Origin of the sequence: Sorangium sp. So ce406, from assembly GCF_051474675.1 — a bacterium.
Taxonomy (GTDB): Bacteria; Myxococcota_A; Polyangia; order Polyangiales; family Polyangiaceae; genus Sorangium; species Sorangium cellulosum_G.
In genome coordinates this window covers 8,162,637-8,277,979 of sequence record NZ_CP150340.1, presented here as the reverse complement: position 1 = coordinate 8,277,979, position 115,343 = coordinate 8,162,637, and the positions used below count along the sequence as shown (strand labels likewise).

General features: G+C 72.2%; 88 protein-coding genes and 1 tRNA gene (1 of these 89 only partly in view). 44 read left to right on the top strand and 45 right to left on the bottom strand.

Going from position 1 to position 115,343, the window contains the following annotated elements; translation table 11 throughout:
• Nucleotides 1-1,276 carry the 3' portion of a hypothetical protein gene (locus tag WME96_RS30780; RefSeq protein ID WP_437285159.1) on the top strand. It extends 599 nt beyond the left edge of the window, so 1,276 of the gene's 1,875 nt are visible here — the last part of the coding sequence; its start codon lies off the left edge, out of view; the stop codon is at nucleotides 1,274-1,276.
• A 54-nt stretch (nucleotides 1,277-1,330) separates the two neighbouring features.
• On the opposite strand, the gene WME96_RS30775 is transcribed toward WME96_RS30780, so the two are convergent.
• Together WME96_RS30775 and WME96_RS30770 are read right to left on the bottom strand one after the other, a co-directional pair.
• Complete coding sequence (locus tag WME96_RS30775; protein ID WP_437285158.1) at nucleotides 1,331-2,137, bottom strand: helix-turn-helix domain-containing protein; 807 nt, start codon at nucleotides 2,135-2,137, stop codon at nucleotides 1,331-1,333.
• Nucleotides 2,138-2,633: 496 nt separating this feature from the next.
• Nucleotides 2,634-4,322, bottom strand: coding sequence for an acyl-CoA dehydrogenase family protein (locus tag WME96_RS30770; protein ID WP_437285157.1), 1,689 nt, complete (start codon nucleotides 4,320-4,322; stop codon nucleotides 2,634-2,636).
• A gap of 298 nt (nucleotides 4,323-4,620) precedes the next feature.
• Between WME96_RS30770 and WME96_RS30765 the strand changes: the two genes are divergently transcribed.
• The 9 genes from WME96_RS30765 (at nucleotide 4,621) to WME96_RS30725 (ending at nucleotide 12,586) form a co-directional block, all read left to right on the top strand.
• A complete protein-coding gene (locus tag WME96_RS30765; RefSeq protein ID WP_061619086.1) occupies nucleotides 4,621-5,100 on the top strand; it encodes an Rrf2 family transcriptional regulator in 480 nt (159 codons plus the stop codon).
• A 10-nt stretch (nucleotides 5,101-5,110) separates the two neighbouring features.
• On the top strand, nucleotides 5,111-6,172 hold the full coding sequence (gene cysK / locus WME96_RS30760) for a cysteine synthase A (protein ID WP_437285156.1): 1,062 nt from the start codon (nucleotides 5,111-5,113) through the stop codon (nucleotides 6,170-6,172).
• The gene (locus WME96_RS30755) at nucleotides 6,169-7,113 is read left to right on the top strand and encodes a HesA/MoeB/ThiF family protein (RefSeq protein ID WP_437285155.1); all 945 of its coding nucleotides are present in this window, start codon (nucleotides 6,169-6,171) and stop codon (nucleotides 7,111-7,113) included. Before cysK ends, WME96_RS30755 begins: the two co-directional genes overlap by 4 nt.
• Nucleotides 7,114-7,115: 2 nt before the next feature.
• Nucleotides 7,116-7,394: a MoaD/ThiS family protein gene (locus WME96_RS30750; RefSeq protein ID WP_437285154.1), complete on the top strand. Its 279-nt coding sequence runs from the start codon at nucleotides 7,116-7,118 to the stop codon at nucleotides 7,392-7,394.
• Between the two features lies 1 nt (nucleotide 7,395).
• Nucleotides 7,396-7,761 carry a hypothetical protein gene (locus WME96_RS30745; protein WP_437285153.1) on the top strand — a complete coding sequence of 122 codons (366 nt, stop codon included), beginning with the start codon at nucleotides 7,396-7,398 and terminating at the stop codon, nucleotides 7,759-7,761.
• Nucleotides 7,758-8,708: a PLP-dependent cysteine synthase family protein gene (locus WME96_RS30740; protein WP_433927683.1), complete on the top strand. Its 951-nt coding sequence runs from the start codon at nucleotides 7,758-7,760 to the stop codon at nucleotides 8,706-8,708. Before WME96_RS30745 ends, WME96_RS30740 begins: the two co-directional genes overlap by 4 nt.
• Complete coding sequence (locus WME96_RS30735; protein ID WP_437285152.1) at nucleotides 8,702-9,271, top strand: Mov34/MPN/PAD-1 family protein; 570 nt, start codon at nucleotides 8,702-8,704, stop codon at nucleotides 9,269-9,271. Before WME96_RS30740 ends, WME96_RS30735 begins: the two co-directional genes overlap by 7 nt.
• A gap of 128 nt (nucleotides 9,272-9,399) precedes the next feature.
• On the top strand, nucleotides 9,400-11,145 hold the full coding sequence (gene sat / locus WME96_RS30730) for a sulfate adenylyltransferase (RefSeq protein ID WP_437285151.1): 1,746 nt from the start codon (nucleotides 9,400-9,402) through the stop codon (nucleotides 11,143-11,145).
• Between the two features lie 64 nt (nucleotides 11,146-11,209).
• Nucleotides 11,210-12,586 (top strand): hypothetical protein, encoded by a 1,377-nt coding sequence (locus WME96_RS30725; RefSeq protein WP_437285150.1) that lies wholly within the window; start codon nucleotides 11,210-11,212, stop codon nucleotides 12,584-12,586.
• A 156-nt stretch (nucleotides 12,587-12,742) separates the two neighbouring features.
• Here WME96_RS30725 and WME96_RS30720 read toward each other — a convergent pair whose 3' ends face one another.
• The 5 genes from WME96_RS30720 to WME96_RS30700 all read right to left on the bottom strand — a co-directional run bounded on the left by WME96_RS30720 (nucleotide 12,743) and on the right by WME96_RS30700 (nucleotide 19,472).
• A complete protein-coding gene (locus WME96_RS30720) occupies nucleotides 12,743-14,716 on the bottom strand; it encodes a serine/threonine protein kinase (RefSeq protein ID WP_437285149.1) in 1,974 nt (657 codons plus the stop codon).
• Between the two features lie 402 nt (nucleotides 14,717-15,118).
• Nucleotides 15,119-15,442 carry a thioredoxin gene (gene trxA / locus WME96_RS30715; RefSeq protein WP_433927679.1) on the bottom strand — a complete coding sequence of 108 codons (324 nt, stop codon included), beginning with the start codon at nucleotides 15,440-15,442 and terminating at the stop codon, nucleotides 15,119-15,121.
• 227 nt (nucleotides 15,443-15,669) lie between these two features.
• Nucleotides 15,670-16,110, bottom strand: a complete 441-nt coding sequence (locus WME96_RS30710; protein WP_437285148.1) for an Rrf2 family transcriptional regulator — start codon at nucleotides 16,108-16,110, stop codon at nucleotides 15,670-15,672.
• A 21-nt stretch (nucleotides 16,111-16,131) separates the two neighbouring features.
• On the bottom strand, nucleotides 16,132-17,871 hold the full coding sequence (locus WME96_RS30705) for a hypothetical protein (RefSeq protein WP_437285147.1): 1,740 nt from the start codon (nucleotides 17,869-17,871) through the stop codon (nucleotides 16,132-16,134).
• Between the two features lie 152 nt (nucleotides 17,872-18,023).
• Nucleotides 18,024-19,472: a PLP-dependent aminotransferase family protein gene (locus tag WME96_RS30700; protein WP_437285146.1), complete on the bottom strand. Its 1,449-nt coding sequence runs from the start codon at nucleotides 19,470-19,472 to the stop codon at nucleotides 18,024-18,026.
• Between the two features lie 155 nt (nucleotides 19,473-19,627).
• Here WME96_RS30700 and yedA point away from each other — a divergent pair, with 155 nt between their 5' ends.
• Together yedA and WME96_RS30690 are read left to right on the top strand one after the other, a co-directional pair.
• Nucleotides 19,628-20,836, top strand: coding sequence for a drug/metabolite exporter YedA (yedA, locus tag WME96_RS30695; protein WP_437285145.1), 1,209 nt, complete (start codon nucleotides 19,628-19,630; stop codon nucleotides 20,834-20,836).
• Nucleotides 20,837-21,044: 208 nt separating this feature from the next.
• On the top strand, nucleotides 21,045-22,121 hold the full coding sequence (locus WME96_RS30690) for an SMP-30/gluconolactonase/LRE family protein (RefSeq protein ID WP_437285144.1): 1,077 nt from the start codon (nucleotides 21,045-21,047) through the stop codon (nucleotides 22,119-22,121).
• A 34-nt stretch (nucleotides 22,122-22,155) separates the two neighbouring features.
• Here the strand turns inward: WME96_RS30690 and WME96_RS30685 are convergent, their stop codons facing one another.
• Nucleotides 22,156-22,443, bottom strand: a complete 288-nt coding sequence (locus tag WME96_RS30685; protein ID WP_437285143.1) for a hypothetical protein — start codon at nucleotides 22,441-22,443, stop codon at nucleotides 22,156-22,158.
• 348 nt (nucleotides 22,444-22,791) lie between these two features.
• On the opposite strand from WME96_RS30685, the gene WME96_RS30680 reads away from it, so the two are divergent.
• From WME96_RS30680 to WME96_RS30670, 3 genes are read left to right on the top strand one after another with little or no spacing between them, the layout of a single operon-like run.
• The gene (locus WME96_RS30680; RefSeq protein WP_437285142.1) at nucleotides 22,792-25,032 is read left to right on the top strand and encodes a hypothetical protein; all 2,241 of its coding nucleotides are present in this window, start codon (nucleotides 22,792-22,794) and stop codon (nucleotides 25,030-25,032) included.
• 38 nt (nucleotides 25,033-25,070) lie between these two features.
• Nucleotides 25,071-25,766 carry a helix-turn-helix transcriptional regulator gene (locus WME96_RS30675; protein ID WP_437285141.1) on the top strand — a complete coding sequence of 232 codons (696 nt, stop codon included), beginning with the start codon at nucleotides 25,071-25,073 and terminating at the stop codon, nucleotides 25,764-25,766.
• Complete coding sequence (locus tag WME96_RS30670) at nucleotides 25,763-28,093, top strand: M20/M25/M40 family metallo-hydrolase (protein WP_437285140.1); 2,331 nt, start codon at nucleotides 25,763-25,765, stop codon at nucleotides 28,091-28,093. Before WME96_RS30675 ends, WME96_RS30670 begins: the two co-directional genes overlap by 4 nt.
• 220 nt (nucleotides 28,094-28,313) lie before the next feature.
• Here the strand turns inward: WME96_RS30670 and WME96_RS30665 are convergent, their stop codons facing one another.
• The 4 genes from WME96_RS30665 to WME96_RS30650 all read right to left on the bottom strand — a co-directional run bounded on the left by WME96_RS30665 (nucleotide 28,314) and on the right by WME96_RS30650 (nucleotide 32,676).
• Nucleotides 28,314-29,171, bottom strand: coding sequence for a fibro-slime domain-containing protein (locus tag WME96_RS30665; RefSeq protein WP_437285139.1), 858 nt, complete (start codon nucleotides 29,169-29,171; stop codon nucleotides 28,314-28,316).
• 185 nt (nucleotides 29,172-29,356) lie between these two features.
• Entirely contained in the window at nucleotides 29,357-30,427 is a 1,071-nt protein-coding gene (locus WME96_RS30660) for a pyridoxal-phosphate dependent enzyme (RefSeq protein WP_437285138.1), read from the bottom strand.
• Between the two features lie 102 nt (nucleotides 30,428-30,529).
• A complete protein-coding gene (locus WME96_RS30655; protein ID WP_437285137.1) occupies nucleotides 30,530-30,991 on the bottom strand; it encodes a PaaI family thioesterase in 462 nt (153 codons plus the stop codon).
• A 56-nt stretch (nucleotides 30,992-31,047) separates the two neighbouring features.
• Nucleotides 31,048-32,676, bottom strand: a complete 1,629-nt coding sequence (locus WME96_RS30650; RefSeq protein ID WP_437285136.1) for a long-chain fatty acid--CoA ligase — start codon at nucleotides 32,674-32,676, stop codon at nucleotides 31,048-31,050.
• A 301-nt stretch (nucleotides 32,677-32,977) separates the two neighbouring features.
• Here WME96_RS30650 and WME96_RS30645 point away from each other — a divergent pair, with 301 nt between their 5' ends.
• Nucleotides 32,978-33,889, top strand: coding sequence for a glutathione S-transferase family protein (locus WME96_RS30645; RefSeq protein ID WP_437285135.1), 912 nt, complete (start codon nucleotides 32,978-32,980; stop codon nucleotides 33,887-33,889).
• Between the two features lie 31 nt (nucleotides 33,890-33,920).
• Here the strand turns inward: WME96_RS30645 and WME96_RS30640 are convergent, their stop codons facing one another.
• Both WME96_RS30640 and WME96_RS30635 read right to left on the bottom strand, forming a co-directional pair.
• The gene (locus tag WME96_RS30640) at nucleotides 33,921-34,397 is read right to left on the bottom strand and encodes a YbhB/YbcL family Raf kinase inhibitor-like protein (protein WP_437285134.1); all 477 of its coding nucleotides are present in this window, start codon (nucleotides 34,395-34,397) and stop codon (nucleotides 33,921-33,923) included.
• 295 nt (nucleotides 34,398-34,692) lie between these two features.
• Nucleotides 34,693-35,376 (bottom strand): hypothetical protein, encoded by a 684-nt coding sequence (locus WME96_RS30635; RefSeq protein ID WP_437285133.1) that lies wholly within the window; start codon nucleotides 35,374-35,376, stop codon nucleotides 34,693-34,695.
• Between the two features lie 203 nt (nucleotides 35,377-35,579).
• Here WME96_RS30635 and WME96_RS30630 point away from each other — a divergent pair, with 203 nt between their 5' ends.
• The 5 genes from WME96_RS30630 (at nucleotide 35,580) to WME96_RS30610 (ending at nucleotide 39,773) form a co-directional block, all read left to right on the top strand.
• A complete protein-coding gene (locus WME96_RS30630) occupies nucleotides 35,580-36,278 on the top strand; it encodes a RibD family protein (RefSeq protein ID WP_437285132.1) in 699 nt (232 codons plus the stop codon).
• Entirely contained in the window at nucleotides 36,256-37,320 is a 1,065-nt protein-coding gene (locus WME96_RS30625; protein ID WP_437285131.1) for a zinc-binding dehydrogenase, read from the top strand. The genes WME96_RS30630 and WME96_RS30625 overlap by 23 nt, the downstream gene beginning before the upstream one ends.
• A gap of 9 nt (nucleotides 37,321-37,329) precedes the next feature.
• Nucleotides 37,330-37,728 (top strand): 6-pyruvoyl trahydropterin synthase family protein, encoded by a 399-nt coding sequence (locus WME96_RS30620; RefSeq protein ID WP_433927660.1) that lies wholly within the window; start codon nucleotides 37,330-37,332, stop codon nucleotides 37,726-37,728.
• 127 nt (nucleotides 37,729-37,855) lie between these two features.
• Nucleotides 37,856-38,644, top strand: a complete 789-nt coding sequence (locus WME96_RS30615) for an HPP family protein (protein WP_437285130.1) — start codon at nucleotides 37,856-37,858, stop codon at nucleotides 38,642-38,644.
• Between the two features lie 82 nt (nucleotides 38,645-38,726).
• On the top strand, nucleotides 38,727-39,773 hold the full coding sequence (locus tag WME96_RS30610) for a glycosyltransferase family 4 protein (RefSeq protein ID WP_437285129.1): 1,047 nt from the start codon (nucleotides 38,727-38,729) through the stop codon (nucleotides 39,771-39,773).
• Nucleotides 39,774-39,809: 36 nt separating this feature from the next.
• On the opposite strand, the gene WME96_RS30605 is transcribed toward WME96_RS30610, so the two are convergent.
• Together WME96_RS30605 and WME96_RS30600 are read right to left on the bottom strand one after the other, a co-directional pair.
• Nucleotides 39,810-40,340 carry a hypothetical protein gene (locus WME96_RS30605; protein ID WP_437285128.1) on the bottom strand — a complete coding sequence of 177 codons (531 nt, stop codon included), beginning with the start codon at nucleotides 40,338-40,340 and terminating at the stop codon, nucleotides 39,810-39,812.
• Between the two features lie 297 nt (nucleotides 40,341-40,637).
• A complete protein-coding gene (locus tag WME96_RS30600; RefSeq protein ID WP_437285127.1) occupies nucleotides 40,638-41,522 on the bottom strand; it encodes a 1-acyl-sn-glycerol-3-phosphate acyltransferase in 885 nt (294 codons plus the stop codon).
• 90 nt (nucleotides 41,523-41,612) lie between these two features.
• Between WME96_RS30600 and WME96_RS30595 the strand changes: the two genes are divergently transcribed.
• Complete coding sequence (locus WME96_RS30595) at nucleotides 41,613-43,082, top strand: cytochrome P450 (RefSeq protein WP_437285126.1); 1,470 nt, start codon at nucleotides 41,613-41,615, stop codon at nucleotides 43,080-43,082.
• Between the two features lie 73 nt (nucleotides 43,083-43,155).
• On the opposite strand, the gene WME96_RS30590 is transcribed toward WME96_RS30595, so the two are convergent.
• From WME96_RS30590 to WME96_RS30560, 7 genes are all read right to left on the bottom strand, one after another.
• The gene (locus tag WME96_RS30590; protein ID WP_437285125.1) at nucleotides 43,156-43,527 is read right to left on the bottom strand and encodes a hypothetical protein; all 372 of its coding nucleotides are present in this window, start codon (nucleotides 43,525-43,527) and stop codon (nucleotides 43,156-43,158) included.
• Nucleotides 43,528-43,968: 441 nt separating this feature from the next.
• The gene (locus WME96_RS30585; protein ID WP_437285124.1) at nucleotides 43,969-45,255 is read right to left on the bottom strand and encodes an SGNH/GDSL hydrolase family protein; all 1,287 of its coding nucleotides are present in this window, start codon (nucleotides 45,253-45,255) and stop codon (nucleotides 43,969-43,971) included.
• Nucleotides 45,256-45,530: 275 nt separating this feature from the next.
• A complete protein-coding gene (locus WME96_RS30580) occupies nucleotides 45,531-46,973 on the bottom strand; it encodes a hypothetical protein (protein WP_437285123.1) in 1,443 nt (480 codons plus the stop codon).
• 329 nt (nucleotides 46,974-47,302) lie between these two features.
• Nucleotides 47,303-48,625: an endo-1,4-beta-glucanase gene (locus WME96_RS30575; protein ID WP_437285122.1), complete on the bottom strand. Its 1,323-nt coding sequence runs from the start codon at nucleotides 48,623-48,625 to the stop codon at nucleotides 47,303-47,305.
• 157 nt (nucleotides 48,626-48,782) lie between these two features.
• Nucleotides 48,783-49,322 (bottom strand): hypothetical protein, encoded by a 540-nt coding sequence (locus WME96_RS30570; protein WP_437285121.1) that lies wholly within the window; start codon nucleotides 49,320-49,322, stop codon nucleotides 48,783-48,785.
• Nucleotides 49,323-49,533: 211 nt separating this feature from the next.
• Nucleotides 49,534-51,123, bottom strand: a complete 1,590-nt coding sequence (locus WME96_RS30565) for an ATP-binding protein (protein ID WP_437285120.1) — start codon at nucleotides 51,121-51,123, stop codon at nucleotides 49,534-49,536.
• A gap of 144 nt (nucleotides 51,124-51,267) precedes the next feature.
• Nucleotides 51,268-52,353, bottom strand: coding sequence for a hypothetical protein (locus WME96_RS30560; RefSeq protein ID WP_437285119.1), 1,086 nt, complete (start codon nucleotides 52,351-52,353; stop codon nucleotides 51,268-51,270).
• Between the two features lie 562 nt (nucleotides 52,354-52,915).
• Here WME96_RS30560 and WME96_RS30555 point away from each other — a divergent pair.
• Nucleotides 52,916-54,340, top strand: coding sequence for a peptide MFS transporter (locus tag WME96_RS30555; RefSeq protein WP_437285118.1), 1,425 nt, complete (start codon nucleotides 52,916-52,918; stop codon nucleotides 54,338-54,340).
• Nucleotides 54,341-54,459: 119 nt separating this feature from the next.
• On the opposite strand, the gene speD is transcribed toward WME96_RS30555, so the two are convergent.
• The 4 genes from speD to WME96_RS30535 all read right to left on the bottom strand — a co-directional run bounded on the left by speD (nucleotide 54,460) and on the right by WME96_RS30535 (nucleotide 59,252).
• Nucleotides 54,460-54,819 (bottom strand): S-adenosylmethionine decarboxylase, encoded by a 360-nt coding sequence (speD, locus tag WME96_RS30550; protein WP_437285117.1) that lies wholly within the window; start codon nucleotides 54,817-54,819, stop codon nucleotides 54,460-54,462.
• Nucleotides 54,820-54,965: 146 nt separating this feature from the next.
• Complete coding sequence (locus WME96_RS30545) at nucleotides 54,966-55,691, bottom strand: hypothetical protein (protein ID WP_437285116.1); 726 nt, start codon at nucleotides 55,689-55,691, stop codon at nucleotides 54,966-54,968.
• A gap of 166 nt (nucleotides 55,692-55,857) precedes the next feature.
• Entirely contained in the window at nucleotides 55,858-56,325 is a 468-nt protein-coding gene (locus tag WME96_RS30540) for a PaaI family thioesterase (protein ID WP_437285115.1), read from the bottom strand.
• Nucleotides 56,322-59,252, bottom strand: a complete 2,931-nt coding sequence (locus WME96_RS30535; protein WP_437285114.1) for a 2-oxoglutarate dehydrogenase E1 component — start codon at nucleotides 59,250-59,252, stop codon at nucleotides 56,322-56,324. The genes WME96_RS30540 and WME96_RS30535 overlap by 4 nt, the downstream gene beginning before the upstream one ends.
• 142 nt (nucleotides 59,253-59,394) lie before the next feature.
• Here WME96_RS30535 and WME96_RS30530 point away from each other — a divergent pair, with 142 nt between their 5' ends.
• Entirely contained in the window at nucleotides 59,395-61,032 is a 1,638-nt protein-coding gene (locus WME96_RS30530; protein ID WP_437285113.1) for a glucose-6-phosphate isomerase, read from the top strand.
• An 80-nt stretch (nucleotides 61,033-61,112) separates the two neighbouring features.
• On the opposite strand, the gene WME96_RS30525 is transcribed toward WME96_RS30530, so the two are convergent.
• The 9 genes from WME96_RS30525 to WME96_RS30485 form a co-directional block, all read right to left on the bottom strand.
• Nucleotides 61,113-61,808, bottom strand: a complete 696-nt coding sequence (locus WME96_RS30525; RefSeq protein WP_437285112.1) for a hypothetical protein — start codon at nucleotides 61,806-61,808, stop codon at nucleotides 61,113-61,115.
• A gap of 46 nt (nucleotides 61,809-61,854) precedes the next feature.
• Nucleotides 61,855-62,352, bottom strand: coding sequence for a hypothetical protein (locus WME96_RS30520; RefSeq protein ID WP_437285111.1), 498 nt, complete (start codon nucleotides 62,350-62,352; stop codon nucleotides 61,855-61,857).
• Between the two features lie 445 nt (nucleotides 62,353-62,797).
• Nucleotides 62,798-64,180 (bottom strand): S41 family peptidase, encoded by a 1,383-nt coding sequence (locus tag WME96_RS30515; protein WP_437285110.1) that lies wholly within the window; start codon nucleotides 64,178-64,180, stop codon nucleotides 62,798-62,800.
• A 234-nt stretch (nucleotides 64,181-64,414) separates the two neighbouring features.
• Nucleotides 64,415-65,992: a hypothetical protein gene (locus WME96_RS30510; RefSeq protein ID WP_437285109.1), complete on the bottom strand. Its 1,578-nt coding sequence runs from the start codon at nucleotides 65,990-65,992 to the stop codon at nucleotides 64,415-64,417.
• A 322-nt stretch (nucleotides 65,993-66,314) separates the two neighbouring features.
• Nucleotides 66,315-67,958: a hypothetical protein gene (locus WME96_RS30505; protein ID WP_437285108.1), complete on the bottom strand. Its 1,644-nt coding sequence runs from the start codon at nucleotides 67,956-67,958 to the stop codon at nucleotides 66,315-66,317.
• Between the two features lie 89 nt (nucleotides 67,959-68,047).
• Nucleotides 68,048-68,770, bottom strand: a complete 723-nt coding sequence (locus tag WME96_RS30500; protein ID WP_437285107.1) for a hypothetical protein — start codon at nucleotides 68,768-68,770, stop codon at nucleotides 68,048-68,050.
• A 149-nt stretch (nucleotides 68,771-68,919) separates the two neighbouring features.
• Entirely contained in the window at nucleotides 68,920-70,539 is a 1,620-nt protein-coding gene (locus WME96_RS30495; RefSeq protein WP_437285106.1) for a hypothetical protein, read from the bottom strand.
• Nucleotides 70,540-70,781: 242 nt separating this feature from the next.
• Nucleotides 70,782-71,705, bottom strand: coding sequence for a tetratricopeptide repeat protein (locus WME96_RS30490; RefSeq protein WP_437285105.1), 924 nt, complete (start codon nucleotides 71,703-71,705; stop codon nucleotides 70,782-70,784).
• Nucleotides 71,706-71,778: 73 nt separating this feature from the next.
• Nucleotides 71,779-73,419 (bottom strand): protein kinase domain-containing protein, encoded by a 1,641-nt coding sequence (locus WME96_RS30485; protein ID WP_437285104.1) that lies wholly within the window; start codon nucleotides 73,417-73,419, stop codon nucleotides 71,779-71,781.
• Between the two features lie 313 nt (nucleotides 73,420-73,732).
• On the opposite strand from WME96_RS30485, the gene WME96_RS30480 reads away from it, so the two are divergent.
• Nucleotides 73,733-74,404, top strand: coding sequence for an FmdE family protein (locus WME96_RS30480; RefSeq protein WP_437285103.1), 672 nt, complete (start codon nucleotides 73,733-73,735; stop codon nucleotides 74,402-74,404).
• A gap of 45 nt (nucleotides 74,405-74,449) precedes the next feature.
• Here WME96_RS30480 and WME96_RS30475 read toward each other — a convergent pair whose 3' ends face one another.
• Nucleotides 74,450-75,439, bottom strand: a complete 990-nt coding sequence (locus tag WME96_RS30475; protein WP_437285102.1) for an ATPase — start codon at nucleotides 75,437-75,439, stop codon at nucleotides 74,450-74,452.
• Nucleotides 75,440-76,221: 782 nt separating this feature from the next.
• Between WME96_RS30475 and WME96_RS30470 the strand changes: the two genes are divergently transcribed.
• The 7 genes from WME96_RS30470 to WME96_RS30440 all read left to right on the top strand — a co-directional run bounded on the left by WME96_RS30470 (nucleotide 76,222) and on the right by WME96_RS30440 (nucleotide 84,433).
• On the top strand, nucleotides 76,222-76,392 hold the full coding sequence (locus WME96_RS30470) for a tyrosine-type recombinase/integrase (protein ID WP_433927631.1): 171 nt from the start codon (nucleotides 76,222-76,224) through the stop codon (nucleotides 76,390-76,392).
• A 481-nt stretch (nucleotides 76,393-76,873) separates the two neighbouring features.
• A complete protein-coding gene (locus WME96_RS30465; protein ID WP_437285101.1) occupies nucleotides 76,874-78,379 on the top strand; it encodes a YecA family protein in 1,506 nt (501 codons plus the stop codon).
• Between the two features lie 561 nt (nucleotides 78,380-78,940).
• A complete protein-coding gene (locus WME96_RS30460) occupies nucleotides 78,941-79,780 on the top strand; it encodes a hypothetical protein (RefSeq protein WP_437285100.1) in 840 nt (279 codons plus the stop codon).
• Complete coding sequence (locus tag WME96_RS30455) at nucleotides 79,774-81,303, top strand: serine/threonine protein kinase (protein WP_437285099.1); 1,530 nt, start codon at nucleotides 79,774-79,776, stop codon at nucleotides 81,301-81,303. Before WME96_RS30460 ends, WME96_RS30455 begins: the two co-directional genes overlap by 7 nt.
• Nucleotides 81,304-81,350: 47 nt before the next feature.
• Nucleotides 81,351-82,241, top strand: a complete 891-nt coding sequence (locus WME96_RS30450; RefSeq protein ID WP_437285098.1) for a hypothetical protein — start codon at nucleotides 81,351-81,353, stop codon at nucleotides 82,239-82,241.
• The gene (locus WME96_RS30445) at nucleotides 82,222-83,121 is read left to right on the top strand and encodes a hypothetical protein (protein WP_437285097.1); all 900 of its coding nucleotides are present in this window, start codon (nucleotides 82,222-82,224) and stop codon (nucleotides 83,119-83,121) included. Before WME96_RS30450 ends, WME96_RS30445 begins: the two co-directional genes overlap by 20 nt.
• 415 nt (nucleotides 83,122-83,536) lie before the next feature.
• A complete protein-coding gene (locus WME96_RS30440; protein ID WP_437285096.1) occupies nucleotides 83,537-84,433 on the top strand; it encodes a hypothetical protein in 897 nt (298 codons plus the stop codon).
• 516 nt (nucleotides 84,434-84,949) lie between these two features.
• Here WME96_RS30440 and WME96_RS30435 read toward each other — a convergent pair.
• Together WME96_RS30435 and WME96_RS30430 are read right to left on the bottom strand one after the other, a co-directional pair.
• The gene (locus WME96_RS30435) at nucleotides 84,950-88,171 is read right to left on the bottom strand and encodes a thiol-activated cytolysin family protein (RefSeq protein WP_437285095.1); all 3,222 of its coding nucleotides are present in this window, start codon (nucleotides 88,169-88,171) and stop codon (nucleotides 84,950-84,952) included.
• Between the two features lie 197 nt (nucleotides 88,172-88,368).
• On the bottom strand, nucleotides 88,369-90,810 hold the full coding sequence (locus WME96_RS30430) for a membrane dipeptidase (RefSeq protein ID WP_437285094.1): 2,442 nt from the start codon (nucleotides 90,808-90,810) through the stop codon (nucleotides 88,369-88,371).
• Nucleotides 90,811-90,936: 126 nt separating this feature from the next.
• On the opposite strand from WME96_RS30430, the gene WME96_RS30425 reads away from it, so the two are divergent.
• Both WME96_RS30425 and WME96_RS30420 read left to right on the top strand, forming a co-directional pair.
• Complete coding sequence (locus WME96_RS30425; RefSeq protein WP_437285093.1) at nucleotides 90,937-92,019, top strand: AraC family transcriptional regulator ligand-binding domain-containing protein; 1,083 nt, start codon at nucleotides 90,937-90,939, stop codon at nucleotides 92,017-92,019.
• Between the two features lie 103 nt (nucleotides 92,020-92,122).
• A complete protein-coding gene (locus tag WME96_RS30420) occupies nucleotides 92,123-93,742 on the top strand; it encodes an ABC-F family ATP-binding cassette domain-containing protein (RefSeq protein WP_437285092.1) in 1,620 nt (539 codons plus the stop codon).
• Nucleotides 93,743-93,823: 81 nt separating this feature from the next.
• On the opposite strand, the gene WME96_RS30415 is transcribed toward WME96_RS30420, so the two are convergent.
• Nucleotides 93,824-94,762 (bottom strand): aldo/keto reductase, encoded by a 939-nt coding sequence (locus WME96_RS30415; protein WP_437285091.1) that lies wholly within the window; start codon nucleotides 94,760-94,762, stop codon nucleotides 93,824-93,826.
• Nucleotides 94,763-95,198: 436 nt separating this feature from the next.
• Between WME96_RS30415 and WME96_RS30410 the strand changes: the two genes are divergently transcribed.
• The 4 genes from WME96_RS30410 to WME96_RS30395 all read left to right on the top strand — a co-directional run bounded on the left by WME96_RS30410 (nucleotide 95,199) and on the right by WME96_RS30395 (nucleotide 102,484).
• Nucleotides 95,199-96,452, top strand: coding sequence for a PAS domain S-box protein (locus WME96_RS30410; protein ID WP_437285090.1), 1,254 nt, complete (start codon nucleotides 95,199-95,201; stop codon nucleotides 96,450-96,452).
• Between the two features lie 193 nt (nucleotides 96,453-96,645).
• On the top strand, nucleotides 96,646-97,455 hold the full coding sequence (locus WME96_RS30405) for a class I SAM-dependent methyltransferase (RefSeq protein WP_437285089.1): 810 nt from the start codon (nucleotides 96,646-96,648) through the stop codon (nucleotides 97,453-97,455).
• A 607-nt stretch (nucleotides 97,456-98,062) separates the two neighbouring features.
• On the top strand, nucleotides 98,063-100,495 hold the full coding sequence (locus WME96_RS30400; RefSeq protein WP_437285088.1) for a hypothetical protein: 2,433 nt from the start codon (nucleotides 98,063-98,065) through the stop codon (nucleotides 100,493-100,495).
• Nucleotides 100,496-100,585: 90 nt separating this feature from the next.
• Nucleotides 100,586-102,484: a GMC family oxidoreductase gene (locus tag WME96_RS30395; protein ID WP_437285087.1), complete on the top strand. Its 1,899-nt coding sequence runs from the start codon at nucleotides 100,586-100,588 to the stop codon at nucleotides 102,482-102,484.
• 15 nt (nucleotides 102,485-102,499) lie between these two features.
• On the opposite strand, the gene WME96_RS30390 is transcribed toward WME96_RS30395, so the two are convergent.
• From WME96_RS30390 to WME96_RS30370, 5 genes are all read right to left on the bottom strand, one after another.
• Nucleotides 102,500-103,504 carry a hypothetical protein gene (locus WME96_RS30390; protein ID WP_437285086.1) on the bottom strand — a complete coding sequence of 335 codons (1,005 nt, stop codon included), beginning with the start codon at nucleotides 103,502-103,504 and terminating at the stop codon, nucleotides 102,500-102,502.
• 274 nt (nucleotides 103,505-103,778) lie between these two features.
• Nucleotides 103,779-106,163, bottom strand: coding sequence for a hypothetical protein (locus WME96_RS30385; protein WP_437285085.1), 2,385 nt, complete (start codon nucleotides 106,161-106,163; stop codon nucleotides 103,779-103,781).
• Nucleotides 106,164-106,635: 472 nt separating this feature from the next.
• Entirely contained in the window at nucleotides 106,636-106,812 is a 177-nt protein-coding gene (locus tag WME96_RS30380; protein WP_437285084.1) for a hypothetical protein, read from the bottom strand.
• 40 nt (nucleotides 106,813-106,852) lie between these two features.
• Nucleotides 106,853-107,212 carry a hypothetical protein gene (locus WME96_RS30375; protein WP_437285083.1) on the bottom strand — a complete coding sequence of 120 codons (360 nt, stop codon included), beginning with the start codon at nucleotides 107,210-107,212 and terminating at the stop codon, nucleotides 106,853-106,855.
• A complete protein-coding gene (locus tag WME96_RS30370; RefSeq protein ID WP_433927606.1) occupies nucleotides 107,209-107,823 on the bottom strand; it encodes a hypothetical protein in 615 nt (204 codons plus the stop codon). Before WME96_RS30370 ends, WME96_RS30375 begins: the two co-directional genes overlap by 4 nt.
• Nucleotides 107,824-107,874: 51 nt before the next feature.
• Between WME96_RS30370 and WME96_RS30365 the strand changes: the two genes are divergently transcribed.
• The 6 genes from WME96_RS30365 (at nucleotide 107,875) to WME96_RS30340 (ending at nucleotide 115,338) form a co-directional block, all read left to right on the top strand.
• Nucleotides 107,875-109,521: a Ppx/GppA phosphatase family protein gene (locus WME96_RS30365; protein ID WP_437285082.1), complete on the top strand. Its 1,647-nt coding sequence runs from the start codon at nucleotides 107,875-107,877 to the stop codon at nucleotides 109,519-109,521.
• A gap of 283 nt (nucleotides 109,522-109,804) precedes the next feature.
• The gene (locus WME96_RS30360; RefSeq protein ID WP_437285081.1) at nucleotides 109,805-111,295 is read left to right on the top strand and encodes a hypothetical protein; all 1,491 of its coding nucleotides are present in this window, start codon (nucleotides 109,805-109,807) and stop codon (nucleotides 111,293-111,295) included.
• A gap of 147 nt (nucleotides 111,296-111,442) precedes the next feature.
• On the top strand, nucleotides 111,443-111,856 hold the full coding sequence (locus tag WME96_RS30355) for a hypothetical protein (RefSeq protein ID WP_061617455.1): 414 nt from the start codon (nucleotides 111,443-111,445) through the stop codon (nucleotides 111,854-111,856).
• 84 nt (nucleotides 111,857-111,940) lie between these two features.
• Nucleotides 111,941-113,008, top strand: a complete 1,068-nt coding sequence (locus WME96_RS30350) for a protoporphyrinogen/coproporphyrinogen oxidase (protein WP_437285080.1) — start codon at nucleotides 111,941-111,943, stop codon at nucleotides 113,006-113,008.
• 101 nt (nucleotides 113,009-113,109) lie between these two features.
• Nucleotides 113,110-114,354, top strand: a complete 1,245-nt coding sequence (locus tag WME96_RS30345) for a tetratricopeptide repeat protein (RefSeq protein WP_437285079.1) — start codon at nucleotides 113,110-113,112, stop codon at nucleotides 114,352-114,354.
• A gap of 909 nt (nucleotides 114,355-115,263) precedes the next feature.
• Nucleotides 115,264-115,338: transfer RNA gene (locus tag WME96_RS30340), tRNA-Asn, on the top strand.
• Nucleotides 115,339-115,343: the final 5 nt, after the last annotated feature.

The window sequence follows — 115,343 nt, the reverse complement described above, 5'->3', positions numbered from 1 at the left end:
CCGCGTCGACCTCGGCGCGCTGTCCAGGAACAGCAACAACGTCAATCAGGCGTTCTACGACGCCGGGTCGTTCATCCGTGCCTTCTATCACACGGACGGCAGGGCCGACGGGAAGACCGGTGTCGGCGTCACGCTCTGGCCGCTCGACACCGACCGGTTCCGGCTCGGCTACCTCTACGACATCTCGTGGGGCGGCACGAACGCGTCGATCAACCAGTCGATCTTCCCGCGCATCATCGGCACCGCGCCCGGCGCGAAGGTCCAGTATGACGCCGAGCGGTTCAGCGTGTATGCCGGGTTCAAGATCGCCAGCCTGACGCAGACGGAGCGGGTGCTCATCTCCGGGACGAGCGAGGTCGAGCGGGTCAGCATCTCGCAGTCGAACTACGGTTTCCTCGCCGGCGGCGGCGTCGAGCTCCACCCCTACGTGCACGCCGACCTCGGCGCCGGCTACTTCCAGCAGGGCAGGTTCGACTGGCCCGACGTCGCGGGCGAGCCGGTCTACACGTACGGCGCCTCGGCCCGCGTCGTCGCGCACACGAAGAACGAGCCGATCCCGCAGTCGGTGGACTTCCTGCTCTACCGCAACGACCCGAACAAACCGCAGATCATCTTCAAGCCCGAGTCGTACACGCCGGGCAAGACGACGTGGGCGGTGAGCCTCGAGGCGTCGAACCTCTACCAGAACCTCAAGGACTTCGAGTCCGCGGGCGTGACCACCCATCAGGCGGCCCGCGCCGGGGCCCTCCAGGCGGTCGTCAAGTCGGGGTACGCGCGCGCGAGCGTCACCGGCATCTACCGCGATCTGCCGTTCGTGCTGCGCAACCAGCCGAGCTTCATCCCGTTCCAGACGATCCCCGACACCCGCGGCGCCTCGACGTCGGACGAGCTGTTCTTCGCCCTGGCCGCCGACTACTACATCGCTTCCGCGCGGCTCACCCCCGGCCTCGGCGCGGGACTCCAGCTCCCCGCCTCGTTCAGGACGACATCCTTCGATGCTTTCGACGCGCCGATCGCCCGCACGGTCGTCGTGCGCGAGCAGGGCAACCTGTCGATCCTCCCTTACAACACGTCCGCTGTCCCCATCGTCCAGGCCCGCGCGAGCCTCAAGTGGGATGTCAGCAAGATCCTCTCCGCTGTCGCGTGGGTCCAGTATGTGCGCGACAACAACGGCACCTTCATGCAGCGCGACCCGTCCGAGGGCACGGTGGCGCTGCGCACCTTCGTGAGCCCCGACTTCTTCGGCCTCGGCACGAGCGTCCAGGCCCGCTACTGACGCGGCGGCCGCGCGCGGCCTCCCCCGTGCCCCGCGCGCCGCCCCCCCGGCGCCTCACCGCGGCTGGAACGCCTTGAACGCCGCCACGGCCCGCTGCGTGGTGCTCACGGTCTCGACGATGCGGAAGCCGCCGCGCAGGTAGAACCCCTCGAAATGCAGGACGCTCTCGCCCTCGGCGGGCTCGATCTCCCAGTAGCGCGAGAGCTCCTTCGACGTGCCGAGCACGGCGATCCGCCGCCACCCCGACGGGATCATCCCCGTCCATTCCGGCCCGCGCTTCTCCGTCAGCTCGAAGTCGTCGCGGCTGTGCTTCACCCGGAAGCTCGCGTCCGGGCCCGAGCCGATGCGCGCGTCGAGCATGCCCCCCGGCGGCCCCTTCGCCTCCTGGTCCTGCCGCCGCGGCCCGCGCTTGCTCACCCGGTAGCTCGCGACCGAGTGCGGGTCGAGGTAGTAGGTGCCCCCTTCCTTGCTCGCGCGCAGCCGCCCCGCGTAGATCGCCTGGCGCACGGCGCTCTCGGAGATCCCGAGCTGCTGCGCCGCCTCCGGCACCGTCACCGTGTAGCGCGTCCGCGGCGTGGTCACCGCCGCGTCGAGCGGCAGCCGCTTGCGCGCCACGCAGTCGAGCATCACGTGGAACGCCGGATCGCGGTACACGTCCGCCGTCGCGACGCTCCGGCCCGCGACCGCGGTCCTGTCCAGCAGCGGGTTCTCCGGGCCGAGGACGAGATCGGTCAGCTCGGCCTCGGACACCGACGGGTCCTTGGCCGCCGCCATCACCCGGCACAGGAACGTCCCGAGCTCGCCGGCCGGCGTCGCGAACTCGACCGTCTCGCCGGACAGCAGCGTGTATTGCGTCTTCATCTCGCCCCTTCGCAGCTCGTCGTGTGCGCTCACCACCGCCGCGCGCCGCACGCGTGCCCGGGGCCACGCGAGCCCGATCCGTCCACAAGGCGGACGGAGTCCCTCACCGGCGCCGGCACCGGCGCCCGCAGGCGGATCTCACCCGGCCGGGGAGGTCGGGCCGGCGGGCCCCGGCCCCGATGAACTCGAGAGACAGGACCGCCCGCACGTCACCCCGTCGGGCACGCGTTCAGCACCGCAGCTACGTATTACTGTATGCCCGTTCAGCTAGTTCCGTCTAGTGCCTTCGCGCGCCGATAGGACAAAACCCGTCCGGTGTCGGAGCGGGACTGCATCCACAACTATCTGAAAACAATCATTTATTCTGTGGGCTTAGAACGAACGAACCTCACGGAAAAATCGTCGACCCCTCCGGACAGGGCCGGCAGGGCGGCGCTCGGGCCGGCGAAGCGCCGGCCCCGCGGGGTCGCTGTTCAGTGTCGGGAGCGCTGGCTGTTCAGGTGGCGAGCCGCTGCCGCGTCTCGGCGAGGGCCTGGATCGTGTCGGCGTCGTGGTCGCGGATGAGGTCCACGCCGTTGCGCGCGAACTGGACCGCCGCGGCCAGCGCGGTCCGGCTGCGCTCGCGGTCCATGGCCCACGCCGCGTGCCGCACGAGGAGCGCGAGCTCCAGCGCCCGGCCCAGGGTGATCGCCACCCGGCGGGCGCCCGCCTCGAGGCCGTCGCGGTCGGTGGCGCCCATCTCCTTGATCCACGCGCGGGCGTGCGACACCGCGCGCGACGCGGCCGTCTCGGCCTCGGCGAGCTTCGGCTCGACCACGCCGGTGAGGAGCCGCGCCACCTCGGCCGCGAGCACGTCGAGCGAGCTGTCCTTCTGGATCACCCGCAGCGCGTCGAGCGACAGCACGTTCGTCGTGCCCTCCCAGATCGGGAGCACCTGCGCGTCCCGGAGCAGCCGCGGCAGCCCCGTGTCCTCCACGTAGCCGGCCCCGCCGAACGCCTCGAGCACCTCGCTCAGCACCGACACCGCCTGCTTCGCGGTCGTGAGCTTCGTGATCGGGATGATCAGCCGCAGGAGCTTCGCCTCCGACTCGGTGAGCGAGCCCGTCTCCTCGCGCCCGAGCAGCTCGATCGCGCGGAAGGTCAGGTGGAAGGCGCCCTCGAACTCGGCCTGGAGCTCGGCGAGCGTGTCCATGTGCAGCGGCTTCTCGGCGAGCGACGAGCCGAACTGGACCCGGCGCTGGGCGTAGGAGCGCGCCAGCGCGAGCCCCCGGCGCATCGCCGCGACGGCGCTCACGGCGTTCCATGTGCGCGTGACGTTGAGCATCGGCGCGATCGCCCGGACCCCGTTCACGAGCCCGGCGACCGGGGTCGCCACGGCGCCCTCGAGCGCGATCTCGGCGGTCGGGAGCTTCCGGGTGCCGAGCTTGTCCTTCAGCCGGTTGATCCGGATGCCCTCGCGGCGCCCCTCGTCGCCCGCGAGCTCCACGTAGAACAGCGCGAGCCCGCGGCTGCCCTCCGGGTTGCCCTCGGGGCGCGCGAGCGCGAGCGCCATCTCGGACGTGGCAGACGAGGCGAACCACTTCGTCCCGTGGAGCCGGTAGGCCCCGTCCGGCCCGGGCCGCGCCACGGTCTCGGTCCGCCCCACGTCCGAGCCGCCGGTCCGCTCCGTCATCCACTGCCCCGACGTCCAGGCCCGCGCGGGGTCGCGGCTCGTCAGCCGGGGGACGGCGCGGTCGATCAGCGCGCGGTTGCCGCTCGCGAGCAGCGTGCGCGCGGCGCCGTCGGTCATCGCGAGCGGACAGGTGTACACGTCGCTGGACGGATCGAAGAGGTACGCGAGCGCGAACTGGTGGACCCGGGAGAAGGCGCCGTGCGCCCGCTCGTACGCCGCGGCGACGACCCCGCGCTCGCAGGCGATGCGGGCCGCCTCCTTCCAGAGCTGCGTCACCTCGACCTGGTCGACGCGCTGGCCCCAGGCGTCCCACGGCGTGAGCTTCGGCTCGTTCGGGCGATCGGCGAGCTGAAGGCGGTAGAGGTGGCCGCCCGCGAGCTCGCCCATCTCGTGCAGCGAGGGCGTTATCGACGCGGCCACCTCGCGCGGCAGCACGCGCGCGAGGTAGGACCGCAGCACGCGGTCGTCGTCGTACTGGTTCCCGAGCGTGGGGGGGTCTTGATAGAAAGCCACCGGCCGACTCCTGGGTTGGTGCGCCGCAGCCCGGGCGACGCGGGGTGTTCGCGTCGCCCGCGTTCCGCGCGCCCATGCGGGCACACGCGGCGACTCGCAGCCTCGATACACTCGAAGCTACTGAACCCGTCCCACCCGGTTCAACAGGAAGCCGAAGCCGCGTCGCGGTGACGCAGCGATCGGTGAACCTCTGCTGTCAATTTCGCTGCGATCACCGGCTACTGTGCGCTATCCGGGTGCCTTGTCGCACGCATAGACGCACAGGTGGCCGCCTGTCCGGCTGTTCTTGACTTCTCCGATGTACCAATGCATATCGCTGGCGGTGAAGCTCTCGAACAAGGGTCGCTACGGTGTGCGCGCATTGTTCGATATCGCCTTCCACAACGACGGGCGGCCGACGCAGATCCGCGAGATCTCGGAGCGGGAGCTCATCCCGGCGCGCTTCCTCGAGCAGATCTTCCAGGATCTGAAGAAGGCCGGGCTGATCAGCTCGAAGCGGGGGCCGCGCGGCGGCTACCACCTCGCGCGGCCCGCGAGCGAGATCAGCCTGGGCGACGTGGTCCGCGCGCTGGAGGGGCCGGTCGCGGTGCTCGCGCCGGACGACGACGGCAGCCCCGAGGGCTCGCCGCTCGACCCGCCCACCGCGGTGTTCCACGATCTCGCGACCGCGATCGAGCGCTGCTTCGACTCGGTGTCGATCGCCGACGTCTGCGAGCGCGGCGTCGAGCTCGGCGTGCGCCGCAAGGGGCGGCCCGAGCGGTCGACCTACGTGATCTGAGCCGACGACCATGACAAGCCCCGACCGAGCCGCCCCGTCCACCGGCGTCCCCCGCGCACCCGCGGAGGACGCGGCAAAGCTCCCGCCGCTGCCGTCGCACCCGCGCGTCGTCGACAGCGTGCTCGACCTCGTGGGCGACACGCCGCTCTACGAGATCCGCCGCGTCGACGCGGCGACGCCCCGCGGGCGCGTCTTCGGCAAGGCCGAGCAGCAGAACCCGGGCGGCTCGCTGAAGGACCGCATCTGCCTCGCGATGATCGAGGGCGCCGAGGAGCGCGGGCTGCTCGGCGCCGGGCGCGGCGGCGTGGTCATCGAGCCGACGTCGGGCAACACCGGGATCGGGCTCGCGATCGTGTGCGCGGCCAAGGGCTACCGGTGCATCCTGACGATGCCGGCGAGCATGAGCCTCGAGCGGCGGCAGCTCCTCGAGGCCTACGGCGCGGAGGTCGTGCTGACCGAGCCCGAGGAGCAGATGGAGGGCGCCATCGCGAAGGCGCGCGCGCTCGCGGCCGAGATCCCGGGGGCGGTCATCCTCGGCCAGTTCGACAACCCGGACAACCCGCGCGTCCACGCGGAGACCACGGCGCGGGAGATCCTGCACGCGATGGCCGCCCTCGACGACGCGCCCTCGCGGCCTGGTCCCCGGCAGTCGCTGACGATCGACGCGTTCGTCGCCGGCGTGGGGACGGGCGGGTCGGTGAGCGGCGTCGGCCGCGTGCTCAAGCGGGTGCGCCCCGGGACGCGGGTCATCGCGGTCGAGCCCGAGTCGTGCGCGACGATCTCGCGCGGCGAGCGCGGGCCCACGAAGATCCAGGGGCTCGCGGCCGGGTTCGTGCCCGAGAACTACGACCGGAAGGTGGTCGACGAGGTGCGGACGGTGAGCGATCGCGCGGCGTACGAGACGAAGGCGGCGCTCGCCCGGCAGGAGGGGCTGCTCGTCGGCATCAGCGCCGGCGCCGCGGTGCGCGTGGCGCTCGACGTCGCGCGCGAGCTCGGCCCGGACGCGAACGTGGTGACCGTCCTCTGCGACACGGGCGAGCGGTACTTCAGCCTCGACGAGTACTTCCGATGAGCGGCGGCGACGGCGAGACGGTCCGCGGGTGCGTGCTCCTCGTCGGCGCGGGGGGGATCGGCGGGCCCGCCGCGATCGCGCTCGCCGCGGGGGGCGTGCGCGACCTCCGCGTCGTCGACGACGACCAGGTCGAGATCACCAACCTGCACCGGCAGATCCTGTTCGACGACGACGACGTCGGCCGCCCGAAGCTCGAGGCCTTCGCCGAGGCGCTGCGCCGCCGCGCCCCGCGGCTCCGCGTGGATCGCAGGAGCGGCCGCTTCACGCCGAGCGCGGCGGCGGCCCTGATGCCGGGCGTCTCGGTCGTTGTCGACGCGACCGACAACTTCGCGTCGCGGTTCCTGATCGCCGACGTGTGCCGCCTCACAAGGACCCCGGTGGTGCACGCGGCCGCGGTGCGGTGGCGCGCGACGGTGATGGCGGTCTCGGCGGAGGGGGGGCCTTGTTACCGCTGCCTGTTCGAGGATCTGCCGACCGGGGACGCGCCGGACTGCGCGACGGCCGGGGTGGCGGGCCCTGTGTGCGGCGTCGCCGGCGCGATCGCGGCGGACCGCGCGCTCGCGATCCTGGCGGGCGACGGCTCGGTCTTCGGCCGGATCGCGACCTTCGACGGCCTCTCGGACACGCTGCGGAGCGTCCGTGTCGCCGCGCGGTCCACCTGCGCCCTGTGCGGCGAGCGCGCCGCGATCTCGACGATCGACGCCTCGCGTTACGTGAACACGTGCGCGAGTGAGCTCGACAGCGACTCCCCGACCCACGTTGAAGGCGAGCGCGACAGCGACTCGCCGACCCACGTTGACGGCGAGCGCAACAGCGACGCCCCGACCCACGTCGACTCCCGGACTCACGTGGATGGGGACCTCGAAAGTGGATCCCCGACCCACGTTGCAAGGAGCCGCGAAGGCGGCTCCCCGACCCACCTCAACACTGGAGAGCAATGACCATGGCTGACACAGCGACCGTCCGCATCCCGACCCCGCTCCGCACCCTCACCGGCGGGGAGGACGAGGTCAAAGCCGCCGGCAGCACCGTCGGCGAGCTCATCGAGAACCTCGAGAAGAGCTACCCGGGCATCCGCGACCGACTCCTCGACGAGAAGGGCGTGCGGCGCTTCGTGAACATCTTCGTCGGCGACGAGGACATCCGCTTCCTCGACGGGCTGAAGACGCCGGTGAAGGGCGGCGATCAGATCGCGATCGTGCCCGCGATCGCCGGGGGCTGAGGTGGACGACCCGCGCTATCTCCGCCAGGTGCTGCTCGCGGAGATCGGTCCAGAAGGGCAGGCGAGGCTCGGGGCGGCGACGGCGCGCGTGCTCGGCGGCGGCGGCGGCGCCCCGCCGCTCGCGCACGAGGTGGCGGAGCGCTACGCGCGCGGCGCCGGGTTCGGCGCGGTCGCGGCAGGCGCGATCGATCTCGACGCGCTCGCGCCCGCCGACCTCGTGACGTCGCCCGCCGCGCGCGCGGTCCTGGCCGGGGCGCGGGCGGCGCTCGCCGAGATGCGCGCCGCGCTCGGCCTGAGCAGCGCGCGGCCCGGGAGCACGACGCCCAAGAGCACGGTGCCCAAGAGCACGTTGGAGGACGGCAGGTGAGGCACTCGCTCGTCCGTTCCCGCCGGATGGCGTCGGTCATCGACGCCGTGGGCGACACCCCGCTCGTGCGCCTCTCGCGGATCGGCCGCGAGACGCCGTCGGTCGAGGTGTACGCCAAGCTCGAGTTCACGAACCCCGGCGGCTCGGTGAAGGACCGCGCCGCGCTGCGGATGATGAGCCGCGCGGCGGCCGACGGCCGCCTGACGAGCCAGAAGACGCTGATCGACTCGACGAGCGGCAACACCGGCGTCGCGTACTCGCTCTTCGGCGCGGCGATGGGCTTCAAGATCGCGCTGGTCATGCCGTCGAACGTGTCCAAGGCGCGCAAGGACATCGCGCGCGCGTTCGGCACGGAGCTCATCTTCAGCGACCCGATGGAGGGCTCCGACGGCGCGATCCGCCTCGTGCGCAAGCTGGTCGAGGAGAACCCGGAGAAGTACTTCTACCCGGACCAGTACTCGAACGAGGACAACCCGCTCGCCCACTACCACGGCACGGCGCGGGAGATCCTCGACGCGGTCGGCGACCGGATCACGCACTTCGTGGCCGGGATCGGCACGAGCGGCACCATCGTCGGGACGAGCCGCCGGCTGCGGGAGCACCACCGGCCGATCCGCTGCGTCGCGGTCGAGCCCGCGGACGCGCTCCACGGGCTGGAGGGGCTCAAGCACCTGCCGAGCTCCCTGGTCCCCGCGATCCACGACGAGGCCGCCTACCACGAGACGATGCGGATCACGACGGAGGACGGCTGGGACATGTCCGATCGCCTCGCGCGCGAGGAGGCGTTGCACGTGGGGCACTCCGGCGGCGCGGCCGTCTTCGCGGCCTTCGAGATCGCGAAGCGCCTGCACCGCGAACAGCAGGGCGGGTGCGTCGTTGCGATTGTCCCTGACCGGGGCGACCGCTATTTTGCGCCCATGAAATGGGAGAAGCGTTACGTATGGTGATGTCTCACCCGTGGACCGCTGGCGGGGTCGTCCTCAAGGCCAGCGTGCTCAAGGCCGTCGAGGCCGAGGCGCTCGCCGGCTACGCGCGCGACGAGGAGGCCTGCGGCTACCTGAGGGGGCCCGAGGGCGAGCCGCTGCTCTGCGACGAGCACGTCCGGATGGAGAACATCGCGAACAAGCTCCACGCCGTCGACCCGGAGCGGTACTTCCGGACGGCGCGGACGTTCTTCGACTTCAACGGCAAGCGCTTCTCCGACGCCGTCGAGAAGGGCGCCGCGGAGGGGCGCCCCGTCAAGGTGCTCTATCACTCGCACCTCGACGCCGGCGCCTACTTCAGCCCGACCGACGCCGCCATGATGAGCGGCGGCGAGCCGCCGGCCGAGGAGGGGGGCCAGATCGTGATGGGGCCGGGCCCAGCGTTCCCGCTCGCGTTCCTGGTCACCAGCGTGCGCGGCGGCGCCGACGAGGGGCGCCCCGACGCGGCGCCCCGCATCGCCGAGCACCGCCTCTTCGTGTGGGACGGCGCCGCGTTCGTCGCGTCGACGTTCTCCGTCGTCGATTGATCTCACCGCGCCGGGGCCCGCGCTTCCGCCGCCCCGCGCCGCCCGCAGCCGCTTGCAGGGGCTCTGCACCCCGAGGCCCGAGAGGCCGAGTCCGTAGTCGTCACTTGATCATCGAAGGAGTTGCCTAAATGTCAGGTTTTGTTGTCTGGTTCACCGGTTTGAGCGGCGCTGGCAAGAGCACGCTCGCGGCGATGCTCTCGGCCGAGCTCCGTGCCCGCTCCGTCCACGTGGAGGTGCTCGACGGCGACGAGGTGCGCACGAACCTCTCGAAGGGCCTCGGGTTCTCCAAGGAGGATCGCGACACGAACATCCGGCGGATCGGATACGTGGCGAAGCTGATCGCCCGTTCGGGCGCGTGCGCGATGACCGCCGCGATCAGCCCGTACAAGGCGATCCGTGACGAGCAGCGGGCGCAGACGCCCCATTTCGTCGAGGTGTACTGTTCCTGCACGATCCCGGTGCTCACCGAGCGGGACGCGAAGGGGCTCTACAAGAAGGCGCTCGCGGGCGAGATCAAGAACTTCACGGGCATCGACGACCCGTACGAGGCGCCCGAGAACCCCGAGGTCGTCGTCCACACCGACAAGGAGACCAAGGAGGAGAGCCTCGCGAAGATCCTCGCGAAGCTCGAGGAGCTCGGGTACGTCCCGCGCCGCGGCGCCGCCGTGGCGGTGTCCGGCGCCGCGGCCGCGGGGGCGGCGGCGGGCGGGGCCCGCGGGCTCATCGCGCCGCACGGCGGCGAGCTCGTGAACCGGTGGGCCGAGGGCGCGGAGAAGGCGGCGCTCGCGGAGCGGGCGAAGGGGCTGCCGGTCATCGAGCTCGATGAGCGCACGGAGAGCGACGTCGAGATGATCGCGGTCGGCGCGTTCTCGCCGCTGCGCGGCTTCATGAACTCGAAGGACTACCTGCGCGTCGTGCGCGAGATGCGGCTCGAGAACGGCCTGCCCTGGTCGATGCCGATCACGCTCGCCGTCTCGGAGCAGGCGGCCGAGGGGCTCCGCGTGGGCGGCGAGGCGGCGCTCCGCGCGCGCGACGGCCGCATCGTGGCGGTCATCGAGCTGAGCGACAAGTGGCGGCCGAACAAGGAGCTCGAGGCGCAGGAGGTCTTCCGGACGACCGAGACGAAGCACCCGGGCGTCGCGTACCTGATGAGCACGGGCCCCGTGTACGTCGGCGGCGAGATCCGCGTGCTCGAGCGGCCGGTCGAGTCGCCGTTCCCGGCGTACCACCGGGACCCGGCGGTGACGCGGGCGTATTTCGCCGAGAAGGGGTGGCGCCGCATCGTGGGCTTCCAGACCCGCAACCCGATCCACCGGGCGCACGAGTACATCACCAAGACGGCGCTGGAGATCTGCGACGGCCTGATGATCCACCCGCTCGTCGGCGCGACCAAGTCGGACGACATCCCGGCGGACGTGCGGATGCGGTGCTACGAGGAGCTCATCGCGAAGTACTATGTGAAGGACCGCGTGCTCCTCTCGATCTACCCGGCGGCGATGCGCTACGCGGGCCCGCGCGAGGCGATCTTCCACGCGCTCGCGCGCAAGAACTACGGCTGCTCGCACTTCATCGTGGGGCGCGATCACGCCGGCGTGGGAAGCTACTACGGCACGTACGACGCGCAGGAGCTCTTCAATGTGTTCAGCCCCGGCGAGCTCGGCATCACCACGCTCAACTTCGAGAACGCGTTCTACTCGACGGTGGTCGGCGCGATGGCCACGGCCAAGACGGCGCCGGGCGACGCGTCGACGCAGGTCAACCTGTCGGGCACGAAGGTGCGCGAGCTGCTCCAGCGCGGCGAGCTGCCGCCGCCGGAGTTCTCCCGCCCGGAGGTCGCGCGCATCCTCATCGAGGCGATGCGCAGCTCGAAGTGACCGTCCCGGCCTGATGGCCGCGGCGCGCGGCGCCGTCGATCGGGGCCGCCGCGCGGCTCCGGGTATGGCGCGCGCCGCGGTCCTCTCGCTGCTGACCGCGCTCGCCGGGCTCTCCGTGGGGGGGCCGGCGCGCGCGGACCTCAGCGACGACGCCGCCCGCGTCGCGCGGATGTGGTCGCTCTCCGGCGCGCGGGTCGCGCGCCTTCCCCCTCTCTTCGTCGAGCACGGCCGCTCCAGGCTGATCGCGATCTCCCCGCCGCCGGCTGGCGCTGCTGCCGGCGCGGCCGGTCGGGCCGGCGCCGCGGGCGCGGCCCGCGATCCCGGCGCGGGCCGCGTGAAGGCGGACGAGTGCCTCACGGTCGCGTTCCTCGCGCCCCGCATCGTGGAGTTCACGGTGGAGCCCGAGCCCGCCCCGGGCGACGCCTCCGCCCTCGAGGGCCTCGTCGGCCGGCTGCGCGGCCGGGATCCCGACGACGAGCGCCGCGTCCAGAGCGCCGCTGGCGCCGCGATGATCACGCGGTGCGGGCCCGCGCGCGAGGAGCTGCGGCGCGTGACGGTCGACATGCTCTCGTCGCGCGGCGCCCTCGACGTCGTCGTCGCGGCGTCGAGCGGGGTGCTGGACCGCGTCGAGTCGATCTTGCCGGAGCGGGCGTTTGGGCCTGTCGCGCCGCGCGGCGACCCGGGGCGGCCGGCCGAGCCCGGGCCGCTCGACGCCCGGGTCGGGCGGGCGGCGCGCCGGGCGCGCGCGGACGGGGCGCTGCGCGTCGTGCCGACCGACATGCGCGCCTCGGTGGTCGGGACGGGGCAGTTCTCGGTCAAGCTCTCCGAGGGCTGTCATCGCGTCGACCTGATGGCCGAGGTGCCGAGCGCCACGGTGCGCCGCGCGACCGACATCGACGCCGAGGCGCGGGAGGCGGGCACGGGGCGGCTGCTCGATCGCGACCGGTCCGACGCGCCGGACGCGCGGCTCGATTTCTGTCTCGGCGAGCCCGGGGTCGTGGAGATCCCTTTCCTCGGGGCCGCGGGCCCGGTGAAGGTCGTGCTCTCGGACGCCCAGTGGTCGATGCCCCCGTACGTGCCCGGGCACTTCGGCGCGCGCGCCCGGGGCAACCTGGCCGCCGCGCTCCACCGCCGCCATGCGCCCGCGCCCCGCGCCCAGCCGATCGCCGAGGCCGTCGGCACGCAGGGCGACACGCTCGTCCCCGTCCAGATCGAGCCGGGCCGCTGCTACTTCGCGGCGGCGGCGCTCGTCCGCGGCGAGCTGCGCGCGCTCCGGATCTCCGCCGAGCTGGGCGACCGCGCCGCGCGCGACGACGCCGGCGACCGCAGCGAGGGCGCCGGCGTCGCCTTCTGCTCCGATCTCGAGGAGAGCGCCGCCCTCCGCGTCGCCGCGCGCGGCAACTCGCCCGTCTGGGCGCTCGCGGTCTGGCCGATGGACTGACGACGGCGGGAGAGAAGAGAGATTTGAACCACAGAGGCACAGAGGGCACAGAGGAGAGAGAAGAAGAGAAAACGATTTAACTAACTCTCTTCTCTCCCCTCTGTGCCCTCTGTGGTTAGTTTCTCTTTTCTTTATCCAGAACCCACCGACGCGGCCTTACGCGGGCGTGCGGCGGCTGCGCGGGCGGCGGTCGGGGACAGGCTCCGAGTTGGGGCTGGCCACGGCGTCCGACTGAGCGCGCTCCGGCAGGAGCTGGCGGAGCTGCCAGGCCTGCAGGAAGGCGCGCCGCTCCGCGTCGCGCAGCGCGTGCTGGTGCTGGCCCATCATGAACGCCGGCACGACCAGCATGAACAGGGTCGTCAGCGTCAGCGCCGTCATGGTCGGGATCTCCGAGTGCTCGACGGCCTGCGGCAGGATGACCATCGCGCCGCCCGTGAACTCGTACGAGCGGGGCAGGACGCCCGAGTACTCGATCCACGCGGCGGCCAGCACCGCGGCGCAGCCGGTCACGACCACGGCGACGCGGTACGCGTTCCGGTAGGTGAACGAGTTGCCGTACGTGAAGATCACGAGGAGCATCGGCATGAAGAGCAGCGGCCCGAAGCCGCGCCCGATGCACAGGAAGCTGAGGACGTTGAACACGAACCCGGCGTAGGCGTACCACTCCGCCGACGGCGTGTGCACGAGGCGCGCGGCGATGCCCTTCATCAGCGCCGCCAGGGCGGTGAAGGCCAGGATGAAGCCGAAGACCTGCCACTCCCGGATGCCCAGCCACACCGCGGCCACGAGCGTCGCGATCGCGGTCGCGAGCAGCTCGGCGCGGATGCCCGCGTGGAGCTGCAGCCGGTGCCGCGCCGCCGCGGCCGCGTCGAGCTCGGCGAGCACCTCCTGCGGCATCTCGCGCGGCGGCTCCGTCAGGACGCGCCGGAGCGTCTCCAGCGCGCGCTCGTTCGACGGGTCGAGCGCGAGCGCCTGGCCGACCTCGCTGAGCAGCGCCTTGCGGGCGCCCTCGGCCTCCTTCCCGCCGGCGAGCGCCTTCGCGATCTTCTCCTCGGCCACCCCGGCGTGCCGCGCCGCCAGGCCGCGGCGCAGCTCGACGTCCTTGTCGCCGTCGAGGAACCGCTCGACCGCCTCGTAGAGCGCGCGCGCGGACGGGTAGCGCTCGGCCGGATCGCGCCGCGTCGCCTTCACGCAGATCGCGTCGAGCTCCGGCGGCACCTCGCGCTCGGGCGCGCGCACCGACGCCCGCGCGTCCGCGCCGTGGATGAGCGAGTCGAGCATCTCGTTGCGATCCTTCTTCGGGTGCAGCGGCTTCAGCGTGAGCAGCTCGAAGAGGATCGCCCCGAGCGAGTAGACGTCGCAGCGCGCGTCGAGCGTGTCGACGCACCCCTGCGCTTGCTCCGGCGACATGTAGCCGAGGGTCCCGAGCACGTCGCCGGGGATGGTCCTCGTGCTCATCGGATCCTCGCCCATGTCGATCGTCTGGAGCGGCGAGTCCATGAGCTTGGCGACGCCCCAGTCGAGCAGGTACACCTCGCCGAAGTCGCCGAGCATGATGTTGGCGGGCTTGAGGTCGCGGTGGAGCACGCCGCGCGAGTGCGCGAAGTCCACGGCGATGCAGACCGACGAGAACGCGGTGAGCAGCTTGCGGCGCGAGAAGCTCTGCGTGGCCGCCGCGTCGCCCTCGCGGAGCTCGTTCAGGATCCTCGACAGGGTGAGCCCCCGGAGGCGCTTCATCGTGAAGTACGCCGAGCCCTTGGCGTCCACGCCGAGGTCGTAGACGGGCACGATCGACGGGTGCTCGAGCTGGCCCTGCACCCGGGCCTCGCGGATGAACCGGTGGCGGAGCGTCGTGTCGCCCTGGTGCTCCGCGCGGATGACCTTCATGGCGACGTCGCGGCCGATGCGGCGGTCCCTGCAGAAGTGGACCTCCCCCATCCCGCCGACGCCGAGCAGCGCGCGCACCTCGTAGCGGGGGCCGTCGCTGGCGATGTCCGAGAGCTCCGCCCGGGCCCGGCCGGGGTTCACGGGCGTGGGGCTCTGGCCGTGCGAATCTCCGCCCTTTCCGCGAGATTTTCGCATCTCGGGGAGCTGCTCGAGCGTCTCGAAGTCGTCGTCGAACAGAGCCATGGCCTTCGGGAAGCCAGGCTCAGTCGCGCCGTGCCAGCAAAACCCCACACCGGCAGGGCTCCGCGTGACGACCCCCGACCACCCGACTGGCGGGGGCGAGAAGCGCTGCGGATCGCTGGGCTTCCTTGACGAAAGGATCTCGTATCGGGTGGTGATGTCAACGGGGTGATGCGTCCGTGGAAGACAGAGAACGAGCCATGCGGCGCCGCCCGCAACACCGCACGATCGGGGTGAATGCGCGTGAATCGCGTGAAATGAAGGGCGATGTCGGGAGGCCGGCGCCGCGGCGCCGCGGCGCACGATCGCGGGCGCGAGGGCCGCAGGACGACGCGGCGGCGCGCGGAGCTGGTGGTCCGCAACACACGGCGCATGCCCGCCGGGAGCGCGCCGCGCTCCGCGTGCTCAACGTCCGAGGAGCGCGAGCAGCGTCTTCTTGTTCGTGAGGCCGATGTGGCGTTTCACCGGCTCGCCGTTCTGGAAGGCGACCACCGTCGGCAGACCCCGGATATCGAACCGCTTCGCGGCCGCGGGCGACTCGTCCACGTCGAGCTTCACCACCTTGACCTGGCCCGCCGTCTCCTCCGCGATCTCGTCGACGATCGGCGCGAGCCGCTTGCAGGGGGCGCACCAGGACGCAGAGAAGTCCACGAGCACCGGTGTGTCCGTCTCCAGGACCTCTCGAGCGAAGTTCAGATCGTTGACCTCAATGACGTTCCTGCTGCCCATGGCGCTGTCCTTTCCGTTCATCTCGGGAACGAGCGGCCCTGGCCGCGGCGCGCCGGCTCGACGCCGGCGCTCGCTCGACAGCCACGCTCGCATGAACTGTTATAAACACGGTTTCAGTTTCCGCCAGGGGAGGGGGACGCCGGGCGCGAGGCCTCGCGGGGCACGTCCGGGGGCGGGGGAGGGGCAGGGGAAGAGGAGCGCCCGGCGGGGGCGGAGATCGGGAGCGGTCAGTCGGACCTGGCGGGCGCGGGGCGGCCGAGGTGCTGCGCCCGGAGCGCGACGTCGGCGACGGTCGTGTGCGCGAGGCCGCGCAGGAGCCCCTCGTTGGCCGCCGCGGCGACCTCGTCGAACGCCCGCTGGATCCCCGCGCCGATCGGGCACCTCGCGTTCGGCTCGCACGGGCTCGGCGCGATGGCGCCCTCCGGCTCCACGGCGGCGTACACCTCGCTCAGCCGGATCGACGCCGCCGGCCTCGCGAGCCGGTAGCCGCCGGCGCGCCCCTCGCGCGCCTCGATGAGCCCGGCCTGCGACAGCCGCGCGAGGATGCGCCGCAGGAACGCCGGGTTCGTGTTGATGCTCGCCGACAGCGCGTCGCTGGCGCAGCTCTCGTCGGACTGCGCGAGCAGCGCGAGCGCGTGCGTGGCGATGGCGAAGCGACCCGAGGACATCGAGGGACCTCTCGGCGGAATCTAGGGCGCCCGCGCGGACGTGCGGGTCAGCACGAGCGCCTCCCCCTTGCCCGCGGCGAGCCGGAGCTCGATCGAGGCGGGGACCGCCGCCGGGCCGGCGCAGCGGCTCTCGGACACGACGTGGCGCGCGCGGGCGAGCGAGCTCTCCCCCGTCGAGGTGTCGACGAGCCGCAGGTCGACGCCAGCCCCCTCGGCGTCGAGCGCCGCGATGACCTCGGCGCACGTGTTGGGCGGGATCTGCAGCGGGAAGATCTTGAGGCGCGCGGCGTCGAGCGCCACGGCCTGCGCCGCGGCGGCCGCGCCGGCGTCGGCGGCGCCTGTCGCGCTCATGCGCGCGAGCAGCCTCGCGGCGGCGATCGGGTGGGCCACGAGCGCCGGCGGGGCCTTCAGCTCCTTGCGGACCTCCACGGCGAACGGGCCGGGCTGCGCCATCGACTCGACGTCGACCCGGGCAGGGCCGCCGCTGCCGCAGGTGAAGAGCGTCGCCTGGGCGCCGCCGCGGGCCCGGCCGAGCAGGGCGTGGTCGTCGCTCCAGAGCTCCGCCAGCACGTCGGCGAGCGGCCTGCCGGCGAGCACGTCGATCCGGGCGCAGCCGGCCGGCAGCTCGACCGGCAGCGTCGTCCGGCTGCCGAGCCGCGCGGCCCCGGTCGACACGCGCGGCGCGCCGTAGCCCCGGCCCGCGAGCGCGCGGCCGTGCGCCGCCCTCACCTCGGCGAGGTCGCGGCCCTCGGTCGCGCGCTCGATCGGCGTGGCCCCGGAGATCTCCGCCTCGGCGCCCGGCTGCGAGCGGCCGACGACGACGGCCACGAGGCCCTGCGTGCCCCGCGAGCGGATCGCGATCGAGAGCTCGATGGAGGCCGTCGAGCAGAGGAGCAGCGTGCGATCCGGCCCCCGCTCCCGGGCGCGCGCGACGATCCTGCCGGTCTCGTCCTCGGCGACCACCTCGAGCGAGGCGACCTCGTCGCTCGGCGAGACGAGCACGTCGAGGCAGCGGCCGCCGTCGAGGGTGGCGCCGATCCGGCTCGCGGTCCGCGAGCCCACGGGGAGCGCGACGCGCCGGACGTCCTCCCAGCGCGCGCCGATCGCGCCGCGGTGCGCCCTCACCTTCGCCTCCAGCCCGGGCCACGACTCGAGCCGGCCGCTCTCGTCGCCGGCCCTGCCCCGCGCGCCGACGGCGCGGGCGACAGCGTCCGCCGCCTTCTCGGGGACGCCCTGCACCCCGACGCTGATCGCCCCGGCGCCCGACATGACGCGCGCCATCACGTAGAGCCGCCGCGGGTGCGGCGGGCAGACAAGGATGGAGGCGCGCGCGTCGGCGGCCTCGTCCGTGGAGAAGGCGCTGCCGTCGTCCTCGAAGGCGAACAGGTCGACGTCGCCGATGGTCGGCGAGACGCGCGCCATCGCGAGCATGCACTCGCCGGCGGGCACCTCGACGAAGGCGCCGAGGCGATCGCCCTCGGACACCATGTCCGCGCCGACCACCCGGAGCGGGCCCGCGCCGGCCTGGACGGCGCGCTGCGCGTCCCGGCCGAGCAGGGTGCTGCCGTCGATGCGATCCGGCAGCGGGCGCAGCACCTCCGGCGCCGGCGCGCCCGGCGCGGCGGTCGACCCGGCGCGGCAGGCGGGCAGGACGGCGAGCAGGGCCGCGAGCGCCCGGGCCGCGCGGGCGGGCGACGGGCGGGGCGCGGACGGCGGAGGAGGCGCGGGCGACAGGCGGGGCGCTGGGTGTCGGGGACGCAAGGTCGTGGGCTCGTCGGGGCGCGCCGTCGGCGGGGCGCGCTGTCGAGAGACGGGGTTCTACTTCAGGGCGGGTACGGCAGCCAGGGCGCGCCGGTCATCGGCAGTCGCGCGGCGCGCAGCCCTCATGTCGCCCATGCCGCCCGTCGCACCCTTCACGCCTCGGCCACCTCGGCGCAGATCCGCCCGAGCGTCCGGACCGCGTGCTCGATGAGGTCGGTGAACGGATAGCCGCAGTTGATCCGGATGTAGTTCGAGAACCGGTGCTTGGCCGAGAAGATGGGCCCCGGCGCGACGCTGATGCCGTGATCCAGGGCGCGCTCGTGCACGTCGAGCGCGCTCGTGCCGGGCGGCAGCTCGACCCAGAGCACGAAGCCGCCCGCGGGGCGGGAGACCCGGGTGCCGGGCGGGAAATGCTCGGCGATCGCCTCGCTCATGCGCGCGACCTGGCCGGCGAGGCGGCGCCGGAGCGCCCGCAGGTGGTGGTCGTACCCGCCGATCTCGAGGAACTCGGCGATCGCCATCTGCGGCAGGGTCGCGCAGGCCACGCTCTGCCCGAACTTGAGCTGCTCGACCTCGTCGAGGAAGCGGCCGGGGGCCGTCCAGCCGACCCGGTAGCCCGGCGCCATCGTCTTCGAGAACGACGAGCAGAGCATCACGAGGCCCTTGCGATCGAACGCCTTGGCCGGGCGGGGGCGGACGTCGCCGAAGTGCAGGTCGCCGTAGATGTCGTCCTCGATGAGCGGCACCTCGCGGCGCGCGAGCATCGCGACGAGCCGCTCCTTCGCCTCGTCGGGCATGGCGCTGCCGAGGGGGTTGTTGAAGTTCGGGATCGCGAGGCACGCCTTGATGCGGTGGCGGCCCAGCATCTCCTCGAGGACGTCGAGGTCCATGCCCGTGCGGGGGTGCGACGGGACCTCGAGCGCCTTGATGCCGAGGCTCTCGATGAGCTGGAGGAGCCCGTAGTACGCCGGCGACTCCAGCGCGACCGTGTCGCCGCGGCGCGCGACCGCGCGCAGGCAGAGGTGGAGCCCCTCCATGGCGCCGACCGTGGTCACGATGTCGTCCGCGCCGAGCGCGACGCCCCACTCGACCGAGCGCCGGGCGATCTGCCGCCGCAGCGCCGGCAGGCCCGGCGGCGGGTCGTACGAGACGCCCGCGCCGCCTGCGCCCCGCGCGATCGCGGCGAGGATGCGGTTCAGCTTGTCGGTGGGCAGGAGCTCGGGGCTCGGGCACGCCGCGCCGAACGGCACGATGTGCGGATCCCGCGTGGCCCGGTACACCTTCGCGACCAGGGCCTTCACGCTGACCCGCGTGGCGGTGCTGCTGGCGCGCGCGGCCCGCGGCTCCGGGAGCGTGAGGACCCGGCGGGCGCGGACGTAGTGGCCCGACTGCGGGCGCGCCTCGATGAGGCCGCGGTTCTCGAGCTGCAGGTACGCCTGGAGCACCGTCGCGACGCTGACCCCCTGCTGCCGGCTCAGCCGCCGCACCGACGGGATCCTGTCGCCGGGCCGCAGCGTGCCGCGCGCGATCAGATCGGCGATGTGCGCGGCGACGCGGTCGTAGAGGTGGGCATCGTCCTGCTGCTCGATGGGCGCCTGCACGACGGACGAGTGTACAACCGGGCGACCCCTGCGGTACCGGTACAGCGGGCGGGCGTAAGGACCAGCACAGTCGCCACTTTCCGCAACTGTACCGGCCTCAATACCGGGAAGACTGCCTCTGTGCCGGTCGCCCGCCAGACCGCAAGCTCCGGCACATGAAATTGGCCTCACTTGGTCCGGACGCGCAGGCGCGCGTCCGAGGCGCTGCGCGGATCGATCTGGGGAAAGGCGGCCTGTGGACCCGCCGCCTCCGGGGCGGTCCGCTGGTCCTGAGCTGTACCGCCGGCGCGGTCTGGGTCACCCGCGAGGGGGCGCCGGACGACGTGGTGCTGGAGGCGGGGGCCAGCTATGGAGGCGAGGGGCGAGGGCTCCTCGTGGTGGAGGCGCTCGAGCCGGCGCAGATCGCGGTGGCCGACGGGGCGGAGAGGACGGCGCGGGCGGCGCTCGAGACGGCGCGGGCGGCGCTCGAGAGGGCGCGGGGGAGCTGGCTGGTGCTCCTCTCGCTGGCGGCGCTGTACCTCGTCTGGGGCTCGACGTACCTGGCCGTCTCGGTCGCGCTCGAGACGCTGCCGCCGTTCCTGCTGGCGGGGGTGCGCTTCACGACCGCGGGCGCGCTGCTCTACGGGGTGCTGCGGCTGCGCGGCGTCCCGCGCCCGACGCTGCGGCAGTGGGGCGCGGCGGCGCGGGTCGGCGTGCTGCTGCTCGTGGCCGGCAACGGGCTGGTCGTCGTCGCGCAGCAGTGGGTGAGCTCCGGGGTCGCGGCGGTCGTGGTGTCCACGATGCCGCTCTGGCTGGCGCTGTTCACCACCGTGCGGGCAGCGCGCGGCGGCGCGCTCGGCCCGCGCGGCGCTCCGGAGGTGTCGCGGGGCGAGTGGATCGGGCTCCTCGTCGGGTTCGCGGGCGCGGCGCTGCTCCACCTCGGGGGCGACCTCCACGCGGAGCACGCCGGGGCGCTGCTCATCGTGCTGGCCCCGGTCGCGTGGGCGCTCGGCTCGCTGTACAGCCGGACGACGCCGCTGCCCGAGGGGCCGATGGCCGTCGCGGCGGAGATGCTCGCCGGCGGCGCGGTGATGCTCGGGATCAGCGCGATCGCGGGCGAGCGCCTGGCGGCGGCGCCGTCCTCGCGGTCGCTCCTCGCGCTCGCCTATCTCGTGGTGTTCGGCTCGATCGTGGGCCTCAGCGCGTACACGTACCTGCTCAGGAACACGCGCCCGGCGATCGCGACGAGCTACGCCTACGTGAACCCGATCATCGCGATCGCCCTCGGCGTCCTGCTCGGCGGCGAGCGCGCCTCCGCCGCGACCTGGGTCGCCGCCGCGGTCATCGGCGCCGGCGTCCTCATCGTCTCGAGGGCGCGCCACTAGAGCGGCGCTCACCCGCTTCGGATACGGGCCCACCTCGACGTTTTCGGTGCTCAGCGCACTGGAGTGCGCCTGCGCGCCGAAAACGCCGATCTGGGCCCGTCTCCTGTGCGGGAGAGCGCCGCTCTGCTCCGCGCGATGCCGGCGCGCGCCGTCCGCCGTAGGCAATGTGGGGGGCGCCGTGTAGTGTGCGGCGCGAGGAGGCGAGTGGATGAAGAGAGGTTACCGGCTGCTCGGATGGGCGCTGCTCCTCCCCGGCGCGGCCCCGGCGTGCGGCGGCGACATCGGCGGCGGCGCGTCGGGCGGCAAGGCGTCGGGCGGCGACGGCGGGGCCGGCGCGACGACGACCGCCTCGAGCGCTGGCGGCGGGGGCGCCGGCGGGGAGGGCGCGACGACGGCGTCGAGCGCGGGCGGCGGGGGAGCCGGCGCGGGCCCGACGGGCCCGTGCGCGGAGCTCGCGCCCGGGCCGATCGAGCCGAAGCGGATCACGGACGTGTTCAGCGGCAGCGAGGACTTCGCGTTCAACGGCCAGGGCCACATCGTCGCCAAGCAGGGGCCGAACCTCATTCGCTATGACGCCACCGGGCAGACATCGAACTTCGCGTCGCTGCCGGGCGCCGTGCTCGGGCTGAGGTACCGGCCCGACGGGACCCTCGTGGCCGCGCTGCCGGAGGCCGGGGCCGTCGTCGAGATCTCGACGATCGGCGCGGTCAGCGACTTCGTGGAGGGCCTGTCGACGCCGAACGGCCTGTCCGCGGACGCGGACGGCAACGTCTGGGCGACGGAGACGGCCGGCAACCGGGTGATTCGCCTCAACCCGGACGCGACCGTCGACGAGATCGCGGGCGGCGAGCCCGAGGTGAGCCAGCCGAACGGCATCGTCTTCGACCCGGCGCGCAGGGTCGTCTTCTACACGAACGCCTCCGCCGGCGAGATCCGCAGGATCGACCTCGCCGCGCGCGACGATGAGCCCGCGCGCCCGGCGCTCGTGACCACGGTGGCCTCGGCCGTGCTCGACGGGCTCGTCCTCGACACGTGCGGTCACCTGTACACGATCGATAACAAGGACAAGGAGCTCTACCGCGTGCGGCTCGACGCGACCGGCGCGGCCCTTGGAGAGCCGGAGCTCCTGGCGAGCTTCCCCACCTCGGTCGCCAATGCTCAGTTCGGATCGGGCCCCGGCTTCAATGGGAAGACCCTTTACGTGGGCGGCGCGGCCGGCTCGATCTACGCTGTTGCGCTGGACATCGGCGGCGCGCCCGTCCCCGCGCCGCCGGAAGCGCCCTGATGAGCGCCCCCCGGCGGCGCGCCGGAGCGAGGATTCAGCGGGCGCCTTCGGCGGCGGCGACGTCGCCCTTCTTGAGCTTCCCTTGAAGCTCACCGAGCTTCCCGGCCGTCCGCTCGAGCACGCGCGCGGCGTTCTCGAGCGCGATGCGCCCATACCCGATGGCCACCTCGGCCCAGGAGGTGCCCAGCTCGCGCAGCGTCTCGACGAAGGGCGGCTTGGCCGCCGGCGTCGAGGCGCTCACATCCGCCTGCCCCGCGTGCGCGGCGGTCCCGTTCACGCTGTTCTCGGCCTTCGGCTCGCTGATGCTCTGCGTCTCACTCATGATCTGCCTCCCACTTCGTTATGTCCCCCCGCGATGCACGCGGGCGTACAGAGATGATGAATCGAGCGATGGGCCCCAGCGCCTCAGGCGTCGCCCGCCCCCGCGAATCCGCGAGACGCGATGTGAACCTGGAGCCCCCGGGCCCTGTGAGCGACCATGCCAGTGAACGGAGCCGGATTCGCGGCTTCGTCGGAGGGCACAAACGCGTCGTCCCGACACTGCGACGCGTCGCGTTAGCTGTCAAGGTCGCTGTCGATTTTGTTGCAGTCGTTTTTCACTCGGTAGTCTGATGAGGACGCTGCGGCGGCCATCGCGTTCGCTCGGCAGGTCAAAGAAGGGAGTTTCCCTATGTCGCTAGCGCGCTGGAACCAGGCCGCGCGTTCAAGGCTCTCTCGGCTTCTCGTCGTGCTGCTGCTGCTCGTCGTCCCCTCGCTGGCGCTGGCGCAGGCGGCGGTCGAGCCCACGGGGACGCCCGCGGCGGGCGCGGCGCCCGCGGCGCCCGCGGCGAAGGCGGGCGCCGCGGCGCCGGCCCGCGGGGCTGCGTTGCCGCCGGACTCGTGGGCCGGTCAACTCGAGATGCTCTCGCGCTGGGTCGAGCAGCGAGGCGCCGCGGGGGAGTGCGCCGAGCGGTGTTACGCGCTCGACCGGCTGCGCATCACCGGCGTGGTGGGCGAGGGGCCGCTCCAGTTCGAGCTCTCGGGCGGCGTGCTCGCGGACGGCCCCGTGGCCGTGCCGCTCTTCGGGCCGCCGGAGCACGTCCGCATCGAGGCCGTGCTCGACGACGGGAGGCCCGCGTCGCGCCGCGAGGCCGCGCCGATCAGCTTCGAGGGGAGCCATTACTATCTGTGGACGGCCGCGCGCCGCTTCGTGCTCCGGGGCACGCTGTCGCTCGGGGGCGACCTCACGCTCCTCGTGGCCGGCCCGCTCAACACGTTCGAGGCCGACGTGACCGGCGGCTCTGTCGCGGAGGGCGCGCGGCTCTCGGGGCTCTCGGGGGCGGCGCTCCACTTCAGCACCGAGGGCGGCGAGGCGGCGCAGAGCGCGGGCCCCACGGTCTTCCAGCTCTCGCGCGCGGTGCGGGTGGGGCGCGAGATCGGCTTCGAGTACCGGCTCGTGATGCGGTCGGGCACCGACCTCGGCGTGGTGCGCCTGCCGCTCGCGTTCGGGGAGAAGGTGCTCGACGTCTCGGGCGCGAGCGGCTTCCGGGTCGAGGGCGCGGAGCTCGTGCTGCCGACCTCGGGCCGCGCCGCGGAGATGACGATCTCGGGCACGCTCCCGAAGGTCGGCGCCTTCTCGCCCGACCCGCGCTCGGCCTACGAGTGGTGGCTGTTCGAGTCCGACGCGGAGCACCGGCTCACCGTGAACGGAGGGCGCCAGGTCGACGCGGCCGAGTCGCCGATCCCGCGGACCCAGGCGACGTCGCGGCTCTTGCTCGTGCAGCGGGGGCAGAGCGTCGAGGTCAAGGTCGAGCCGCTCGCGGGGGTCGAGGTGCTCGCCGCGGTGGTGCGCGAGCACCGCCGCACCCTGGTCCTGACCGAGCGCGGGGACCTCGTGGCCGACGACGCGCTGAGCTACGAGAACAACGGCATCGACTACCTGACGTACGCGCCCGGCGGGCGGCCGATCTACCTGGCCACCGACGGCAAGGCGCAGCGGATCATGCACCAGGGCGCGGCCGCGGAGGAGGTCCTCGTCCCGCTGCAGACGGGGAGCCACACGATCCAGGTGCAGTCGCTGGCGCAGGCGGCGGTGCGCTCGATCGGCGGAACCATGGCGCTGCCGATGCCGAGCTACCCGCTCACGGCGAGCCGGATGGCGCTCACGGTCGGCCTGCCCGAGAGCGTGCTGCCGGTCGCGCTGCTCGGCGGCGACCGGCCGGTGTGGTTCGCGGACGCGGGCGACGCCCTCGCCGTGGCGTTCGGCTTCGCGGCGGCGTGGATCGCGGTCCGCCCCGGCCCGGCGGCGGGCCGCGGGCGCGTCCGCGCGCTGCGCGTGCTGGGCGGGCTGGTCATGGCGGGCCTGTGGTTCGTGGCGCCGGCGACGTTCGTGGCGCTCCTGGTCGGGATCGCGACCGGCGCGGCGGCGTGGCTCGCGGGGCGGCTGTTCCGGGGCGCGAGCCGCGCGGCCGCGATGGTGGTGCTGCTCGTCGCGGGCGGCCTGGCGCTGCTGATCGGGCTCTTCGCGATCTCGGCGGGGCGCTACCAGGGCGAGCGGTGGGACTCCGCGTACGAGACGGCCGCGCCGTCGGCTGCCTCGGTGCGCAGGGCCAAGGACGACGACCAGTCGAAGGGCGGCGGCGCCTCCCTCGCGCCCGGGGGCGCCGTGCTGGAGGGGGTGACGCCGGTCGCGCTGGCGCTCCCGAGCTACGCGAGGAACCTCCACGTGAGCCGGGAGCTCGTCACGGAGGAGCGCGCGTTCCGCCCCGTGCTCGTCTACACGACGGCCTCGGCGCTCGTGCCGCTCGCGCTCCTGTGGCTGGCCGGCGTGGTGGTCCTCCTCGCCGCGCACCGCGCGCCGCTCACGGAGATCTACCGCCGCGCGTCCGCGCGCCTCGCGCGCAGGCCCGAGGACGGCGCGCCCGCGGCCTGACGGGGCGCGCCGGCGCCGGAGGACGGGGACGCGCCGCCATGCGGAGAGCCGACCGGCTGTTCCAGATCGTGCAGCTCCTGCGCCGGCGCCGGGTCACGACGGCCGCGCGCCTCTCGGAGGAGCTCGAGGTCTCGGAGCGGACCATCTACCGCGACATCCGCGATCTCATCGCGTCGGGCGTGCCGATCGAGGGCGAGGCCGGCGTCGGCTACGCGCTGCCCCGCGGCTTCGATCTGCCGCCGCTCATGTTCCAGGAGGACGAGATCGAGGCGCTCGTGCTCGGCGCGCGCATGGTGGGGAGCTGGTCCGATCCGGCGCTCGTGCGCGCCGCCGGGCGCGCGCTCGCGCGGATCGAGGCGGCGCTGCCCGACCGCCTCCGGCCGAGGGTCGCCGCGAGCGCGCTGTTCGCGCCGAGCTTCCACATCCCCGAGAGCGCCACCGCGCACCTCGCCGAGCTGCGCGCCGCGGTGAGCGAGCGCCGCAAGATCCGCTTCGGCTACGCGCGCGCCGACGGCGCCCGCTCGACGCGGACGGCGCTCCCGCTGGGGCTCTTCTTCATGGGCACCGGCTGGTCGCTCGCCGCCTGGTGCGAGCTGCGCGGCGCGTTCCGCGGCTTCCGCCTCGACCGCATGAGCGATCTCGAGACGCTCGACGCGCGCTTCGACGAGATGGAGGGCCGGACGCTGCGCGACTACTTCCTGTACAGGGACGCGGAGACGGAGGGCCATCCATGAACGACAACGGGCCCTCGGTCCCGCGGTGGTTGCCTGGGCTCGCCCTGGCGCTCGCGCTCCTCGCGCTTGTCGCGCTCCGGATCGCGCAGCTCGGCCGTCCTCCGGACGTCGTGCCGGCCAGCGCGCCGCCCGAGGCGTTCTCGGCGGAGCGGGCCCGGGAGCACCTCGCGCGCATCGCCGCGGAGCCGCGCCCGACCGGCACCGCGGCCCACCGGCGGGCGCGCGAGTACCTGCTCGCGCGGCTCGCGGAGCTCGGCGTGCAGGCCGAGGTCCAGCGCGCCTCGGTGCTGAGCCGGCAGTGGGGCCTGCCGTACGACGCCGCGCGCGTGGAGAACGTCGTGGCGCGGCTGCCGGGCGCGGACAGCACCGGGGCGGTCGCGCTCGTCGCGCACTACGACTCGGTGCCCGGCAGCCCCGGGGCCGCCGACGACGGCAGCGGGGTAGTGGCGCTGCTGGAGACGCTGCGGGCGCTGCGGAGCGGCGCGCCGCTCCGCAACGACGTGCTGCTCCTGTTCACCGACGCCGAGGAGGGCGGCATCCTCGGCGGCAGGGCGTTCATGGCCGAGCACCCGCTGCGCGGCGAGGTGCGGATCGCGCTCAACTTCGACGCCCGCGGGGCCGGCGGCGTGGTCGCGATGTTCGACACCGGGCCCGGGGACGCCTGGCCCGTGCGCGAGCTCGCCCGCGTCGCGCCCTACCCGGTGGCCTCGTCGCTGTTCCCCGAGGTCGCGCGGCGCATGGGCCACAGCACCGACCTCAGCGTGTTCAAGCGGGCCGGGATCCCCGGGCTGAACTTCGCCTTCAGCGACGCGGCCGCGCACTACCACGCGCCGTCCGACACCCTGAGCAACCTCGACCTCCGGAGCGTGCAGCACGCCGGGGATCAGGCGCTGTCGCTCGCGCGGCGCTTCGGCGCGCTCGACCTCGGGCGCCGGGACCGCGAGGACGCCGTGTACTTCAACACCTGGGGCGCCCACCTCCTCGCGCACCCGATCGGCTGGGTGCCGTGGATCGCCGCGCTGGTCGGCTGCCTGTTCGCGGGCGTGGCGGCGCTGGCGCGGCGGCGGGGGGTCGCGTCGCTGCGCCGTATGTTCGCGGGATCGCTCGCCTTTCTGGCGCTGCTCCTCGGCGTCGCCGCCGCGGTGGGCGGGCTTGCGTGGGCCCTGCGGCGCGTCCACCCGGTGCTGCGGGTGATGCCGTTCGAGCCGTACAACGCGCCCGCGTACCGGCTTTCGCTCACGCTCCTCGCGCTCGCGGCGTCCGCGGCGGGCTACCGGCTCGTCCGGGCACGTCTCGGGGCCTGCGACGCCGCCCTGGGCGCGCTGCTGCTGTGGCTCGTGCTGCTCGTCGCGTCGAGCCTCTCGATGCCGGGCGCGAGCTTCTACTTCGCCTGGCCGCTCGCGTTCGCCCTGCTCGGCGTCGCGGCCGTGACGATCCGGCGCGGCGACGCGCCGCCCGCGTGGCCTCCGACATGGATCGACGCCGCGCTCCTCGTCGCCGCCGCGGCGCCGGCGGTCGCGCTGGCCGTGCCCGGTCCGTACCTGCTCTTCGTCGCGCTGGGCCTGCCGATGGCGGCGGCGCCGGCCCTCGCTGTCGCGCTCGTCTTCGGGCTCTTCCTGCCGCACGCCGAGCTCCTCGGCGGCGGCCGCTCGCGGCGGCTCGCGCTCGCCTTCGCGCTGCCGGGCGCCCTGGCGCTCGTCGTCGCCTGCGCGACCGGCGGCTTCAGCGAGGCGCGGCCGCGGCCGGCGAGCCTCGCCTACGCGCTCGACGCGATGGCCGGGGAGGCCCACTGGCTCTCGGCCGACCGGGACCTCCACCCGTGGACGGCCGCGTACTTCCCGGACGATCGCGCGCAGGCGCCCTCATTCACGGTGCCGTTCGTGCGCCTGACCCGGCAGAGCGAGGCGCCTGTCGCCGCGCTGCCGCCGCCGTCGCTCGCGGTGCTCGGCGACGTCACGCGCGGCGGCGTGCGGTCGCTCCGGCTCCGCATCGCGTCGCCCCGCGGCGCCCCGTGGCTGCTCGCCGAGGTGGTGTCCCCGACCCCGGTGCTCCGCGCGGAGGTGGACGGCCAGCGCGTGGAGGAGCCGGCCCGCGGGGCGCAGGTGAAGCGCGATGTCCGGTGGGGGTTCACCTACATGGGATTACCGTCGGGGGGCATCGAGTGGTCGCTGGAGGTCGAGGACTCCGGCCCGATCGAGATCCGGCTGATGGACCAGACCTACGAGCTCCCGCGCGACCTCGTTCGCGCGCCCCGGCCGAGGGACATCATGGGGGTGCCGTACCGGCTCGCCGATTCGACGTTCGTGAGCGGGTCCTTCTCGCTCTGATGCCGCCTCGGCGCGCGGCCCCTGGTTTCATGAGAGGGGGAACCACAGAGGGAAGAGAAGAGAGATTTGAACCACAGAGGCACAGAGGGCACAGAGGGAAGAGAAGAGAGATTTGAACCACAGAGGAACAGAAGAGAGATAGATGATTATTCTCTTCTCTCTTCTCTGTGCCCTCTGTGCCTCTGTGGTTCAAATTCTTCTCTTCTGTGCGCCCCGCCGCTCAGTCGACGAAGATGGGCTCGCAGTTCGTGAACGCGAGCGTCGACTGGATCACGAAGTTCGATTCGGTCGTGTGCCGCTCGGCGTGGAAGAAGTCGAGCGGATACTCCTGGCCGGGCACGATCCCGAGCTCCTCGGCCATCCGATCGAGATCGAGCTCGTCGGACAGGGGGCCGTGGAGGCCGCCGAGATCGATGGCGAGACGGTTGTTGATGAACACCCAGAGGTCGTCGTCGCCGGTGAACGAGAAGACCTCGCCGCCCTTGTAGACGAACTTCATGTGGAGCTCGAACGTGAAGTGGAAGTTGTGCTCCCTGCCCTCGTTCCCGAAACCCCCCCCGTCGATGGGGAAGAACGCCCGGTTGTCGTAGGTGGCGATGCCGTCCGCGCCGACCACGGGCGTGATGGTGAACTCGATCGGCATGTTCACCCCCTGGACGTCGCGGTACCACTGATTGAACTCTTCCGGCCCGGTGGTGTGCTCGGTGGCCCCCTGGTGCGCATAGACGGGCTTCTGATCCGGGCCCAGCTCGCGCGCGACGATCCCCTTCAGGCCGCGGCCCTGGAACGTCTCGAAGTCGGGGTGCCCGTCCCCGCGCTCGTAGGCGCGGAAGTCGCGCACGATGCCCGTGAGCTTCGCGTCGCACCCGCTGCCGCTGCCGCTGCTGCCGTTGCCCGCGCCCGGCCCCGCCGCCACGCCGCTCCCGAAGTCGTCGCCGCCCGCGCCCGACCCGTTCCCGGCGCCGGCGCCGGTGTCCCCGGATCCGCTCGACGCGTTGTCGCCGCCGCCGCAGGCGACGCCGGTCAATGCCAGCAGGAGTGCGAGCGGAGCGTACCAGTTCGATTGCAGCCGAAGCATGCGAAGTCTCCTTGTTAAGCGCGTCGCGCGTGGTGCGTGGACAGGCGCCACGGCAGCCAAAGCAAACAGCCGCCGAGGGCGCAAGAGAGAAAGCGATCTTACCGCGTCGCGATGTCGAGGCGACGTACAAATTCATCTCCGTGCGACGGCGGCAGGACGCCGCAATGCGGCGATATGTAGGTTCCTTATCGAGAGCCGCCGCCGCAGTGGGCGTCGAGGCGCCGCGCCAGCTCGGGCGGGAGGCGCTCGCAGAAGCCGTCAGGCCTGGGCAAGGGGTCGCGCCGCGCCGTGTGCCAGAACAGCACCGGGCCGAGCCGGCGCGCCCGCGCGTCGGCCAGGAGCGCGGCCATGGCCTTGCCGGTGTAGACCGGCTCCAGCGAGATGCCCTCGGCCGCGAGCGCCTCGCAGGCGGCGAGCGACGCGGACGTGGGCGAGCCGTAGCCGCGGCCGAGGTGGCCGTGGACGAGGTCGATCGGGGCTGCGGGGGGCACGGGCGCGATCCCCGCGCGCGCAGCGAGGAACGCGCGGAGCTCGGCCGTGAGGGCGCGCAGGCGGAAGCGCGAGGCGAGGAGGCGCTCGACGACCGCGACGGCGACGACGCGCGAGCGCAGGCCGCCGAGCGAAAGGCCGACGGCGAGGCCGGCGGCGGTGCCGCCGGAGCCGAGCGCGACGTAGACGCGCGCGGGCTCGGGGAGCTCGCCGGCGCGGACCTGCGCGCACAGCTCGAGCGCCGCGCGCGCGGCCCCCACCATGCCGAGCGCGGACGTGGCGCCGAGCGGCACGATCGCCGCGCCCTCGCCGTCCCGCGCGCGGAGCGGCAGGAAGAGCGACGGGCGCGCGAGCGCGAGCTCGAGGCGCGACGGATAGAAGCGGATCGAGGTCGGCCCCGAGGCCGTGAGCGCGAGGTTGTCGATCACCGCGCGGGAGAGGTCGGTCCAGAACAGGTGCGCGTGCACGCGCCGGCCGAGGCGCTCCGCCGCGACGACGAGCGCCGCCACGTTGCCCGAGCCGATGCCGCCCGCCGCCGACCACGCCGCCGCCGTCGACAGCGGCGGCGCGGCGAGCAGGTACTCGAGCTTGCGCATCTTCATCCCGCCGTGGACGGGCTCGCACAGGTCGTCGCGCTTGATCCCCAGGAAATCGAGGCCGAGGGCGGCGGCGAGCCGCGGCAGCGCCGCGACCGGGGAGGGCCCGGCGACCCAGCCGAGCCGGGGGATGCGGTCGATCATCCGGAGGGCGGCGGCTACGTCGCGCAACGGGGGCTCCTCGCGAGGGCGGCGGTGGTCAGGCGGCTTGGCGCTCCGTCGGTCAGCGGGTCAGACACGCAGGCGATCGGGTACTCCGACGCTCGGGGGGGTTCAACCCGGCGTGCCGGCGCGCTGCCCCGCGAGCACCGCGTCCGGCTCCAGCACGAGGAGGCGCACGCGCCCCGAGGCGCAGAGCCGGCCCCGCTCGTCGTGGACCGAGCCCTCCCAGACCTGCGTGCGGCGCCCGCGGTCGATCGGCCGCGCGACGGCGCGGAGCCGCCCCGACCGGACCGCGCGCAGGAAGCTCGTGTGGTTCTCGAGCCCGACGACCGTGCGGCCGTCCGGAAGGGCGTTGAGCGCCGCGCCGATCGACGCCAGCGTCTCGACGATCCCCGCGTGCACGCCGCCGTGCACGATGCCGTAGGCCTGCAGGTGCTGCGGGCCGATGTCGAGCTCGGCCTCGACCTCGTCGCGCGTGGCGCGGATCAGCCGCAGGCCCATTGCGTTCATCCAGCCGTCGATGCCCGCCGCGTTGAGCGCGGCGGCGAAGTCCTCGGGATCCCCTTCGGCCATGGGGGCAGCCTAGACCAGGCGCCGCCGGGACCGCCGGGCGATTTCGCGCGGGCGCGTCAGCCGGGGGGCCGCTTCGTGAGCAGATCGCCGAACTCGTCGCGCAGCTGCGACTTCAGGAACTTGCCGGTCGAGGTGCGCGGGATGCGCTCGACGAAGAGGACCTCGTCCGGGAGCCAGAACCGCGCGAAGCGGGGCTCGAGGTGGGCGCGGAGCTCGTCCTTCGAGGCGGCCTGGCCCGGCCGCAGCACCACGGCCGCGAGCGGGCGCTCGCCCCAGACCGGGTGGCGCGCGGCGAACACCGCGGCCTCGAGGACGGCGGGGTGGCTCATGAGCGCGTTCTCGAGCGCGACCGAGCTGATCCACTCGCCGCCCGACTTGATCACGTCCTTCGCGCGATCCGTGATGCGCATGTATCCGTCGCCGTCGATCGTCACGACGTCGCCGGTCTTGAACCAGCCGTCCTTCGTGAAGCGGTCCTCGCCCTCGTCGCCGAAGTACGACGAGGCGACCCAGGGGCCGCGCACCTCGAGCTCGCCCATGCTCCGGCCGTCCCAGGGCAGCGGCTGGTCGTCCGCGCCGACGTGGCGCTGGTCGATGAACGGGACCGGAAAGCCCTGGGAGGCGCGCGTGTCGAGCGCCGCGGCGGCGTCCAGGTCGAGGCCGCTGCGGAGGTGCGCGATGGTGCCGAGCGGGTTGGTCTCGGTCATCCCCCAGGCGTGCGTGACCACGAGCCCGTGGCGCGCGAGGAAGCCGTCGATGAGCGCGGGGGGCGCCGCCGAGCCGCCGATCACCATCGCGCGCATCGACGAGAGATCCCAGCGCTTCGGGTGCTCGTCGAGGAGCGCGAGGATGCCGAGCCAGATGGTGGGGACGCCGGCGGCGAACGTGACGCGCTCGCGGGCCATGAGGTCGAGCAGCGACGCGGGGTCGAGGTGCGGGCCGGGCAGGACGATCCTGGCGCCTGTCGCGACCGCCGAGTACGGCAGGCCCCAGGCCATCGCGTGGAACATCGGCACCACCGACAGGACCACGTCGCTGTCGCGGAAGCCGAGCGCGTCGTGCATGCACGAGACGAGCGTGTGGAGGACGATCGAGCGGTGGCTGTAGAGGACGCCCTTCGGGTTGCCCGTCGTGCCGGAGGTGTAACAGAGCATGGCGGCGGCGCGCTCATCGAGCCGCGGGAAGTCGAAGTGATCGGGCTCGGGCGCGAGCAGCGCCTCGTAGTCGAGCCCGTCGCCCTCCACGGGGCCGTCGTCGCCGACGACGATGACGCGCTGGATGCAGCGGGCCTGGGGCGCGAACTTGCGGTAGAGCGGGAGGAGCGAGCGGTCGACGACGAGGACCTTGTCCTCGGCGTGCGAGGCGATGTACCCGAGATCGCTCGGGTGGAGGCGCAGGTTGAGGGTGTGGACGACCGCGCCCATGGCCGGGACGCCGAGGTAGAGCTCCAGGTGCCGGGCGTGGTTCCAGCAGAGCGTGGCGACGCGATCGCCCGCGCGGACGCCGAGCCGCGTCAGCGCGTGCGCGAGCTTCGAGGCGCGGCGGTGGAGATCGGCGTAGGTCGCGCGGGAAGAGGTCCTGTCCGGGTTCTGCGTGACGATCGCGCTGCGGGGGTGGTACGTCCTCGCCCGCTCGAGGAAATGCGTGATCGTCAGCGGATAGTCCATCATGCGGCCGGCGAGCATGGGCGGTGCCTCCTTGTCCCGCGCGGGGCGCGGGGATCGGTCGAATCGGTCGATCGGCTGAGGAGGGCTCCGCGAGGACGCCGCGACGCGCGGCGCTGCCCCCCGGGGTGTAGGCTAGCGGCTCGCGGGCGGCGCGGCGCGGGGGAACGCGGCGGCGCGATCGCCGGCGGCCGCCCGGTCCGGACGCCGGGCGAGCGTGAGGGGCTCTGGCGCGCGATCGCAAGATCCTCCAAGAACGCGCGGGGCGCGCTCCCCAGAATGGCCGTCGACCGGGGAAGGTCACACCCGGAGGAGATCGCTCATGGCCGAGATCATTCTTCACCATTATCCGTTGTCGCTCTTCGCCGAGAAGGTCCGCCGGATCCTCGCGTACAAGAAGATGGCGTGGCGATCGGTCGAGCAGCCGATGATGGCGCCGAAGCCCGAACTGACGCCGCTCACCGGGGGATACCGGCGGATCCCGGTCCTGCAGATCGGCGCGGACGTCTATTGTGACACGGCGTGTATCGCCCGGCGCCTGGAGGAGCTCCGGCCGGAGCCTGCCTGCTTCCCGGCGGGCCAGCGCGGGCTGGCCGCGATGATCGAGGACTGGGCGGATCATCGGTTCATGCCGCAGGTCGCGCCGCCGATGGTGGTCGAGCTGTTCGCTGTCCTGCCGCCAGGCATCCTCGAGGACCGCGCGGCGATGTCGCCGGCGCTGAGCAAGGAGGCGATCTTCGGTGCGGCGCCGCACGCGCTGAGCCAGGCGCGGCTGTCGCTCGATCGGCTGGAGGGCCAGCTCCGCGACCGGCCGTTCCTGCTGGGCGACGCGTTCTCGATCGCGGACGCGGCGTGCTTTCACCCGGTCTGGTTCATGAAGCACAGCGCCCGGCTGTTCGCCGAGGTCGAGGCGCGGCCGGCGCTCGCGGCGTGGTTCGCGCGCATCGAGGGCTTTGGCCCGGGCGACGCCCGGCCGATGACCCCGGCCGAGGCGCTCGAGATCGCCCGCGCGTCCGAGCCGGCGGACGTCGCCGGCGGGGAGATCGCGAGAGGGGAGGAGCTCCGGCCGGGAGATGCGGTGACGATCGCAGCCGACGATTACGGGACCGACGAGATCCGCGGCGTGGTGGCGCGGATCTCGGCGTCCGAGATCACGGTCCGGCGGCAGGATCCGGCGGTGGGGGAGATCGCGCTGCACTTCCCCCGCGCGGGATATCGCATCAACAAGCGGTGAGCCGCGCCGTCGTGGCCCGCGGCGGGCGCCGCTACCGCTTCGTCTTCTGGTACGTGCCCACGAGCTCGACATGGGCGACCACGTGGCCGGCCATCGCCTGTTCGAGCTGGGCCTTCGTCGGTGTGCCGAGGTCGGGCAGGACCGTATCGAGGGCATAGAGCTTGTGGAAATAGCGGTGTCTGCCGACCGGCGGGCAAGGGCCACCGTAGGTCGGGCGCTTCCAGTCGTTCAGGCCCTGGCGGGCGCCCTCGGGGAGGCCGCCGTCCGCAGCGCCTGCGGGCAGGTCGTTCGCCGTGGTCGGGAGGTTGTAAACCACCCAGTGCACCCACGTGGTCTTCGGGGCGCGCGGGTCGGGCGCGTCCGGGTCGTCCACGATGAGCGCGAGGCTGCGTGTGCCCGGCGGCAGCGAGGACCAGGTGAGCGGCGGGGATCGATCGGCCCCCTCGCAGGTGTGCTCCATCGGGATCTCGCCGCGCTGCGCGAAAGCCGGCGACGTCAGGTTCAGCATGGTTTTCCCCCCTCCCGGAGGCTGATCGGCGGCGCGCTCACCGCTCGGAGCGCGCTCGGCCGTGGCGCACGAGATGAACACGAGCGCTCCGAGCATGGAATGGGCAGCACGGGTCATCGGCGGACGCTCCCTCCCCCGCGCACCAACGTGCGTCCGGACCCGCGCCGGCGCCATGGCGCCACGCCGGCGATCGCCCTTTTCATGGCTGTCGCGGCTGCTCACCTGCCCGCGGTCCAGCGGTTGGTTCGGGAGACGGCGTCAACCTGGAATCAGATGGAATTCCGTGTTCGCTGCTCTAGCGCGCGGGATGCGCGCATCGGAATGCGCGCATGTGGAAGCGGCGTTGCTCCTCGGGATAGATGTGCTCCTGCCCGACCGGGCACGCGCGGCGCGACAGGCATCCTCCGGTCATGCACGCCGCGCCGGCCTGCGCGTCGAGGTGACCGACGCAGGCGGCGACATCGTAGTTGCCGGGGGAGAAGGCGGACACGGGGCAGGCGCGGAGACAGGGCCTGTCGGCGCACGACGCGCAGGGGCTCGGGAGATCCTCGCGCGGCGGGAGCGACAGCCGCTCCGGGAAGGCCAGCGCGGCGCGGTAGCCGTGCCAGAGGCCGAACCGCGGGTGAATGAGGATGCCGAGCGGCGAGGGGTACACCGCCTCGCCCCGCTGCGCCCAGCGCTGGAACGGCCAGTAGGGAGGGCCGGTGAAGGGGAACAGGGCGGCCGCGCCGAGCTCCGCCGCGAGCGCGGAGACCACCGCGAAGGTCCAGTCGTCGAGCGCGAGATCGGGGGCGTCCTCGCGGGCGCGTGAGAACGCGCGCCACATCGACGGGCCGGCGTTGCCGAGCAGGACGAGCGTCCCCGCCGGGAGATCGCCTGCGGGGGGGACGCCGTCGTCGTCGCGAGGGTGGAACCCGCCGCGCAGGGGGATGCCGGCGCGGTCGCAGCGCGCCGAGAGGGCAGGCCAGTCGATGGGCATCGCGGCGCGATTAGAGCGCTCGGGGCGGCGCGGCAAGCGAGCGCTGGGGCGGAGCGGCGCGCGCTCCCCGATCCGGACGTTCTGATCTAGAGTGGCGCCGTGGCCCGGAGGCTCCGTTGCCGGCGGGGGATGACGACGCAGTCCCCCCTCGCCCACGCCGCGCGCGCGATCCGCCGCGTCGCGCGCGGGATCGCGAGCGCAGGATGAGCGCGCCGCGGCCGCTGGTCACGCTCCACTTCGCCCAGACGCTCGACGGGCGCATCGCGACGCCGGGCGAGCGCGTGGGGCTCAGCACGCCGGCGGGGATCGAGCACGCCCACCGGGCGCGCGCGGAGCACGACGCGGTGCTCGTCGGGGTCCGCACCGTCGTGATCGATGACCCGCTCCTGACCGTGCGCGCGTGCGCGGGGCCCCAGCCCGCGCGCGTCGTGCTGGCGAGCGCCCTCGGCGTGCCGGAAGGGGCGCGGCTGCTGATGGCCTCGGGGCAGCCGTCGTCAGGGCAGCCGCCGGGCGGACGCGTGATCGTCGTCGGGGCCGCGGGGCGGGCGACGGACGCGGCGCGGGCGCGGCTCGAGGAGCGCGGGGCGGAGGTCGTCGTCGTGCCCGCGAACGACCGCGGGCGCGTGTCGCTGACGCACGCGCTCGCTGAGCTCCACGCGCGCGGCGTGCGGCGGCTGCTCGTCGAGGGGGGCGGCATGGTGCTCACGTCGTTCCTGCGCGCGCGGCTCGCCGACCGCGCAGAGGTCGAGATCGCGCCGCGCCTGCTCGGCGACACGGCGATCCCCGCGGTCGGCGCGCTGGGAGAGGCGCCGCTCGCGTCGGCGATCGACCTGCGAGAGCCGGCGGTCGAGCTCCTGGGAGGCAACGTGCTGCTGCGAGGTGAGATTGGCTACCCCGACTGACGCCGGCGCGGCGCCCGAGGCCGGCGCGGCGCCCGAGGCCGGCGCGGCGCCCGCGCGCGAGCTCTGGTTCGTCGGACCCGGCCTCGTCGAGGTGCGGCACGGCGCGCCGCCGCGCGAGCCCGGGGCCGGCGAGGTCGTGGCGCGCGCGCTCGCCTCGGGCGTGAGCCAGGGGACGGAGCTCCTCCTCTATCGCGGCGAGGGGCCGACGCCGTTCGATCCGTCGCTCGACGCGGAAGGCGCGCCCACCTACCCGCGCCGCTACGGCTACGCGTGGGTGGGCGAGGTCGTCGCCCGCGGCGAGGGCGCGGCGCCCGCGCTCGGCGACCGCGTGTTCGCGCTGGCGCCGCACGGCGATCTGCACCTGCTCGGCCCGGGCGCGGCGCGCGTGCTGCCCCGCGCGATCCCGGGCGAGCGCGCGGTGCTGGCCGCGAACCTGGAGACGGCGATCACGTGCGTGTGGGACGCAGGGATCGGGCTCGGAGACGCGGTGGTGGTGCTCGGCGGCGGGGTGGTCGGGCTGCTCGTCGCGGCGCTCGCGCGGCGCGCCGGCGCGGAGGTCCGGCTGGTCGAGCCGAGCGAGCGGCGGCGCCATGCCGGGCTCGCCCTGGGCGCGGCCGCGGCGATCCGGCCGGAAGACGATCGGCCGCGGGGCGACGCGGACGTCGTGATCGCCGCGACAGGCGACCCGAGCGAGATCGACCGCGCGATCGCGCACGCGGGGCGCGAGGCGACGGTGACGGTGGCGTCGTTCTACGGGGCGCGCACGAGCCCGGTCGCGCTCGGGTCGGCGTTCCACCGCCGCCGGCTGCGCCTCCGCGCGAGCCAGGTGTCGACCATCCCGCCGGAGCGCGCGCCCCGCTGGGACCACGCGCGGCGCTTCGCGCTGGTCTGCGCCCTCCTGGAGGACGCCGCGCTCGACGCGCTGCTGGATCCGCCCGTCCCGCTCGACGCCGCGCCGTCGGTGTACGCCGCGCTCGCGGCCGAGCCGGGGGCGCGGCTGCAGACGGTCTTCCAGTACGGATCGCGATCGGCTACGCGGTAAGCACAAGCCATGTTCCTCCTCGGCGTCAGCGATCACGTGATGATCGCGCACAGCTTCTCCGATCCGTTCTTCGGCCCGGCGACCCGGATGCACGGCGCAACGTACTCCATCGAGGTCGAGATCCGCGCCAGGGCGCTCGGGCCGCACCACGTGGTGATGGACATCGGCGCGCTGCACGCGTCGCTGCGCCGGGCGCTGGACACGATCGACTACCAGAACCTCGACGAGCACCCGGCCTTCCCGGGGCGCACCTCGACGACCGAGCGCGTGGCCGAGCACGTGGCCGGGCTGCTCGCCGCGGACATCGCGAAGCTCCCCGAAGGCGAGGCGCCGGTCCCCGGCGCGACGCTGCGGGTGCTCGTCCGCGAGTCGCCCACGGCGTACGCGGGCTTCGAGCGGGACCTGTGATGTCCATCAGCCCGGCGAGATCGCCTGTCGTGCCGACCGGCGAGGCTGCGCCGCGTCTGCGCTGGAGCGCTGTCTGCCGTGGAGCGCTGGACGACGCGGCGGCGAGCGAGAGCAGGGTCTCCAGCGCATGATGGGAGACAGGGACGCTTCCTCCACGGCGCCCAAGGAGGCCACGGCGCCGGACGACGCCAGGGCGCCGGAAGAGGCGTGGGGCGCCGGGCGCGGCTACGGTCCGATCTCGCCGCGGCACCCGCTGGGCGGCGAGATGTCGGACGTCGCTCGCGGGATCTTCTCGCGCCTGCGGCTGCCGCGGCTCCTCCAGCGCTATGCGCAGGTGCGGGTGCTCGCGCTCTTCAGCCTCGTGAACGGGTTCGTGAGCATCGGCCTGATGGCGGCCCTCGCCGCCGCGACGAAGGCGCCCTTCGTGTTTCCGTCGCTCGGGCCGACCGCCTTCCTGTTCTTCTACACGCCCAGGGCCGCCTCGGCCGCGCCGCGCAACACCCTCATCGGGCACAGCATCGGAATCGCGGCCGCTTACTTCAGCCTGCTCGTCACGGGGCTGACGGACGCGGGCCCGGCGACCGCCGCCAGCGTGACCTTCCCGCGCGCCCTCGCCGCCGCGCTCTCGCTGGGGCTCACGGCCGGCCTCATGGTGCTCGCCCGAGCTCCCCACCCGCCCGCGGGCGCAACGACGCTCATCGTCTCGCTGGGCATCCTCGACCGGCCGCCGATGATGCTGGTGCTCCTCGGCGGCGTCGCCCTGCTCACGATGCAAGCCATCCTCATCAATCGCCTCGCGGGCATCGATTACCCGCTCTGGGCGCCGCGGCATGCGCGCGGCGCAGAGGACGCGGCCCCGCACGTCCCCGCGCCGTCAGGGCGGAGCGCGGCGATCGGCGCGGGGGAGCAGCCATGAGCGCGGAGCTCACCGGGCGCCCCGGCGCGGCGCCGGGCTGCGCGCGCGGCTCCGGGCGGGGTCCGTGGTAGCGGGCTGACGCATGCGCGTCGCCTGGATCGTCTACGGCGCCCTCGACCAGACCACGGGCGGGTACATCTACGATCGGCTCGTCGTGGAGCGGCTGCGCGCGCGCGGCGACGTGGTGGAGGTCGTGTCGCTCGATCCTGCGCCACGATCGCGCGCGCTGGCCGGGCTGGCGCTCGCGCGGCGCCTCGCCCGGATCGACCCGGCCGTGGTGGTGGGGGACGAGCTCTGCTTCCGGGAGCTCGGGCCGGCGTTCGCGGCGCTGCCGCGCCGCATCGCGCGCGCGCTGCTCGTGCACCACCTGAGCGCGTGGGAGCTGCCGCCCGGCCCGCGGCGCGCGGCGCTCGCGCTCCGGGAGGCGGCGGTGCTCCGGCTCTCCGACGCGCGCCTCGCGACGAGCGCGACGACCGCGGCGCGGCTCCGGCGCGAGCACGGGGTCGACCGGGTCGACGTGGCGCCTCCCGGCGCGGACCGGCTCCCGTTGCTGCCCCGCGCCCCGCGCGCCAGTGGGCCGCTGCGGATCACCTTCGTGGGGAGCTTCATCCCGCGCAAGGGGCTGCTGGAGCTGCTCGCGGCGTTCGAGCGGGTCGGGAGCCCGCGCGCGACGCTCGCGCTCGTCGGCGACGCGGCGCGCGACCCGGCCCACGGCGAGCAGGTGCGCCGCGCCATCGCGGCGTCGGCGTTCCTGCGGGCGCGCGTGGTGGTCCCCGGCGTGCTCGGCGACGACGCGCTCGCGGCCGAGCTCGCGGCGACGGACGCGCTGATCCTGCCGTCGCGGCTCGAGGGCTACGGCATGGTGCTCACCGAGGCGGTCCGCGCCGGCGTGCCGGTGCTCGCCGCCCGCGCCGGCGCGATCGCGGAGGTGGTCCAGGACGGCGCGGAGGCGCTGCTCTGGGACGACGCGGAGGGCCTCGCGCGGGCGCTGTCCCGCTTCCTCGACGACGCGGCGCTGCGCTCGAGCATGAGCCGCGCGGCCGTGGTCCGGTCCGCGGCGCTGCCCACGTGGGACGGCGCCGCGGCCGCGGTGCGCGCGGCGATCGCGCGGGTGGCGCCGGGGCGCTGAGCCGTCACTCCACCGCGGCCGCCGGGGCGCCGAGCATCACTCCGCCGCGGCCGCCGAGGCGCGCAGGACGCACCGCTTGGCGCGGACGAACGCGTCGAACCGCGCCTCCTGCAAGCCGTCCGCGTCGACCGTCCGGTCTTTCAGCAGGCACGCCTCCACGGAGAGCTCCGCTTCGTACGGGTCCTTCTCGCGCGTTGTCTTGTGGTTGAGCTGGCAGACGCCGTTGAGCCCGTCGTCCCCGAGGTGGACGGACACGTTCCAGGCCTCCTCGCTCGCGTCGAGCGAGGCGCGGAGGATGATCCCCCAGAACCCCTTCTTCTCCCGGATGGGGTCGTTGAAGATCATGACTTCGAACTCGTCGTCTTGTATCCCGCAGTCGGTGTACCAGATCCGCTGGTGGTCCTCGTCGAAAGCGACCGCTGTCTCCCCGTTGTTCCCCGTGTCGAGGAAGAACTGCGTCGCTCCCAGGGTGAGCACGGCTCTCCCGGCGACCAGCGGCGGCTCGAAGTCGCTGCCGCACCCGAGCGGCGCGAACAACAAGGCGGCGGCGAGCGGTATTCGGTACATGGGTGTCCTCAGTCGTGAGGATCCAGCGCGCCCGATCTACAAGTCAATCCTCAAATCGACCGATTCACACGCTCGATCATGGCAAAATCAATTGGCCTGTGGGAATGCTGGAGCCCTGAGCGGTTGAGAGACACGCCCGCCACGGCGCGAGTCTGCCAACGTTCCGGATGAGTGAGAATCCAGCCAATTCATGGCAATCCAGATCGGCTCACCGGAATGGGCAGCTCCTCCGTGGTGCACCCCACCACATGCTGAACTTTTCCGCAGGCGGCATCCGCCTCCTGCCGCCGCCGTCGGCTACCTGCCACCCGCGAGCAGCCCCGCCGCCTCGTCGTGGAGCCGCCGCGTGAGCGCCGCATCGTCGCCCCCCCCGTCCGCGAGGACCGCCGCTTCCCGCGCCTCGCCGAGCCGCACCCGCACCTCGACGTCGTCGAAGCCCGGCAGCGCGATCTGCAGGAGCGGCGCCAGCGTGGTGATCCCCCGGCGCTCGGCCCACCGCGTGACCGCCAGCCGCTTCGCCCGCGGCGAGTGCACCCCCGAGACGACCGCCACCGCGACCCGCCCCGCCGCCGCCGCCGCCGCGCGCAGCAGCGCCCCGGCGCTCGGGTGCCACGCCCCGAGCAGCGCCTCGCCCGCGCCCGCGAACGCCGGATCCGCCTCGATGCGCCCCGCGGGGAAGTGGAGCAGCGCGCCGCCGCCGCGCAGGTGCCGCAGCGCGCGGCGCACGCCGGCGGTCCGCGCCGCGAGCTCGCGCGCGCCGAGCGCCCCGTCGATCGGCACGAAGAGCAGCCGCCGGCTCACCTCGGGCAGCGCGCGCAGGAACCGCCGCTCGGCCGCGACGATCAGGAGATCGTCCCGGCCGAGGGCCGCCATCAGCGCGAGCGCGTCGTAGGCGCCGGGGTGGTTCGACACGACGAGGAGCGCTCCGCGCGGCGGGGGCGCGGCGTCCGCCGTCCAGCGCGCGCCGAAGCCGGAGAGCGCCTCCCGCGCCGCCACGTGGATCCCCGCCTCGCCGGTGCGCCGATCGAAGCGCGCGAGCACGCGCCCGAGCGGGATCGAGGGGAGCGCGAAGGCCGCGCGCCCGGCGCGGCGCACCCACGCCGGCGCGCCGCCGAGGCCGAGCGCCGCGACCATCTCCTCGCCCGACAAGTTCGCCAGCTCTCTTTCCAGCGGCCCCGTCATGCCGGCCGTCTCTACCCGCGTCGCGCCCGCCACGCCAGCGCCCGCGTGTGGGGTTTGCCTCGAGGCGCGCCCGCTCTGTATGAAGGGAGAATGAAACCCATCTGCCCTGCTCCAGACGACTCCACCCGACGCGGCGCAGAGGCTGCGCGTCCGCGTCGGACTCTCGCGGACCTCCCGGGGCCCAGGGGGCTGCCGCTGATCGGCAATCTGCACGAGCTCCACCCCGACCGCTGGCACCTGCAGTTCGAGCGGTGGTGGCGCACCTTCGGGGACATGTTCGTGGTGCGGATGGGCCGCCAGCCGATCCTCGTCGTGGCCGAGGGCGAGCTCGTGCGCGACGTGCTCCAGCGCCGCCCCGCCGTGTTCCGCCGTATGCGCACCATCGAGGACGTGTCGCGCGAGGCGGACATGGTCGGGCTGTTCTCGGCGGACGGCGAGGCGTGGCGCAAGCAGCGGCAGCTCATCAATCCGACGTTCCACGCGCGGCACGTCGAGGGCTTCTTCCCGAGCATCCGCGAGATCACGGGCAGGCTGCGCGCGCTGTGGTCGCGCGCGGCCGACGAGGGGGCGGCGCGCGACGTCCTCGGCGATCTCATGCGCTACTCGGTCGACGTCACCTCCTCGGTCGCCTTCGGGCGCGACCTCGACACGCTCGGCGGCGGGCCGGACGCGCTCCAGGAGCACCTCCAGCGCGTCTTCCTCGGCCTGAACCGGCGGATGCTCGCGCCGCTGCCCTACTGGCGCTACCTGGGCCTCCCCGCCGACCGCGCCTACGACCGCGCGCTGGTCGCGGTCAAGCGGCTCATCCTCGAGATCGTGGCCGCGGCGCGGCGCGAGCTCGAGGGCGGCGCGGGCCGGCCCGCGCGGCCGCAGACGCTGCTGGAGCTCATGATCGTGGCGCGCGACGGCGAGAACCCGAAGGCGCACCTCTCGGACGCCGAGGTCTACGCGAACGTGCTCACGATGCTGCTCGCGGGCGAGGACACGACGGCGAACACGCTCGCCTGGATCCTCTATTACCTCGGCTCGCGCCCCGACGTGCAGGCGCGCGCCCGCGAGGAGGCGGACCGCGTCCTGGGCAGCGGCCTGATTCCCACCCTCGAGCAGAGCAAGCGCCTCGAGTACACGAGCGCCGTGACCCAGGAGACGCTGCGCCTGCGCTCCGCGGCGCCGCTGCTCTACCTCGAGGCGAACCACGACACCGCGGTGGGCGACGTGGCGGTGCCCGCCGGCGCCGGCGTCGTGGCGCTCACCCGCGCGATCGGCCGGAAGCCCGAGTATTTCGGCGACCCGGAGTCGTTTCGCCCCGAGCGCTGGCTCGCGGGCGCGCCCGCGACGCTGCCCCACGAGCCGCGGATGGCGCTCGCCTTCGGCAGCGGGCCGCGCATCTGCCCGGGCCGCTCGATGGCGCTCCTGGAGTGCGCCGTGACCGTGGGGATGGTGCTCCGGAGCTTCACGGTGCACCTCGCGGATCACACGGCGCCGGTGCAGGAGCGGATGGCGTTCGCGATGCAGCCGGAGGGGCTGCGCGTGCGGTTCACGAAGCGCGCGTGCGCGTGAGGGCTCTTTCGCGCGCCTCTCGCTGCTGCGACCTCGCGGGGCGGGGCGGGGAGGACGGGCTCGGTCGCGCGGCTCAGCTGAGGGGCGAGCGGTTGACCAGGGGGAACGGCTCGACCTCCGCGTCGTCGGGGTTCATCGAATCCCTGCTGTACCCCATCTCCTGCTCGGCCGTCGTGATGATGAAGGGGCCCCCGATCTCCTCGGGATCCACCATGTCCTCGTAGTCCTCCGTGGTGTCGCCCTTGCCCGATGTCGCCGAGGCGAGATACTGCTCGGCGATCTGCTCGGCGAACTCGTCCACGACCTCCGTCGGGCCGTCCCCGGGGTCGGGGATGAACGCATTGCGGTCATCCGCGCGAGACGCGCTCTTGCGCGCTGCGTCCACGAAATCCTGTCCGTGGCTCCTGCTCATGGCCCGCTGAGAGCCGTCTTGCTTGGTCTGCATGGATGATCTCCTCGATCGGCGGCGCGCTCTCACGCGCTTTCAGCAGCGCCGCCCGTCCGGTGTTCTGAGGTGAAGAGATGCACCGCGTGTACCAGGACTGGATCGACGCCCTGAACAGCGCTTTGGCGAGGGGAACTGATCGGTGCTCGCGCTCCGGCGGACCGGCGCTGTACCCGACATGCGTCGGATGTAGCGGCATGCCACAGCCGCCGAGACACGCCGGTGGCACGATGCCCCGGCGCCGCCGTGCGGGGCGACACCGCGGCGTCGCGTCGTCCGGCCGTTCTTCCGGTGTCGAGCGCCGATGTCGCCGGACGGCTCTCCGGCGGAGCGCTGCGATGCGCTCTTTGACGGAATCGTCGATGGAAAAGGGGGAGGAGCTACGGCGCGGTGGCGCGCGGCGCAGGGCAGGAGCGATGTCCCTGCGCCCGTCGCCGTGCCTTACCAGCCGAGCTCTTCCTTGATCGCGGCGGAGAGCTGCGTCGCCATCAGCTCGTTCGTCTTGGCGCTCGGGTGCCAGTCGCAGCCGAGCCCGTTCGCGGCGCCGTCCTGCGCGGGGAACTCGAGGACGCGCACCCGATCGTCGCCGCTGGCGGCCCGGTCCTCCACCACCTTGCCGATGTAGGCGCGCGCCCTGGTGAGCGCCTCGGCGCCCTCCGGGTACGAGTCGCTGAGCATGGGCCCGATGGTGCAGAAGATGAACGCCTCCGGGTAGTTCTCCCGGACCGTCTCGACGAGGCCCGCATAGCCGTTCGTGAACGGCTCACGGAACTGGGCGTCGCCCGGGACGTTGATGCTGAAGTCGTTCGTGCCCAGGTTGATCACCACGACCTGCGGCGCCCAGGACGAGAAGTCCCAGGCGGGCTGCGCCTCGTCGGCGATCGTCCGGCCGTAGATCTCCGGCATGGTGTCGGCCGCCTCGTCATCGTAGTTCCGGACCACGCCTCTTCCGGACCAGGCGATGATCGCGGTGTCGGCCTCGAGCAGCCGGCCTGTCAGCGCGCTGTAGGCGAGGTAGTTGTTCTCCGTGTCGCTCGTGAAGGGGCAGGTCTCGTCCGCGCCGTCGATGCCGTAGCCGGCGGAGATCGAGTCGCCGATCACCTCGATCCGGCGCTCGGGCGCCGGCGGGACCGGCAGGAGCGCCTCGCCCTGCGCCGGGACGAACTCGACGAACTGCGTCACGCCCACCAGCGGCTCGGTCCGGCGGTGGAGCAGGAGGTCGTGATCGCCGTCGGGCAGCCCATCCACGACCGTGTAGAGGTCCTTCTGGTTGTTGACCTTGAGGACGCCCCTCGACTCGCCGTCCACCACCACCTGGAAGAAGTTGGACTGATCCGGGGTCGACTCGTCGTTGAAGCGGACGCTGAGCGATGTCCCCGAGAACCGCGTGACGATCGCGCTGCCAGCCCAGGAGAAGCGGGGGCCTTCAGGCTTCGAGGTGTCGAAGCGCCCGATGAAGCGGATCGTGTCACCGGACGAGTTGTCCCCGCCGGTGCCGCTCGCGCTCGACGTCGTCGCGCCCGCGCCGCCCTGGCCCGCGCCGCCCTGGCCCGCGCCGCCGTCGCCGGCGCTCGCTGTGCTCGACGCGCTGGTCGACGTCGAAGCGCCGCCGCCCGAGCCCGTGGTGCCGTTCGGATCGTCGTCTCCGCAGCCGGTCATCAGCGCCGACGAGGCGATGAAGAGCACGGAAGCGAGCCTCGGGAAGGTGAAATAAGCCTCTGTTTTCATGCGCGCGAGGATGCTGCAGGTCCGTGGCGCACACAACACCAATCTTCGCCTGCGAACCGGGGAAGACGCCGCGACGCGGGCGTGAGCGTCCGGTCACGCTGCCAAAGCACCTTCCGGGGATTGTCGCTCTCGGAGCCGGCGATTCAGCGTGTCGCCGACGCGCCGCGCGCGCCGCGATCGAGGCGCGCGGGGCGGCGGCGTCCGGCGCCCGCTGCCCCGCGCGCGGTCAGGAGGGGGTCGTGTCCTTCGCGGCGGCTCGATCGTCGCCGAGCGGCTCAGTTCCAGGTCCGGTTCTGGTTCCGGTGCTCGGATCGGCCGTTGTCGTCCGCCTGGGAGTGTTCGCGGCCCTGCGAGGCGCGCACGTCGTCGCGCTCGTGGATCCGGGTCGAGTACCCCTGCGGCAGCTCGTCGCCCATGAAGCGGCCGAACCCGGGCCGGCGCTCGGGCCGGTTGTACAGGTCGCCGCGCCCGGTGCGCTCCTGGCCTTGACCGTGGCCTTCGCGGTCGTCGTCGCGATCGTGTCGGCCGCCGAACCCGCCCCGCTCGTCGCCTCGGCCGAAGTGGCCGGGGTTCTGGTGCTCGTCGCCGCCGCGATAGCCGCGGCTCTGCCCCTCACCGCGCCCGTAACCGTGGCTCTGTCCCTCGTGACCGCGGCCCTGATACTCGTCCTGGCGGCCGTAGCCGCGTCCCTGATGCTCGTCCTGGCGGCCGTAGCCGCGTCCCTGATGCTCGTCCTGGCGGCCGTAGCCGCGTCCCTGATGCTCGTCCTGGCGGCCGTAGCCGCGGCCCTGATACTCGTCCAGGCGGCCGTAGCCGCGGCCCTGATGCTCGTCTTCGCGCCCGTAGCCGCGGCCCTGATACTCGTCCTGACGGCCGTAGCCGCGGCCCTGATACTCGTCTTCGCGCCCGTAGCCGCGGTACTGGTTCTCGCGATCCTGGTAGTCCTCGCGCCCCTGGAAGCCGCGGTGCTGTCCCTCGCCGCGGCCCTGGCCGTAGCCGCGACTCTGTCCCTCGTGGCCGCGGCCCTGGTACTCGTCCTGGCGACCATAGACGCGGTTCTGGTTCTCGGGGCCGTGGTAGTCGTGGCGGTCCTGGAAGCCGCGGTGCTGCCCCTCGTCCTCGCGGCCATAGTAGTCGCGCCCGTAGGCGCCGCGGCCCGGGCCCTCGTCCGGCCCTGTGAACCCGCGGTTCACGTCGCGGCCGTAGTAGCCGCGGTTCTCCTCGCGCCCTCGCTGCGCCGAGCCGAACCCCCGGCGCTCGTCCTCCGCGCCCCGCCCGCCGAAATGATTGCCGCGCCCGCCGCTCTGCGCCCACGAGGGGCTGTCCTGCCCGTATGCGCGGTGCTCCTCGTGCTCGCGGTAGCCGCGGCCGCCTTGACCGCGGTGGGCCTGGCCGCTCGTGCCGTAGCCCCGGTGGTCCTGCCCGTGCTGGCCGCCCGACTGCCACTGGCCCCTGTCTTCGCCGCGACCTCGCTGTCCGTACTGTTGCTGTCCGTACTGCGGCTCCTGGCCCCGCTCGCCTTGCCGGCTGCCGCCGCTCTGGTTCGCGTAGTTGCCCCGGCTGTAGGAGCCTCGTCCGAACGCGTCACCCTCCTCGTGGCCACGGAAGTCGCGCTGATCGTGGTTCCCCTGAAAGCGCCCCTGCTCCTCCCGGTGACGCCAGTCCTCGCGCGTCCCCTCGTCACGGAAGCCTCGGTTATCGTAGCGATCTCTTGCCATAGCGCTCTCCTGTCTGGGTGCTGGTTCACAACCCTCGACGGCTCACACAGGCGGCACACCTCCGTGAGCGGTGGGTCCACTTGCCCAGCAACTGACGTGCCCGGAAGGGGAAGGGGAGGGGAATGGGAGGAGAAAGAGCGCCGACATCCGGCGCGGCGACATCGCAGCGTCCGGTCGAGCGACGTCATGCGCCAACACGCCACACGCTGGGGCAAGCTGTCACTCGAGCGCGGCGTCTCCCGTTCAGGACGAGCTTGCCGCGCCGGCGTGACGGCCGAGCTCGGATGTCGGGATGTGCAGCGCCGCGGGCCGCGGCGCTCGCCCCGCGCTCAGTACCGCGTCTCGCAGGGGTGCTGATCGGCGAACGCCTTCGCGGCGCTCTTCGCCGCCGACCAGGGGAAGTTCGTGTCGGTGATGGACCACGAGAGCGCGCCCGCGTAGCGGAGCTCGTAAAGATCGCTCACGAACTTGTCGTAGGTGACGTTCATCCCGTCCATGTTGCTGGGGAACTCGCCCATCACGACGGGCTTGTCCGTGAGGCCGTACTCGGAGAGCGGCTTGTTGTACGGGTACCACTCGTTGACCCACCCGTACATGTGCACCTGGTAGAAGTCGACGTCCGCGTGGGTCCACGCCTGACCCCACTTGATCGCGGCGCTGCCGACGCTCACGGGCGCGCCCGTCTCGCCCCGCAGCACGGCGGCCGACTCCTTGGCGAGCGCCTCCATCTGCTGGTGCGTCACGAGATCGAACTTGCTCGAGTCGCCCTCGAAGGCCGGGTCGCCGCCGTAGAGGCTCGGCCCCGTCATCGCCCACTCGGGCTCGTTGATGACGTCCCAGGCCAGCATGCGGTGCCGGTGCGGGCTCGACGCGACCGTCTGCGCGATCGGCTTGACGACGTTCTCGATGAGCCGGGCGCGACGGCTCGCGTCCGCGACGATGGGCCCCATGCTCCAGACCGAGAGGCCGCTCGGCGGGTTGTGCGTCGTCTTGTAGAACCCGTCGAAGGAGAACAGCGTGAACATCACGTTCACCTCCGCCTGGTCCGCGAGCTCGAGCGCCGCCTGGATGTCCTGCACCGAGGTGCCCCCGAGCCCGGTCGGGTTGCCCTGCCCGTCGAAGGTGATCTGGTCGCCGTAGAAGCGCGGGTAGATCCACCAGCGGACCACGTCGACGCCGTGGGCGCGCATGTCCTGCAGGTCGGCGAGCACCTGGTTCTTCTTTCCCGAGATGCCCGCCTGGCTCCACCGGGTCTGCCCACCGAAGTCCGCGCCGAAGTCGCGCCAGGCGTAGTTCACGCCGTACATGAAGCGCCGGCGGCAGTCGATCTCGACCCCGCCCTCGAACGGACAGGTGTCCTCCACGCCGGCGCAGGCGCCGCTGTCGCCCCCGCTGGCGCTGGAGCTCGTCGCGGTGGGCCCGCCGCCGGTGCCCGCGGGCGCGCCGCTGCCCGTCGTGCCGCCGCCGCCGGTGCCCGTGGGCCCGCCGGTGCCCGTGCCCGCGGGCCCGCCGCTGCTCGCCGTGCCGCTGCCTCCCGTGTCGCCGCCCGCGCCGTCCAGGCCGTCCAGGTCGACGTCGTCCAGATCGCTGACACAGCCGGATCCAGCCGCGGAGAGCTGGAGCACCCCAAGAAGAACAAGCCAGTTGCGCATGCCGCCATTATCGCCAGAAACGTGCGGTGAGCCAACCGGATTTGTTAATCGGTTCAGTGACTCGCCGCGCCACGTTCTAGCGTTGTTACAAGATCATGATGCCAGCGGCCGTGAGGAGATCATCTGCTCTCGTCGCAGGGCGCACCGGGGTCGCGCCTTACCGGGAAGGACCGCGCGGCCTCGGGTGAATTCCCATGTATGCCGCCGCACTCTTCGCCGCGGGATCGTCGGGATAGCGCTCGATGAGGTCTTCGGCGAGGCTGCGGGCCTCGCCGATGCGGTCCAGGCGCACGAGCGCCCGCACGCGGAGCTGGCCGCGCTCGGCGGCGCGCGGGCTGTCTCCGAGGTCGCGCGACGCCGCGTCGTCGAGCCGGAGCACCTCCTCGGGGTCGGTCGCCAGCGCGGCGCGCATTCGCTCGATGACGCGGGCTTCCGGGTCGTTGTCCGGGGCCGCTTCCGGCGCGCGTGCCGCGGCGCCCACGGTGGCAGCGGCGGGCGGCGGTGACGGGGGCGCGGGGGGCGGCTCATCGCGCCGCTGCGTCGTGTCCTCTTCGCTGGACTCCGCGCTCGCCGGCCGCTCCTTCGCGGGGGGGCGCTCGCCGCGGTTCATGACGAGGAAGGCCGCCACGGCGAGCGCGGCGAGGGGCAAGCCGAGGAGCAGCGCGCGGCGGGTGCCGGACGGTCGAGGGGCGTCCACGGCGGGCCACCGTAGCGCGGCGGGGCGGCCGGCGGTAGCGGTCGCTCCGGCAGGGGCGGAAATGCCGCTTCGGGGAATGCACCTCTTCTCCGGGCGAGATATGCCTGCTCCAGGGCACTGGACATCTCGCTGTACCACGGGTGCCCGATCGAACGGTGGATGGCGGACTGCCCGATGAGGGGCGGCGGCGCTGCCGCAGCCGGCCGCGTGGTCACGCCCGCAGCACCGTCCCCCGTCGTCCTGAAGGCGTCCTCGCCTCCTCGAACCGCGTCCGCTCCTCGATGGGCGCCGCCGCGCTCCTGCAATCGAAGATCGCCAGCACCCCCTCGTCGAGCCCCAGCCGGCGCAGGTACTCGTCGAGCTGACCGAGCCCCTGGACCAGCGGATCTCCCATCTTGTCGCGGTCGCGCCAGACCTTGATCTCGAGCGCCACGCGCTGCTCGGCGCGTCGCCCGGCGGCGTCCACGTACGGCCACCGCACCAGCACGTCGATCCGTTTGCGCCCCGCGCCGACCTCGCGCTCGAGGCCGCCGCCGCCGTTCACGACGCGGTGCAAGAACGCCATCAAGACGAGCTGCGGCGCCGCTTCCTGGTAGTCCACGCGCTCCACGACGATCTCGCCGTGCTGCCGCCAGAACTCGGCGAAGTCGTGGAGCAGCCGATCCACGTCGAGCCGCCCGTCGGGCGTCCTGTAGCGGTGCGGCTCGGCGTCGATCGCCGCCTCGGCCGAGCTCGCGAGCACGCGCAGGATGATCTCGCGGTAGATCGGGTTGGCGATGCGCACGGGCAGACCCGGGGCGACCAGGCCAAGATCGATCGCGTGCTCGAAGTCCGCGTCGAACGTCTTTCCTCCGGTCAGCTCCCCGGCGAGCACCGGCTCGATGATGCGGCGCACGCGCCCTTCCGCGAGGCGCGCGAGCAGCGAGTCGAGGTGCGTGGCGCGGGCCAGGATGACGCGCTCCTTCGCGGCCTCGATGTGCGCGGCCGTGATGGGCTGGTCCGCGGGGACCTGGATCTTCTCCACGACCTCCCGCGCCAGCGCGTTGGTCAACCACGGCTGCCCCTGCGTGAGCTCGAACGCCTTCGCGAGCGCCTCCTCGGCGAACGGCTGCCCTGTCTCGTCGGTGTGCTGCCCGTAGAGGTCGCGGACCTCCGCTTCCGTGAAGTCGCCGAGGCGGAGCGACTCTTCCTTGATGTTGAACGGGCTCGACGAGCCCATCCGGACCGGGCCGCCGCCGCTCGCTGCCTTGTAGTCGCGGACGTCGCGCGCCCCGCAGAGCACGAGCGACCACGGAAAGGCGGCCGGGCGATCCGGGAAGCCGGCGCGGAGCTGGCTCAGGACGGAGAGCAACGTGCTGCCCGTCAGCGCGTCGATCTCGTCGAACACGAGCACCAGCGGGCGAGGGCACGCTTCTGCCCAGCGGGTGAGCTGGGTCTGGAGGTATCCGGCCGCGGGCACCTCGACCGGCGCCGGCGGCCGGAGCGCCTGTGGGAGCTCCAGGCGCGCGGCGCCCTCGATGGCCAGCCATATCCCCTTCACCGCCTGCTCGACGTCCTCGGGGAAGGCGCGCGCCGTCTCGCAGGAGAAGTGCAGCGCCGCATGGCGCCCTTCCTCCGTGAGGCGCCGGGCGAGCGCCTTCATCGTGGTCGTCTTACCCGTCTGGCGCGGAGCGTGGACGACGAAATAGGCCTGCTTGTCGACCAGCGGGCCGAATCCGGGCAACCGCCGCCCGGCGGGGATCATGTAATGTCGGTCCGGGCGGCAGGGGCCAGCGATGTTGAAGGTCCGCACGGCCTCCATGTACCGGGGGGCGCGTCCCGTGGCGAGCGACCGGGGCCCGCGGCGGCGCGCCGCCGGCCCGGCGCGGGATCGGTCGACGCGTGCTCGGGCCGAGCGGCGCTGCCGGCGGCGATGAACCGCCGCTCGGCAGCGACGGGCTCCTCCTCACCGGAACGCGCCGAGGCCGAACGACATGCACGGCTCGCCGTCGCGCGTCGCGAAGGCGGCGAGCTGCTTCTCCGGCGGATACATGTACCCGAACAGCGTGCACATCTCGTTGTCCCCGAGGCCGAACCTGAGATCGTGCTCCGACGTGTTCCGGAACCGGCACGCATATCGGATCGAGTCGCCCTCCTCGAGCGCGACCGCCGTCCGGTAGACCTCGATATCGCCCTCCAGATCGAACGCGCCGCCCTCGTAAATGCGCGCATCGCCGCCGTCCTCGCGGACGACGTCCACGTCGAAGGCCTCGGCATAGCGGTGCGTGTGGGGCATGAGCGACACGATGTTCCCGCCGAACGTCGAGCACGTGGCGCCCACGCTGCGGGTGGCGCGCGGCGGGACGAGGAAATCGTTCACGTTGATGACGAAAGGCACGAGCTCCTCGGCGCGCTCGGAGAGAGGCATGGTGAAGAAATCATAGGCGAGCTCGACGACCGCGGGCTCGGCCGACGGGTTGAGCAGGTGGACGCTTGTCGCGATCTCGCGGGACGTATCGAGGGTGAAGCCCATCCCCGGCGGAAACGCGAGCGTCTCCTCGCCGACGACCTGGGTGGAGCTCGCGAACAGGACGTCCGGGATGACGTCGGGCAGCGCGCCAAAGGGGTCGTCGGCGCCCGGGTGGCAGCCCGGATAGGGGTTCGGCCCGAACGCCGGATTGACCGGCTTGGCGATCACGTTGCTGTGGTGCAGCCCGGCCGTCGTGTAGACGCGCGCCGCGTGGACGGTCGTGTTCACGAGGGCAGGGAAGGGCCATGAGAGGCAGAAGGTCGTCTCCTCGCCGGGCGCCAGGGTGCGCGGCGGCGCGATGATCCGGAAGCCGCTGCGCGGCGGCTCCGGCAGCGCGAGCCGGGCGGGCGGCGCGCCGAAGGCGACCACGTTGTCGCGGTCGACGCGCTCCTCCGGCTCGTAGCGGGCAGCGGGATGGACGCACCGCCCGCGAAAGAGCTCCTCGCCGGGAGCGCACGCCGCGGGCGGAGAGGGCTCGAGTCCGGCGCAGGCGGAGAGGAGCAGAGTCCACGGGAGACACATCGAACGTGCTCTGTCCGCGAGGACAAAGCGAGTTTTGGTCGGTTGCATCACAGACCATCTGCGACCGGCGGTGTCTCACCGGAACCCTCGACGGTCGATCTCCCGTGCTGCGCAGGAGGGCCTCACGCGGCCAGGGCGGAGCCGGCGACCCGCCGCGCGCTCGGCGCAGCCACCCGCGCGCTGTCGCCGTCGAGGTGCAGGCGGAAGCTGTCCAGCGCGGGCCGGCGTCGTCCAGCGCGGGCTGACGCTGTCCAGCGGCGGGCGGCCGCCGTGCCGCATGGCCGCGCGGGCGAGGCCGTCGCTCCGCCGCGCCGGGCTGCGGCGCGATCGCGCGCGGTTCCGCGCGGCGACCCGCTTGCCTGGACGACGCCCTTGCGGCCTCAGCGCGCGGGGCTGCCCACGCGGACACCCTGTTCGCCCGGGTCGACGCTGTGCGCAACAAGGGCGTGACGTGGGCGTCGCGGATCGCGTAGCATCCGCCAGCCGAGGGGCAGCGTGCCCCACGATCCCCTGCATCGCCCGACGACCACGCAGCGTGGTCCCAGCTCGTGGAGAGGTAGCATTGAGCGAGCAAGCAACCGAGCCGGCCCTTCCCGTCACCGCTTTCGAGAGGCGCTTCAAGCACCCGCCGGGGCTCGTGATCCTCTTCTTCGCGGAGATGTGGGAGCGCTTTTCCTATTACGGCATGCGCGGCCTCCTCAAGCTGTATATGGCGAACTACCTGTTCGTCGCGGCGAGAGAGGCATACCAGGGGTGCCGCCAGCACGCGCAGCCGTGCGATCTCATCCCTGGCAACCCGGACTCGGTGCTCGGCTGGGAGTTCATCAGGGGCTTTCTCCCGAGCGCGCCCGGCGAGCAGGCGTCCATGCTCTACGGGCTGTACACGGGCCTCGTTTACCTCACCCCGTTCTTCGGCGGCATCCTCGCCGACAGGGTGTTGGGCCAGCGCAAGACGGTGGTGGTCGGCGGCGTCCTGATGGCCATCGGACACTTCGTCATGGCCTTCGAGAACTCGTTCTTCCTCGCGCTGCTCCTGCTGATCCTCGGCAATGGCGCGTTCAAGCCCAACATCTCGACCCAGGTCGGCAGCCTGTATCCGAAGGGTGATCCGCGCCGCGACGGCGCCTTCACCATCTTCTACATGGGCATCAACCTCGGCGCCTTCATCTGCAACTTCGTGTGCGGCACGCTCGCCGCCGTCTACGGCTGGCACTATGGCTTCGCCGCCGCCGGCGTCGGGATGTGCCTTGGGCTCGTCGTCTACCTGAGCGGGCAGAAGTACCTGGCCAAGGACAACCTGACCAAGGCGTCGGAGGGGACGGGCGAGCAGAAGCAGCCGCTCACCAGCGACGAGTGGAAGCGGGTCGGCGCGCTCGTGGCTCTCTGCGCGCTCAACGTCGTCTTCTGGGCGGTCTACGAGCAGCAGGGCAACACGATGCAGAGCTGGGCCGACGAGAAGACGGTGTGGCCCAACGTCCTCGGCTTCCAGATCCCCTCGACATGGTTCCAGTCGGCGAACCCGCTCTTCATCATCCTGTTCGCCCCGCTCCTCGACATCTTCTGGCGCTGGCAGGCGAAGCGGGGCACGGAGCCGACCAGCGTCTCGAAGATGGCGATCGGCTGCACCGTCCTCGGGCTGTCGTTCATCGTGATGATCCTCGGCGCGCAGGCCGTCGGCGACGGCAAGGGCAGCCTGTTCTGGCCGATCTTCTGCACGCTGCTCCTCACGATCGGCGAGCTCTACCTGTCCCCCATCGGGCTGTCGCTCGTGACCAAGGTCTCTCCGGTCCGGATCGTATCGATGATGATGGGCATGTGGTTCGTCTCGAGCTTCTTCGGCAACACGCTGAGCGGCTACATCGGCATCTTCTACGAGCGGTGGTCGAAGGACATGTTCTTCCTGCTGCTCACCGTGCTCGGCGTCGGCGCCGGCGCCGCGATGTTCGCGTTCAACAAGCCGCTCCGCCGCGTGATCGGCCATCACTGACCCGGACCCTCGCCTGACGCAGCGCCCTCCTCGGAGGGCGCGCGCGGCACCCTCCTCGTCTCACGCGACGCCCTCCTCGCCAGGCGCGACGCCCTCTTCGGAGGGGGCGCGCTGCCGCGTCAGGGCGCCCGTGTCCCGCCGGGATCCATGATCCGCTCGTCGAGGGTGGCGAGGCGCCCCTCGGGCAGCGTGCTGCCGATGGCGGCCACGGCGCGGCGGACGCTCTCCAGCGTGCTGCACGAGGCGACGTCGACGAAGAGCCGGCCCGACTCGGGCCAGGAGTGCAGGGCCACGTGCGACTCGCCGACGACGGCGCATGCGGTGATGCCCTGGGGCGAGAACGGGACGACCACCATCTCGAGCAGCGTGAAGGGCCCGGCGGCGACGGCCGCCTCCAGCGCCCCGCGGAGCGCGGCCGGGCTGTTCAGGAAGTCGAAGGGACACCCCTCGAACAGGGCAAGCGCGATGAAGAGCTGCATCGGTGAGCGAGCGCGGCGGTCCGCGCCGGCTGCGTAGGGTAGCCGAGCGCGCGCGCCGCGGAACCTGAAACGGGGGCGTGGCGCGCAGCCATCGCAGGACGGCCGGACGGAGCCGCCGCACCGCGCTCAGCGCACCCGCGCCGTGCTCAGCGCCCCCGCGCGACCTGGACCACCTCCCGCACCCGCTGCCCGCCCAGATCGAAGCGCCCCTCGAGCCCCGCGAACACGAAGCTGTTCAGGCGCCTCCCCGGGACCTCGCGGCCGCGCATCGACCCCCCGGTGTTCTCCCAGAGGAACAGGTTGAGCCCGCCGCCGACCGACGGCCCCAGCGCGACGCTCTCCGACATGCGCACGTCGATCACCGCCTGGAGGCGCCCGAGCTCGATCCCGTGGGTCACCGTGTCGCCCCGCACCCCCGGCGCCGCCGCGGCGGTCCACAGCGCCCGGTACCCGCTGCCCAGCGAGATCACCGGATCCACGCGCTCGAACGGCGCCAGGTGGAAGCTCGCCTCCGCGCCCAGCGTCATGCCGCGCACGTCGCTCCCGCGCCGCTCCGCGCCGGGCGCCATGTACTGCTCGTAGCTCGACGTCAGCCCGAGGCCGACCCCCGGCACCGCGCGGTAGACGAGCTTCACGCCCACGCCCGCCCCCGGCCCCGACACGTCGCGCAGCCGCCGCTCGCTCCCGATGTCCCCGAACCCCTGCGTGTACCCGAGGTTGAGGCCGACCTCGAGCGCATTGGCCGGCGCCCCCAGCGGAGAGCGCAGGTAGCTCGGCGGGACGTCGCCCTCGAAGTCCTGCGCGGAGGCGACGCCCCCGCAGAGCACGGCGACCCCACCCGCGGCGATCGCGACCCCGGTGTTTGCCTTCATTGCGGATTCTCCTCGCTGCGCGGCGCCGCGAGGACGGCGGATCCGATCCGCGAGCCACGCCGGGAACGCCGCGCGCCGGGGCGCGAGCATCGCGTGTGCCACGGAGCCGGCGCGCAGCGCGTTCCCGGTCGCGGGCGGCCCGCCCGCGCCGCGCGTCAGGCGGCGTCTACCAGCGGTGGTAGGCCGGGTGGCCTTCCTTCACGGCCACGAACGTCCCGCGGCACGTCGCCGTCACCCGGCCCCCGGCCTCGAGGGTCGCCTCGACCACGACGCGATCGCCCTCGGCCTCGGCCACCTGCGCCCGCAGGCGCACCGGGCCGAGCGGCGTCGGCTTCTTCAGCTTCACGTGGAAGTCCGCCGTCACCGTGCACGGCGGGGCGTCGGCCCCGCGCGCCCGCATGAGGTGGTAGGCCGCCGTCCAGTTCGAGTGGCAGTCGAGGAGCGCCCCGAGGATGCCGCCGTTGACCATCCCGGGGAACGCCTCGTGGTGCGCCTCCGGCGTGAAGTCGCAGACCACCGCGTCGCCCTCGACGCGGCTCTTCAGCCGGAGCCCCCGGTCGTTCGCCGGCCCGCACCCGAAGCAGCGGCTCTGCGGCGCATACCTGTCCTGCAGGCTCGCCGCATCCTCGCTCACCGGCTGCCCCCCACGAACGCCTCGTCCATCAGCATCTTCTGCTCGAGGAGGTGGCTCGCCCGCGAGCCGGTCGACGGGCTCGCGCTCGGCGCGCGGCTCACGCACGAGAGCGGCAGCCGGTCGCCGATACGGCTCTGGAGCGACGCGAGGATGTAGTACCAGGCGCCGTAGTTGCGCGGCTCCTCCTGGACCCACACGAGCGGCGTGCCGTCCTTGTAGGGCGCGAGCGCGTTCACGAGCTCCTCGTTCAGCGGGAAGAGCTGCTCCAGCCGCAGGATCGCCACGTCCTTGAGGTCGCGCGCCTCCCGCGCCATCGCGAGGTCGTAATAGACCTTGCCCGAGCAGAGCAGGATCCGCTTCACGTCGGCCGGATCGACGCCGCTCGTGTCGGGCAGCACGCGGTGGAACTTGCCCTCGGAGAGGTCCTGGATCGTCGACACGGGCCGGTGCGGGCCCGTCGACGTCGTCGGGACGCGCAGGAGGCTCTTCGGCGTCGCGATGATGAGCGGCTTGCGCCACGGCCGGTGCACCTGCCGGCGCAGCACGTGGAAGAGCTGCGCCGGCGTCGTCAGGTTGCACACCTGGATGTTGTCCTCGGCGCTGTTCTGCAGGCAGCGCTCGATGCGGCAGCTCGAGTGCTCCGGCCCCTGGCCCTCGTAGCCGTGCGGCAGGTAGAGCACGATGCCGCTCAGCCGGTGCCACTTGTCCTCGCTCGACGTGATGAACTGATCGACGATGACCTGCGCGCCGTTCAGGAAGTCGCCGAACTGCGCCTCCCAGATGACGAGCCCGTCCGGGTAGTCGAGGCTGTAGCCGAAGTCGAAGCCGAGCACGCCCGCCTCGCTGAGCGGGCTGTTGTACGCCTCGAACCGCGCCGGCCCCTCGGCCACGCGCGCCACCGGCGCGTAGCGCGCGCCCGTCTCGACGTCGCGCAGCACCGCGTGGCGGTGGCTGAAGGTGCCGCGCTGCACGTCCTGCCCGGAGAGCCGCACCGGCGTCTTCTCCGCGAGCAGCGACGCGTAGGCGAGCATCTCGCCCGTGCCCCAGTCGAACGCCTCGCCCGCGACGAGCCGCTCATGCCGCTGCTGCAGCGTCGGCAGCACCCTCGGGTGCGCCTTGAAGCCCTCGGGCAGCTCGAGGAGCTTCTGGGACAGCGCGATGAGCTTCTCGGCCGGGACGTTCGTCGGCACGTCCGGCGTCGCGCGCTCGGGGCCGCCGCGGTAGTGCGACCACACGCCGCCCATCGAGTAGGTCACCGGCGCGAAGCCCTTCTGCTTCACCTCGTCGAGCGCGGCGGCGAGCGCCTCGCGGCGCCGCACCACGATCTCCTCGGCCTTCTCCTCGGTGACCTGGCCGAGCTCCATGAGGCGCCGGACGTACACCTGCCGGACCGTGGGCTTCTTGTCGATCGCGGCGTACATCCGCGGCTGCGTGTAGCGCGGCTCGTCGCCCTCGTTGTGGCCGTATTTCCGGTAGCAGTACATGTCGATGACCACGTCCGAGCCGAAGCGCGTGCGGTAGTCGATCGCGAGCTGCGCGACGTGCGCGACCGCCTCCGGGTCCTCGCCGTTCACGTGGAAGACGGGGACCTTGAGCATCCGCGTGATGTCGGACGCGTAGCGGGTCGAGCGCCCCTCCATCGGGTCGGTCGTGAACCCGACCTGGTTGTTCACGATGACGTGGATCGTGCCGCTGGTCGTGTAGCCGGGCAGGTTCATCATGTTGAGCGTCTCGGCGACGACGCCCTGCCCGATGAACGCCGCGTCGCCGTGGATGAGCAGCGGCATCACGCGGCGGCGCGCGTCGGACGTCCCGTCGGCGAGGCGCCGGTCCTGCTTCGCGCGGACGCGCCCCTGCACGACGGGGTTCACGAACTCGAGGTGGCTCGGGTTGAACGTGAGCGTGAGGTGGACGTTGCGCCCGTTCTCGAGCGTCCGGTCGGTCGAGTAGCCGAGGTGGTACTTGACGTCGCCGCTGCCGAGGTGGCGCTCCGCGTCCTTGTCCTCGAAGGCCGCGAAGATCTCGCGCAGGCTCTTGTCCATGATGTTCGCGAGGACGTTGAGCCGGCCGCGGTGCGCCATGCCGACCACGATCTCGTCGACCTCGTGCGCCCCGGCGCGCTCGATGATGAGGTCGAGCAGCGGGATGAGGCTCTCGGCCCCCTCCAGCGAGAAGCGCTTCGTCCCCGCCCCGTAGGACTTGTGGATGAACTGCTCGAAGATCTCGGCGTCGGAGAGCTTCGTCAGGATGCGCAGCTGCTTCTGACGGTCGAGCGTCAGGCGGTTGCGCGTCGACTCCATCTGCTGCTGGAGCCACTGGCGCGCCTCGGGCTCCTCGATGAACGTGAACTCGACGCCGATCGAGCGGCAGTACGTCTCCTCGAGCCGGCGGATGATCTCGCGCAGCGTGAGGACGGGCGGCACGCCGGCGAGGTCGGTCGTGGGGAACGCAAGGTCGAGGTCCTCGACGCGCAGCCCGAAGTTCGTGAGGTCGAGCTCCGGCGGCGTCGCGGGCGGCAGGCCGAGCGGGTCGACGTGCGCGAAGAGGTGGCCGCGCACGCGGTAGGCGTTCACGAGCGCGTAGACGCGCGCCTTGAGCGCGGCCTCCGCGAGCACCTTGAGATCGCGCGACGGCTCGATCGACGTCGGGTGCTCGCTCAGCGTCTGGGCGAACGCGGCCTCCAGCGTCTTCGCGGCCTCGCCGTTCGTCTTCTTCCCGTTCCCGTTCCCCGGCGCGGCCGAGGGACGCAGCACATGAGGCTGCACGCTCGGCAGCGGGGCCGGAGCGGGCAGCCGGCCGGGCGCGGCGCCGCCATTCTTGCCCTCGAAGAACGTGCGCCAGCCGGGGTCGACCGACTCCGGATTCTCGAGGTACTGGGCGTAGAGCTCCTCGACGAGCCCTGCATTGATTCCGAAATCAAGCTGCATCGTGTTCGGGCTGCAAATAACGCGTGTCGGCTCGGCACGCTAGAGTCGTTTTCGATGGCTCAGGTGCATGGGGCGGAACATCGCGCGGGCAAGGGGTCCGAGCGCCTGGAGAAACGGTAGGGAGAAGCGGTAGAAGGGGGCCATGGATCAAGACCGCGCAACCGGGGGTCGAGGACCGGCGCCCGCCGTCCTCGCCTTCGACCGTTTCCGGGATCATCTCTTCCACGACCCGAGCCTCGGTTTCTGGCTGGATGTGAGCCGGATCCGCTTCGAGAACGGCTTCTTCGCCGCCATGGAGCCGCGCATGCAAGCGGCGCTCGCCGAGATGGCGGCGCTGGAGGGCGGCAGCATCGCGAACCCCGACGAGGACCGCCGGGTCGGCCATTACTGGCTCCGCGCGCCGGAGCTCGCGCCCGAGGCCGCGCTCCGCGCCGCGATCGAGGCGACGAACGCGCGCATCCTGAGCTTCGCCGCGGACGTGCACGCGGCGCGGGTGCGGCCGGAGCGGGCGGCCCGCTTCCGCAAGGTGCTCGTCGTCGGGATCGGCGGCTCGGCGCTCGGGCCTCAGTTCGTCGCCTCGGCGCTCGGGACGCCGGCCGATCGGATGCAGCCATATTTCTTCGACAACACGGACCCTGACGGGATCGATCGCACGCTGGACGCGATTGGCGACGACCTCGGCGCGACGCTCGCGGTGATCATCTCGAAGTCGGGCGGGACGAAGGAGACGCGCAACGGGATGCTCGAGCTCGAGGCGGCGTACCGGCGGCTCGGCCTCTCGCTCGGCGCGCACGCGGTCGCGGTGACGGGGGAGGGGAGCGAGCTCGATCGGTACGCGAAGAAGCACGGCTTCCTGGCGCGCTTTCCGATGTGGGACTGGGTCGGCGGGCGCACGAGCGAGCTCTCGGCGGTCGGCCTGCTGCCGGCGGCGCTCCAGGGGCTGCCGATCGTGGAGATGCTCCAGGGGGCGCGCGAGATGGACGAGGTCACGCGCTCGAAGGAGGCGCTCCGGAACCCGGCGGCGCTGCTCGCGCTCGCCTGGTACTCGGCGACGGGCGGCGCGGGCCGCAAGGACATGGTGCTGCTGCCGTACAAGGACCGGCTCGAGCTCTTCTCGCGCTACCTCCAGCAGCTCGTGATGGAGTCGCTCGGCAAGCGGCTGGATCGGCAGGGCAAGGAGGTCTTCCAGGGGATCGCCGTCTACGGCAACAAGGGCTCGACCGATCAGCACGCGTACGTGCAGCAGCTGCGCGACGGGCTCGACAACTTCTTCGTCACGTTCATCGAGGTGCTCCGCGACCGCGCGCCGTCGCGCGGCGCGATCGAGGTCGACCCCGGCGTGACGACGGGCGATTACCTCTCCGGCTTCCTCCAGGGGACGCGCAAGGCGCTCACCGAGAGCGGGCGCGAGTCGATCTCGATCACGATCGAGACCGTGGACGCGCGCGCCGTCGGCATGCTGATCGCGCTCTACGAGCGCGCTGTCGGCCTGTACGCGTCGCTCGTGGGCATCAACGCCTACCACCAGCCCGGCGTCGAGGCCGGCAAGAAGGCCGCGCAGGAGGTGCTCGATCTGCAGGCCAAGGTGCTCGCGGCGCTCGGCGCGGGCGCGGGGCGCGCGCTGCGGATCGAGGAGATCGCGAAGGCGGCGGGCACGGACGACGTCGAGACGGTCTTCTGGATCCTGCGCCACCTGGCGGCCAACCCGGAGCGCGGCGTCGTCCGGGAGGTGCCGCAGGGGGGCTCGCCGTTCGACGCGACGTATCGGTCTACGCGCTGATTACGCGCTGAGATCACACGGTGATCACGCGGTGAGGGGCCGCGCGGTGAGGGGCCGCGCGGCCCGCGAGCCGCTGCGCGTCAGAAGCGGACGCGCAGACTCCCGCCCGTCGGGCCGACGAGGAGCTCGGGGTCGTGGAGCGACACCTTCCGCGGGATGTCGCTGCGCACCCAGATCTTCTGGTTCGAGCCGAGGCCCGCGACGAGCAGCACGAAGCCCGTGACCTGCGTGATCCCGTCGAGGAGGATGAGGGAGCCGGCCACCTGGCCGTCGTCGTCGTCGAAGTCGACGTCCTCGCCCGTGGCGAGCGTGATGAACGGCCCGCCCACGGGCAAGAACAGCGGCACGTAGCTGCCGCTCCCGCGCTCGCCCTCGCTGAGGATGGTCCCGGCCGTCAGCGCCGCGAGCGCCCACCCGCTGCCGAGGACGATGGCCCCCGCGACCACCAGCCGGCGGTTCACCTGCGCCTCGAGGCGGTATCCGTCCGGCGGCACGCCGTCTTCCTTGAACGGCAGCGTCCGCGGCATGCCGTAGATGATGGGCGGCGCATACGGGGCGTAGCCCGGCAGGGGCGCGTAGCCCGGCGGCGCGTAGCCCGGCGGCGCGTAGCCCGGAGGCGGCACGAAGCCCGGCGGCGCGTAACCCGGAGGCGGCGCGTAGCCCGGGGGCGGCGCGCTCTGCGCGGACGATGGGGCGCTCTGCGCGGCGGCCGGCGCGGCGAGCGCGAGCACGCCGAGCAGCGTGGCCATCGAGAGGACGGTGCGGATCGCGGTCACGTGCGTTTCCCTTCGAGGTGAGGGCTCCCGGCGTGGGCTCGCCGGCTCAGAATCGCCATCGGAGCTCCGCGGACGACGCGCCGATCGAGAGGGTGGGCCAGCGCGACGCGGCGTCGTCCTCGGTGCCGCGCGGGGGCACCTTGAACTGGCGCTGCAGGTAGACCTCCTCGTGGGCGAGGCCGGCGACGTAGAGGAGAAGCCCGCCGATCTGGGTCACGGAGTCCATCGTGAGCCAGAAGAGGCCCGCGCCCTCGACGTCGTCCAGGGTCGTCGTCGCGATCATCGGTCCGACGAACGGGATGAAGAGCGGCCCGAACTCGTCGAAGTCCTCTTCCGCGAGGATCGCGATGCCCGCCACCGTGAACGTGAGCGCGTACGAGACGCCGAACGTCACGAGCCCCGCCCCGGCGAGCGTGCGGTCCGCCCTGGTCGCGAGCGCATAGCCGCGCGGGATCGGATCCCCCTCCTGGTACTCGATGGTCCGCGGGTTGGCCCACGGCGGGAGCGAGGGCGGGATCAGGTAATAGCCGTGCGGAACCGGCATCGGCGCGCTGCCCGGCGGCGGCGGTGACGCGTCCGGAGGCGCGACGGATGACGCCGGAGGCGATGGGGACGGCTCCGGAAGCGCCGGGGTCTCGCCTGAGGGCGCCGCAGGCGCAGCGGAAGGCGCCGCAGGCGCGCCAGGAGACGCAGCTGGCGCAGCCGGGTTGCTCGGCGCGGGCCTGGGCCGGGCGGCCGGCGCCTGCGCTGCCGGCGCTGGCGCGGCCGGCGCCTGCGCGGCCGCGGGCGCGGCGATCCCGAGCAGCGCGGCGAGCGCCGCGACGGCCGGCGCGCCGCGGGCGGGCGGCGCGGTGAAGCGGCGACGCGGCACGATACTCCCTTCCGTTTGCCTGAGCGGCATGCTGGCTCCCGTCGCGCTCGCGGCGACTCCAAGGAACTGCAGGTAGCTTCGGTGCAGCGAGGCCAGAATACGCAGACTGCTCGCGAACTCAACGCCGCGCGCACGATGTCCGCGCGCCGCGCCGAGGTGCGCCCTCGGGCCGCCCGCGCAGCGCGAGCGCGACGGCGTCGCCCACCGGATCGGCGCCGTCGAGCCGGACGTCGGGCTCGAAGCCGCGCAGCTCGACGAAGTCGCCGAGCGGGTCGCGGAACGCGCGGGTGCCGAACGAGAGCGTGACGCCCGAGCGCGGGAGCCGGAAGAGCGCGACCTCGCCGACGCTCATGCCGCCGCGGGTGTTCTGCCCGGCCACGAGGACACCGGGGATCTGGCGGACCAGCGCGAGCAGCATCTCGCACGCGGACGCACAGCCGCGGTCGACGAGGAAGACGCCGCGCGCCGGCGTCGCGCCGCGCTGCCCGGCCGCACGCCCGCGGACGAGGGCGCCGCGCGTGGTGAGGTCGGCGCGCGGCGCGGCGGAGGGGCGCGCCCGCAGCGCCCCGGCGAGGCGCTCCAGCGCGGCGAGGTGCTCGAGGAAGCGCGGCCGCGCCTCGTCGGGGACGTCGCCGCGGGCGAGGCGCCGCCGGACGCTGTTCGCGCGCCCCTCCGCCGCCGCGACGGAGAGGACCTCGCGCTCGTCGAGCGCGCAGAGGGGCGCGTCGGTCAGCGCGCGCGCGAAGCGCTCGGCGAAGCGGTAGTCGCCCCCGGCGTTGCCGCGCAGGTCCACGACGAAGGCGGGCGCGCGCCGGAGCTCGGCCGCGAGCGCGGGGAGCGCCGCGAGCGCCGCGGCGGCGGCGCTGTCGAAGGTGCGGACGGCGAGCACCGGGACGCCGACGGGGCTGCGCGTGAGCTCGACGGGCGGGCCGAGGCGGCGCGGCGGCGCGAGCCGGCGCGGGAGGTCCGGGAGAGGCGCGCTCCCGGCGGCGGCCGCGCGCGACAGGGGCGGCGAGCCCGCGACGAGGCGCGGCGCGGGGCCGGGCGGCGGCGGCCGCGCGTCGGCGGTCGACCGGAGCGGCGCGCGGCCGCCGTGGCCGAACGCGAGGTGGCCGTCGGGCGCCTCGAACAGGTCGCGCAGGAGCCGCGCGAGCTCGTCGGGGCGCCACGACGCGCGGCCGCGGAGCGCGGCGCGGGCTCTAGCGAGCGCGCGCGGCGGGGGCAACGGCGAGCGCCCGTCGAGCCCCGCATAGGCGTGCTCGAAGGCGTAGCGCGCGTCGTCGAGATCGCCGAGCGCCTCGGCGGCGGAGACGACGCGCGGCGCGCGATCGAGGTCGCCGTCCGGGATGCGCAGGCTCCGCAGCGGCGCGGGCGTGCTCGAGGGGGCGCGCGACGGCGCCGGGGCGCAGGCGAGCGAGGCGCAGGCGAGCGCCGCGGCGAGCGCCGCGGCCGCGCCGGCAGCGGCGCGGCGCCGCCGGCCGGGCGAGCGTCGGACGGGCATGGCGCGGGAGGGTGCGACGGCGCGTCTCGCCGGCGCAAGCGGCGCCGTCCGGGCTCGTGAAGGAGGCCACCGCATCGCATCGAGATCCAGGCGCTCCGGCGCGGCGCGGAGGCGCAGCCGAGGAGGCGCCGCCGACGAGGCCCCATCGACGAGGCCCCGCCGACGAGGCGCCGCGCTGACGCGAGCGGCAGCGGCCGCGTCCGCGCCAGGCCCGCGGGCGGGCGCGGTTCGCTGTCAGGGTGCTTCCGAGAGCCGCGCGATGAACCCGCTCGTCCCGGCGCCGAGCAGGCCGCCCACCCCGCCGAGCTCGAGCGGGCCCGTCAGGCTCCCCGCGACATAGAGGGGGCCGCCGGCAGGCTTGCCGGCCGCGATGATCCGGAGATCCGCGGTGTCCCCGTCGAGCCGGGACGCGGAGACGAGGTTGCCGTTCGCGTCGAGCGTGATCAGGAACCCTGCCCGTCTCCCCGCCGGGGCCGTGAGCTTCCCGGCGCTCCCCACGTCGAGCTCGCCCGAGAACACCCCCGCGACGTGGATCGAGCCAGCCCCGTCCACCGCCACGCCGGTCGCTGTCTGGGCCGCGGTCGTGTCGCCGAAGCCGCGGCTCCACACCGCCCCGTGCTCCGAGACGCGCGCGACGAAGACGTTGTCCGTGTTGCCCGCGTCGGGCATCCCCGGGCAGGTGTCCTCGAGATCGAGGGACCCGGCATACCTGCCGGCGATCACGACGTCGCCGTCCGGGAGCTGCGCGGCGCCGAGCGGCTCGACGCGCTGCGCTCCGTCGATTCCCAGCGTGGTGACCTGCTGCGGGGCGTCGGTGCTCGAGGTGTGGCGCACGAGGAAGATCCCGCGGCCGTCCGAGGTGCGGGACGGATCCGCGCCGAACGAGACGGCGCCTTTCGTCGCGTCGTAGTCGCCCACCACCACCACGGACCCCGACCCCGCCGGGGCGCCGGCGAGCGCAGTGACCTTCACGGCCGCGGGCGCCCCGAGGCTGCGATGCCACCTGCACGCGCCGGTCGCCGGATCGAGCGCGGCGATCAGCGCGGCGTCCTGCGGGACCCCGGGCCTCATCGCGCACGGGCCGTAGCTCTTGCCCTTGCCCAGCGACTCGACGGCGAAGAGGACCGCATCGGACGTCGCCGCGACGCCGCGCGCGGTGGTGCCGCCGTCGGACTCGAGGCTCCACGCCCAGGCGCACTGGCCCGCTGCGTCCAGCGCCGCCACGAAGCTGGGCGCGCCGCCGCCCTGCCCGCCTCCCCCGTTCGAGCCGACGTCGCACGCACCGGAGAGCCCGGCGCCCCCGAGCGACTCTCCCGCCACGACCGTCACGCCCGCGGCGACGGCCAGGTGCGTGCCCCGGAGGCCCGACGCCGAGAGCCCGTACTCGCTCTGGCGCGCCCCGCTCGCGCTCCACCGCGCGACGGTGAGCGAGCCGGACGCGTTGACGACGGCCGTCACCTCGTCGTCCAGCGCCGCGACACCGCCCACGTCCTCGCCGAGCGTGTCGCCCCAGAGGCCCGACGCCTCGCCGAGCGCCGCCCCGCTCACCTCGCCGCAGGTCGGCGCGCCCGCTCCGCTGCCGCCGCCGTCGTCACGGCCTCCCGCGCCCGAGCCGACAGCGGACGAGCCGCCCCCGGATGCGTCTCCGGTCGACGAGCCGCCTGCGGACGAGGACGACGACGCTCCGGTGCTGGCCTCTGTCGGATTCGTCTCACCCACCTCGAGGCCGATGAGGTCGTTACAACCTCCCGAGGCGGCGGCGAACATCCCGGCACAGAACACGGCCTGGACCTTCATGAGAGAGCGCTTCATCACGGCGACCTCTCTATTGCACGGAGCGGTCGGCCCTGCCATCAGGCCAGCGCGCGCTCAATGGCAGGTCCTCGCGGACACGCAGGTTGCACCCCGCCTCGAGCCCGATCGTGTAGTGCGTCTCCTGAACCGATTCCTTTGCTTCAGGCGACGTCTGCCGGAAACACGTTGGTCACAGCCCGATCGACAAGAACGCTCTTGATGTCGATTGCGGGATCTCCTTACGGCCCTCGCCGCTCCCGCAGAAATGGAAGTCTCCTCCTGGAACCCGTGGCGCGCTCCGGAGGGACGGAGCCGCTGGCTCCCCGGCGATGAGCGCGGATCAGCGCACGCCGGAGAGCCGCGTGATGAAGCCGTGCTGCTCTGGATCGCTGTCGCTGCCGAGCGGCTTGGGGAGCCCGAGATCGAGCGTCCCCGTCACCCCGCCTGCGACGTAGAGCGGCGCGCCGGGAGCCCTGCCTGGCGCGACGACCCGCAGGCCGACGGCGCCGTCGCCCTCGAGCTGGGTCGCGGAGACGAGGTTGCCTCGGGAATCCAGCCGCATCAGGAATCCCGCCCCCTTGCGGTCGGTCGCGAGCCTGCCGGCGCTCCCGAGCGGGATCTCGCCCCGGAACTGCCCCGTGACGTAGATCGATCCGGCCCCGTCCACCGCCACGCCGGCCGCGCTCTGGTCTTCCGTCGCGTCGCCGAACCCGCGGCTCCACACGACGCCGGCCTCGGAGACGCGCGCGATGAAGAAATTCTCCGTCTCGCCCGCGTCGGGGATGTCCGAGCAGCCGTCGCCGAAATCGAGGTTCCCCCTGTACATGCCGGCGATCACGACGTCGCCGCCCGGGAGCAGCGCGGCCCCGTGGGCCGGCACGTGCTGATCTCCCGCGGCGCGCAGCGTCGTCACCTCCTGCATCGCGCCGTCGCTCAGGACGTGGCGCACGATGAAGACGTCGCGGCCCTGCGCCGGGAACTCGGTGTCTCCGCCGAACGTGACGCCCCCGCTGCGCGTGTCGTAGTCGCCCACCACGGCCACCAGCCTGGACACGGCCCTCGCGTCGGTGGCCAGCGCCTTGACGGCCACGGCATCTCGCTTGCCGAGGCTGTGCGCCCACTTGCACGCGCCGTTCGTCGGGTAGACCGCCGCGACCAGCGCCGAGTCCTCCGGGAGGTCGTCGCGCGCGCACGCGCCCAGGCTCTCACCGCGCTCCACCACGTCGACAGCGAAGACGACCGCCTCGGATGTGGCCGCGAGGTCGCGCGCGGTGGTGCCTTGCTCGGCGTCGATGCTCCACGCCCACGCGCACTGGCCGTCCCGATCGAGCGCGGCCACGAAGCTGATCGTGGTGTCGGGCCCAGGCCACGTGGGGCCGACGCGACACCCGGCGAAGAGCCCATCGGGAAAGGCGACGGCCCCCTCGGACTCTCCGGCCACGTAGGTGAAGTCGTCGCCGACAGCGAGGTGCGAGCCCCACACGTCGAGCGCTGACAGCCCGTACCCACCGTCGCGCGTCCCGCTGGCGCTCCACTTCGCGACCGAGAAGCGATAGCGCCCGTCGCCGGTGACCTCGGTGGTGACGGCCGTCACGGCGTCGTCCAGCGCCGCGAGATCGCCCACGTCGAAGCCGACGGTCTCGCCCCACACGCCCGACGGCTCGAGGATGGTCCCGCCAGCGTCGCTGCACAGCGGTCCCCCACCGCCGCTGCCGCCTCCACCTCCGCCGCCCCCGCCCTCGCCGCCGCTCCCCGCGCCGCCGCTCCCCGCGCCGCCGCTCCCCGCGCCGCCGCTCCCCGCGCCTCCGGCGTTCGAGCTTCCCGCGCCCGAGCCCCCGGCGCCGCCGTCTCCCGAGGAGGAGGACGCGCTTGACGCCGCGCCCGCGCCCGCGCCGGCCTGCGATGGAGCCAGCTCGCCGACCTCGAGCCCGATGATCGCGTTGCAGCCCCCCGCGACGGCGGCGATCAGGGCCGCGCAGGACACGGCCGATCGAGGCGTACCGAGCTCGCGTTTCATCGGCAGGGACGCTCCGTGCTGCGGAATCCTCGAGGCTGCCGGGGAGCCGCGCGGGCTCAATGGCACTTCCTGACGTAATCAGGAAAGATGGGGGTGAACTGGCATGTGCCGTTGCAGTTGCCGAACGAGGCTCGGCCTCCGCACGGGACGTCGGCCTGGAACACGTTCGTCTTCGCGGCGCAAAGAGGGAGGACGTTGGAGCACGTGACCGCCTGGAACTCCCGCTCCTCCGCGCCGCTGCAATCGTAATCGAAGCTGCCCCCCGGGGAGATCGGCGTGCCGTAGAACGTGCTGGGCTGGCCGGGGTGGACCAGGGGGTTCTCGTCGTTGCAGTCGTTGCCACCCTCGCACGCCGTCGACCGATAGCCGTCGTCGTCGGCGTCGCAGTCGACGGTGCCGCCGCCGCCGGAGCCGGAGGCCGTCGAGCTGGCGGTCGCGCTGGAGCTCGCCGCGCCACCCTCCCCGCCGGCGCCTGTGCTCGAGCTCGCCGCGCCGCCGTCTCCGCCGGAGCCGGAGGCCGTCGAGCCGCCGTCCCCGCCGGCGCCCGTGCTGGAGCTCGCCGCGCCGCCGTCCCCGCCGGAGCCGGCCGCGTCAGGGGACGCGCCGGCGGTGCTCGTCGACGACACGGTGGAGCCCGGGGCGTCCCCGCCGGCGCTCGCGGAGCTCGGGTCTCCTCCGGTGAACGTCACGTCGGGGAATCCACACCCCGCGCCGGCGCTCAGAGCGGCCGCCGCGGCGGGGAGCGCCAGGCAGAAGACCCGATGAAGCGATCGCATCATCGGATGGAATGCCATCGTTCCCACCGGCGTCAACCGGCGGTCGAGCCGAGCGCTCGCGGTCCGGTCGCAGGCTCTGCGGTGTCGTGGGGAAATGTCAGGGGCTCCTGCCCAGGCGCACTGTGGATGCGGGCCGGCGCCGAGCGCCCCGATCACGGAATGCCGGCGAGGCGCGCGATGAACCCTTCTCCCGCGTCCGCGGCGGGGCGTCCGCTGGGCACGAGATCGAAGGTCTTCGTCATCTCACCCGCGATGTAGAGGGGATCGCGCGGGGTCTTGCCCGGCGCGATCGCCCACGTCGCCACCGTCTCCTCCCCGATGAGCTCGGAGCCGGAGAGCACGTTGCCGTTCTGGTTGAGGACGAGCAGAAAGCTCGAGATCTGACCCGACGGGGCGGCGATCGTCATGCCGTTTCCCAGGTCCATCTCGCCTTCGAGCTGCCCCGTCGCGTAGATAAATCCGTCCGCGTCCACCGCCACGCTGGAGACGAGCTGATCCTCGGCGACGTCGCCGAAGCCGCGGCTCCAGACGACTCCGCGCCTGGAGACACGCAGGATGAAGGTGTTCCCCGCTCGCGCGGACGCAGGCGGCATCGCCGGGCAATCGTCGTTGAAATCGAAGGACGTCCCGTTGTACGTCCCGGCGATCACGAGGTCGCCGTCCGGGAGCAGCGCGGCCCCGTGCCGCGACGCCGCCTGGACTCCAGGCGCGTTGATCGTGAGGAGGTCCTCCAGATGGCCGTCGATGAGGCGGACGCGCGCGATGAACAGGTCGCTCCCCTGGGAGGGAGGGAGCGCCCGATCCTGCATGATGACGGGGTCGTCCGGCGCCTCGTAGTCGCCGACCACCAGCAGCTCCGTGGCCGTGCTATCGACGACGAGCTCTGCGATGCGCACCGCGCCCGGCGGCCCGAGCGAGCGCCGCCACTGGCATGCTCCGGCCGTGTCGAACGCGACGAGCTCCGCGGAGTTCTTCGCCTCGTCGGCTCCGAAGATGCAGGCGCCGTTGGTCGCGACGGATTGCCCCGTCATGGAGACCGCGAAGACGACCCTGTCGGACGTCGCCGCCAGGCCGAGCGGGTTTGTGTTGGACTCGGCATCGACGCTCCACGCCCACTGGCACGTGCCTTTCGCGTCGAGCGCGGCCAGGAAGCTCGGCCTGGGGGTGGAGTCTGCCTTCGCGGTGATCTGGCAATCGTTGGCCAGCAGGGGCACGTTGACGCCCGGCTGGGCCCATCCGGTGACGTAGGTGAGGTCCGCCGCCGTGGCCAGGTGCTCGCCTGCGATGGCTCCCGTAAGCTCTGGCGTGTTCATCGTGAAATCGCTGTCGAGCGACCCGTCGTCATTCCACCTCGCGACGGAGAAGCTATTTCCCTTGTTGATGAGGGCCGTCACGCCGTCATCGTGCGTCTCGAGGGCGATGATCTGCTCGCCGGCCAGCTGGCCCCACAGACCCGAGGCGGCGCGGGCGGCCCCCGCGCGGGCGCCGCTGCAGATCACCTCCTCGCCGCCGCCCTGGCCGCCGCCGCCGCTGCTATCGCCGCCGCCGCCGCCCTGGCCGCCGCCGCCGCTGCTATCGCCGCCGGCCTGGCCGCCGCCGCCGCTGTCGTCGCCTCCGCTGCCCGTGGACCCGCTCGACGCGGTCGCGCTGGACGTCGACGAATCCAGCACGCCGATCTCGAGCCCGATGATCGTCGTGCAGCCTCCCGCGGAGCAGGCGGCGAGCAGCCCGGCGCCCCAGAGGGCTCGAACGCTCCCGAGATCGCGCTTCATCACTTCGGTTCCCCGCCGCGCGGCGCCTTCGCGGTCGCCGCCGAAAGACCACCGCCGCCGGACCTGCGGTGTGCACGCAGGTCGTCGATCCGGAGGTCGAAGAGGTCTGGACGCATCCGGCGATGAGAGCTTCCGCTCTTCGCGGCGTCAACGGCCCACAGGGGCGCGCGGCGCGGCGCCGTGATCCGTCTGTGAGGCGCCGTGGTCGCGTGTCGTGAGCGCCGCGCCCCGCGCGGCCGCCGTCAAAAGACCACCCTGGCGACGGCGCCTCCCGGCACCACGCCGAGCGTCGCCCGCGGGGCCGAGGACGCCGGCCCGGAGGAGGGCGCCGTGAAGATGAGCACCGCGCCCGCGCCCAGCGCCGCCGCCCCGACGAGGAACGCGACGGTCGAGATCGTCCCCGCGGTCGCGCCCTGCTCCTGCAGCCGGATCCCCTCCGCCGCGCAGACGTTGCTGTCGTTGCAGTAGGGATCCGCGTCGTCCATCTTCCCGATCGCGCGCAGGCCGAACACGGCGCCGACGCCGATCCCGACCGCGCCGACGCCGGCGCTGATCCATCCGGCCGTCCGCCAGGTGGAGCCCGCCGCCCCCTGGGGGCTCTCCTTCGGGGGAAGCGCTGGCCCTGCGCTCCCGCCGGCCGCGGGCTCCTCCGGCGCCACGAGCAGCTCGGACTGCGCGCCCTCGGCGAGCTGCACCGTGAACGTCTTCTGCTTCCGGCCCGGCGCCGACGCGGTCACCTGGACCTCGCCCGGGTCCACGGGCAGCGGCGCGCCCAGCGAGCCCGCGCCGACGGGGATGCCCCCGCGCTGCACGGCGGTGTCCGCCGGCGCGCCGGGCGCGAGCCGGATGGTGAGCCTCGGCACGCGGCCCTCCAGCGCCGTCGCGCGCGCCTGCGCGATCGGCCGCCGGTCGTCGCTCGCCGGCAGGTCGCGCGCGAGCTGCCGGAAGATCGACCACGCGGTCGCGACCCGGCCGCGCTTCTCCTCGCAGTCGGCGAGGTTGAGCAGCGCCCCGGGCGCCGGATCGAGCTCGTAGCTCTCGCGGAACTTCGGGCACGCGGCGTCGTAGTCCTTCGCCTGGAGCGCCGCCCGGCCGGCGTCGAAGAGCGCCTCCGCGGCCGCGGGATCGCGCGCCTGGGCGAAGGCGTCGGGGCAGGCGAGGAGCACGGCTCCTCCCAGGGCGAGCACCTCGGCCGGGAATCGTCGTCTACGCGGGCTCGATCTACGCATCCGTGGGACCTCAACGTCTCCGGTTGAACGGGTCCTCCGCGGGCGCCGGCGGGGTCGCCGGCGTCGGCGCAGGGGGCGTCTTCGCCGCCGGTGCGCTCGCGGGCGGTCGCGACTTCGGCCCCGCCGGCCTGGAGGTGGGCGCGGCGCTCGCGGGCGGCGGCGCGGTCGCGGACGGCGCGCTCTCGGAGGCGCTCGCGGGCGGCGCGGTCTCGGGCGCGGGCGAGGACGGCTCGATCGAGGGGGCCGCCTCGCCGGACGGCGGCGCGCCGGCCCCGGGCGAGGCCCCGTTGCCCGGCGGCTCCGGCGTCGCCCCGGCGCCCGTCGAGAGGGGGCGCGGCTCGGCCTCCACCGGGGCGGCGTGCGACGCGTGCGACGGGTCGCCGGCCTCGCCGGCGGGGCCGGGGCGCTGCCACCAGACGAGCGCGACGAGGGCGCCCACGGCCAGCGCGCCGCCCCCGGCGAGGAGCGCGCCCGTGACCGGCGAGCGCGGCGCCATGCGCTCCGCGGTGACCGAGCGCTCCACGACCGGCGAGACAGTGCCGGCGCTGGCGGCGCCGCCGCCGGCCGGGGTGCTGCCGGGCGCGATGCCGAGGGACGCGCTGCTGGCCGTGCTCGCCGTGGTGAACTCCGTGCCGCTCGGCCCGCTCCCCGGGCCCCGTACCTGGACCGATACGCGCCCGGGCTCCGACTGCGCGGACGCGCGCGGGGGATCCGAGTACGCGGACCCGCGCGCGGGGGCCGCGGACGAGCCCGGGATCGCGTCGAGCCCCGCGCTGCCGCGCGCCTGGCGGAGCGCGCGCTGCATCGCGTGGGCGTTCGGCCAGCGCCGGTCGGGCTCGAACGCGAGGGCCACGTCGATGACGCCGGCGACGGGCGGCGGCAGCGCGGGCAGGATGCTCGCCACGGGCGGCGCGGGCTGGGTCATGGCCGCGAGCAGGAGCAGCGGGAGCGTCTCGGCCTCGTGCACGTAGCGCCCGGAGAGGAGCTGGAACATCGTGCTGCCGACCGCCCAGAGGTCGGTGCGCGCGTCGACCTTGTCCCACTGCCCCTTCGCCTGCTCGGGCGGCATGAACTGCGGCGTGCCCATCATGGTGCCGGCGCGCGTGGACGCGTTGCTCGGGCTGGAGAGCTCGCGCAGCCGCGCGATGCCGAAGTCGAGCACCTTGAGCTGCCCCTGGCGCGTGAGGAACAGGTTGTCGGGCTTGAGGTCGCGGTGGACGATCCCGCGCTCGTGGGCCACGGCGAGCACGTCGAGCAGGTCGTCGACGATGCCGATCACCTCGCCGGCGCCGAGCACGCCGCCGGGCGCGCGCGCGCGGCGCGCCTCGACCGTCTCGCCCTCGAGCAGCTCCATCACCAGGAACACCGAGCCGTCGTCGGTGACGTCGTCGTCGAGCACGCGGACGATGCCCGGGTGGTCCACGCGGTTCGCGACGTAGCCCTCGCGGAGGAACCGCGAGCGCGCGTCGTCGTCCCCGGACAGCTCGCGGCGGAGGATCTTCACCGCGCCGCGCATCCCGTTGCGGTGCGTGCCCGCGTAGACAACGGCCATCCCGCCGAAGCCCAGCAGGCGCTCCAGCCGCCATTTTCCGCGCAGGACCTGGCCTACCAGCGCCTCCGGCCGGAAGCCCTCAGGGTCGACTCGGGTCATCGGCGAAAACCACCCCCTGGACTGCCCGCGCGGATCATCGCCTCGCCGGCGAGGCCCGCGCGGCCGGCGGGTCGGGCGCGGCTCGAGGGACAGGCGTGGCTGACGCGAGCGCGAGGCATGACGGGCGCATGTTACCCCGGTCTGGCGCGGCGGGGCGCGAAACCTTCCGAAGGCAAGCGCGGGGCAGCGCGGGAGGGGCGGAGCGGAAGGCGCGGGGAGCGGGGCGTGCGGCTCGGAAGAGCGGGGGCCCGATGGCCTTGACGTCGCGCGCGAACGGGGACACTGCGCCTGCCTCTCAGGGGATCGAGCGAGCATGCGCAAGACGATGAGCCACGCGGCGTTGATCTTCCTCGCCGCCGTTTCTTCGGTCCATTGCGGCGGCGCGGGCGCCCGGCATCGTGCGGGCCATGCGACGGAGCCGGCGGGTCATGCGACGGAGCCGGCGGGTCATGCGACGGAGCCGGCGGGCCATGTGACGGAGCCGGCGGGCCATGCGGGTCATCACGATGGACACGCGCACGGCGGGCCTGCCGCGGGCGCGCAGGCGCAGGACGAGGAGCTCCGCGCTGTCGCCGCGATCCACGGCGGGGCGGGGCCGTGGGCTGTCGCCGGCTACCGCATGGGGCGGTATGCCCTCGCGAAGCTCGGGCTGCCGGAGAAGAGCTTCGACCTCGAGGTCGTCCACCACAGCCCGCGGAACGTGCAGTTCTCCTGCATCGCGGACGGCGCCGCCGCGGCGACGGGGGCGAGCCTCGGGAAGCTCAACCTCAGCCTTGTCGAGGCGACCGAGGCCGGGGTCGAGACGACCTACCGGCGCAGGTCGACCGGACAGGCCGTGACGCTGCGCCCGTCGGGGGCTTTCCGCGCGCGCTTCCGCGACGTGCCGAGAGACGCGCTGGAGGCGGCGGGGAGAGAGGTGCTCGCCCTGCCAGATGCCGAGGTGTTCGAGGAGGTGCCGCCGCCTCCCGCCGGCGCGCCCCGCTGACGAGCCGAGCGCCCCTTGGGACACGCCCGCCGCGGCCCGGGGCGACTACTGCTCGTCCTCGCCCTCGCCCGTCTCGTCGTCTTCCGTTGCGCCCTCCTCCGCGCCGTCGTCCGCTGCGTCCTCCTCCGACACGTCGCCTTCCTCCGCGGCGGCCTCGACTTCCTCCTCCTCTCCGGTGGTCTCCTCTCCGGTGGTCGCGGCGCCGCGGGAGACGGGGAAGGGCGCATAGTCCTTCATCCTGTCGGTGCCGGCGTACCAGTACTCCGCGGCGGCGCGCAGCCTCCGCTCGGCGTGGACGACGAGCGTGTACGCGGCGTCGCGGAGCTTGCGTGTGCGCTGCGCCTCGGGAGAGAGCGTCTTGTCGGCGAGCATGCGCGCGAGCAGCGGGGAGAGCTCGCGGAGGCGGGCCGCCGCGTCGGCCTCGCCGCGAGGCGCCTTGTGGAGGGCCTCCGCGTGCTCGGAGCAGAGCAAGAGCAGGTCGGAGACGTCCTGGACCAGATCCGCGTCGCCGCTGCCCGCGCGGATCGCCATGAGCCGCTTTTGCCCCCCGGGGCTCTTCTTGAAGCGGAGATCGAAGAAGCGGAGGAGCGTTTGCCGGTGCAGGGCGGCCTCGGCGGCCGGCTTCGCGAACGTCGCGGCGGCCCGCTCCTGACGCTGCTGCGCGGCTTGCCAGCGCGATTGCGCGGCGCGCAGGAGCTCGATCTTGTCGCGTAGCCCGTGGATCTCCTCGCGTGTGAGCGAGGGCTCGTCCTCGGGGAACGGGGTGCGGACGAGATCGGCCGCGTCGCGCTCGGCGGCGAGCTGGATTCGGCTCGCCCACACGACGCGCCGCGCGAGCTTGCCTGGAAAAATCACGGTGTTGTCGCCGAGCGACTCGGCCTCTCGGAGGAGCTCGGCCTCGCGGGCGGCGCTCAGCGTGTACGCTGCTGCTCTCGTCGAGGAGCGAGGCGCGTCCTGCGTCTCGCGCGAAGCGGGCTTCTTGGCGGCCTTGTTGGTCCTGGGCGATGTGGTGGTGGATGCCTTTGCCGTTGCCATGATAAAGATACGCCTCCTTGTCGGGGCCAGCGCCCCTCGGAATGAGGGGCCGGAAGATCGGCGAGGGTATCGGCGAACAACGCACTGGCCAGAGGAGAGCACGAGTCGGTCGCGTCGCGAGAGAGGCGCTGGGGCCGAGGACTGGGAGAAGATTGGGAGGGGCGGTGTGCCGCAATATCGAGAGGAGCGGCGTGTTGGCGCCGCGAGCACGCGGGGCACGGAGCCGGCGAGGGGCTGGCAACCGGGGGGGGGGGCGGGCGCAGGAGGGGGAAAGGGTTGCGCAGCAACCACAAAGGGCGCGAAAGACGGCGCCGGGGCTGCACAGGAGAGTACCGGGGCTGCGCAGGAGACCATCGGGGCTGCGCAGGAGCCGGACGATTGTAACAAAGGACACCGACGGGGGTGCGCGGGAGGGCGCCGGGGCCGCACAGGACGGCGGTGAGTGTTGCGTAGGACACCAACGGGGGTGCGTAGGAGGGCGCCAAGGCCGCGCAGGAGGGCCCACGGGCTGCGCCGGAGGGTCGGCGGCGCTGCACAGGAGGGCGGAGGAGGCCGCGCAGCGGGGACGACGGGCTGCGCAGGAGCGGGCCCAGGTTTGCGCAGGAGCCGGCCGGGCTGCCACTGCGCCTGGTCCCCCGCTCCGCGATCACCGCCGTGCGCGCCCCGCCCAGCACGCCGCTGATGGCGCTGCCGGCGCCGGCTGGGTGGCCATTTCCAACGCCCTGGATCGCAAGGATCCGAACGCCGGCCGGGAATGCCTCTAGTAATGGGTCTTCCCCGCGATGCGCCCCTATCGCGACAGGACGACAGGTCAGCTCCGGCGGCATCCTCTGCACGAGGCGGTGCTCCAGCGCGCGGTGCGGGAGGCCGGCCTCGCCACCGGTGTATCGAGGCGCGCAAGCTGCCACACCCTGCGTCACTCGTTCGCCACGCTCCTGCTGGAAGCCGGCTAGGACATCCGCACGCTCCAGGAACTCCTCGGCCACCAAGACGTGAGCACGATGATGATCGACACTCACGTGCTGAACCGCGGCGGCCTGGCCGTCCGCGGCCGGTTCGACTGCCCCTTCGTTCCGAGGTTGTGAACGGACCGGTATGCGTCCGGCAACCTCCTGATGAGGCGGCCGCTCTGTGTTACCCCCAGGCGCGATGCGGCGCGACGCCTCCAACTGCGAATCCGCGGCGCCCCTCCAGGCGCTCCCGTCCCCCGGAAAGGCGGAAACTGCCGCCAATGTTAGACGGATCTACCCTACGGCGCTGGACAGCATTTGGGCCTTGCGGCGCCGAGCCGAACCGTGGGACTTTCCATCGGGGGAGGTCACAAAAGGCGACGATCTAGACAGACCTGGTCCGGCGACTTCGGTTGACCAATCGACTGATCGTTAGAGGGTCGTTACGGCCTGCGTACAACTTTTGGCGGAATTCACTCGGGCGATGATGAACAAGCAGCTTTCTTCCGGGACGACGCCATCGGAGCGACGCCTCCATGAGCTTTGTCAAAAAAGCTTCCTCCGATTGTGGTCGTACTCGAACGTTTTTCGAGACCAAGGACGTTACCGAGGCCATGGCCACGGTAAGGAAGTTTGTGACACGATCGCAATCTTTGATGATCGAATAATTCTTTTCTCCGACAAGCATTGCGCTTACCCGAACACCGGCAATCCGGATTTGGATTGGCAGCGGTGGTACGCAAGGGCGATCGAGAAATCTGCCGAACAACTGTTCGGCGCAGAGCGCTGGCTGCGCCAAGCACCAACCCGGTTGTACCTAGACCCAGACTGCACAAGGCCACTGCCTATATCGCTGCCGCCCAGAGGAACAAAGTTCTATCGCATTGCTGTCGCGATGGGTGCTGGACTGGCCTGTCGTGCATACCACGGTGGTTCTGGAAGTCTCATTATTGAGCCTGGTGCGCGTCGCAATAGTAATGTGTCGCAGCCATTCGTGATCGATGAAATTGATGCGCGAGGACTGGTCCATGTTCTCGACGACTTCACCTTAGATGTTGTGCTCTCGCATCTAGATACTATTGCTGACTTCGTAGAGTATCTCGACTGGAAAGAGCAACTTATTCAGGATAATTTGCTAGCTGTATCCATGGGTGAGGAGAACCTTGTTGGTCTCTTCCTCTCTACGAAATGTGCGGGCCTCGGACTTCCAGAACGGCAGAGTCCGGATGCGAAATACGTCATCGCAGACGATCTGTGGGACGGCGTCCAGCAGCAGGAATGGTTTCATGCCCTACAGCGCAGCTACGAAGTGAGCTACGCGTGGGACCGTCTCATCGACCATTTTGCCGCGGATGTTCTGAATGACGAGATGCTGAGTTTCGGTTCGCCGAGCACGCCGCCGGACCACGAGAAACGGGTTCGCGCTCTGGCGCGAACATCACGGGTTACGCGGATCGGGTTGGCGGAATCACTTATAGAGATTACGGCGAAGGTGAAACCCGGCGAACTGCTTGCACGAACGGCCCTCCCCCAGGGACGATCCGATACCGGTTTCATTCTTATTGTCGCGCGGTCCAGCAGTGCTCCGTATTCGACCTACGAAGAGTACAGAGTACACAGGCAGTCGATGCTTCGCATCTATTGCCTGTCGCTTAAGAGCATGCGACCAGAGCTTGCGCATGTTGTTGGCGTAGCACTGGATGCCGAGATCATGCCAGACGGCATGTTTTTGACTCGGTCGGAGGATGTGATGTATATCGGATCTGAGGATTGGACGGAGTCAATTCAGCGCGAGGCGCGTGATCTGCAAGCCAAGACGGGGGTGCTTAACTCGGTGTTTCGTGTAATGTCTCCGTATTCATTTCAACAGGTTTATGAGGCATTGCAGGAGTCTGATATTCAGGCTCAGCCTGCGGCGCGAAAAGTTGGTCGAAACGAGCCCTGTCCGTGCGGTAGCGGCCTAAAGTTCAAACGGTGCCATGGGAAATGAGGTGTGGGTGAAGCGCCCACGGAGAGGGGCGCCGCTCGCCTGCCGCGCGAACTCGCAGCAAGCGCCCCTCGCTGGAGGCGATCTTCGCTGAGCGGCGGTCTTGCGGCGGGACGGAGCGGAGGCTCTCCGTGGCGGAGCAGGGCGGCGGGCGAGACGCATGCTCCGAGCTGACCAGACTACGTGGGCGGACGGCGGGAACGCGCGTGTCCGGTGCAGCGCGCCTCGCCCGTCTCGCGGTCATGGACCGCCGCGAGCGTTGTCACCCGGCGCGGCGCTTTTCTAGGCCGCAAACGAGAAATTTCGTCGCGTGATCGCAATGGCCGCTACGGACCACACGTCACTTCTGCATGCTCGATCGCGTCGTCGCGGTGGTATGAACAGCAGCGCTGCGCTGGATGGGCCAGCGCGGCGCTGTGGTCCCCCTCGTTTGCCCCCAGGCGAACCGTGCGTGCTTCTATTCTACCGTTCCATCCGCGGCAAGCGGCGGCCCTGGTCCTCGTCCTTGCCTCCGCGTTCCCCCTACAGGCCGCGGCCGCGGACCCTCCTCCCCGGTCCCGCGAGGTGCAAGAGCTCATCGACGAGGCGGAGAAGGCCGCCAAGCGGCTCGACCTCGCTCGCGCCCGCGAGCTCTGGGCGCGGATCAACGAGCTCGAGCCCTCGACGATGGCCGTGTGTCAGCTCGGCGTGTTCGACCTGCGCCTCGGTCGGCTCGAGGAGGCCGCGGCCGAGCTCTCCACGTGCGTCGCGCAGATGCCAGCGCCGACCAACGACATCGAGCGCCGCCGCCACGAGGTCCGACGCGCCGACCTCGCGGCCGTCCGGCAACGCGTGGCCGAGCTCCACGTGAGCGCTCCGCCGGGCACGGCGCGGCTCCTGGTGGACGGTCGCGAGGTGAGCGCGGGCGGACCCGTCTTCGTCGCCCCTGGACAGCACGAGGTCACGGCGACGGGCAAGCAGGGGCAGGTAGCCCGTGCGCTCATCAAGGTGACGGCGGGGGAGTCGCGGCGCGTCGCCCTCGCCTTCGAGACCCCGAAGGCCGCCAACGCTCCAGCGCGGGCGCGCAACCCCTGGATCATCGGCACCGGCGCGGCGGCCTCGGTGGCCCTGGTCGGTGCCGGCGTCGGCCTTCACCTGGCCGGCGACGCCGCGGAGAGCGAGACGGCCGCCAAGGTGTCGCGCCTCTCGGACGGCTCGATGCTCCCGAGCAGCGCGCAGTTCCGCAAGACCTACGACGAAGCGCACGCGGCGAACACACGAGCTGGCCTGTTCCACGGCTTCGGCTCGGCTGCGCTCGTCGCCGGGGCAGCGCTCGGTGTCGCAACCGTCGTGTACGTCGTCTGGCCGCGGAAGGCCGAGATCCGCACGAGCGGCGGCGGCGCGGAGGTCAAGCTTGTATGGTAGCCGCCGGCGACGTCTGGGAAGGCCACGAGCTGCTCAGCGAGCAGCGCGGCTTGCTCCGTCACTTCCTCGCGAGGCAGGTCGGCGACACGGGGGCTCTGGTCTGGTTGCACGTCCACGAGGGCGGGCGCCTCGATGCGGGCCTGTTCGCCGAGGAGATCGCGCGCCTGCAGCGCCTCGCAGGCGAGGTCCCGGAGGTCGTCCCCGTGCTCTACGGAGGGGTGAACGGCGCCGTCGCGTGGACAGCGTCGCCCGTACTCGAGGACGCGATCCCGCTCATCGACGTCACGCGCGGAAACGACCTCCGGCCGGCGAATCTCAAGGTGCTGATCGACATCGGTCGCTGTCTCGTGCGTGCTCATGAGCTGTCCTTCGTGCACGGCGCCCTCAGTCCGGACCGGATTTTCATCGGGGGAGATGGCCGATACGCGATCACCCACTTCGGATTTGCCCGTCTCTTTCAGCTCGGCCCGGAGGACGCCCGTCACGATCCGTACGGGTACGCACCGCCCGAGCTCTTCTCGGGTGGCCGGCTGGGACCTCGCGCGGACGTGTACGGGTTCGGCACGATCATGTACGAGCTCTTGTGCAAACGCGCCCTCTCGCCGTGGACCCGTCCCCCGAGCTTTCCCAGCGGGATCCCTCCGGTGCTTCAGGTGATGATGCAAAGGGCCCTCGAGGAGAACCCCAACCGGCGGCCGCCGAGCATCCACGAGATGCTCTCCGTCCTGACGTCCTTTGCCCACGCGTGGGAAGAGCTTGGCGCACCGCCGGACCCTGCCGGCGCGGACATCTTCGCCGAGCCGTCCGGCGCTGGGCACGAGCCGGACGAGGCGGCGCCCAGCCTCGTGGAGGACGAGGCGAGCGCGCTCGCCTCAGATGAGGAGGGAGGGCGAGCTGGCGAGTTTCCCACGTCCCGCCCCTCCGACGTGCCCGACACGGTCAGCAGCGTGCCGCCGCGGGACGCGGCCGACAGCGTCACCAATGCGTCCCCGGTCGCCACGTGGCGCCCTTCCGAGACGCCCGCCACCCTCAGGAGCGCGATCCCGCCGCGGGACACGCGGGCCAACGTCACCCACGTGTCTCCGGTCGCGCTGCGGTCGCCTCCAGCGCCCGAGCTACCGGACCTCGAGCCGTTGCTGCCTGTACGACCGGTGCCCTCGACCCCTCCGCGTTCAAGCCGCACCGCGAGGCGACGCTCCCCCCCGCGCTGGTTCGGCGCAGTGCTCGCGCTGGCGTTCGTGCTGGGCAGCGCGGTCGCGGTCCTGCGGCGCGAGCCCCCGCGTCACGTCGTGCCGCACATCGGCCGAGTGGTCCAGGCCGCCGCCGATCGAGCCATCCCGCCGCCCTCAGCTCGCCCGCTCGATCGATGCCCTGAGCTGCTCCGCGAGGCCGCCACGCCGCCCGTCGCGGCGCGGCCGCGTACGAGCCGGCCTGCCGCTCCCACACGGCAGACCAGGAAGACGCCGGCGGAGGAGCCCGATCTCTGTGACGGTCTGCTCCCTTGTCAGAACGTCTCTTACTGAGCAGCGCGAGGGTTCCCATGCGGTCGACATCTTGTTTCGCCTTCAGCATGGCTGCGCTGCTCGGCTGCGGAGAGGACCTCGAGATCCCCACGCCCCGGACCGATGACAACCCGGTGTTGTTGTGGGTCGGCGACACTCCGGATTTTCCCGTCTGTCCGGGAGGTCGGCTCGATTACTGGGAGGGATGGGCCGATGTGCGCATGGATCCTCAGTACCAGAACGCATGCGGGACGTGCGCGTGCAGCCCTGCCGCGTGCGTGCTGCCGGACAGCGTGGAGGCGCACGAGGCGCCTCTCTGCGCTGACGAAGGGGTCAAGGTCAACCTCGCCGGTGCAGCCGACCCGCCGGGGCATTGCGTCAAGCCCTCGCCCCTTGTCCCTGGCGACGCGTTCGCCTCGGTCACCATCAAGCCACCTGCGATGGCTCCCCGTTGCGATCCCTCGAAGCAGCTCACTCCGCCGCCCCTCAGCGGGCGCTTCGCACGAGCTTGCCCGTGGACCGGTGAGTACGTTGCCTCCTTCGATGGGCTGGTGTGTATCGCACCCGAAGACGACGGCTCGTGCCGGCCGGGCTTCTCCGCACGCTTCGAGTTTCAACAGAAGATCAGAGATGCTCGTGCCTGCACGCCATGCGAGTGCGGCGCCCCCGTCGGTGGAAACTGCGTGGCGGATGTGATGCTCTTCAGCGACGCGAGCTGCTCGGACATGCTGATCTCGATCAACGGAATCGGCACAGAAGAGGAAATCTGCTACGGCGCACCTGCAGATTCGCCTCTGGCAGGCGTGCGCGTGGTGCTCGCACGAGACGAGCCGGGCACGTGCTCGCCAACAACTACCGTCTCTCTGGTGGACGGCACGATCGAGAGCGGCGAGACCCGAACGTTCTGCTGCTCCAGCGCGGACGTGGTGGAGGTGATTCATGGCAATGCTGACGATTGACCAAGGCCGTGGGGGAGCAGCCGCGATGCGCTGGGTTGCCCCCTCCATGCTGGCCGCATGTGTGCTCATCGGCTGCTCTTCGCCGACGCCCGACGACCTGCCAGATCCAGATCCGAGCCAGCTCATCCTGCTCTACGGCGGCCCACCGGAGTACGCTCCACGATGCGATGGCAAGGTCTTGTGGGAAGGGTGGGCGGGGACGCCTGGGCCGGTCGAATGCGAGCCCTGCGAGTGTAGCCCATCCTCCTGCGTGCTACCGCAGAGGGTGCTCCTGCACTCCTCGTCCCGTTGCTCCAGTAGCGACCTCGTCGATAAGATCGATGCGGGTAACAGCTGGGATGGGACATGCTTTCCTCTTACCCACCCCATTCCTGGCGATTCCTATGCTTTTGTGACGATCGAGCCGCCGCCGGTGAGTCACTGCGAGCCCGTCTCTCCGGTGCCCGCGCTGCGGCGGACCAACATGGAATTCATCCGGGCGTGTGAGCCGGATTTGGACTTTGTCGCCACGTCGTTCCTCTACTGTTACCCCCCGCAGCCGAACGGAGAATGCTGGGACTCCTACCGGAGGCGGCGGGAGATCCCCCTCTACAACGACACGCGCACGTGCAGCCCGTGCTCCTGTAGCGAGCCGAGCCGCGACAAATGCCGCGTGCAGACCACGGTGTATTATCAGGCCGACTGCTCCGAAGAGCTCGGCGCCGTCTTCATTTCCGGACTGGATGAGCCGCTCTGCACGGACACGATCGACGGACAGATCGGTGCGATTCGGTCTATCCTCGTGAAGGACGAGCCTACCTGCGCGCCTTCCACCGACTCCAAGGTTGTGAGCGGCGAGCTCACGCCCGGTGACACGCACGTGCTCTGCTGCAACCGTTAGCACCGCCCCATTCAGGCGGCGGGCACTTCGAGCTACACGCATCGCTGCAGCTCAAGAAGGTCGCTCCGTCTCCCGCTGTATCGCCGGATCCAGGGCAAGGGTCTTGGTGCAGGACCTCTGATCGCACGGGCCCGCTCCTTCGCGTCAACCTGTCCACACCACGCTGGGTGTGCCGCGCTGGATGGGGCCCGCGCTCGGCGCTGCGGACCTGCCGCCCGCTTGCGCTTGTCCGGTCGATCGGGTAAGCGAGGACATGCGCTTCGGGCTCGGTGGCGGCGATGCGTCCAGGCTGCGAGAGGGCGCTGCCCGGTGGTATCGCCCCGCTTCGCTCGCGATCGCGCTGCACATCCTGATTCCGCTTCTCGCACACACCGCTCGACCCCTTCGCGCGGCGCGGACAGACGCGCCGGGGCCCTTGCCTGGGGACGAGCTGCCGGTCGACCTCCTCGTCGCCGAGCCGGCGCCCCGCGTCGCCGCCGCCAGGGCGCCGGCCGCCCCTCCCGGGGCGCCGTCGCTCGCTCTGTCGAGGCCGGGTCGCCGGACAGAGAGCGAAGGCTCGCGGCCGGTCGAGCCGAGGACGCCATCACCGGACGACGCGGCCGCGCCTCCCGCGCAGGCCGATGCCCGCAGCCCCGCCGGGCCCGACGAGTACGGCGAACCGCCCGATGCGCCGAGGCCCGCGGAGGCGCCCGGCCTCGGTGGCGCGCCCGTGTGGTCCATCCCCGGCGTGATCGGCCCATCGGCCGCTGCGGCCGCCCCGAGCGCGCTCGGGCCGAGGAACCAATCAACCCCGGCGCGCTCGCCCGAGGCGGTACCGCTGCCGTTTGCCGCCGCCCTCGCCAGCGACGTCCTCGACGTCGTGCGCCAGACGAACACGCCGGTCGACGGCTCGGTGACCTTCGAAGTGCGACTCGATGCCAGGGGCGGCCTCCTCGGCGTCCAGCTCAAGGGCAGCTCGGACGATCTCGCCTGGCGTCGGGCGGCTCGCGCCCTCAAGCAGCGCCTGGCGGGGAGATCGTTCCCGCTGCCCGCTTCCCTGTCCCAGGGGGCGACCGTCTGCATCGATGTGACCTCGACCTTCGCTCACCCCTCGGGGGGTAAGGCGGTCGCGGAGCTCGAGGGGGCCGCGCCGATCGTGGCATACAACGAAAGGAAGCCGCAGGACGGGACGAGCAACGTCGGAGACCTCTTCAGCAACGCTTCCGGGGTGGGGCTCGGCGCCACGTTGATCTTCGAGGGCGATGCCGCGAATCTCGCCACGAAGAAGACGCGGCGGCTCACATCGCGCGTTCGCGTGATTCCCGGCGTGTGATGGACCGTGGTCGCCGCGGGCCGCGCCGCGGCGCCACCGTCCCCACGCGGTAGCGCCGCGCGGCTCGCTCCTGTGACGCGTCGCGACGACCCGCCAGCCGGCCGCCGTATCCGCCGCTCGGAAGACGAGCTCCGGCGACTCCGCGCTAGGCTCCTCGCGCATGGCGCAGCTCTCGCGCGCGGACCAGGATAGCGGCGCTCGACCCCCGGCCGGCGCCGCGCTTCGACGACTTCGCGGCCCTGTTCCACGGGAAGAGCCTGCGGAAGGGCGAGGTGTTCGTGCGGGCGGGCGAAGCGAGCGATTCGGTGGCGCTCGTCAACTCTGGCATTGCCAGCCGTACCTGGCGCTCACCGGCGCGGGGCACGAGGTCGTCTTCGCGACCGACGGAGGAGCCGTCCCGGCGCGTACCTCGAGGCCCTGGCCGACTATCGGCGCGGCGCCCGTTGCGCGAGCGGCGAGCGGCCGTGAGCTCGTCCCGTCATGCCCGCCGTCGCGCCGTGGACGCTCTCCTCGAGACTAGTACACCTCGACCTCGTTCAGCCGCGCATGGATGGTCTGCGCGTCCGGGCCTCGCCGGCAGAGGATGCGCAGGCGATCGCTCGTGACAGCGGGGAAGTTGTCGGTCCTCAGCGTCTGCGTGTTGCCGGTGACCGCGACGAGGGTCTGCCAGGCGCTCCCGTTCCAGGATTGCAGATCATAGTCCCGGATCGGCAGCGAGGCGCTCGTGTACACCCTGACCTCGCTGAACGTCCTCGGCGCGCCGAAGTTGATGTCCACCCACTGCGGCAGGACGCCGTTCGGCGCCGCCGTGTCCGCGTTGGCCCAGCTCACCGCCCCGCCGACGGCCGTGTTGAGGTCGCCGTCGTTGATCCGGGCCGTGGAGTAACCCGGGAAGGTGGACTGCGCCGTGACCGTCGCCGTGCGCGCGAAGTTCGACACGACGGGCGACGCGGGGCGCTCCCAGTCGAACTTGACGCGCGTGGGCTCCGTGTTCGCGCAGCTCGTGAGCAGGGGCGCGCCGGACGCCGGGAAGCTCACGCACTCGTCGCTGTGGGCGTTCACGAGCTGAACGGCGCCTCCACCGACCTGCAGCACCTCGAAGAGCCCCTTCAGGCCGTAGTCGCAGCTCCGGGCCACCGCGGGCGCATTCAGGAAATCCGAGGTCGCGAGGCACTCGCTCGTGCCCTGGAACTGGAGCCGCACGAGGTTGTCGCCGAAGGGGAGCATCTCGAAGGACGGCGGGCGACCCACGCAGCTCGTGATGCCCACGGCCCCGGGGCCCGTCCTCACCAGGCAGTTGTCGTTGTCGGCGTCCCAGACCGACGTGGACATGGCGGTCACGCACTCCTCTCCGTTCCACTTGGTGTAGGACGGGCAGGCCGCGATGGCGACGCTCTTCGTCTGGGAGCTGCCGTTGCTGACCGCGAGCCGGACGGAGTACGTGTTGCCCGGCACGAGCTCCACCGAGCGCTGCTTGGCGAAGCTGCGGACGTCGAGCGCCTCGATGTTCTTGACCTCGGCCGCGCTGAGCGCGCCCTGCGCCAGGGCGCCCCCGGGGCCTTGCACGGTCAGCGTGTAGGCGCTGCCCGTCGTGCACGAGCTCGCGCCGTTCAGGAGGATCTCGGCGTCGTGCGCCACGTTGACGGTCGTGGCCGCGCTGTCGTTGATGGTGAACGAGCTCTGCGTCGGCCGGACGAAGAGCCGCTTGCGCGTCTCGACCCAGGGGTCGGAGGCGAGCTTCACGCTGTAGTAGTTGTTCGGCTGGAGCGTCTGCCCGTTGGCGCTCAGGAACGACGCGACGTCGAAGCGGTTCTCGATCACGTACGCGGGCTCCTGGCCCATCGTGATCCACTGCTGCGCGCCGTCGTACCACGTCGACATGCCCGCGTCGGTCCGGAACACCTCGACGAAGAAGTGGTCCTGCGCGCGCCGCACGTGGCTCGACGTCGCGTACAGGTTGCGCGCGTCCACCATGATCGGATTGCCGTAGCAGGCCGTCACGTCGCTGTCCGAGTCCTTGTTGATGGCGAACGCGGAGGGGACGACGCACAGCGTGCCGTCCGAGACCAGGCCGCTCGCGCACTCGTTCACGCGCGAGATGTTGAAGCGCGCCTTGACCGCGACGGGGCCGGACGCCATCTCGAGGATGTTCGTGTCGCCTTCCTTCGGGAGGCTGCGATCCAGCTCCCAGACGTTCCTGCCCGCGCTGTAGCAATAGCGGAGCTCCGGATCGTGGGGGAAGAGCGAGGTGTGGACGCTGCTGAACCCGTCGTTGTACTCGTTGACCTTGATGCGCACGTTGAAGCAGTTGCCCTCGCGCTGGTCCACGAGGATGTCCGCGAAGCGGTTCACGTCGATCCTGTCGCCGTTGGCCCGCTTGTACTCGTCGTTGGTCGTGTTCAGCGAGCCGGACCCCTCGCTCGTCGATACGCCGAACCCGAACTTGAAGTCGCCCTTGCCGATGTTGTCGCCGTCGCGCACGATGTCGATCCGCTCGAGCGTGACGCGCAGCTTGTCGGCCGAGAGGTGGCAGTCGGGCACCGTGTAGCGGCTGGCGTTCGAGAGCTGGAGGACGTTGTCCGTGGCGAGGTGGGCGACCGTGTACGAGAGCGGAAGGCCCGGGTTCGTCGGGGAGAACTGAGCGCCCTGGTTCAGGTAGGCCTCGAGCGCGGCGGGGCCCTGCGTCATGACGGACGTCGCGAGCGTCGGATTGCCGCCGATCGCGACCACCTGGAACTGGGTCTGCTCGAGCTGGTGCTTCTGCGTGAGCGACAGGTTCGCGCCGAACGTCCCGCCGTTCTGCTGGAACTGCGCGTCGAGCGCCAGCTTGAGCGTGCTCTCGTCCAGATCCGTCGTCATGCGCATGATCAGCATGCGGCCGTACGTCACGTTCTTGATGTACGTCGGCGGGTTGCGCGGCGACATGACGAGCGCCGCCTCCTCCGGCTGCACGCTGCTGTCGAACGCGAGCGCCTTGTTCGGCCCGACCCAGTCCTGCACCGCGACGGTGTAGTAGTTCTGACGGAAGTACACGAACAGGTCGGTGCGCTTGTGCGACTCGGCCGACGAGACGTCGAGCTTCAGCTTGGCCTTCGCCCACTCGGCGCTGACGCCCAGGTCGAGGAGGGTCTCGTCGAGCTTGCGGACGTCCTCTCGCTTGTATTCGATCGACGCGGCGGTGTGGATGTTGCTGGCGCCGGCGGCCTGGAACACCTGCGCGACGGCGCTCGCGACGTTGCCCGAGTTGTAGACGCTGACGGCGTGGGACCGGCTCGCGGCCCCGAGCTCGATGTTCTCGACGGAGACCGTCCCGCCGGAGCGGGGCAGCCCCACGAGCTCCAGGATGCCGCCCTCGATGCTGTCCCCCTGGACGATGGCGCCCGGGAACAGGACGCCGGCGTTCGGGCTGTACGCGACGATCTCGCTGGTGTTGTCGACCTCGTTGATCTCCCGGTACGTGCACTTGAACGTGCCGGTGTTGCGGTATTCGAAGCTCGACCAGTCGCCGAGCTCGTCCTGCTCCTCGGGCGTCGCGGAGATGTCGGCCGAGTTGTAGATGACCTGGTTGACGCCTTCCTCGCGCGGGTTGTTGCCGATCTCCTGCTGGGCTTCGCCGAGCTCGGGCTCCGTCGCGCCGTCGCCCGCCGGGTCGTCCTCGACGCCAGGGACGGCGCAGGCAGCCAGGAGCGGCAGGAGTGTCCAGAGGGTCGATCTCGAGATGGAACGGTGATGTCGCATGTCTCCTCGTCGTGTCGCTTCGTGAGCAGGGGTGGACTCTCCACCCCTGCTGAGAAGAAGGGTGTTCGCGTGTGTGGCGGGGAGAGCTCGCCTGCTCGCGACAGGCGATATTCCCCGGAAAGTTCAGCTCGTTCGGGTCACCGGGCCGCCGCCGGGCGACGGCCGTTCTGCGGTGAGCTCATGGTGGGCCGGGGAGGTCAGCGGCAGAAGAGGAACCTGCAGTTCCCGGACTGGCACTGGTTGTCCTTCGTGCACGCCGCGCCTCGGCCGCGCTTGTTGACGCACTCGCCTTCGTTGGTTCCCCAGCCGCAGAACTGGTTCGCGCCGCAGTGCGAGTCGTACCGGCAGAGGCAGGTCTGGGTGAGGTCGCCGCAGCGGTTGCTGGGGCACTCCTCGTTCAGCCGGCACCCCTGGCCGATCGCCTTCGACCCGGGCGTGTAGCACCAGCCCGCGCCGGCCACGAGGCCGCCGCAGCGGCCCGACGCGCACTGGCCGTCTCGCGTGCAGGTCGCATGATCGCCCTTGTCCGGCACGCACTCGTTGTCGCCCCCGACCCCCGGCGTCTTGAGCGCGCAGTACAGGCTGCCATCGCAATCGGCGTCGTCGTTGCAGACGCAGCGGCCCGGGATCGCGTTGCAGGCGACGGCGGTGCACTGGCCGCTCTCGCACTCCTCGTTGAACCTGCAGTCGCCCCCCAGCTCCTGGAAGCCAGGGCAGTAGGCGGCGCCGCACTTCGTCGGATAGGCGAGCTCGCGCTCCTCGGCGGTGACGAAGGGCGCGACCCCGCTCGCGTCCATGTCGGCGGCGGGGTCGGCCATGCCGGCGCGCGGGCCCGCGGCGCGCTCCCACATCCGGAGGAACGACTCGGCCGAGGATCTCAGGGCCGACGTGTCCACGCCCAGGCGGTCGAGATCGGCGAGCAGATCCGGGAGCATCCCCATGTGCGCCAGGCCCTTCTCGTCGAACTCGGTGCCCAGGGGGCCAGGCCCGTGCTCGCGCTCGTCGCGCGCCTGGCAATCGGCCTCTGCCCTGAACGCCGCCGAACAGGCGCCGTCCTCGCCGAAGCGCGGGCGGGTCTGCTGGATGAAGCCGTTGAGATCGGCGCCGAACGCCATCGGGACCTTGAGGCCGAGCCGGCCGTAGTCGTAGGCCTGGGCGAACGAGCGCGACGAGCCCTGGCAGGTGTTCTCGACCGCGCTGCGGGTGTACTGCCTGGTCTCGTCGTGCGCGGTGCGCAGGCCGAAGATGCCGCCGGTCTGCCGGAGCATGCGGATGATGCGCGCGGGCGTGGACTTCTCGGTCTCTGCCACGCTCGGGCCCATGATCTCGCGGAAGTGCCCGTGAGAGATGTAGATCGGATAGTAGCTGCGCGCCCGCGCCAGCTCGAAGACCCGATCGACGCCCCGCTCGGCCAGGTGGGCGACGTCGATCAGCATGCCCCGGTCCATCATCTCGCCGACGAGCTGCTCGCCGAGCGGGGTGAGCCCGCGCATGTTGTTGCAGCTCGAATCGACATCCATGCCGAGGGTGACCCCCGCCAGGGTGGCGTCACAGTCGGTGTCGATGAAGCAGGTCTCGGTGTACTGGGCGAACTGGAGGATCGGGTTGTGCAGCGCCGCCCCGCCAAAGCGGTTGTCGACCTGGTGCACCGGCTGCAGCGTCCGGACCCCCAGGGCGTGGTACCTGTCGAGCTGCGCGCGCATCCTGGGCGCGTCGACGTCGCGGCCGAACAGGTGGCTCGCCTCGATGGACAGCACGATCGCCAGCTTGCCCGCGCCGATGATCTGGCGGGCGTGCGCGGGCGAGAGCGCGATCTCCATCCAGCCGGCGTTTCGCGCGACCAGCGCGTGGGTCATCTGGATCTGGAGGTCGACGTCCGCCATCTCGTCGCACGGCCGCTCGCGGTTCTGCTCCGGCAGGATGGAGCAGAGCCAGTCGAAGCTCACCGCCGACATGACGATGAGGTTGAGTCCGCCCTCGTGCGCGCTGCGCAGCCAGTCGACATGGCCCTGCTGGTGAGCGATGGTGTCCCAGCGCGGCCACCCGTCGCCGAGCTCGCGCCGGCCCAGGTGCAGCCCGGTGTCGCCCTCCGTCCCCTCGATCTTGCCCATCGCCTCGGAGCCGACGACGCCGCCCCCGAGGCCGACGAGCGCCGAGAGCGCACCGTTGCTGGCAAGATCCAGCATGGTTGATTGCGGGCACCTGTCGAGCAGCTCGCTGAGGTTCTGTCGGAGGCGCGCGTGGTCGCTCCCGGGGATGCCGCCGTCGCAGTCATCCAGGGCGCCGTCGTGCTTGCCGTGCAGCCATCCGCCGCCGAAGGCCTGCTCGGACATCATGTGGAAGTGCAGATCCGCGAATCCGCTCACCGGGGCTGCGCCTGGCGCTGCCGCGGCAGGGAGCGAGGTCGACGCGCCGGACACTGCCGTCCCGGCGGAGAGGTCGCTCCGCGCGGAGCTGGTGAGTGCATCCATCGCATCTCGCCCGCCGTCCGAGGGGATGGTCGCGGCGTCACACCCGAAGGTCGTCAGGGCCAGGGCGGCCAGGGCCGCGGTCGCGAACGGGCCTGCGCGGCGCTGGCGAGACGCCGCGCCGGGGAGGGCTGATGGAGCGAATCGTGAGATAAGGTCGAAGCTGGTCATGGCGAGTGCGGCCGAGGGGGTCGATCGATGTGTCCCCGGCTCGCAGGCCCCATCGTAGCTACCCAGTCATCGCGTGGAGGGCGCCACAGATTTACATTTCGCGACACGTTCCCATAATGCGCCATCGTGCCAGCTTACGGTTCGGGATCGACGGAGTTCTTGCGCGTCCTGGCGACGGCCGCGGCGAGAGATGGGCTCGAGGTGGATGATGTCCGGCGCGTGATGGCGGTCCCCGGCGATCTCCTGGCGAAGCGGGGCGCCCGCGTCCCGATCGCCGTGGTCCGCCGCGCCTGGAGCGGGCTGACGGATCGGGCGGCAGGTCCTCTCCTGAGCCTCCGCGCTGCCCGGAAGCTCCCGCCGGGCAGCCTCGACATCCTCGACTACCTGGCGCAGACCAGCACGACCGGGGCCGAGGCGTTCGAGCAGCTGACGCGGTACCTCCCGCTGCTCGCGGACGCCGGGCGCGTCTGGACCGAGGCGGATCGGCAGACCTTCCGGTTCCGTCACGCCGCGCCCGGCGGCCTGCCCTCGCTGTCGGAGCTGCTGCTCGGGCTGATCGTCGAGCGCTCCCGGACGATGTTCGGGCCGGCGTTCGCGCCGCGCCTGATCCAGTTCGCGCACGCGCCCTCGGCCACGGCGAGCGCGTACGAGGAGGTCCTGGGCGTCCCGGTGCGGTTCGGGGGCGCCTTCGACGAGCTCGTCTTCGAGCGCGAGATCGTCCGGGCGCCGATCGCCAGCCACGACCCGGCGCTCCGGAGCATCCTCATCGCGCAGGCCGAGGCGGCGCTCTCCCGCCTGGACCTCCGCGGCACGGTCTCGCACGACGATGAGTTCATGGCGGCCTTCCGGCACGCCTTGGCGCTGGCGCTCGATGCGGGCGACCCCAGCCTGGTGCGCGTCGGCGAGAGCTTCGGGATGAGCGCGCGGACGCTGCAGCGGCGCCTCGCCGCGGTGGGCGTCAGCCACCGGGAGCTCCTGCAGGAGCTGCGGCTGGAGCGGGCGCGGCAGGCGCTGGGGAGCGCCCAGCTCAAGGAGGTGTCCCATGAGCTCGGCTATTCGAGCCCCAGCGCCTTCCACCGCGCGTTCAAGCGGTGGACGGGCCTCACCCCCGGCGCCGTGACCCCGGCCGACGGCGCCTCGCCGCCGTCCAGGGCGCGGGGCGGCCCGCGGCCGCGGGCGGGGGGGTCGCCCGCGCGGCGCTCGTCCTAGCCAGCGCGCACGACATCCGGCATCGCCTGCGGGCCGCGGGCGCGCGTCCGCAGGAATTCACCGGAACCGCAGGCGCACACGTGCTACGCCCCGCGCCGCTGAGATGATCACGCTCGAAAAGCTCACCAAGCGGTACGGTCCAAAAATTCTCTTCGAGAACGTCTCGATGCGCTTCGACCCCGGCAAGCGATACGTGCTCGTCGGCGCGAACGGCGCGGGGAAGTCGACGCTCCTCAAGGTCATCTCCGGCGAGGAGGAGTCGGATCAGGGCTCCGTCGAGATCCCGAGGCAGCTCCGGGTCGGGGTCCTCAAGCAGGACCATTTCGCCTACGAGTCGTGCCGCATCCTCGACACGGTCCTGATGGGCAACAAGGCCCTCTGGGACGCGATGCAAGAGCGCGACCGGCTGTACGAGGTCGAGATGACCGACGAGGTCGGCATGCGGCTGGCCGAGCTCGAGGGCACGATCGGCGAGGAGGACGGCTACACCGCCGAGTCGCGCGCGGCCGAGATCCTCGAGGGGCTCGGGATCGCGACCGCCCGGCACACGAGCACGGTGAGCACGCTGGCGGGCGGGTACAAGCTCCGCGTCCTCATCGCCCAGACGCTCTTCGCGGGCGCCGACGTCCTGCTCCTCGACGAGCCGACCAACCACCTGGATCTCGACTCGATCCGCTGGCTCGAGTCGTACCTCACCGACACCTTCCGCGGGACGCTGCTCGTCGTGAGCCACGACCGGCACTTCATGAACGCGATCGCGACCCACGTGGCCGACGTCGACTACCAGACGGTCACGCTCTACACGGGCGACTACGACGACTTCATCGAGCAGAAGACGACGGGCAAGCGCCAGTCGGACGCCGACGCGGCGCAGAAGAAGAAGAAGATCGCCGAGCTCAAGGACTTCGTGGCCCGCTTCGGCGCGAGCGCGAGCCGGTCGAGCCAGGCCCAGTCGCGCGTGAAGGAGATCGAGAAGCTCGAGGCCGGCATCCAGGTGCGGCGCTCCAGCGTCGTCCGGCCGTACATCAAGTTCGAGATCGAGAAGCCCTCCGGCCGCGACGTGCTGCGCGCCGAGGGCCTCGCCAAGAGCTTCGGCGACCTGCGCGTGATCCAGAAGCTCGACTTCAACCTGAACCGCGGCGACAAGCTCGCGGTGATCGGGCCGAGCGGCATCGGCAAGTCGACGCTGCTCAAGCTCCTCGTCGGCGAGCTCACGCCCGACGCCGGCAAGGTCACGTGGGGCCACGACACGAACGTGGGCTACTTCGCGCAGGACCACCACGAGGCGATCGAGCCCGGGTACACGGCCTACGACTGGCTGTACCGCTTCGACCCGAGCGCGCCGAAGGAGCACGTCCGCTCGGTGCTCGGCAAGCTGCTCTTCAGCGGCGAGGCCGGGCTCAAGAAGACGGAGAACCTCTCCGGCGGCGAGGCGGCGCGCCTGTTCCTCGCGAAGCTCATCCTGGTGAAGAACAACGTCGTGGTGCTCGACGAGCCGACGAACCACCTCGACGTGGAGAGCATCGACGCGCTCCTCCAGGCGCTCATCGACTACAAGGGGACGGTCATCGTCACGAGCCACGACCGGCACTTCGTGGGCAAGCTCGGCACCCGCGTGCTCGAGCTGTCGCCCCGGGGTCCGCAGCTCTTCAACGGCACGTACGACGAGTACCTCGAGGGGCCGGGGAACCCGGACAACTACCAGGGCGCCAAGGCGTCGTAGCGCCGCGCTGGCGGCGGGGGGGCGCGGCGGCCTCCGTCGCGGATCGCCGCCGGCGCAGCGACGCGCCGCCCGGGCAGCGCCTCATCGGGCCGGCGGCGGGGCGAGGCGGTCGATCTCCTGGAGCTCGTCCGCGGTCAGCCGCCAGCCCACGGCCGCGGCGTTCGCGCGCACCTGCTCGGGCGACGTCGCGCCCGCGATGACGGAGGCCACCGCCGGCCGCGCGGCGAGCCACGAGAAGGCGAGCTCCAGCAGGGTGCGGCCGCGGGACGACGCGAACGCGGCGAGCGCGGCGGCGGCGCCGCGGTTCTGATCGGTGAGGAAGCGCGCGGTCAGCGGCGCCTCGGGCGCCGAGAGCCGGGCGCCGGCGGGGGCGGGCTGGTCGGGGAGGTACTTCCCGGAGAGCAGCCCGCTCGCGAGCGGGAAATACGGCAGGAAGGCGAGGCCGAGGCGCTCGCTCGTGGCCAGCACCTCCCGCTCGGGCTCGCGCTGGAGCAGGCTGTACTCGTTCTGGACGCTCACGAAGCGCGCCGCCCCCGCGCGGGTGGCCTCCTCGGCGCCGCGGAGCTGGGAGGCCGAGAAGTTGGAGCTGCCGATCTCCCGCACCTTGCCGGCGCGGACCAGCGCGTCGAGCGCCTCCAGCGTGTCGCCGATCGGCGTCTCGGGATCGGGGCGGTGGAGCTGGTAGAGGTCGATCCAGTCGGTGCCGAGCCGCCGCAGGCTGTCCTCCACGGCGCGCTGGATGTACGCCGGCTTCGCGCCGCCCTTGCGCTGGTCGTCGAGCGGGACACCGAACTTGGTCGCGATGATCACCTGGCCGCGCCGGCCGCCGAGCGCCCTTCCGAGCAGCTCTTCGCTGCGCGTACCGCCGTAGACGTCGGCCGTGTCGAAGAAGTTGATGCCCGCGTCGAGCGCCGCGTCGACCACCGCCGCGGTCCGCTGCTCGTCGATGCGGCCACCGAAGTTGTTGCAGCCGATACCGACGACCGACACCTCGAGCGAACCGATCCGTCTCTTCTCCATGGGGTCATCCTTCCGTCCGAGAGATCATGAGAGCTCCGGCGGGCCGCCGGGCCGCGGCCGACGCGGCCCGGTGAGGCGACGAGGGACGCCGGCGTGATGTGGGGCAGCGTGCAATGCAGCACGCGCGCGCGGGATCACCGCGCGGTGGCGCAGGACGCGTGCACGGCCTGTGCCGGCGGCGCGCCTGCCCGACGCCGGCCGGGGCGCAGCGCCGGGAGGGCCGCGCTGGCCGTGGCGCAACACCGGGGCAGCAGCGCTGCTCGCCCGGGAGCAGCGCTGCGCGCGAGCGACAGCCGCGGATGCGAGGCGGCACGCGCACTCGCCATGACCTCGTGGTCTGATGTGGTGTGCTTCGCGTCGCGCGGCGCGCTGCGGGGCGCCTGGCCGAGGGGGGGGTCGACGGCCCGCGGCGGAGGTGATAGCCATGCTCTTCATCATGCCTGAAGCCTCTCGGAGCGACGACCTCGACCGCTTCTTCGAGCTCTCTGTCGACCTGGTGGGGATCGCCGGATTCGACGGATACTTCAAGCGCATCGGCCGGGCGTGGGAGCAGACACTCGGCTTCTCGCGCGAAGAGCTCATGGCCAGGCCCTTCCTCGACTTCGTTCATCCCGAAGATCGCGAGCGCACCACGGCCGAGGCGGCGCAGCTCGTGGCCGGCGAGGGCACCGCGACGTTCGTGAACCGATATCTATGCCGTGACGGCTCGTATCTGTGGATCGAGTGGAACTCGGCAATCTATCCGGACGCTGAGCTCGTCTATTTCGTCGCGCGCAACATCACCGAGCGCAGACGCGCCCAGGAGGCGCTGGTCGCGGCCGAGTCGCGGTTCCGGGCGGCGATCGACGGGAGCCTCGACGGGTTCTGCGTGCTGCGTCGCACGGTCGACGAGCCAGGGGAGACCGTTGATTTCGTGTTCACCGAGGCCAACCTGCTGGTGAGCCAGGTGACCTCGAGGCCGCGCGAGGAGATCATCGGCCGGCGGATCGCAGAGGTCTTTCCCAGGGTTCGCGAGCTCGGGCTCTTCGACAAATACGAGCGCGTCTTCCGGACGCGCGAGCGGCTCCTCGAGGAGGCGGAGAGCGCGCTGCCCGGGGGCAAGAGCCAGTGGCTGCAATACCAGATCGTCCCGCTCGACGACGGCGTCTCGGTGACGGTCAGGGACATCACCGAGCCCAGGCGGCTGGAATCCGAGCTCCGGAAGGCGCTCCAGCGCCGGGAGAGCGACGCCGAGGAGCTCCAGCGGAAGAACCTGCAGCTCGCGGAGGAGAACGCCGAGCGCGAGCGCGCCGAGGCGCTGCTGCGGCAGCAGCAGGAGACGATGCTCGAGATGTCCACGCCGATCATCCAGGCGTGGGAGGGCGTGCTCGTGCTGCCGGTCATCGGCACGGTGGAGACCGCGCGGGCGTCGCAGATCATGGAGCGGCTGCTCCCCGAGATAGTCCGGACACAGGCGCGCTTCGCGATCCTGGACCTGACCGGCGTCAGCGCGGTGGACGCCGCGACCGTGTCGCACCTGCTCGCCGTGGTGCGCGCGGCGAGCCTCCTCGGCAGCCAGTGCCTCGTCTCCGGGATCTCGCCGGCGATCGCGCGGACCATGACCGAGATCGGCAGCGCGGAGGGGGCGTTCCTGACCTTCGGGCTGCTCCAGAACGCGCTCCGCTACGCGCTCTCCCGCTGCAGGGCCTGACTCCACCCACGAGGATTTCTGACCCGCGGCTTACGACCGTCCGGGGCGCCCACCGTGGGCGCGGAGCAGCAGCGGGACAGCAGCGCTGCTGGCCTGGCAGCAGCGGCCGCGGGCTGCGCGCGGCCGCCGCGCGCAGCGGCGCGGCCTGTCCCCGGCGTTCCGGCGCGGCACGGCCCCTGCTCGGACGGCCCGCATGACGACCATCAGCCTCGCGCTCGACACCCCGGAGCTCGCCCAGGCCTATGAGCACGGCAGCGACCGGCAGTTCAACCACGGCAAGCTCCTCATCGAAGCGCTGGACGTGCGGCGCGGCCAGCGCGTGCTCGACGTCGGCGCGGGCACCGGCCGGCTCGCGGCGCACGTGGCGGAGATCGTCGGCGCCGAGGGCAGCGTGGTGGCCATCGATCCTCTGCCCTTGCGCGTCGACATCGCCCGGAAGAAGGTCCGCGACAACCTCACGACCGCGGTCGGCCACGCCGAGGACCTGTCCGCCTTCTCCGCGCGGAGCTTCGACGTCGTGTACCTGAACAGCGTCCTTCACTGGCTCGATGCGCTCCAGAAGCAGCGCGCCCTGGGCGAGGCGGCGCGCGTGCTGAAGCCGGGCGGCAAGCTCGGGTTCAACACCCAGGCGCGCGAGCGGCCGCACCAGATCGAGCCGGTCCAGCGCAAGATCCTGGCCGAGCTCGGCAAGGAGGCGCCTGGCGCCGCGCCCTACAACCACAAGGTGACGGTCGACGAGGTCCAGACGCTGCTCCGGCGCGCCGGGTTCATCGTGGACACGGTGGAGATCCGCACGTTCGTCGACCACGCCGCCGATGTGGACGAGATCCTGAAGCAGAGCCAATCCGGGTCGTTCGGCAACCACCTCTCGCACCTGAGCCCCGACGAGCGGCGCGAGGTGCGCGATCGGCTGGCGAAGGAGCTGGAGGCGTGGCGCACGCCGCAGGGGATCCGGCTCGAGCGGAACCTCATCTTCGCGATCGCCCACACGGCGGGCAACTAGCCTCGACGAGAGCTCCTCGCGCCGCTGCCTCGCGGGCCCCGCTCCTGCCGACGCGAAGCGCCGCGCTGGCCAGGATCGCCGGGATCGACGCGCGTGGTTGGATCTTCGCCGTCGAAGCGACGCTGAGCATCCCGGCGACGCGGAAGACGAGCTCGTCTCTCCACGCTGGTTCCCGATCTCGAAAAGGCGGATATCGATCGCGGGCAGCGTCGCGCGCTGGCGCGCGTCAAGTCAGGCCGGCTCGCCGTTCTGCGCGCGGCGCTCTTCCCCAGCCGCCAGCGCCTCGACCCGCGCCCATGGCGTTTGTTGAGCCCACGTGCCAGATACGATGAGGGGTGACGCACTGCGAGCGCCGCGACGCGACGCTGGTATGCGTCGCTGACGATCGCGACGCCGAGGGCTCAGCGAGCTTGTCGTCACGAGCGCTCGCGCGGATCAGCCTCCTGGGGCCAGGGCCTCGATCCGCGCGGACGCCGCAAGATCCCCGGTTGTCCTGGAGTTCGTGCTCGGTTCCAGCTCTGGTGCGACGGTCTGCCGATCTCGCCGGTGAATCCCGGTGTAGTTCCGTTGTTGAGGGGGAAGGACGATGGCTACAAAGACGAATCTCATGATCTTGCGCGGCGTCCTGCTGCCGAGTTGCCTCCTGGCCTTCGCGGCCTGCAAGAGGCCCGCGCCGCGGCCGGGGGAAGTCCTCGACGAGGCGCGCCGCGCGGGCCGGGACGCCGCCTCGTTCCCCGCCGCGGACGAGGACTATTTCCATGACATGGATGGCGGCGTCTCCCTGACCCCGGACGAGGTCAAGGGGCGCAACACCTGGATCGTGTGGTCGGCGGGCAACGACCGCTTCTGGGACACGATCTCGACGCGCAGCAAGGGCAACCTCGACTTCCTGAAGACCGTCTCGTCCCATCCGAAGCTCAAGTTCAGCCGCGACAACCGCTGGGACTGGCTCGGCCTGGTCAACGAGCCTTGCTTCGAGAAGGCCACTGGCCCCGACCCGGAACGCTTCGGATTATGGCTGGACAGGCGGCGCGCGGACTGCCCGCCGGATCCGTTCGAGAACGAGGCGAAGTACCCGGGGGTGGCCATCGGCGCCCGCGGCAAGACCGTCCCGGTCGGCTCCTATTACGGGTACGCGACCGGCATCGTCGGCCTGCGGCTCTTTCCCAACCCCGAGTTCGACGAGGAGGCGAAGAAGAAGTGGGATCCGGTGCGCTATTACGAGGATCCGAGCTATTACTACTCCAGGGATCTCGTGAGGCCCTACCGCCTCGGCATGTCGTGCGGGTTCTGCCACGTCGGCCCGAGCCCGACCAATCCGCCCGCCGATCCCGAGCATCCGAGGTGGGAGAACCTCAGCTCCACCGTCGGCGCCCAGTATTTCTGGTGGGACCGGGTCTTCACGTGGGACGCCGATGAGACGAGCTTCCCCTACCAGGTGTTCCACGCGTCGCGACCGGGGTCGCTGGACACCTCGCTCGTCTCGACGGACTACATCACCAACCCGCGCACGATGAACGCCATCTACGAGTTCGGCCCGCGGCTCCAGCAGGCCAGGCGCTGGGGCAAGGAGCGGCTGCACGGCGGAGAGCTGAGCAACAAGCAGTTCAACGACTTCGTGAAGAAGGGACCGCTGACGCAGTTCTTCAAGGCGCCTGACACCGCCTGGGCGCCGCGCGTGCTCAAGGACGGCTCCGACGCCGTCGGCGCGCTCGGCTCGCTCAACCGCGTGTACCTGAACATCGGCGAGTTCAGCGAGGAGTGGCTCCTGCACTTCAACCCGCTCATCGGCGGCAAGCCCATCTCGCCCATCCAGATCTCGGTCGCGCAGAAGAACTCGACCTACTGGCAAGCGACCGAGCGGCAGACGCTCGATACGGCCCTGTTCTTCCTCCAGAGCACCGCGCCGCACAAGCTCAAGGACGCGCCGGGGGGCGCGAGGTACATGACCGCCGGCGCGGCGCAGCTCACGCGCGGCAAGGAGGTCTTCGCCGAGCGCTGCGCGCGGTGCCACTCGAGCAAGCTCCCCGCCCGAGCGGCGGGGCTGGATCCGAGCGGCTGCGCCGGCCCGAAGTACCTCACCTGCTTCAACGACTACTGGGCGTGGACGAAGACCGACGAGTTCAAGAAGGAGATGCGGGAGATCGTCCTCAAGGACGACTTCCTCGAGGGCAACTACCTGTCCAGCGATCTGCGCATCCCCGTCACGCTGCTCGAGACCAACGCCTGCAGCCCGCTCGCGACGAACGCGCTCAAGGGAAACATCTGGGAGGATTTCTCGTCCCACTCGTACAAGGAGCTGCCGGCCGTCGGCACGATCACGGTGCACAACCCGGTCACCGGCGAGCCGCGCCAGTTCGAGATGCCGGGCGGCGGACGGGGCTACACGCGCGTGCCCTCGCTCATCAGCCTGTGGTCGACGGCTCCCTTCCTCCTCAACAACACCCTGGGCAAGTTCATCTCGAGCCCCTCGGTCGAGGCGCGGATGGAGTCGTTCCAGGACGCGATCGAGAAGCTGCTCTGGCCCGAGAAGCGCGAGAAGGACCGCGTCCTCGGCGACAAGGTGCCGGGCGCCATCGACCGCACGAACGCGAGGAGCTATCTCCGGGTGCCCGCGGGCTACCTGCCCGAGCGGCTGCGGCCGCTCCTCGGCCCGCTCGAGCGCGTCGCGCCCTGGCTGGTCGGCGAGGGAGGGATCGAGATCGGCCCCATCCCCGAGGGCACGCCGGTGAACCTGCTGGCCAACCTGGCCTTGAGGTCGGAGAGCGCCGATCCTGCGGAGCGCCTCGCCCACGGCGAGAAGCTCCTCGCCGTGCTGCTCAAGCTCAAGCGCGATCTGAAGGCCTTGCCTGAAGACGCGAGCGACGAGGAGGCGCGCCGGGTGTTCATGGACCTCACCGAGCCCCTGCTCGAGCTCAGCCAGTGCCCCGACTTCGTTGTCAACCGCGGCCATTACTTCGGCAGCTCCTACTTCACCCAGGAGCGTGAGCTGACCGACGAGGACAAGCGGGCGCTGATCGAGTTCCTGAAGACGCTCTAGCGATACCGGCAGAGAGGCGGCCACACGGCTGCGCGGCGGCCCGGCTCACTGCGGCCGGGCCTCCGCGCGCGGCGAGAGGAGGAGGGGGACATGATCGGTCAGCGAGGTGCTCGGATCGACTGCGAGTATGTGGTCGTCGGCTCGGGGGCCGGCGGCGGGACGGTGGCGGCGCGCCTGGCCGAAGCGGGACACACAGTGGTCCTGCTCGAGGCCGGGGGCGACCCGCGCGAGCTCTCGGGCGGCGACGCCTTCGAGCCCGACAAGAACCGCCTGCCCGACGACTACGACGTGCCGGTGTTCCACCCCATGGCGTCGGAGAACGAGGCGCTCCGGTGGGACTTCTTCGTGCGCCATTACCAGGACGAGAAGCAGCAGCGGCGCGACGACAAGTACCGCGAGAGCTGGCGAGGCAAGCCGACGCGCGGCGTGCTCTACCCGCGCGCAGGGACGCTGGGCGGCTGCACCGCGCACCACGCGATGATCCTTGTCTACCCGCACAACGCCGACTGGGATCACATCGCCGAGCTCACCGGCGATCCCTCGTGGCGGGCGGACAAGATGCGCGGCTATTTCGAGCGCCTGGAGAACTGCCATCATCGGCCGCTGCACCGGCTGCTCAGCTACCTCGGGATCAACAGGACGCGGCACGGGTTCCGCGGCTGGCTGCACACCGAGAAGGCGATCCCGAGGGCGGGGCTGCGGGACAGGGATCTGGTGCGGTTCATCCTCGACTCGGCGTACCGGGCGTCGCACGTGATCACCTCGCCCATGGAGCGCGTGCGCAGCGTGCTCCAGAGCAAGGCCGATCCCAACGACTGGCGGTCGGTGGCGGAGAGCGCGGCGGGGGTGCGCTACATCCCGCTCGCGACCCGCAACCATCAGCGGATGGGGCCACGCGAGCGCGTCCTCGATGTGGCGCGGCGCTACCCCGACCGGCTCAAGATCGAGCTCAACGCGCTGGTCACGCGCGTGCTGTTCGACGAGCAGAACCGGGCCGTCGGCGTCGAGTACCAGAAGGGCGCCCGGCTCTACCGCGCCGGCAGCAACCCCGCGGCGGAGGACGGCGAGCGGCGCACGGTGCGCGCGTCGCGCGAGGTGATCCTGTCGGGCGGCGCCTTCAACACGCCGCAGCTGCTCATGCTCTCCGGCGTCGGCCCGCGCGACGCCCTGGAGCGCCACGGCATCGAGGTGCGCGTCGACCTGCCGGGCGTGGGCAAGAACCTGCAGGATCGGTACGAGGTGGGCGTGGTTCACCGCATGAACTTCGACCACTGGGACGTGCTCGAGGGCGCCCGCTTCAGCACCGACGACCGGCACTACCAGCAGTGGGCGACCACGCGGACCGGCACCTACACGACCAACGCCGCGGTGCTGGCGATCATCAACCGATCCGCCCCCGAACGGCCGCTCCCGGACCTCTTCTACTTTGCCCTCCTGGGGAAGTTCTACGGCTATTTCCCGGGCTACTCGGCGGAGTTCCCGAAGCACCTCAACTACCTGACGTGGGCCATCCTCAAGGGGCACACGCAGAACCGGGCCGGCGAGGTGACGCTGCGCTCGGCGGATCCGCGCGACACCCCGGAGGTCAACTTCCGCTATTTCGAGGAGGGCGACGACAGGGCCGGAGAGGACCTGGACTCGATGGTCGCGGGCATCCGGTTCGTCCGTCGCATGACGGCGCGCCTCAAGCAGGAGAAGCTCATCGCCCAGGAGGAGCTCCCGGGCGAGCATCTCCAGACGGACGAGGAGCTCAAGACCTTCGTCCGCGACAACGCCTGGGGCCACCACGCGTCGTGCACCTGTCCGATCGGGCCTCCGGAGCAAGGCGGCGTCCTCACCAGCGATTTCCGGGTCCACGGGACCCAGGGGCTGCGCGTGGTCGACGCGTCGGTCTTCCCGCGGATCCCCGGGTTCTTCATCGTCAGCGCGATCTTCATGATCGCCGAGAAGGCCGCCGACGTCATCCTCGCGGACGCCGCCCGCGGCTGACGCAGCGCCACCCCTTCACCTGGGCGCCTTCATCACGGTGCCATCGTAGTTGATCCAGTAGACACTCGAAGCGTCCACCGCGATCGTTTGAGGACCGGGCTGCTCCTCGGCGATGACGATCGGCTCTCCGCCGGTGAGCGGGCTCGTCATGATGCAGCTCCCCCACGCGGTCCAGTACACATTCGCGCTGTCCAGGGCGATGTCCCTGGCCTGACCGGCCAGGTGCAGAAAGACGGGGGCGCCGCCGTCCTTGGACCCTTTGTTGACCCCCTGTTTGTTCAACCAGATGACATCGGTATCGCTCGTCAAGATCCGGTAGGCACCGGTGTCGGCCTCCCCGGCGTCGAAGAGCTCGACAGGGCTGCCGCCCGCCTTGGAGACCTTGTAGATCAGGTTCCACCTTCCCCTGTTGATCCAGTAGACGCTGGAAGCGTCCGTCGCGACGACGTCCACGCTATTCTTGGCCTGCGCGACATCGCTCAGCGCACCCCCCGTCTTCGGCGCCTTGACGATCTTCGCGAAGCCGTCGACCTCCTCCGACCCCCATTCCCCCATATAGACGGACTGGTCGTCCACCGCGACGTTCTGCGCCCCCGTGGAGAGCGAGGCGACGACGACCGCCGGTCCGCCGCTCTTCGGGACCTTCAACACGGCATCGTACAAGGCGATCCAGTAGACGTGGTCGGCATCCAGAGCGATGCCTTTGCCAGGATAGAAGCCGCTCGCGAGCGCTATCGGGCTACCGCCATCGAGCGGCAGCTTCAGGACCTCGTCACCGGCCGTCCAGTAGATGTGGGTCGCGTCGACGGCCATGGAGGTCGGCTCGGTTGGACCGGAGGCCAGCACGACAGGGACGCGCGGCGCGGGCGCGCCTCCCGCACCGTCGCTGCCGTCGAGGCTGCCCCCGGCGCCGCCGCTGCCGGACGCCGTGGTTCCGACGCCGGCTGTGTCCAGGATGATCTCGGAGGCGCACGCGGAGAGGAAGGCAGCCGAGGCAAGGAGCAAGAAGGAGCGGAGCATGTATGCATGGAGCCACGGCGAGGCTCAGGCCGCCAGCACGGCGGTGCGCCGCTGCGCGGCCCCGGGCGGGATCATCTCGATCTCGTGTGGGAGGCCCTGGAGGATGCCGCCGGCTCGTGAACCACAGAGGCGCAGAGGGCACAGAGGAGGGAACAAGACTACCGCGGATCCTCTCTATCCTCTGTGCCCTCTGTGCCTCTGTGGTTCAATCTCTCTGTGGTTCGAGCGCTTCCCCTCGCGAGACCGACAACGGGCGCCGGGGACGCGCGCCGCGCTACTGCTTGGCCGTGTCGCCGGAGCAGATGACGAACTGCGTCGCGCCGTCCAGCGCTTCCCCCTCGCCGGTGAACCGGATCTGCCGGCGCTCCGTGGACGGGCACCTGGCGACGACCTCCTGCCGGCCCAGGCCGAGCCGCGGGTCGACATAGCACCACCCGTCCACCCGCTCCCCGCCCACCTCGACCGGCGCTGGCGGCACCGTGTCCTGGCACGCCTTGAGCTCGTCGGGATCGCTGAGCTGCTCGACCTCGCACACGCAGTTCCAGCGGTTCGCCTCCGCGACCGGATCGTCCAGCACCATCTGCTTCGCGATGCGGTGCTCCCAGGGCACCTCCCGCCGCGCCGCGCGCTCATCGCAGCCGCACTGGCCCTCGGGCGTGCTGCGGGCCTCCAGGACCAGGCAGCTCACCTGTCCGTTCGTGTCGGGCTGGAGGGCGCGGGGCAGGCACTGCCCCCCGAGCCGCGTCTTCAGCCGATCGACGATCGCGCCGATCGCCGGCCGGTAGCCGAAGTCGGAGTCGCCCGGCCCCGAGTTATCGAGCTGCGCCGGGCACACCGAGCCGACGATGCCCTGCTCCCCGAGATCTCGGACGAGCGCGAGCTGCCGCAGGCCCGGATAGGCCTTCGCCATGATCTGGCGCTCGCTGTCGGTACCGTCGGGGTTGTCCTCGCACAGCGGGCTATTCTGGCCGGCCCGGTCCCTGTCGCAGTCGCCGCCCGTCGTGGGCGCCCGGAGCGGGAAGGTGCAGGCGAACTGGAGGTCGCCGAAATTGGCCTTCGGGATCCACTCGTGGCCGTTGATCTCGTTGGCGTCATCCGGCGAGTCGGGGCTGGCGATGCGCGTCCCGGTGATCGGGTTCTGGCCATTGCGAGGCACCGGCGACTCGATCATGTGGGGATCCGCCGGAGGACGGAACTCCTTGAGATCCCCGAGGATGATGTCCCAGGTGCTCGAGAAGCCGGCGTTCGGGGCGCTCAGCTCCTCGGCGCTCTTGAAGCCGCCGACGGGGTTGCCGTCCTTGTCCTTGCCGCTCCGGAGATCGGGCTGGCCGGCCTCGTTCTGGCGAGCGATGTCCTGCCAGGGGACGCCCACGAGCCCCGCGAAGAACACGAGCTCGGGCGTCCGGACCGTGGTGAGCTCGTCGTTCGGGTCGAGATCCGAGAAGATCGGGTTGTTCACGACGTTGCCCTCGTGATCCCCGATCGTCGGCTGCGTGAGCGCCTCGGTGTACCGCTCGATCGGGTAGAGCAGGTCGGCCCCGAAGCGCCGCTTCTGGTCGAAGCAGCGCAGGTTGATCGGGTCCTCCTCCGCATCGAGCACCGCGACGGCGTTCTCCGTGCTGCAGGTCTCGTCGACCGGGCACTCGCCCCTCTCTGCTGAGCAGGACTTGCAGCACGGGTCGTCCGGGCCCTTCTCCGAGCACTCCTTCCGCGGCCGGAACATCCGCCAGTCATGCGTCTGCCCCGTCGAGTCCTTGTAGGACCTCTGCGCCACCAGGTAGGACGTCCCGCCCTCGCGGATGGAACAGTCATTCTCGTCCGAGAGCATGATGATCGCGAGGAGCGAGTCCGGCCGCAGGAACGCCCTGCGCTGGTCCAGCAGCGTCGTGTCCAGGCCTTCCCGCACCGCCTTGCCGTCCACCAGCTTGATCGTGCCGTACGGCGCGGGGTCCGCGAGGAACCGATACCAGCTCTCGAGCTGCGACTCGTAGCCGCACCCGACGTCGGCCACGCCTCTGACCATGTTCGTCAGCGTGGGCACGAGCCCGCGGCCCGCGCCGTCGTCGAGGATCGACTCGCCCGCAGGGCTCAGCTTCTGCTCCGGATCCCAGGCGAGGAACCCCTTACCCTGGTAGGTCGGCGGGTCGTTGTCTGCCTGGTTGTCGTCGTCCCTGTCGCTCCGGGCGATGAGGTGCCCCCTGTCGTTGTTCGAGAAGTGTGTCGTCACCGGGCACGAGCCCGCGCCGTGGTCGCCGATGCTCGTGCTGATGATGCCGATGTGGATGTCGAGGACAGGCTCGAACTCGCGCTCCATGCCGCTCGGACAGCGCTCGCTCGGCGAGCCCGGCGTGGACGTCTTCAGCGGATCGAGCGGGTCGATGCAGCGGGGGTTGACCAGGCGCTCGACGAGGTCCGGCACGGCCAGCGCGAGGATATCCTGCTTGTCCTTCATCGACGCCGAGTTGTCGATCGTGAGCAGGAGATCGATCTTGTCGACGCGCTTGGCGAGCCGCTCGACGACGGTGCCCGTCGTGCGCGTATCCTGACGTGCGATGGGACGGCTGAGGCACCCCGAGACGAGCGATGTCCCGACGACGACGAGGGAGCACATGATCGACGCGGCTGCGCGAGCAGCGCGGGAGGTAGGACGAACGGCCATGGATCCTTCCTTGCGCGAGAGATGGAGTGGGCCCGTTCGCGCGTCGGCTTCGACGCGCGCGCTGCGCCGGCGCGCCTGTCTCGCGCGGGGTGGATGACAGGCCGCCTGGCTATCGCGTATCAGACGCCCAGAGGGGGTGTTCTCTTGGCTACGTGGCGCGATCGGCGCGACGCCATCACAGAAAACACACGAGCGACGGAGAGCGCGGCGCGGCGGTCGCGTCGCGCAGGGGCGGCGCGGCCGCCGCCTCGATCGAGGACAGCGCGTCAGCCGCCTCGAGCGGAGACGGCGCGGCCGCCCTCTCGAGCAGAGACGGCGCGGCTGCCTCGATCGGAGGCGGCTCGCGCCGGCTTGCTACGTCGTCGTAAAATTAAAGTAAGAGTGAAAGTGAAGCGGTGTGGATCTGTAAGGAGGGGCGGGCCGGCTGCGGGGGCACCATCAAGGGCGACGTGGCGCGCCGCGCGGTCGGCGTTCAGCTCTCGGCGGGGGCGGCCGCCTCGGCGCCGGCGACGAGCGGCGCGTACTGCGTGAGGAACTTGTTCCAGCGCTTGGTCTTGCGGCCGGGCTTGCGGGAGCTCTGGGTGCTCCGCTCCTGCTTCTGGGTGACTTTGAGGGTGAGGTGCTGGTGCTGACGCGTGGGGCGATGCATGGCGGCGGAGACTGCTCGAAGCCGCCGCGCTCCGCAAGCCTCAACGCGACGGCGCCGGCGCCCGCTCGTCGCGCTCCGGCCCCAGCCGGCCGAAGCTGTGGATGCCGTAGACGAGCACGAGCAGCGCGAGCACCGTCAGCGCCATGCCCGCGTCCGACGGCCCGACGCCCACCAGCGCGAGCCCCGCCACGAGGAGCAGCCCCCCGCCGCCGAGCGCGCGGCGCGCGCGGGTCTCGGCCTCGCTCCGGGCTCCACGGCGGGCGCGAGGCGCTCGCTGCCGCGCGCCCTCGCGCGCGTCGTCACCGCGCGCTCGGCCCTCGCGCGCGTCACCACGCGCGCTGCCCTCGCGCTCCTCGCGCCCCTCGCGCGCCTTGCCCTCGCCCGGATCGCGCGCGCTCACTGGAACTTCTGCGTCCGCGCGTACGTGATGAAGTCCTGCACGTCGCGCGTGAGCTGGCGCTCGGCGCTGATCGTCGTGCGCTCGTGCGACTCGCCGACGAGGTCGTCGTAGCGGTAGTTGTTCTGGTAGAGGAGCACGAGGCGGATGGACCCGTCCGCCCCGCCGCGGACTATGCGGAGCCGCTCGTCCTGGCCGTTCGGGGGCGGGATCGCGGCGCCGAGCGCCTGGGCGTCCTCCTCGGTCACGTAGACGACGCCGTACGAGCGGTTCTGCACGCCGACGTCGATGCGCACCTTGCGCCCGCTGACGAGATCGACCACGCGCCCGGGCACCGGCTGCGCGCCCTCCTGCGCCATCGCCCGGCGGATCACCTCGATCGCCCGGCGCTCGTCGAGGGCGCGCGTCGGGTTCGGCGCGCGCGCCTCGCCGCCGCTGCAGCCGGCGAGCGCGAGCGCCGCGGCCGCGACCCCGAGCGCGCGGCGCGCCGCCTCACGGGCGCGGGCGACCGGACGGCGCGCGTCCTGGGCGCGCCCGGGCGCGTCCTCTGAAGGCCGATGCTGAAGGGGACCGCGAAGGCGGGGCCCCGACCCGCGAAGAAGCTTCCTCCACATGAGCGGGCATGAGAGTAGCCAACCGCCCGGAGCTTCGCTACTTCTGCCGACATGGCGCGGCTCGCTGCGATCGACATCGGATCCAACGCGATACGGCTTCGCATCGTCGACGTCGACCCGCCGGCGCTCGGGGCGTTCGGCGCCGGCTGGGATCCGGCGCTCGCCGCGGGCTCGACGGGCGCGCCCGACGCGCCCCGCTTCCACCCGTTCCGCGACGTCCACGCGGACCGCGCGTCCGTGCGTCTCGGGCATGACGTCTTCACCAAGGGCCGGCTCGAGTCGGGGGTCATCGGCGCCGCCTGCGAAGCGCTCCGGCGCTTCCGTTCGGCGATGGACGCGGCCAAGGTCGACCGCTACCGCGCCGTGGCGACCAGCGCCGCGCGCGAGGCCCAGAACGGCGACCTCTTCGTCGAGCGGGCCGCCCGCGAGGCCGGCGTCCACATCGAGGTCATCGAGGGCGTCGAGGAGGCGCGCCTTGTCCAGATCGCCGTCCGCGAGCGCGTCCCGCTCGGCGGGCGGACGGCGCTGCTCGTCGACATCGGCGGCGGCTCGACCGAGCTCACGCTGCTGCGCGGCCGCGAGGCGGTCTTCTCGCGCTCGCTCCCCGTGGGCACGGTGCGGATGGTCGAGACCTTCCTCGAGGATCGCCGCCCCATGGACGCGGGGCACCGGCGGCTCATCGAGGAGTACGTCGACCGCGTCATGGTCGAGGCGACGCGCGAGATCGTGGAGCTGCTCGGCGAGGGCTCGGGGGTCGACCTGCTCGTCGGCACGGGCGGCAACATCGAGACGCTCGCGGACCTCTGCCCGGTGCCGAGCCCGTCCGCGGACGGGCGGGCGATCGACGTCGCCGCGATGTCCCGCCTGCTCGACGAGCTGGCGCCGAAGACGCCCGAGGAGCGCGCGCAGATCTACGGCCTGCGCCCGGATCGCGCCGACACGATCGTCCCCGCCGCGACGGTCCTCGGCCGCGTCGCGCGGGCGTTCGCGCAGCCGCTCATCGTCGCGCCCGGGGTCGGGCTCAAGGAGGGCGTGCTCGTCGACCTCGCCCACGCCCACTTCCTCGGGCCGGATTTCCGCGGCGAGACCGCCGCTGTCAGCGACGCCTGCACGCGGCTCGGACGCCGCTACCACTTCGACGAGCAGCACGGCGCGCTCGTGGCGCGCCTGGCCGAGCGGCTCTTCGACGATCTCGCGCCGCGCCACCGGCTCGACCAGCGCGACCGGATCCTCCTGCGGGCCGCGGCCCTGCTCCACGACGTCGGCGACTTCGTCCGCTACGAGGGGCACCACAAGCACAGCTACTACATCATCATCCACAGCGATCTGATGGGCCTCACCCCGGAGGAGCGCGCGATCGTCGCGAACATCGCGCGCTACCACCGGAAGTCGCCGCCCAGCATGGACCACGACAACTTCCGCGCGCTCTCGCGCGACGCGCGCGCCAAGGTGAAGGCGATGGCGGCGATCCTCCGCGTCGCCGACGCGCTCGATCGCGAGCACCGGGCGAAGGTCACGGAGGTGAGCGGCCGCATCGACGGCGACACGCTGGTGATCGAGGTGCAGGGCGCCGAGGACCGGGCGCTCGAGGAGTGGACGGTCGTCGCGAAGGCGGGGATGTTGCGCGACGCCTTCGGCCTGGAGGTGCGGATGGTCGACGCCACGCCGCGCTCGCTCCCGCCCCCTGCCGCCGCGTGAGCGGCGGCTGAGACGTCGGCAGACGCCGCGTGAGCGCGGCTGAAACGGCGGGAGACGCCGCGTGAGCGGCGGCTGAAACGGCGGGAGGCGCCGCGTGAGCGGCGGCTGACGGTCGAAAAAAAAGGCGCCGCGGCCTTTGCGCCGAGCCCTGCGCGCCACCATGAATCTCAGCACGGGGGCAGCTGCGCCTCCGTGGACGAGCGCGGCGGGGCCGTGCCACCGAGCGCGGCCGTGCCGCGAGCGAGGCCGGCAGCGCCGCCGCGGAACAGGGGGCGATCGACCGGTGACGCTCAAATCTCCCAAGCTGATGGAGGCGCGCCGCGCCGCCCGCGTCCTGGAGTCCGCCCTGCGCGGGCACACCGGCGATCTGACGCTCGCCGACGCGTCGGCGAGGAGCGGCCTGCCGCTGCGCGACGCCGAGAGCGGGCTGCACCTGCTCGTCAGCGAGTACCGCGGGCACCTCAAGGCGACGTCCGAGGGCGAGCTGCTCTTCCGATTCCCGCACGGCTTCACGAAGCCCTGGGAGACCCGCACGCGGCTCGAGCGCGCGCTCGGCGCCGTCGCCCGCGGCGCCGCCGGCGTGGCCCGCTTCGTCGTGCGCGCGTGGATCGCGATCGTGCTGATCACCTACGTGCTGATCTTCGTGGGGATCCTGATCGCCCAGATGTTCGCCCGCTCGAACAGCGACTCGCGCGACCACGGCGGCTTCTCCGGATCGTTCGCGGGCTATGTCCTGCTCCGCGTGGTCCTCGACGCTATCTTCTGGACTTTCCACCCCTTTTCGCCGTTCGTGTGGACGGCCGACCCGCCGTGGTCGTCGTCGCACGACCGCCGCGGGGCGTTCGGGCACGCGTACGGGAGGCGCAGAGACGAGACGCCCTTCTACGAGAAGGTGAACCGGTTCTTCTTCGGCCCGACGCCCGCGCCGCGCGATCCGCTGGAGGACGAGAAGCTCATCCTGGCCGAGATCCGGGCGCAGCGGGGCCGGATCGGGCTCGCCGACGTGATGCGCGTGACGGGGCTGCCGCGCGACGAGGCGGACCCGCTCATGGCGCGGCTGATGCTCGACTACGACGGCACCGTCGACGTGTCGGAGGAGGGCGGCATCGTCTACCGGTTCGAGGCGATCCGGCGGACGGCGGACGAGGCGCCGTCGCGGGCGCCGGCGCCGGTCTGGGCGAAGCGCGAGGAGCTGCCGCCGCTCACCGGGAACGGCGCCGGGGTGAACGCGCTCATCGTGGCGCTCAACGGGTTCAACCTGATGATGAGCCTCTACGCGCTCGGCGCGCACCTCACGCTGGACAACCTCGGCCTCCTGGCCCGCGGGATCCCGATGGCGGAGCTGCCCCCCACGGGGACGGCGGTCGCGCTCGGGGTGGTGCCGCTCGTCTTCTCGCTCGCGCTCTTCGCGCTGCCGCTCGGCCGCGCGCTCCTTCGCCCGCTGAAGCGGCGGCGGCTCGCCCGCCGGAACGCCCGGCGCGCCGTGCTGCGGGCGATCCTCTCCCGCGTCGGGGCGAGCCAGGGCCGGGAGCCGATCACCGAGGAGGTGCTCCAGCGGGCCTGGCAGGACGCGGCGGGCGAGGCGCCGCGCTCGGAGGAGATCACCCGCGAGGTGGTCGCGCTCGGCGGCGACGTCGACCTGGAGACCGGCGAGGGGATCCGGTACCGCTTCCCCGATCTCGAGAGCGAAGCGAAGGCCCTCGAGGCCGAGCGGGAGGCGGCCTCCGAGGAAGAGACGCGCGCCGGGAAGGTGATCTTCTCGTCGGACGCGTGAGCACGTCTCGGGCGGCATTGTGGTCCTTGATGCGCTCGCCGACAAAAACGTCGTCGACGTGTGCGCGCGTACGGGGCCACCCCGCAAGGATTCGTCGTTGATTGACGCGCTCTGGCTCAGACGTCTACGGTAGGGTTAATTTCGCTCATGTACTCCGTTGACAACAAAGCCGGTCGCCTCATCGAGGTGAGGCTCGCATCGCCGCTCCCGGCTGGCGAGGTCGACGCGTGCATCGCCCGGATTCAGGGCATCGTGACCCAGAACCGGCACGGGGCTGTGGTGTGCATCGAGCTGCTCCAGGTCGACGTGCTCGCGCCGGAGAGCGCGGAGAAGTTCCTCGAGATGATGCGCGTCCAGAACGCGACGGTGCACCGGACGGCCTACCTGCTGCCGGTGACGAACGCGATCCTCGGGCTCCAGGTCGAGCGGCTGATCCGGGACGCGCACAACTCGAGCCGGAAGGCGTTTCGCGACACCACCTCGCTCGAGGCGTGGCTCGTCCCGGTGATGACGATGGTCGAGGCGCAGCAGCTCAGGAAGTTCCTGTCGCAGCTCGGCTGAGGCGGCGCTCAAGGCCGCTTCGCCGCGCCGCGCGCCGCCGGCCCGATTCCTTACTTGCTCGTGACCTCATGGTATAGAGGCGCGATGGGACGTATTGCCATCGTCGGGGGCGGTCTGGCGGGGTGCATCGTCGCGTTCCGGCGGGCGGCGGCGGGCGACCGGGTGACGCTCGTCGAGGCGTCGCCGCGGCTCGGGGGGCAGCTCTGGACCGAGCGGGTCGACGGCTTCGTGGTGGAGCACGGCGCCGAGGGGTTCATCGCCCGGAGCGAGGCCGTCCCCGCGCTCGCGGGCGCGCTCGGCATCGACGGCGATCTCGTCGGCCAGGAGACGCTGCGGTCGTTCGGCTTCGACGGCGCGCTGCGCGAGCTCGCGCCGGGCGAGGCGGCGGCGTTCCTCGGCTTCCAGGTGCCGCGCGACGAGCTCGGCAAGGGGATCCGGACCTTCCGCCTCGGGATGGCGCAGCTCACGGACACGCTCGCGCGCGTCGTCGGCGATGGGCGCGTGGACGTGCGCCTCTCCGCCGCGGTCGCGTCGCTCGCGCGGACGGGCGGCGGCCTCAGGCTCTCGCTCGCCGGCGGGGGCGAGATCGACGCCGACGCGGCGGTGATCGCCACGAGCGCCGCCGGCGCGGCCGCGCTGCTCGGCGAGCCGGCGCGGCCGCTGCGCGACGCCGAGACGCTCTCCAGCGTGACGGTCTCGCTCGCGTACCCGCGCGCCGCGATCGAGCACCCGCTCGACGGCACCGGGTTCATCGTCGCCGCCGCTCACCAGGCGCACGGCTTCCGCGCGTGCACGTTCACGACCTCGAAGTTCGCGGGCCGCGCCCCGGCCGGCCACGTCGCGCTGCGCCTCTTCTTCCGCCCCGAGCCGGCGGACCTCGCGGCGCTGGACGACGCCGCCTGGACGGCGCGCGCCGAGGCGTCGCTCGCGCGCGTGCTGCCCGTGCGCGGGCCCGCGGAGCGCGCGTGGGTCTCGCGCTGGCCGAGCGCGCTGCCGGTCTCCACCCCCGCCCACGCGGCGCGCGTCCGCGAGGTCGAGCAGGCGCTCGCCGGCAGCGGCGTGCTCCTCGCCGGCTCGGCGTTCCATGGCTCGGGCATCGACGCCGCCGTGCGCTCCGCCGAGGCGACCGCGGCGCGCATCGGCGCCCTGTAGTGCCCTGTCGCGCGCTGTGGTCATGTGACGTGGGACAGGCGATGAAGCTGATGCATGCTCGAACTCGATACGCTTTAGGCAACGAAGCCGCCGCCGGGACCATGAAGGACGCTGGCAGATCGCGCGCTTCAGAGAGGCGCCTCGTCCTCGGTCTCGTCGCGGCGTGCGCCGTCGCGGGGTGTCGCCGCGGCGAGCCCCCGAGGCCGACCGCCGAGGGCGCGCCGCCCGCCGCGGCGAGCTCGGCCCCCGCCGCCGCGTCCGTGAGCAGCAGCGCCGCGCCCTCGGCGTCGACGGCGTCGTCGGCGGCGCCGCCCTCCCTGCCGGCGCCGGGCGCGCGCCCGCTCACCGAGAAGGAGAAGCAGGCCGTCGCGGCGTACAAGGCCGCGATGGCGAGAGGCAGGCTCGCGACCCGGGAGCGGGGGTATCACGCGGCCATTCAGGCCTTCAACGACGCTCTCGCCGCGGCGCCGACCGACGCGCGGGCGCTCGCGGAGCGGGGCTTCGCGCACCTCGGCGACGGCGACAGCGACGCGGCGGAGGGCGATTTCACCGCGGCGCTCGCGGGCGCCGGCGACCCCGAGCTCCGCTCGCAGATCTGGTTCAACCTCGGGCTCCTGCGCGACAAGGCCGGTGACCCGGAGGCGGCGCGGGTCGCCTACGCGAACGCGCACGTGCTCAGGCCGTCGCCCGCGACGCGCGGCAAGCTCGCCGGAAGGTCGATGTGCGCCGTGGAGGTCCGCAAGGCCGGCATTGAGGGCGCCGTCCTCGTGCCGAGCTGGATCGATCTCCTCGCGCTGGTCGGCCCCGCCGAGGAGGAGCCCGGCCCGCCGCGCGAGGTGACGAGCGAGGCCGCAGCGCGAGCGAGCGTGTGCGGCCCCGAGGGGAGGAGCGTGAGCGAGCGCCCTTGCGGCGGCGACCCGCCGTGGATCTTCCCTCGCGAGTACGGGACGTACACCTACTTCCGCAACCATGTGGTCTTCCCCCGCAAGCCAGCGGGGTTCGTGGTCGCGAACGGCGGTCACTCGGGGGGCTGGCCCGCGCGCTGTCAGGGGATCCGCAGCGTGAACGGCTCGACCGACGGGGGGCTGCTCGTTGTCGACGGCTTCTTCAGCGGCGCCGGCGCGGTCTTCGACGGCGAGCCCAACGAGGAGCAGCGCTGCCGCGACGGCGTGAGCCACCATGAGCGGACGTTCTACGACGCCCGCACCGGCCGCGCGATCGTGGCGCTGCGCTGGCCGGAGGGCAGCGCAGTCGACGTGAAGGTGGAGGGCGGTCACGTGGTGGTCTCTGGCGCCGAGTGCAACGAGCGATTCCGGCTCGACGCTGACGCCGCCCACGTCCGATAGGGCACGAGGTGTGCTTCGCGCAGACCACCTCTCGACGCCGTGTCCCATGACTCCTGGTCACGGAGCCCGCCCCCGCCCGCGGCATATTGCAGGCAAACCTCCGGAAAGCCGCGGGATTCCTCGATTGCGCTGAGCCGTGCCGGGGCCGGACGAGCTCCGGTATCGAAGGCATCGAAAAAAAGAATCGACTCGAGGAACTTTTCTGTTGCACGGCCCCTCAGAGGGGAGTACTCATTGCGCACTCAAGGATTCGTTATGTTCAGCCGCCCCGACAAAACGCAGCTCATCACCATCCGGCCCAAGGCGGGTACGCCCGGCGCGGTCGTGGGATGGGAGCATCTGCAGGGTGGCGATTCCTTGGCGCACAACCCCGGCCATTCCTGCGGCCTCCGCCTGTCGCGGAAGCTCGGAAACCCGGAAGATAGCGCCTAGAGGCAGCTCAGCACGCGTCGATCGACGACGTTCGCGAAGGCCGCCTCGGGAAACCCAGGCGGCCTTCGGCGTTCTGGGGGTTCGTGAAGCCGGTTGCCCGTTGCGGGCTGTAGACCGCTGGGGGCTGTTCGCCCTCGTGGGCTGCGGGCTGTTGCTGGGCTGCAGGTTGCTGATGGGCTGTACGCGCCTTGTGGGCCGCGGCGCGCCGTGCGCTGTGGGCTGAAGGCTCGTCGGGAGAGGGGTTGTGTTGCTTGCGCACGTGCGATGTCGTCGCGCGCTGCGGCGCGGGAGGGGTGCGCCCGAAGAAAGGAGGCGCGGTAGAGCATGCGCTGGAAGCATTCGAATCGAAAGTGAGTGGCTGCGTCGTGCATTCTCGGCGCCGACCCCGCGCCTGCGCCGCTGCGCCGGCGGAGGGGTCGCTCGATCTGTGACAACCTGGGTTTGCAATGTAGATGAAGGCGCGCTGCGCCTTCATGTTCCGGCGTAGCTCAATGGTAGAGCCCCCGCCTGTTAAGCGGGTGGTTGGAGGTTCGATTCCTCCCGCCGGAGCCAGGGCT

Coding starts and splice junctions, on each gene's coding strand:
- WME96_RS30775 (WP_437285158.1), bottom strand. CDS start 2,137: ATGAAGACGCAATACACGCTGCTGTCCGGCGAGACGGTCGAGTTCGCG.
- WME96_RS30765 (WP_061619086.1), top strand. CDS start 4,621: ATGTACCAATGCATATCGCTGGCGGTGAAGCTCTCGAACAAGGGTCGC.
- cysK (WP_437285156.1), top strand. CDS start 5,111: ATGACAAGCCCCGACCGAGCCGCCCCGTCCACCGGCGTCCCCCGCGCA.
- WME96_RS30755 (WP_437285155.1), top strand. CDS start 6,169: ATGAGCGGCGGCGACGGCGAGACGGTCCGCGGGTGCGTGCTCCTCGTC.
- WME96_RS30750 (WP_437285154.1), top strand. CDS start 7,116: ATGGCTGACACAGCGACCGTCCGCATCCCGACCCCGCTCCGCACCCTC.
- WME96_RS30735 (WP_437285152.1), top strand. CDS start 8,702: ATGGTGATGTCTCACCCGTGGACCGCTGGCGGGGTCGTCCTCAAGGCC.
- sat (WP_437285151.1), top strand. CDS start 9,400: ATGTCAGGTTTTGTTGTCTGGTTCACCGGTTTGAGCGGCGCTGGCAAG.
- WME96_RS30725 (WP_437285150.1), top strand. CDS start 11,210: ATGGCGCGCGCCGCGGTCCTCTCGCTGCTGACCGCGCTCGCCGGGCTC.
- WME96_RS30720 (WP_437285149.1), bottom strand. CDS start 14,716: ATGGCTCTGTTCGACGACGACTTCGAGACGCTCGAGCAGCTCCCCGAG.
- trxA (WP_433927679.1), bottom strand. CDS start 15,442: ATGGGCAGCAGGAACGTCATTGAGGTCAACGATCTGAACTTCGCTCGA.
- WME96_RS30710 (WP_437285148.1), bottom strand. CDS start 16,110: ATGTCCTCGGGTCGCTTCGCCATCGCCACGCACGCGCTCGCGCTGCTC.
- yedA (WP_437285145.1), top strand. CDS start 19,628: ATGAAATTGGCCTCACTTGGTCCGGACGCGCAGGCGCGCGTCCGAGGC.
- WME96_RS30690 (WP_437285144.1), top strand. CDS start 21,045: ATGAAGAGAGGTTACCGGCTGCTCGGATGGGCGCTGCTCCTCCCCGGC.
- WME96_RS30685 (WP_437285143.1), bottom strand. CDS start 22,443: ATGAGTGAGACGCAGAGCATCAGCGAGCCGAAGGCCGAGAACAGCGTG.
- WME96_RS30680 (WP_437285142.1), top strand. CDS start 22,792: ATGTCGCTAGCGCGCTGGAACCAGGCCGCGCGTTCAAGGCTCTCTCGG.
- WME96_RS30675 (WP_437285141.1), top strand. CDS start 25,071: ATGCGGAGAGCCGACCGGCTGTTCCAGATCGTGCAGCTCCTGCGCCGG.
- WME96_RS30670 (WP_437285140.1), top strand. CDS start 25,763: ATGAACGACAACGGGCCCTCGGTCCCGCGGTGGTTGCCTGGGCTCGCC.
- WME96_RS30665 (WP_437285139.1), bottom strand. CDS start 29,171: ATGCTTCGGCTGCAATCGAACTGGTACGCTCCGCTCGCACTCCTGCTG.
- WME96_RS30655 (WP_437285137.1), bottom strand. CDS start 30,991: ATGGCCGAAGGGGATCCCGAGGACTTCGCCGCCGCGCTCAACGCGGCG.
- WME96_RS30650 (WP_437285136.1), bottom strand. CDS start 32,676: ATGCTCGCCGGCCGCATGATGGACTATCCGCTGACGATCACGCATTTC.
- WME96_RS30645 (WP_437285135.1), top strand. CDS start 32,978: ATGGCCGAGATCATTCTTCACCATTATCCGTTGTCGCTCTTCGCCGAG.
- WME96_RS30640 (WP_437285134.1), bottom strand. CDS start 34,397: ATGCTGAACCTGACGTCGCCGGCTTTCGCGCAGCGCGGCGAGATCCCG.
- WME96_RS30635 (WP_437285133.1), bottom strand. CDS start 35,376: ATGCCCATCGACTGGCCTGCCCTCTCGGCGCGCTGCGACCGCGCCGGC.
- WME96_RS30630 (WP_437285132.1), top strand. CDS start 35,580: ATGAGCGCGCCGCGGCCGCTGGTCACGCTCCACTTCGCCCAGACGCTC.
- WME96_RS30620 (WP_433927660.1), top strand. CDS start 37,330: ATGTTCCTCCTCGGCGTCAGCGATCACGTGATGATCGCGCACAGCTTC.
- WME96_RS30615 (WP_437285130.1), top strand. CDS start 37,856: ATGATGGGAGACAGGGACGCTTCCTCCACGGCGCCCAAGGAGGCCACG.
- WME96_RS30610 (WP_437285129.1), top strand. CDS start 38,727: ATGCGCGTCGCCTGGATCGTCTACGGCGCCCTCGACCAGACCACGGGC.
- WME96_RS30605 (WP_437285128.1), bottom strand. CDS start 40,340: ATGTACCGAATACCGCTCGCCGCCGCCTTGTTGTTCGCGCCGCTCGGG.
- WME96_RS30600 (WP_437285127.1), bottom strand. CDS start 41,522: ATGACGGGGCCGCTGGAAAGAGAGCTGGCGAACTTGTCGGGCGAGGAG.
- WME96_RS30595 (WP_437285126.1), top strand. CDS start 41,613: ATGAAACCCATCTGCCCTGCTCCAGACGACTCCACCCGACGCGGCGCA.
- WME96_RS30590 (WP_437285125.1), bottom strand. CDS start 43,527: ATGCAGACCAAGCAAGACGGCTCTCAGCGGGCCATGAGCAGGAGCCAC.
- WME96_RS30585 (WP_437285124.1), bottom strand. CDS start 45,255: ATGAAAACAGAGGCTTATTTCACCTTCCCGAGGCTCGCTTCCGTGCTC.
- WME96_RS30580 (WP_437285123.1), bottom strand. CDS start 46,973: ATGGCAAGAGATCGCTACGATAACCGAGGCTTCCGTGACGAGGGGACG.
- WME96_RS30575 (WP_437285122.1), bottom strand. CDS start 48,625: ATGCGCAACTGGCTTGTTCTTCTTGGGGTGCTCCAGCTCTCCGCGGCT.
- WME96_RS30565 (WP_437285120.1), bottom strand. CDS start 51,123: ATGGAGGCCGTGCGGACCTTCAACATCGCTGGCCCCTGCCGCCCGGAC.
- WME96_RS30560 (WP_437285119.1), bottom strand. CDS start 52,353: ATGTGTCTCCCGTGGACTCTGCTCCTCTCCGCCTGCGCCGGACTCGAG.
- speD (WP_437285117.1), bottom strand. CDS start 54,819: ATGCAGCTCTTCATCGCGCTTGCCCTGTTCGAGGGGTGTCCCTTCGAC.
- WME96_RS30545 (WP_437285116.1), bottom strand. CDS start 55,691: ATGAAGGCAAACACCGGGGTCGCGATCGCCGCGGGTGGGGTCGCCGTG.
- WME96_RS30535 (WP_437285114.1), bottom strand. CDS start 59,252: ATGCAGCTTGATTTCGGAATCAATGCAGGGCTCGTCGAGGAGCTCTAC.
- WME96_RS30530 (WP_437285113.1), top strand. CDS start 59,395: ATGGATCAAGACCGCGCAACCGGGGGTCGAGGACCGGCGCCCGCCGTC.
- WME96_RS30520 (WP_437285111.1), bottom strand. CDS start 62,352: ATGCCGGTTCCGCACGGCTATTACCTGATCCCGCCCTCGCTCCCGCCG.
- WME96_RS30515 (WP_437285110.1), bottom strand. CDS start 64,180: ATGCCCGTCCGACGCTCGCCCGGCCGGCGGCGCCGCGCCGCTGCCGGC.
- WME96_RS30510 (WP_437285109.1), bottom strand. CDS start 65,992: ATGAAGCGCTCTCTCATGAAGGTCCAGGCCGTGTTCTGTGCCGGGATG.
- WME96_RS30500 (WP_437285107.1), bottom strand. CDS start 68,770: ATGATGCGATCGCTTCATCGGGTCTTCTGCCTGGCGCTCCCCGCCGCG.
- WME96_RS30495 (WP_437285106.1), bottom strand. CDS start 70,539: ATGAAGCGCGATCTCGGGAGCGTTCGAGCCCTCTGGGGCGCCGGGCTG.
- WME96_RS30485 (WP_437285104.1), bottom strand. CDS start 73,419: ATGACCCGAGTCGACCCTGAGGGCTTCCGGCCGGAGGCGCTGGTAGGC.
- WME96_RS30480 (WP_437285103.1), top strand. CDS start 73,733: ATGCGCAAGACGATGAGCCACGCGGCGTTGATCTTCCTCGCCGCCGTT.
- WME96_RS30475 (WP_437285102.1), bottom strand. CDS start 75,439: ATGGCAACGGCAAAGGCATCCACCACCACATCGCCCAGGACCAACAAG.
- WME96_RS30470 (WP_433927631.1), top strand. CDS start 76,222: ATGCGCCCCTATCGCGACAGGACGACAGGTCAGCTCCGGCGGCATCCT.
- WME96_RS30465 (WP_437285101.1), top strand. CDS start 76,874: ATGATGAACAAGCAGCTTTCTTCCGGGACGACGCCATCGGAGCGACGC.
- WME96_RS30455 (WP_437285099.1), top strand. CDS start 79,774: ATGGTAGCCGCCGGCGACGTCTGGGAAGGCCACGAGCTGCTCAGCGAG.
- WME96_RS30450 (WP_437285098.1), top strand. CDS start 81,351: ATGGCTGCGCTGCTCGGCTGCGGAGAGGACCTCGAGATCCCCACGCCC.
- WME96_RS30445 (WP_437285097.1), top strand. CDS start 82,222: ATGGCAATGCTGACGATTGACCAAGGCCGTGGGGGAGCAGCCGCGATG.
- WME96_RS30435 (WP_437285095.1), bottom strand. CDS start 88,171: ATGCGACATCACCGTTCCATCTCGAGATCGACCCTCTGGACACTCCTG.
- WME96_RS30430 (WP_437285094.1), bottom strand. CDS start 90,810: ATGACCAGCTTCGACCTTATCTCACGATTCGCTCCATCAGCCCTCCCC.
- WME96_RS30420 (WP_437285092.1), top strand. CDS start 92,123: ATGATCACGCTCGAAAAGCTCACCAAGCGGTACGGTCCAAAAATTCTC.
- WME96_RS30415 (WP_437285091.1), bottom strand. CDS start 94,762: ATGGAGAAGAGACGGATCGGTTCGCTCGAGGTGTCGGTCGTCGGTATC.
- WME96_RS30410 (WP_437285090.1), top strand. CDS start 95,199: ATGCCTGAAGCCTCTCGGAGCGACGACCTCGACCGCTTCTTCGAGCTC.
- WME96_RS30405 (WP_437285089.1), top strand. CDS start 96,646: ATGACGACCATCAGCCTCGCGCTCGACACCCCGGAGCTCGCCCAGGCC.
- WME96_RS30400 (WP_437285088.1), top strand. CDS start 98,063: ATGATCTTGCGCGGCGTCCTGCTGCCGAGTTGCCTCCTGGCCTTCGCG.
- WME96_RS30395 (WP_437285087.1), top strand. CDS start 100,586: ATGATCGGTCAGCGAGGTGCTCGGATCGACTGCGAGTATGTGGTCGTC.
- WME96_RS30390 (WP_437285086.1), bottom strand. CDS start 103,504: ATGCTCCGCTCCTTCTTGCTCCTTGCCTCGGCTGCCTTCCTCTCCGCG.
- WME96_RS30385 (WP_437285085.1), bottom strand. CDS start 106,163: ATGGCCGTTCGTCCTACCTCCCGCGCTGCTCGCGCAGCCGCGTCGATC.
- WME96_RS30380 (WP_437285084.1), bottom strand. CDS start 106,812: ATGCATCGCCCCACGCGTCAGCACCAGCACCTCACCCTCAAAGTCACC.
- WME96_RS30370 (WP_433927606.1), bottom strand. CDS start 107,823: ATGTGGAGGAAGCTTCTTCGCGGGTCGGGGCCCCGCCTTCGCGGTCCC.
- WME96_RS30365 (WP_437285082.1), top strand. CDS start 107,875: ATGGCGCGGCTCGCTGCGATCGACATCGGATCCAACGCGATACGGCTT.
- WME96_RS30355 (WP_061617455.1), top strand. CDS start 111,443: ATGTACTCCGTTGACAACAAAGCCGGTCGCCTCATCGAGGTGAGGCTC.
- WME96_RS30350 (WP_437285080.1), top strand. CDS start 111,941: ATGGGACGTATTGCCATCGTCGGGGGCGGTCTGGCGGGGTGCATCGTC.
- WME96_RS30345 (WP_437285079.1), top strand. CDS start 113,110: ATGAAGGACGCTGGCAGATCGCGCGCTTCAGAGAGGCGCCTCGTCCTC.